At 61.0% G+C, this 90,596-nt stretch carries 78 protein-coding genes and 2 pseudogenes; 28 read left to right on the top strand and 52 right to left on the bottom strand.

Annotated elements, in window-relative coordinates:
* Positions 1–180: 180 nt before the first annotated feature.
* Genes recC through recD form a run of 3 tightly spaced genes read left to right on the top strand, consistent with a single transcriptional unit; the run spans position 181 to position 9,421 of the window.
* Positions 181–3,657: an exodeoxyribonuclease V subunit gamma gene (gene recC, locus PMM47T1_RS23215; RefSeq protein WP_008373676.1), complete on the top strand. Its 3,477-nt coding sequence runs from the start codon at positions 181–183 to the stop codon at positions 3,655–3,657.
* Positions 3,654–7,352, top strand: a complete 3,699-nt coding sequence (recB, locus tag PMM47T1_RS23210) for an exodeoxyribonuclease V subunit beta (RefSeq protein WP_008373674.1) — start codon at positions 3,654–3,656, stop codon at positions 7,350–7,352. Before recC ends, recB begins: the two co-directional genes overlap by 4 nt.
* Entirely contained in the window at positions 7,349–9,421 is a 2,073-nt protein-coding gene (gene recD, locus PMM47T1_RS23205; RefSeq protein WP_008373672.1) for an exodeoxyribonuclease V subunit alpha, read from the top strand. The genes recB and recD overlap by 4 nt, the downstream gene beginning before the upstream one ends.
* Before the next feature lie 60 nt (positions 9,422–9,481).
* Here recD and PMM47T1_RS23200 read toward each other — a convergent pair whose 3' ends face one another.
* The 4 genes from PMM47T1_RS23200 to PMM47T1_RS23185 are packed head-to-tail and all read right to left on the bottom strand — an operon-like array spanning position 9,482 to position 13,810.
* Positions 9,482–11,023 carry an amino acid ABC transporter permease/ATP-binding protein gene (locus PMM47T1_RS23200; RefSeq protein WP_008373669.1) on the bottom strand — a complete coding sequence of 514 codons (1,542 nt, stop codon included), beginning with the start codon at positions 11,021–11,023 and terminating at the stop codon, positions 9,482–9,484.
* Between the two features lie 46 nt (positions 11,024–11,069).
* Entirely contained in the window at positions 11,070–11,861 is a 792-nt protein-coding gene (locus PMM47T1_RS23195; protein ID WP_008373667.1) for an ABC transporter substrate-binding protein, read from the bottom strand.
* Positions 11,862–11,902: 41 nt separating this feature from the next.
* Positions 11,903–12,952, bottom strand: a complete 1,050-nt coding sequence (locus PMM47T1_RS23190) for an isopenicillin N synthase family dioxygenase (RefSeq protein WP_008373665.1) — start codon at positions 12,950–12,952, stop codon at positions 11,903–11,905.
* A gap of 9 nt (positions 12,953–12,961) precedes the next feature.
* Positions 12,962–13,810, bottom strand: coding sequence for a sugar phosphate isomerase/epimerase family protein (locus PMM47T1_RS23185; RefSeq protein ID WP_008373662.1), 849 nt, complete (start codon positions 13,808–13,810; stop codon positions 12,962–12,964).
* A 343-nt stretch (positions 13,811–14,153) separates the two neighbouring features.
* Between PMM47T1_RS23185 and PMM47T1_RS23180 the strand changes: the two genes are divergently transcribed.
* Positions 14,154–15,101, top strand: a complete 948-nt coding sequence (locus tag PMM47T1_RS23180; RefSeq protein WP_081492703.1) for a GGDEF domain-containing protein — start codon at positions 14,154–14,156, stop codon at positions 15,099–15,101.
* A 383-nt stretch (positions 15,102–15,484) separates the two neighbouring features.
* Positions 15,485–15,958, top strand: a complete 474-nt coding sequence (locus PMM47T1_RS23175; RefSeq protein WP_157213075.1) for a hypothetical protein — start codon at positions 15,485–15,487, stop codon at positions 15,956–15,958.
* Between the two features lie 49 nt (positions 15,959–16,007).
* Here PMM47T1_RS23175 and PMM47T1_RS23170 read toward each other — a convergent pair whose 3' ends face one another.
* The 4 genes from PMM47T1_RS23170 to PMM47T1_RS23155 form a co-directional block, all read right to left on the bottom strand.
* Complete coding sequence (locus PMM47T1_RS23170; RefSeq protein ID WP_008373656.1) at positions 16,008–16,541, bottom strand: hypothetical protein; 534 nt, start codon at positions 16,539–16,541, stop codon at positions 16,008–16,010.
* A gap of 214 nt (positions 16,542–16,755) precedes the next feature.
* Entirely contained in the window at positions 16,756–17,013 is a 258-nt protein-coding gene (locus PMM47T1_RS23165) for a bacteriocin immunity protein (RefSeq protein ID WP_043301452.1), read from the bottom strand.
* Between the two features lie 8 nt (positions 17,014–17,021).
* Positions 17,022–18,359 (bottom strand): S-type pyocin domain-containing protein, encoded by a 1,338-nt coding sequence (locus PMM47T1_RS23160; RefSeq protein ID WP_043301441.1) that lies wholly within the window; start codon positions 18,357–18,359, stop codon positions 17,022–17,024.
* A 387-nt stretch (positions 18,360–18,746) separates the two neighbouring features.
* Positions 18,747–19,694 carry a LysR family transcriptional regulator gene (locus PMM47T1_RS23155; protein ID WP_008373650.1) on the bottom strand — a complete coding sequence of 316 codons (948 nt, stop codon included), beginning with the start codon at positions 19,692–19,694 and terminating at the stop codon, positions 18,747–18,749.
* 102 nt (positions 19,695–19,796) lie between these two features.
* Between PMM47T1_RS23155 and PMM47T1_RS23150 the strand changes: the two genes are divergently transcribed.
* Both PMM47T1_RS23150 and mmsB read left to right on the top strand, forming a co-directional pair.
* Positions 19,797–21,314 (top strand): CoA-acylating methylmalonate-semialdehyde dehydrogenase, encoded by a 1,518-nt coding sequence (locus PMM47T1_RS23150; protein ID WP_008373648.1) that lies wholly within the window; start codon positions 19,797–19,799, stop codon positions 21,312–21,314.
* Positions 21,315–21,324: 10 nt separating this feature from the next.
* Positions 21,325–22,212 (top strand): 3-hydroxyisobutyrate dehydrogenase, encoded by an 888-nt coding sequence (gene mmsB / locus PMM47T1_RS23145; protein WP_008373646.1) that lies wholly within the window; start codon positions 21,325–21,327, stop codon positions 22,210–22,212.
* Between the two features lie 45 nt (positions 22,213–22,257).
* Here mmsB and PMM47T1_RS23140 read toward each other — a convergent pair whose 3' ends face one another.
* From PMM47T1_RS23140 to PMM47T1_RS23130, 3 genes are all read right to left on the bottom strand, one after another.
* The gene (locus tag PMM47T1_RS23140) at positions 22,258–22,602 is read right to left on the bottom strand and encodes a cupin domain-containing protein (protein ID WP_008373643.1); all 345 of its coding nucleotides are present in this window, start codon (positions 22,600–22,602) and stop codon (positions 22,258–22,260) included.
* A gap of 75 nt (positions 22,603–22,677) precedes the next feature.
* Positions 22,678–24,000 (bottom strand): chloride channel protein, encoded by a 1,323-nt coding sequence (locus PMM47T1_RS23135; protein ID WP_008373641.1) that lies wholly within the window; start codon positions 23,998–24,000, stop codon positions 22,678–22,680.
* A gap of 39 nt (positions 24,001–24,039) precedes the next feature.
* Complete coding sequence (locus tag PMM47T1_RS23130; protein ID WP_008373639.1) at positions 24,040–24,948, bottom strand: LysR family transcriptional regulator; 909 nt, start codon at positions 24,946–24,948, stop codon at positions 24,040–24,042.
* Between the two features lie 86 nt (positions 24,949–25,034).
* Here PMM47T1_RS23130 and PMM47T1_RS23125 point away from each other — a divergent pair, with 86 nt between their 5' ends.
* Entirely contained in the window at positions 25,035–25,799 is a 765-nt protein-coding gene (locus PMM47T1_RS23125; RefSeq protein ID WP_008373637.1) for a sulfite exporter TauE/SafE family protein, read from the top strand.
* A 140-nt stretch (positions 25,800–25,939) separates the two neighbouring features.
* On the opposite strand, the gene PMM47T1_RS23120 is transcribed toward PMM47T1_RS23125, so the two are convergent.
* Positions 25,940–26,257, bottom strand: coding sequence for a putative quinol monooxygenase (locus PMM47T1_RS23120; protein WP_008373635.1), 318 nt, complete (start codon positions 26,255–26,257; stop codon positions 25,940–25,942).
* A gap of 152 nt (positions 26,258–26,409) precedes the next feature.
* Here PMM47T1_RS23120 and PMM47T1_RS23115 point away from each other — a divergent pair, with 152 nt between their 5' ends.
* From PMM47T1_RS23115 to PMM47T1_RS23095, 5 genes are all read left to right on the top strand, one after another.
* Positions 26,410–27,000: an NAD(P)H-dependent oxidoreductase gene (locus PMM47T1_RS23115; RefSeq protein WP_008373633.1), complete on the top strand. Its 591-nt coding sequence runs from the start codon at positions 26,410–26,412 to the stop codon at positions 26,998–27,000.
* 61 nt (positions 27,001–27,061) lie between these two features.
* Positions 27,062–27,967 carry a LysR family transcriptional regulator gene (locus PMM47T1_RS23110; RefSeq protein ID WP_008373631.1) on the top strand — a complete coding sequence of 302 codons (906 nt, stop codon included), beginning with the start codon at positions 27,062–27,064 and terminating at the stop codon, positions 27,965–27,967.
* A gap of 160 nt (positions 27,968–28,127) precedes the next feature.
* The gene (gene ggt / locus PMM47T1_RS23105; protein WP_008373628.1) at positions 28,128–29,795 is read left to right on the top strand and encodes a gamma-glutamyltransferase; all 1,668 of its coding nucleotides are present in this window, start codon (positions 28,128–28,130) and stop codon (positions 29,793–29,795) included.
* Between the two features lie 118 nt (positions 29,796–29,913).
* Positions 29,914–31,371, top strand: a complete 1,458-nt coding sequence (locus PMM47T1_RS23100; protein WP_008373626.1) for a hypothetical protein — start codon at positions 29,914–29,916, stop codon at positions 31,369–31,371.
* A gap of 137 nt (positions 31,372–31,508) precedes the next feature.
* Positions 31,509–32,936 carry a hypothetical protein gene (locus PMM47T1_RS23095; protein WP_008373623.1) on the top strand — a complete coding sequence of 476 codons (1,428 nt, stop codon included), beginning with the start codon at positions 31,509–31,511 and terminating at the stop codon, positions 32,934–32,936.
* Positions 32,937–33,075: 139 nt separating this feature from the next.
* Here PMM47T1_RS23095 and PMM47T1_RS30990 read toward each other — a convergent pair whose 3' ends face one another.
* The 9 genes and pseudogenes from PMM47T1_RS30990 to PMM47T1_RS23055 all read right to left on the bottom strand — a co-directional run bounded on the left by PMM47T1_RS30990 (position 33,076) and on the right by PMM47T1_RS23055 (position 42,868).
* Entirely contained in the window at positions 33,076–33,780 is a 705-nt protein-coding gene (locus tag PMM47T1_RS30990; protein ID WP_443216107.1) for a methyl-accepting chemotaxis protein, read from the bottom strand.
* Positions 33,781–33,978: 198 nt separating this feature from the next.
* A pseudogene (locus PMM47T1_RS30985) lies at positions 33,979–34,845 on the bottom strand (methyl-accepting chemotaxis protein); the annotation flags it as partial.
* A 359-nt stretch (positions 34,846–35,204) separates the two neighbouring features.
* Positions 35,205–35,768, bottom strand: a complete 564-nt coding sequence (locus PMM47T1_RS23085; protein WP_008373619.1) for a sarcosine oxidase subunit gamma — start codon at positions 35,766–35,768, stop codon at positions 35,205–35,207.
* A 3-nt stretch (positions 35,769–35,771) separates the two neighbouring features.
* A complete protein-coding gene (locus tag PMM47T1_RS23080) occupies positions 35,772–38,666 on the bottom strand; it encodes a 2Fe-2S iron-sulfur cluster-binding protein (RefSeq protein WP_008373616.1) in 2,895 nt (964 codons plus the stop codon).
* Positions 38,663–38,965 (bottom strand): sarcosine oxidase subunit delta, encoded by a 303-nt coding sequence (locus tag PMM47T1_RS23075; protein WP_008373614.1) that lies wholly within the window; start codon positions 38,963–38,965, stop codon positions 38,663–38,665. The genes PMM47T1_RS23080 and PMM47T1_RS23075 overlap by 4 nt, the downstream gene beginning before the upstream one ends.
* Before the next feature lie 10 nt (positions 38,966–38,975).
* Positions 38,976–40,217 carry an FAD-dependent oxidoreductase gene (locus PMM47T1_RS23070; protein WP_008373611.1) on the bottom strand — a complete coding sequence of 414 codons (1,242 nt, stop codon included), beginning with the start codon at positions 40,215–40,217 and terminating at the stop codon, positions 38,976–38,978.
* Positions 40,199–41,086 (bottom strand): bifunctional methylenetetrahydrofolate dehydrogenase/methenyltetrahydrofolate cyclohydrolase FolD, encoded by an 888-nt coding sequence (gene folD / locus PMM47T1_RS23065; protein WP_043301438.1) that lies wholly within the window; start codon positions 41,084–41,086, stop codon positions 40,199–40,201. The genes PMM47T1_RS23070 and folD overlap by 19 nt, the downstream gene beginning before the upstream one ends.
* A gap of 5 nt (positions 41,087–41,091) precedes the next feature.
* Entirely contained in the window at positions 41,092–41,958 is an 867-nt protein-coding gene (purU, locus tag PMM47T1_RS23060; RefSeq protein WP_008373607.1) for a formyltetrahydrofolate deformylase, read from the bottom strand.
* Positions 41,959–42,262: 304 nt separating this feature from the next.
* The gene (locus tag PMM47T1_RS23055) at positions 42,263–42,868 is read right to left on the bottom strand and encodes a helix-turn-helix domain-containing protein (RefSeq protein ID WP_008373604.1); all 606 of its coding nucleotides are present in this window, start codon (positions 42,866–42,868) and stop codon (positions 42,263–42,265) included.
* A gap of 258 nt (positions 42,869–43,126) precedes the next feature.
* On the opposite strand from PMM47T1_RS23055, the gene glnT reads away from it, so the two are divergent.
* The 5 genes from glnT to PMM47T1_RS23030 all read left to right on the top strand — a co-directional run bounded on the left by glnT (position 43,127) and on the right by PMM47T1_RS23030 (position 48,982).
* Positions 43,127–44,461, top strand: a complete 1,335-nt coding sequence (glnT, locus tag PMM47T1_RS23050; protein WP_008373602.1) for a type III glutamate--ammonia ligase — start codon at positions 43,127–43,129, stop codon at positions 44,459–44,461.
* Positions 44,462–44,573: 112 nt separating this feature from the next.
* Positions 44,574–45,479 (top strand): class II glutamine amidotransferase, encoded by a 906-nt coding sequence (locus PMM47T1_RS23045; protein ID WP_008373601.1) that lies wholly within the window; start codon positions 44,574–44,576, stop codon positions 45,477–45,479.
* An 11-nt stretch (positions 45,480–45,490) separates the two neighbouring features.
* A complete protein-coding gene (locus PMM47T1_RS23040; protein ID WP_008373600.1) occupies positions 45,491–46,174 on the top strand; it encodes a protein glxC in 684 nt (227 codons plus the stop codon).
* An 11-nt stretch (positions 46,175–46,185) separates the two neighbouring features.
* The gene (locus PMM47T1_RS23035; protein ID WP_008373599.1) at positions 46,186–47,508 is read left to right on the top strand and encodes an FMN-binding glutamate synthase family protein; all 1,323 of its coding nucleotides are present in this window, start codon (positions 46,186–46,188) and stop codon (positions 47,506–47,508) included.
* Between the two features lie 151 nt (positions 47,509–47,659).
* Positions 47,660–48,982: an ammonium transporter gene (locus tag PMM47T1_RS23030; RefSeq protein WP_043301437.1), complete on the top strand. Its 1,323-nt coding sequence runs from the start codon at positions 47,660–47,662 to the stop codon at positions 48,980–48,982.
* 146 nt (positions 48,983–49,128) lie between these two features.
* Here PMM47T1_RS23030 and PMM47T1_RS23025 read toward each other — a convergent pair whose 3' ends face one another.
* Positions 49,129–49,947 (bottom strand): NAD-dependent epimerase/dehydratase family protein, encoded by an 819-nt coding sequence (locus PMM47T1_RS23025; protein ID WP_008373597.1) that lies wholly within the window; start codon positions 49,945–49,947, stop codon positions 49,129–49,131.
* Positions 49,948–50,182: 235 nt separating this feature from the next.
* On the opposite strand from PMM47T1_RS23025, the gene PMM47T1_RS23020 reads away from it, so the two are divergent.
* On the top strand, positions 50,183–51,490 hold the full coding sequence (locus tag PMM47T1_RS23020) for an MFS transporter (protein ID WP_008373596.1): 1,308 nt from the start codon (positions 50,183–50,185) through the stop codon (positions 51,488–51,490).
* A gap of 157 nt (positions 51,491–51,647) precedes the next feature.
* On the opposite strand, the gene PMM47T1_RS23015 is transcribed toward PMM47T1_RS23020, so the two are convergent.
* On the bottom strand, positions 51,648–52,685 hold the full coding sequence (locus PMM47T1_RS23015) for an LLM class flavin-dependent oxidoreductase (RefSeq protein ID WP_008373595.1): 1,038 nt from the start codon (positions 52,683–52,685) through the stop codon (positions 51,648–51,650).
* 119 nt (positions 52,686–52,804) lie between these two features.
* Positions 52,805–53,290, bottom strand: a complete 486-nt coding sequence (locus tag PMM47T1_RS23010; RefSeq protein ID WP_008373594.1) for a flavin reductase family protein — start codon at positions 53,288–53,290, stop codon at positions 52,805–52,807.
* Positions 53,291–53,474: 184 nt separating this feature from the next.
* Here PMM47T1_RS23010 and PMM47T1_RS23005 point away from each other — a divergent pair, with 184 nt between their 5' ends.
* The gene (locus tag PMM47T1_RS23005; protein ID WP_008373593.1) at positions 53,475–54,875 is read left to right on the top strand and encodes a purine-cytosine permease family protein; all 1,401 of its coding nucleotides are present in this window, start codon (positions 53,475–53,477) and stop codon (positions 54,873–54,875) included.
* Positions 54,876–55,017: 142 nt separating this feature from the next.
* On the opposite strand, the gene PMM47T1_RS23000 is transcribed toward PMM47T1_RS23005, so the two are convergent.
* From PMM47T1_RS23000 to ribBA, 5 genes are all read right to left on the bottom strand, one after another.
* The gene (locus PMM47T1_RS23000; protein WP_008373592.1) at positions 55,018–56,169 is read right to left on the bottom strand and encodes an ABC transporter ATP-binding protein; all 1,152 of its coding nucleotides are present in this window, start codon (positions 56,167–56,169) and stop codon (positions 55,018–55,020) included.
* The gene (locus PMM47T1_RS22995; RefSeq protein ID WP_043301435.1) at positions 56,166–56,987 is read right to left on the bottom strand and encodes an ABC transporter permease; all 822 of its coding nucleotides are present in this window, start codon (positions 56,985–56,987) and stop codon (positions 56,166–56,168) included. Before PMM47T1_RS22995 ends, PMM47T1_RS23000 begins: the two co-directional genes overlap by 4 nt.
* 6 nt (positions 56,988–56,993) lie before the next feature.
* A complete protein-coding gene (locus tag PMM47T1_RS22990; RefSeq protein WP_085989379.1) occupies positions 56,994–57,938 on the bottom strand; it encodes an ABC transporter permease in 945 nt (314 codons plus the stop codon).
* A complete protein-coding gene (locus PMM47T1_RS22985; protein WP_008373589.1) occupies positions 57,923–58,948 on the bottom strand; it encodes an ABC transporter substrate-binding protein in 1,026 nt (341 codons plus the stop codon). The genes PMM47T1_RS22990 and PMM47T1_RS22985 overlap by 16 nt, the downstream gene beginning before the upstream one ends.
* Before the next feature lie 351 nt (positions 58,949–59,299).
* Positions 59,300–60,409 carry a bifunctional 3,4-dihydroxy-2-butanone-4-phosphate synthase/GTP cyclohydrolase II gene (ribBA, locus tag PMM47T1_RS22980; protein ID WP_008373588.1) on the bottom strand — a complete coding sequence of 370 codons (1,110 nt, stop codon included), beginning with the start codon at positions 60,407–60,409 and terminating at the stop codon, positions 59,300–59,302.
* Between the two features lie 83 nt (positions 60,410–60,492).
* Between ribBA and PMM47T1_RS22975 the strand changes: the two genes are divergently transcribed.
* Positions 60,493–60,801: a DUF1330 domain-containing protein gene (locus PMM47T1_RS22975; RefSeq protein WP_008373587.1), complete on the top strand. Its 309-nt coding sequence runs from the start codon at positions 60,493–60,495 to the stop codon at positions 60,799–60,801.
* On the opposite strand, the gene PMM47T1_RS22970 is transcribed toward PMM47T1_RS22975, so the two are convergent.
* The 9 genes from PMM47T1_RS22970 to PMM47T1_RS22930 form a co-directional block, all read right to left on the bottom strand.
* Entirely contained in the window at positions 60,802–61,365 is a 564-nt protein-coding gene (locus tag PMM47T1_RS22970) for an NUDIX hydrolase (protein ID WP_008373586.1), read from the bottom strand.
* A gap of 2 nt (positions 61,366–61,367) precedes the next feature.
* Complete coding sequence (locus PMM47T1_RS22965; RefSeq protein WP_008373585.1) at positions 61,368–62,120, bottom strand: GntR family transcriptional regulator; 753 nt, start codon at positions 62,118–62,120, stop codon at positions 61,368–61,370.
* A 187-nt stretch (positions 62,121–62,307) separates the two neighbouring features.
* The gene (locus tag PMM47T1_RS22960) at positions 62,308–62,793 is read right to left on the bottom strand and encodes a flavin reductase family protein (protein WP_008373584.1); all 486 of its coding nucleotides are present in this window, start codon (positions 62,791–62,793) and stop codon (positions 62,308–62,310) included.
* Between the two features lie 13 nt (positions 62,794–62,806).
* On the bottom strand, positions 62,807–64,288 hold the full coding sequence (locus PMM47T1_RS22955) for an aldehyde dehydrogenase (protein WP_008373583.1): 1,482 nt from the start codon (positions 64,286–64,288) through the stop codon (positions 62,807–62,809).
* Complete coding sequence (locus tag PMM47T1_RS22950) at positions 64,285–65,118, bottom strand: alpha/beta fold hydrolase (RefSeq protein WP_008373582.1); 834 nt, start codon at positions 65,116–65,118, stop codon at positions 64,285–64,287. Before PMM47T1_RS22950 ends, PMM47T1_RS22955 begins: the two co-directional genes overlap by 4 nt.
* 18 nt (positions 65,119–65,136) lie before the next feature.
* Positions 65,137–65,727 (bottom strand): amino acid synthesis family protein, encoded by a 591-nt coding sequence (locus PMM47T1_RS22945; protein WP_008373579.1) that lies wholly within the window; start codon positions 65,725–65,727, stop codon positions 65,137–65,139.
* Between the two features lie 396 nt (positions 65,728–66,123).
* Positions 66,124–67,338 (bottom strand): SGNH/GDSL hydrolase family protein, encoded by a 1,215-nt coding sequence (locus PMM47T1_RS22940; RefSeq protein WP_008373578.1) that lies wholly within the window; start codon positions 67,336–67,338, stop codon positions 66,124–66,126.
* Positions 67,339–68,391: an SGNH/GDSL hydrolase family protein gene (locus tag PMM47T1_RS22935; protein WP_043301434.1), complete on the bottom strand. Its 1,053-nt coding sequence runs from the start codon at positions 68,389–68,391 to the stop codon at positions 67,339–67,341.
* Positions 68,378–69,781, bottom strand: coding sequence for an MBOAT family O-acyltransferase (locus PMM47T1_RS22930; protein WP_008373573.1), 1,404 nt, complete (start codon positions 69,779–69,781; stop codon positions 68,378–68,380). The genes PMM47T1_RS22935 and PMM47T1_RS22930 overlap by 14 nt, the downstream gene beginning before the upstream one ends.
* Positions 69,782–70,007: 226 nt before the next feature.
* Between PMM47T1_RS22930 and PMM47T1_RS22925 the strand changes: the two genes are divergently transcribed.
* Positions 70,008–70,196, top strand: coding sequence for a hypothetical protein (locus PMM47T1_RS22925; protein ID WP_008373571.1), 189 nt, complete (start codon positions 70,008–70,010; stop codon positions 70,194–70,196).
* A 52-nt stretch (positions 70,197–70,248) separates the two neighbouring features.
* Here the strand turns inward: PMM47T1_RS22925 and PMM47T1_RS22920 are convergent, their stop codons facing one another.
* Complete coding sequence (locus PMM47T1_RS22920) at positions 70,249–71,187, bottom strand: hypothetical protein (RefSeq protein ID WP_157213074.1); 939 nt, start codon at positions 71,185–71,187, stop codon at positions 70,249–70,251.
* Positions 71,188–71,467: 280 nt separating this feature from the next.
* Positions 71,468–71,926: a hypothetical protein gene (locus tag PMM47T1_RS22915; RefSeq protein ID WP_008373567.1), complete on the bottom strand. Its 459-nt coding sequence runs from the start codon at positions 71,924–71,926 to the stop codon at positions 71,468–71,470.
* A gap of 689 nt (positions 71,927–72,615) precedes the next feature.
* Between PMM47T1_RS22915 and PMM47T1_RS30455 the strand changes: the two genes are divergently transcribed.
* A complete protein-coding gene (locus PMM47T1_RS30455) occupies positions 72,616–72,981 on the top strand; it encodes a hypothetical protein (RefSeq protein ID WP_238536653.1) in 366 nt (121 codons plus the stop codon).
* A gap of 190 nt (positions 72,982–73,171) precedes the next feature.
* Here the strand turns inward: PMM47T1_RS30455 and PMM47T1_RS22905 are convergent, their stop codons facing one another.
* From PMM47T1_RS22905 to PMM47T1_RS22895, 3 genes are all read right to left on the bottom strand, one after another.
* On the bottom strand, positions 73,172–73,414 hold the full coding sequence (locus tag PMM47T1_RS22905) for a hypothetical protein (protein WP_008373563.1): 243 nt from the start codon (positions 73,412–73,414) through the stop codon (positions 73,172–73,174).
* A gap of 314 nt (positions 73,415–73,728) precedes the next feature.
* Positions 73,729–74,244 (bottom strand): retron system putative HNH endonuclease, encoded by a 516-nt coding sequence (locus PMM47T1_RS22900; RefSeq protein ID WP_238536652.1) that lies wholly within the window; start codon positions 74,242–74,244, stop codon positions 73,729–73,731.
* A gap of 130 nt (positions 74,245–74,374) precedes the next feature.
* Positions 74,375–75,832, bottom strand: coding sequence for an AAA family ATPase (locus PMM47T1_RS22895; RefSeq protein ID WP_008373559.1), 1,458 nt, complete (start codon positions 75,830–75,832; stop codon positions 74,375–74,377).
* A gap of 268 nt (positions 75,833–76,100) precedes the next feature.
* Here PMM47T1_RS22895 and PMM47T1_RS22890 point away from each other — a divergent pair, with 268 nt between their 5' ends.
* Positions 76,101–76,814 (top strand): GntR family transcriptional regulator, encoded by a 714-nt coding sequence (locus tag PMM47T1_RS22890; RefSeq protein WP_008373557.1) that lies wholly within the window; start codon positions 76,101–76,103, stop codon positions 76,812–76,814.
* Between the two features lie 9 nt (positions 76,815–76,823).
* Here the strand turns inward: PMM47T1_RS22890 and PMM47T1_RS22885 are convergent, their stop codons facing one another.
* The 9 genes from PMM47T1_RS22885 to PMM47T1_RS22850 form a co-directional block, all read right to left on the bottom strand.
* Positions 76,824–77,774 (bottom strand): PDR/VanB family oxidoreductase, encoded by a 951-nt coding sequence (locus PMM47T1_RS22885; protein ID WP_008373555.1) that lies wholly within the window; start codon positions 77,772–77,774, stop codon positions 76,824–76,826.
* A 78-nt stretch (positions 77,775–77,852) separates the two neighbouring features.
* Positions 77,853–78,911, bottom strand: a complete 1,059-nt coding sequence (locus PMM47T1_RS22880) for an aromatic ring-hydroxylating oxygenase subunit alpha (protein ID WP_008373552.1) — start codon at positions 78,909–78,911, stop codon at positions 77,853–77,855.
* A gap of 421 nt (positions 78,912–79,332) precedes the next feature.
* Entirely contained in the window at positions 79,333–80,556 is a 1,224-nt protein-coding gene (locus PMM47T1_RS22875; protein WP_008373550.1) for a multidrug effflux MFS transporter, read from the bottom strand.
* A gap of 59 nt (positions 80,557–80,615) precedes the next feature.
* Entirely contained in the window at positions 80,616–81,866 is a 1,251-nt protein-coding gene (locus tag PMM47T1_RS22870; RefSeq protein ID WP_008373549.1) for a carbohydrate porin, read from the bottom strand.
* Positions 81,867–82,059: 193 nt separating this feature from the next.
* On the bottom strand, positions 82,060–83,325 hold the full coding sequence (locus PMM47T1_RS22865; RefSeq protein WP_008373547.1) for an MFS transporter: 1,266 nt from the start codon (positions 83,323–83,325) through the stop codon (positions 82,060–82,062).
* An 82-nt stretch (positions 83,326–83,407) separates the two neighbouring features.
* Complete coding sequence (locus PMM47T1_RS30225; RefSeq protein WP_202947840.1) at positions 83,408–84,316, bottom strand: glycoside hydrolase family 3 C-terminal domain-containing protein; 909 nt, start codon at positions 84,314–84,316, stop codon at positions 83,408–83,410.
* Entirely contained in the window at positions 84,313–85,821 is a 1,509-nt protein-coding gene (locus PMM47T1_RS30220) for a glycoside hydrolase family 3 protein (protein WP_202947839.1), read from the bottom strand. Before PMM47T1_RS30220 ends, PMM47T1_RS30225 begins: the two co-directional genes overlap by 4 nt.
* A gap of 21 nt (positions 85,822–85,842) precedes the next feature.
* Positions 85,843–86,457, bottom strand: a complete 615-nt coding sequence (locus PMM47T1_RS22855; protein WP_050990454.1) for an NADPH-dependent FMN reductase — start codon at positions 86,455–86,457, stop codon at positions 85,843–85,845.
* 14 nt (positions 86,458–86,471) lie between these two features.
* Positions 86,472–87,569, bottom strand: coding sequence for an LLM class flavin-dependent oxidoreductase (locus tag PMM47T1_RS22850; RefSeq protein WP_008373543.1), 1,098 nt, complete (start codon positions 87,567–87,569; stop codon positions 86,472–86,474).
* Positions 87,570–87,838: 269 nt separating this feature from the next.
* On the opposite strand from PMM47T1_RS22850, the gene PMM47T1_RS22845 reads away from it, so the two are divergent.
* The 4 genes and pseudogenes from PMM47T1_RS22845 to PMM47T1_RS30155 all read left to right on the top strand — a co-directional run.
* Complete coding sequence (locus PMM47T1_RS22845) at positions 87,839–88,996, top strand: alpha/beta hydrolase family protein (RefSeq protein ID WP_008373541.1); 1,158 nt, start codon at positions 87,839–87,841, stop codon at positions 88,994–88,996.
* 34 nt (positions 88,997–89,030) lie between these two features.
* The gene (locus PMM47T1_RS22840) at positions 89,031–89,954 is read left to right on the top strand and encodes a VOC family protein (RefSeq protein ID WP_043301443.1); all 924 of its coding nucleotides are present in this window, start codon (positions 89,031–89,033) and stop codon (positions 89,952–89,954) included.
* Between the two features lies 1 nt (position 89,955).
* A complete protein-coding gene (locus PMM47T1_RS29270; protein ID WP_008373538.1) occupies positions 89,956–90,291 on the top strand; it encodes a Rieske (2Fe-2S) protein in 336 nt (111 codons plus the stop codon).
* A 77-nt stretch (positions 90,292–90,368) separates the two neighbouring features.
* Positions 90,369–90,596 (top strand): annotated as a pseudogene (locus tag PMM47T1_RS30155) (fumarylacetoacetate hydrolase family protein); the annotation flags it as partial.

Below are 90,596 nucleotides of genomic sequence, written 5' to 3'. Positions count from 1 at the left end.
GTCTTTTTACCCCGCTGAAAATGTCCCCCTCCCCTCGTAGGCGCTGTCATGTAGAACACACGCCTGCAGCGCACGCCGTCGCAGCCTGGCGGCAGCTCGGACTCACAGAAGATCTCAAGCGCACACCACATCTGATAAGGTTCTCACCTGTCCACGTTACCCCCAGCCAAGGAATCCAGCATGCCGGCCAATCCGCCCCTCACACCAGGTTTCATGGTGGTTCACGGCAACCGCCTGGATGAATTGCGCAGCCTGGTGGTGAGCTGGATGCGGCGCTACCCGCTGGCCCCCCTGGAAAACGAAATCGCCCTGGTACAAAGCAACGGCATTGCCCAGTGGCTCAAGCTGGCCCTGGCCGAAGATGCTCTCGATGATGATCAGGGGGGGTGTGGCATTGCCGCAGCCATCGACGTGCAACTGCCCGGCAGTTTCATGTGGCAGCTCTACCGCAGTGTATTGGGCAAGGACGAAATTCCCCAGACGTCTCTGCTCGACAAAGCCCCGCTGACCTGGCGCCTGATGCGTTTGCTGCCGCAACTGATCGACCAGGTGCATTTTGAGCCCCTGCAACGCTTCCTCACCGATGACACCGACCTGCGCAAGCGCTACCAGTTGGCCGAACGCCTGGCCGACCTGTACGACCAATACCAGGTGTACCGCGCCGACTGGCTGGAGGACTGGGCTGCTGGCCGGCATCAATTGCGCAATGTGCGCGGTGAAGCAAAGCCCCTGGCCGATGCCAACCGTTGGCAGGCCGAGCTGTGGCGTGCCTTGCTGCATGATGTGGGTGAAGAGGGCATGGCCCAGAGCCGTGCGGGCGTGCACCAGCGTTTCATCGAGCGTATCAACAGCCTCGAACAGGCACCACCAGGCCTGCCGAACCGGGTCATCGTATTCGGCATCTCATCGCTGCCGGCCCAGGCGCTTGAAGCCCTGGCAGGCCTGGCGCGCTTCAGCCAGGTGCTGCTGTGCGTGCATAACCCTTGTCGCCATCACTGGTCGGATATCGTGGCGGACAAAGATCTGCTACGTCACCAGTACAAGCGCCAGGCACGCAAGCAAGGCATGCCGGCGCTCATCGATGCCGATGCCTTGCACCAGCACGCGCATCCGCTGCTGGCCGCCTGGGGGAAACAGGGTCGTGATTACATCAACCTGCTGGACAGCTACGACGACCCAAACAGCTACCGCGCCGCCTTTCGCGAAGGGCGCATCGACTTGTTCAGCGAGGGGCAGCCGAGTACCTTGCTTGGCCAATTGCAGGACGACATCCTGGAGCTGCGCCCGCTCGCCGAGACGCGAACCACATGGCCTGCCGTCAACCCGGCCAAGGACCGCTCCATCCGCTTCCACATTGCCCACAGCGCCCAGCGTGAAGTCGAGATCCTTCACGATCAGTTGCTGGCCCGGTTCAGCGCCGACCCGCATCTGCGGCCTCGCGACGTTATCGTCATGGTGCCCGACGTTGACAGCTATGCACCGCACATTCGCGCCGTGTTCGGCCAACTGGAGCGCAACGACCCGCGCTTTATTCCCTTCACCTTGACCGACCAGAACCAGCGCGGTCGCGACCCGCTGCTGATCGCCATCGAGCACTTGCTCAAACTGCCTGATAGCCGCTTTGCGGTCAGCGAGATCCTCGATCTGCTGGACGTTGCGGCCCTGCGCGCCCGCTTTGGCATGCAGGAAGGCGACCTGCCCACCCTGCATCGCTGGATCGAGGGCGCCGGCATTCGTTGGGGCCTGAACGCCGCGCAACGCGCAGGCCTGGGCCTGCCGGAGCAGCTGGAACAGAACAGCTGGCGGTTCGGCCTGCGGCGCATGCTGCTGGGCTACGCCGTCGGCGGCGGCCAAGGCTATGGCGGCATCGAGCCATACGACGAAATCGGCGGCCTGGACGCGGCCCTGATCGGCCCACTGGTGGCTCTGCTCGATGCCCTGGAAGTGGCTCACCAAGTGCTGTCGCAACCGGCTGAGCCGCACGAGTGGGGCCAGCGCCTGCAAGGCTTGACCCAGGTATTTTTCCAGGCCAGCAACGAGCACGACGATTACCTGCTGGTGCAACTCGAAGAGTTGCGCGAGCAGTGGCTGCGCACCTGCGAGTCGGTGGCACTGCACGAATTGCTGCCGCTGACCGTGGTGCGCGAGGCGTGGCTGGCGGGGCTGGACCAGGGCAAGTTGTCTCAGCGCTTCCTGGCCGGTGCGGTGAACTTCTGTACCTTGATGCCCATGCGTGCTATCCCCTTCAAGGTCGTCTGCCTGCTGGGCATGAACGATGGCGATTACCCGCGCGCGCAGCCGCCACTGGACTTCGACCTGATGGGCAGCGACTACCGCCCCGGGGACCGTTCCCGCCGCGAGGATGACCGCTATCTGCTGCTCGAAGCCTTGCTGTCCGCCCGCGAGCAGCTCTACGTCAGTTGGGTGGGCCGCAGTATTCGCGACAACAGTGAGCGGCCGGCTTCAGTGCTGATCGGCCAGTTGCGCGATCACCTCGCCAGCGGCTGGCAATTGGCCGGGGCCGAGGAGGGCGGCAAGCTCAATGCCGGTGAGCAACTGGTGCATGGCCTGAGCCTTGAGCACCCCTTGCAACCGTTCAGTGCGCGCTATTTCCACGAAGGCAGTGGGCTGTTCAGCTTTGCCTTCGAGTGGCGAGTACTGCACGCTGATCAGGCCAGCGCCCCATCAGACGAAGTGCTCCCGCCTCACGAGCAAGAGGAGCCCCTGGCGCTGACCCAGTTGCAGGACTTCCTGCGCAACCCGGTGCGGCACTTTTTCAGCCAGCGCCTTAAGGTGTTCTTCGAAAGCGCCGAAGCGCCCCTGGCAGACGAAGAACCGTTCGTGCTCGATGCGTTGCAACGCTACAGCCTCAGCGACCTGTTGCTGACCACCGCCATGGCTACCCCGGATGACGTGGAGCGCACGCTGCACGCCCAGGCGCTCAGGATGCAAGGCAGCGGCTTGCTGCCCATGGCCGGTTTTGGCGAGTGCCTGCAGGAGGAGTTGATCGAGCCGCTGCCCGACCTGCTACAACGCTTTGCTCAATTGCTGGTGCTCTGGCCTACGCCGGTCACGGCAGCCAAGCCCGTCAACTTCCAGCACCAGGGGCTGCGCCTCGATGGCTGGGTCAGTGGCCTGCATCAGCGTGCCGACGGTAACCTGCTCAGCGTCACGGCCATCGCCAACGCCATTGGCGGCGCCCGCTCGCGCAAATGGCACCGCCTGACCCGCAGCTGGGTCACGCACCTGGCTGCCTGCGCGGTAGGACTACCGCTGACCACGGCGGTAGTTGCCAGTGATGACACTCTGATTCTCTCCGAACTGCCCCCCCAGCAGGCGTGTGCCGCCCTTGGCGATCTGCTGCTGGCCTGGCAGCAGGGCATGCGCCGGCCGTTGCCTGTGGCGGTGAAAACCGCATTTGCCTGGCTGGGCCAGGGTGACCCGATGAAGGCCGAAGCCGCTGCCCGCAAGGCCTATGAGGGCGATGGCATCACCACCGACGGCGAACGCCGCGAGAGCGTAGCGCTGGCCCGGCAGTTTCCTGATTTCAACGCATTGATCGACAGTGAGGAGTTCGAAGGGTGGTGCGACGCCTTGTATCGCCCCATGTTCGAAGCCCACTGGCGTTCGATTGATGCTGACGAGGCACGCTCATGAGCGATCATCGCGACAAGCCCCTGGCATTGGCTTTCCCCCTGCGTGGCAGCCAGCTGATCGAGGCCAGCGCCGGCACTGGCAAGACCTTCACCATTTCCGCGCTGTACCTGCGCCTGGTGCTGGGGCATGGCGGTGAGCAGGCCGGCTTCGGCCGCGAACTGCTGCCGCCGCAAATCCTCGTGGTGACTTTCACCGATGCGGCTACCAAGGAATTGCGCGAGCGTATTCGCACCCGACTGGCGGAAGCGGCGCGGTTCTTTCGTGATGAGATGCCCAGCCCTGATGACCTGATCAGCCAGCTGCGTGACGAGTTTGCCCGTGAGCAATGGGCGGCGTGTGCCAACCGACTCGATATCGCCGCGCAATGGATGGACGAGGCTGCGGTGTCGACCATCCACAGCTGGTGCCAGCGCATGCTGCGCGAGCATGCCTTCGACAGCGGCAGCCTGTTTACCCAGACCCTGGAAACCGACCACAGCGACCTGCTGGGCGAAGTGGTGCGCGACTACTGGCGACGCTTCTGCTACGTGATGCAAGGCGACATCCTTGGCTGGGTTCGCAGCAACTGGGGAAGCCCGGCCGCGCTGTTGCCGCGCGTGCGCGCACTGTTCGGCAGCCCGCGCCGCAGCGACGATGGCCAGGAGCCGGCGCAACTCATCGAGGCCGCGCTGGCCCAGCGTCAGCAGGCCCTGCAACAACTCAAGGCGCCGTGGGCGCAGTGGGCCCAGGAGCTGCGCGTCATTTGCCTGGAAGCCGTAGCGGCCAAGGCTGTGGATGGGCGCAAGATGCAGGCACGGTTTTTCGAACCCTGGTTCGACAAGCTGGCCGCCTGGGCCGGGGACGAGAGCCTAGTGGACTTGGACATCGGCACCGGCTTCACCCGCCTGACCCCCGACGGCATGGCCGAAGCCTGGAAAGGCGACCCGCCCGCGCACCCGGCGCTGGACGCCATGCTGGGCCTGGTGGAGGCGTTGGCCAGCCTGCCCACACCCGATGCCGCCGTGCTGGAACATGCGGCCCGCTGGGTGGGCGCGCGTTTCGAGGAAGAGAAGCGCCGGCGCGCCGAGATGGGCTTCGACGACATGCTGTTGCGCCTGGACGCGGCCCTGCAAGGCAGTGGCGGCGAGCGCCTGGCCGGGCTGATCCGCGAGCAGTTCCCGGTGGCACTGATCGACGAATTCCAGGACACCGACCCGGTGCAGTACCGCATTTTCGAAAGCATCTATCACATCGAGGCCAATCAGCCCGACAGCGGGCTGTTCCTGATCGGCGACCCCAAGCAGGCCATCTACGCCTTCCGGGGCGCAGACATCTACACCTACCTGCGCGCCCGCCAGGCAACCACCGGCCGCCTGCATACCCTGGGCACCAACTTCCGCTCCAGCCAGGCCATGGTGGATGCGGTCAACCATGTGTTCAACGTGGGCGAACTGCGCGAACGGGGCCGGGGCGCTTTCCTGTTTCGGCAGGGCGATGACAACCCGGTGCCCTTCCAGCCGGTGCTGGCCCAAGGGCGCAAGGAAGCCTTGAGTGTCGATGGGCAGCCGGTCGCTGCGCTCAACCTCTGGCACTTTGCAAGCGACGCGCCGATCTCGGGCCCCGTGTACCGCCAGCAACTAGCCGGTGCCTGCGCCAGCGCCATTGTCGGGCTGCTCAACGGCGGCCAGCAGGGCCGTGCCGGCTTCAGCATGCCAGGCGAAACACTGCGCCCGGTGACGCCCGCCGACATTGCCATCCTTGTTCGCGACGGCAAGGAGGCCCAGGCCGTGCGCACTGAGTTGGCGGCCCGCGGTGTGCGCAGCGTCTACCTGTCCGACAAGGACTCAGTGTTTGCCGCCCAGGAAGCGCACGACCTGCTCAGCTGGCTCAAGGCCTGTGCCGAGCCCGATGCCGAGCGCCCCTTACGTGGCGCCTTGGCGACCACCACCCTGAACCTGCCGCTCACGGCCCTGGCGCAGTTGAACCAGGACGAGCTGGCCTGGGAGCGGCGCGTCATGCAGTTCCGCACCTACCGCACCCTGTGGCGTACCCAGGGCGTGCTGCCCATGCTGCGGCGCCTGCTTCACGACTTCCAGTTGCCACAGACGTTGATGGCACGCAGCGACGGCGAGCGGGTGTTGACCAACCTGTTGCACCTGTCCGAGCTGTTGCAGCAGGCCGCGGGCGAGCTCGACGGAGAGCAGGCACTGATTCGCCATCTGTCCGAGCACCTGGCGACCTCCGGGCAGGCCGGTGAGGAACAGATCCTGCGGCTGGAAAGCGACGAGCAACTGGTCAAAGTGGTGACCATCCACAAGTCCAAGGGCTTGGAGTACCCCTTGGTGTTCCTGCCCTTCATCTGCTCCACCAAACCAGTGGATGGCAAACGCCTGCCGCTGGCCTTCCACGATGCCGACGGTACGGCGCAGATCACCTTGAGCCCCACGGCCGAACAGGTGGCGCTGGCCGACAACGAACGTCTGGCCGAAGACCTGCGCTTGTTGTACGTGGCTCTCACCCGAGCCCAGCATGCCTGCTGGCTGGGGGTGGCCGACCTCAAGCGCGGCAACACCAAGGATTCGATCCTGCACCGTTCTGCACTGGGCTACCTGCTGGGGGGCGGCCAGCCATTGGGCGAGTCCCAGGGGCTGGCGCGCTGGCTGCTGGACCTGCAACCCGGTTGCCCGGCGATTCAGGCCGGGCCCATGCCGCATGCCGACGAGCAACGCTATGTGCCGCCGCGCAACGAGGCCAGCCTGCTGGCGGCCAAAGTGCCAAAGCGACGCGCGGCGGAAAACTGGTGGATTGCGTCCTACAGTGCCCTGCGCATCAGTGACAGCCTGGCGCCGGGCAGCGACCAGTCGCCGGACAGCCCGCAAGCACAAAAACTGTTCGACGACGAGCGCCTGGACCCGGCCGCACCCCGTGAAGCGCAGGCATTGAGTGGTGATATCCACCGCTTCCCACGCGGCCCCAACCCGGGTACTTTCCTGCACGGGCTGCTGGAGTGGGCCGGTCGCGAAGGCTTTGCCGCCATGGCCGCACAACCGCAGCTGCTGGCGCAAACCGTGGGTGCCCGCTGCAACCTGCGTGGCTGGAAGGGCTGGATCACCACCCTCAACGACTGGTTGCTGTACTTGCTCCAGGTACCCCTGGCGGTGGGTGGCGAACAGGTGCGGCTGGCGGACCTGCAGCAGTATCAGATCGAGATGGAGTTCTGGTTTGCCAGCCATCGCGTCGACGTCAGCCAGTTGGACAGCCTGGTGCGCGAGTACACTCACGGCGGCGCGGCGCGTGCGCCTGCCGAAGGTGCCGTGCTCAACGGCATGTTCAAGGGCTTCATCGACCTGACGTTCGAACACGAGGGGCGCTACTACGTGGCGGACTACAAGTCGAACTGGCTGGGTGCCGACGAAAGCGCCTACACCGCCGACGCCATGGAGCAGGCCATTCTCGACAACCGCTACGACCTGCAATACGTGCTGTACCTGCTGGCCCTGCATCGACAACTCAAGGCCCGGCTGCCCGACTACGACTACGACCTGCATGTGGGCGGCGCGGTCTTCCTCTTCCTGCGTGGCGTGCATGCAAGCAGCCAAGGCCTGGCGTTCGCGCGGCCACCACGGGAACTGATCGAACGCCTCGACGAGTTGTTCCGCGGCATTGTCCGCCAGCCTGAACCCATGGGCGACCTGTTTGAAGGAGAACTGGCATGAGCCGTACATTCGCCGACCTGCTGCCCACCGCACTGGAGGCGGGCACGCTGGCTGATCTGGCCCCGCTCAAACGCGTCGACGACCTGCTGGCCCTGCTGGAACGCTGGGCCGAGCGAGGCTGGCTGCGAGCGCTGGACAAGGCCTTTGTCGGTTTTCTCGCCGAGCGCGACCCGGGCGGCGACCCGCTGGTACTGCTGGCGGCGGCCTTGACCAGCCATCAGCTGGGCCACGGGCACGTTTGCCTCGACCTTGCGCAAACCCTGGAGGAGCCGGATTTCGCCTTGTCGCTGCCGCCTGAAGGCGATGCGCTGGCCGGGCCTGTGTTGCTGCCCTCGCAACTGCTGGAACACCTGAAGGCCGATGCCTGGCGAGCCACCCTCGCCAGCAGCCCATTGGTGGCGCTGGCGCAAGCCGACAGCGGCGAGCGGCCACTGGTGCTGGCCGGCCAGCGCCTCTACCTGCGCCGCTACTGGGCGTACGAGCGGCGTATCGACACGGCCCTGCGGCAACGCCTGGCCGATCAGGAAGCAACGCCCGACGACCTGCGTGCACGCCTGGAGCAATTGTTCGGCGCCGCCAGTGGCGAGCAGGTCGACTGGCAGAAACTGGCCTGCGCCTTGGCCACCCGCAGCGCTTTCAGCATCGTCACTGGCGGCCCGGGTACCGGCAAGACCACCACCGTGGTGCGCCTGCTCGCTCTGCTGCAAGCCCCGGCGGTGAATGCAGGCGCCCCCTTGCGTATCCGCCTGGCCGCGCCCACGGGCAAGGCGGCCGCGCGCCTGACCGAGTCCATCAGCGCGCAGGTCAAGCAGCTCTCCGTGAGCGATGAAGTGCGCGACAAAATTCCCACCGAGGTGACCACCGTCCACCGCTTGCTTGGCAGCCGGCCGGGCACCCGGCACTTTCGTCACGACGCCAATAACCCGCTGCCGCTGGACGTGCTGGTGGTGGACGAGGCGTCAATGATCGACCTGGAAATGATGGCCAACCTGCTGGGCGCCATGCCGGCCCACGCCCGCCTGGTGCTGTTGGGGGACAAGGATCAGCTGGCGTCGGTGGAAGCCGGCGCGGTGCTGGGCGACCTGTGTCGCGACGCCGAGCAGGGCTGCTACAGCCCACAAACCCTGGCCTGGCTGGAGCAGGTCAGTGGCGAGCGTATCAGTGGGTTGCAGGTGGGCAGCACCGAGCGTAACCCCCTGGCCCAGCAGGTGGTCATGCTGCGCCATTCGCGGCGCTTCGGCGAAGGCAGCGGCATTGGCCAGTTGGCACTGCGGGTCAACCGTCAGGAAGCCGAGCAGGCGCGTGCGTTACTGGTCAGCGGGCAGTATGCGGATGTGTTCACCGCCTCGCTCAGTGGCGAGCACGACCGTCGCCTCGACCGCCTGCTGTTGCAGGGGCAGGGTGATAGCGGGCCCCAGGGCTATCGGCATTATTTGGGCGTGCTGCAGGCCAACCGCCCGGCCGTGCGTACCCCGCTGGAAAGCGAAGAGTGGTCGCGGTGGGCCATGCAGGTATTGCAGGCCTTCGAGTCATTTCAGCTGCTGTGCGCCGTGCGCAAGGGCCCCTGGGGCGTCGAAGGCTTGAACCAGCGCGCCACCCAGGCCCTTACGGCTGCGCGGCTGATTGAAGGGGATCAGCCATGGTATGAAGGCCGACCGGTGTTGATGACGCGCAATGACTACGGCCTGGGCTTGATGAACGGCGACATCGGCATTGCCCTGCGCCTGCCCGAAGGCGGCGCGCCGGACCGGCAGGTATTGCGCGTGGCGTTCCCGCGCAACGACGGCCAGGGCGGCGTGCGCTTTGTGTTGCCCAGCCGCCTGAACGACGTGGAGACGGTGTTTGCCATGACCGTGCACAAGTCCCAAGGCTCGGAATTCGCCCACACCGCGTTGATCCTGCCCGATGCTCTGAACCCGGTACTGACCAAGGAGTTGATCTACACCGGCATCACCCGCGCCAAGCACTGGTTCAGCCTGATCGAACCCCGCGCGGGCGTGTTCGAAGACGCAGTAAAGCGCAAGGTCAAGCGCCTCAGCGGCCTGATGCTGGAACACGCCCCCCTGTAACCGCGGCGCGTCGCCGGCCGCCCGCTTCGCGGCCACAGGCCGCTCCTACGCAGTCGGGTGTCAGGAATTGCTCGCCAACCGCGCGGGCTCTTGCTCCACCATGCCCATGAACCGCCGAACCCGCTCAGCCTCCGGCGCCACGCGAATGCTCTCGGGCGTCGCGTCGAGTTGGATGTTGCCGTCTTCCATGAAAATGACCCGGTCGGAGATCGACAGGGCAAAGTCCATTTCGTGGGTCACGATCAGCATAGTCATGCCGTCCTTCGCCAGGTCGGCGATGACCTTCAGCACGTCACCCACCAGCTCTGGGTCAAGGGCCGAAGTCGGCTCGTCAAACAGCATCACCTGAGGCTGCATGGCCAGCGCGCGGGCAATTGCCACGCGTTGCTGCTGGCCGCCTGACAACTGGTGCGGGTACTTGTTGGCGTGGGCCAGCAAGCCGACCTTTTCCAGCAAGGCAAACGCCTGTTCGCGGCTGACCTGCCGGTCGCCGCCGTGATACACCGGCGCCAGGGTGATGTTGTCGATCAGGTTCAGGTGCGGGAACAGGTTGAAGCTCTGAAACACCATGCCAATGTGCCGCACACCGCGACGCATTTGCGGGTTGTTGGGCGTGTCGCCAGCGTGAATGAAACTCTCGCCGAACAGCACTATCTCGCCTTGTTCGATGGTTTCCAGGCCGTTGATGGTGCGAATCAGCGAAGTCTTGCCCGACCCGGAAGGGCCAATGATCGACACCACCTGGCCGCTGGCCACACTCAGGTCAACGCCCTTGAGCACCTGATGGTCGCCATAGCGTTTATGGATATTTTGCAGCTGCACCGCCGGCGCCGCCCCAGGCATCGACTGGCGTGCCGGCGCATCAGGTTTGTTGGCCAGGCTCTGGCGCAATTGTGCCAGCGGGTTGGCGGCCAGGGTGTGCGGCTTGCGCTGGCTGAGGTCCAGGTAGCGTTCCAGGCCCTGCAGCAGCCAGCCGAACACGCTGACAATCAGCACGTAATACACGGCCACGGCCGCCAGGGTTTCCATCACCAGGAAGTTCTGGGCGTACAGGCGCTGGCCGACGGTGAGCAGTTCGGTGAGGGAAATCACCGAAATCAGCGACGTGAGTTTCACCACGGTGATGTATTCATTGATCAGGGTGGGCAGCGAAATGCGAAAGGCCTGGGGAATCACGATCAGGCGCTGCAACCCTAAACTGCCGATGCCCAGCGCGCGGCCGGCTTCCTTCTGCCCCTTCTGCACGGAAATAAGCCCGCCGCGATGGATCTCGGCCATGTAGGCCGCCTCGGTCACGACAAGTGCAAGCAAACCCGAATAGAAGGGGTTGGACAGCACGCCGCCCGTGGCCGGAAACAGCTGCGGCAGGTTGTAGACGAACACCACCAGTACCAGCAGCGGAATGCTGCGAAAGAACCAGATGTATACAGCCGCTGGCATGCTCAGCCATTTGACGCTGGACAACTTGGCGCTGGCCAGGCCAAAGCCCAGCAGCATGCCGATGAACCACGCCAGGGCGCTGAGTTCGATGACGGTGACGCTGGCTTCCCAGAAGGCGGGCATGGAAAACAGCGAGAGAAAGTACGACCAGTCAAATTGCATAGGCACCTCACACGGCCGCCCCCATCGGGGGCGGCGGGCTCCAGGGTCAGTTGGAGGCTTCTTCCAGGTTGTACTTCTTCAGGATGGCCGAGTACTCACCGGACTTCTTGCTGTCGGCCACGGCCTTGAGCAGCGCCTGGTAGGTATCGTCGTTGCCTTTCTTCACGTAGATACCCAGCGTTTGCGGGTACACCAGCTTTTCGGACGTCACCAGCACGCGGCCCTTGGTTTTCTCGGCAATCATGTGCGCAGCACCGGAAATCTCGACCTGGGCCTGGATGTTCTTCGACAGCAGCGCCTGGGTAACCTCGGGGGCGGACGGAAATTCGCTGACGGTGATAGCGCCCTTGTTGTTCGGTTCGCAATAGTCAGTGGACAGCTTCTTGAACTGCGCCACCCACGTGGTGCCTTGCTCCAGGCCGATTTTCAGGCCGCACAGATCCTCGGGTACCGCTGGCTTGAGCGTGCTGTCGGCGGGCACCATGATCGCCGCGCCCGTGCGGGCGTACGGAATGGTCAGCGCCTGAGCCTGGCGTTCGGGGGTGATGTACATGCCGGAAATGATCGCGTCGTAATGCCCGGCGTTCAGGCCCAGGATCAGGTTGGGGAACTTGGTGTCGACGAATTCGGCCTTGGCGTCCAGCTGCTTGGCCAGGGCGTGGGCCAATTCCGGGTCGGAGCCCACCACGTTCTTGTCGGTGTCGTAGGACTCGAACGGTGGGTAGGTGATCTCCATGCCGACCTTCAACTGGCCGGGGGTAGCGGTGGTGGACGCCATGGCGGCGCTGGCGCTGAGCAGGCAGGCGGCAAGCAGGGTAAGGCGGGTCGGATTGAACATGTCACGCTCCAGAATAAGGAAAGAATTAGCCGACAACAGCGTCAGGACGGCTCCGCCTGTTTTTTCAGATGACCGAAACTCGATGGCTTGCGTGCCTTGGCCGGCAGTTGCACTTCACCGTTTTCCACGCGTTTGCGCAGGTACTGGTAGGTCTGCAATGCCTGGCCATACATGTGCTCGCCGATGGCAATTTCCTCGTAGTCCTGACCCTCCTTGGCAAAGCTGGGCAATGGCTTGATCTGGGTGTGATAGTCGCAGGCGTAGAACAGCGGGAATGAATAGCGCTCCTGGCCAACCTTGCGTACCCGGTGAGCCGTTGCAACGAACGTACCGGCGGTCATCACTTCCAGCATGTCGCCGATATTGACCACGAAGGCGTCTGCGATGGGTGGCGCGTCGATCCACTGGCCCAAGTCATTCATCACCTCCAGGCCCGGTTGGTCAGCCTGCAAAATGGTGAAGCACTCATAGTCGGTGTGTGCACCAATTCCGGGCGCATCCACGGCGTCGGCGTCAAAGGGGTAATGAATCAGGCGCAGCTTGGAGGGCGGGCGGGTGACCAGCGGGTCGAAGTAGCCTTCCTCCAGGCCCAGGGCCAGGGCGAAGCCGTCGAACAGCTTGCGCCCCAAGGCGAACACCGCAGCGTAATAGGCTTGTACCGACGCCTTGAAACCCGGCACCTGGGGCCAGTGGTTAGGCCCCAATAGCGGCGTGTTGGCCAGCACCAGCGGATCATCGGCAGGCACCTCAAAACCCACGTCGAAGGCTTCCTTGTGGTCGGGCTTGCCCTTGGAATACACCTCTTCGCCCTCCGGCACGAAACCCTTGTGGGTGTCGGAGGTGCCGATGTAGTGCTTCATCTTGGCTTCCAGCGGCTGAGCGAAATAGTCCTTGGCCGCCTGGCGCAGGTTGCTGATCAGCTCGGGGGCAATGCCGTGGCCGGTGATGTACAGGAAGCCGACGTCACTGGCGGCTTGCCCCAGTTGCTCGGCCACCGCCAGGCGGTGCTCCAGTTCGACGCTGAACAGCCCGGCAATATTCACCACCGGAATGCTCTTGAAGTTGGCCTTGAGCTCAGTGTTGTTGTTCATCAGGGTTCCTCAGCAGTGTGCAGCGCGATAGCGATCGAAATGGGCGCGCTCGGTGCGGGCCATCCACACGTTCAGCGACCACAGGTCAGCGACCGGCACGTTGGTAAAGGGCAGGTGATGCAGGTAACCGTCGGCGCCAAACTCCGGGGTCAGGGTGCTGACCTGGTAGCCGCGCGCCTGTTGGGCGGCCCAGATGGCTTCCCAGTGTTTCTGGTGGAACGCCAGTTCGCGGCCGTATTCCGGGGCGCCGGGGTGGGGTACTTGCGGGCCCTGGTCATAACCGACTCGGGCCTGAATGTGGTGCACGCGCTCCACGAATGCGCTGAGGTCGTCGGCCGGGTCATCGAGCAGGCGCTCGCACGTAACCACCCAGTGGCTGATGTCACTGGTGAAACGCAGGTCAGGCAGTTGCCGGATCAGCTCCAGGGTCACCCAGGGATTGAACAGCGAGCGCGAGCGGTGGGTTTCAAAACTGAGGAACTGACCGTGCTTGTGGCCCAGTTCCAGGGCCCGGCCGAAGAACTCGACCTGCTGGGCCAATGGCCAGCGATCGTTGCCGGCCAGCACGTTGATAAAGCGAGGTGACAGCTCCGTGGCCCAGCCCAGCTTGCTGTCCAAGTCGTTGAGGTGTTCGGCGGGCAGGGCCGATTGTTGGGGCAATACGTCGTAGGCGGTGAAGAGAGTACAAATGTACCCCAGGCCGTTCGTGCGCAGAAACGCGGCAAATTCGGCCCGTTCGCGGGCCACCAGTGGCAACCGCGCTTCCATGCCATCGAAGCCTGCGGCCTGCAGTTCCTCCAGGGCCTGGGCCTTGCTGGCGGTATAACCCCACAGGGTGCGGAATATCTCCAGTTTCATCGAAGCTCCTCATGCTACTCACAGCACACCGACGGCATGGGCCGGTGCGTCATTGGGCTGGGCAGTAGCAAAAGGGCATGCAGATGGCCGGGTCTCTGGCGGAACCGGTCCGGGTTGATGGCTGGATCTTAGGCAGGCCAGCGCCTGGGGAAGAATAGGAAAGCTTAAATTGAAAGTTCAGAAATTCCAGAACCAATAGCGCGCTACCGAAGCCAGGCCAGCCTATTCGCTGTGCTATGGTTTTTGGCACCCACCGGCATCGGGCGAGTGCGCGGGTCATGAATGAAACAGTCGGGACGACGGGGTTGGTTGGCTACGGAAAGAACGCGCGGGGATTGTGCTGATGGGTTCCAGGGTTCGCACGCTAAGTGCTGCGTTGCGCCGTGCACAAGTGCTGGTGGCGCTGTTGGCCGCAGGCCTGTGCGCGGTGTTGTTGAGCCTGCTGGGCGTGCTGGCCTGGCGCAGCCATATTGCCGATGTACTGCCGGCCGTCGCCCCTTGGCGGGTGCTGCTGGCTGGTGGTTGCATTGCGCTGTGCACGGCCATCGGCACGCTGAGCGCGGTGTACGTGTCGCGGCGCCTGTTGCGCGGCATTTTCGACCCGCTGCACAACCTGGCCCAGGTAATCGAAGCCGCGCGCCGCCAGCACGGCTTCGAACATCGCGTGCCCGCCGCCGGCCTGCACGACCTCGATGCCCTGGGCGGCAACGTCAACGCCTTGCTCGATGAGCTGGAAACCTGGCACGTGCACGCGCAGGGCGAACCGGCCCGGCAGTCCAGCCTCGATCACTTGACCGGGTTGCCCAACCGGGCTTTTTTCGAGGCACGCCTGGCCCGCAACCTCGACAGTGCCCAGAAGCGCCAGCGGCAACTGGCGGTACTGGTGATCGACGCCGATCATTTTCAGGCCATCAACGAGCATCACGGGCACACGGCGGGCGACGACGTGCTGATCAGCCTGGCGGGGCGGATTCGTCGGGAGTTGCGGGAAAACGATCTGCTGGCGCGGCTGGGCGGTGACGAGTTTGCGGTATTGCTGCTGCTGGACAGCGGCGAGCGCGGCGAAGAGGCCGGGCACATCGCCGACAACATCATCGCCGGCCTGTACGCCCCCATCGTCCTGCCCAACGCCGCCACGCTCACGGCGTCGCTGAGCATCGGCGTGGCCTTGTCTCCTGAACATGGCCGCACAGGCGCCGAACTGATGGCCGCCGCCACGGCAGCGTTGCACCAGGCCAAGCACCAGGGGCGTGGCCGCTGGTGTCAAACCCAAGTAGCAGCCTATCCGTAGCCAGGGCATGTATGAAAAAGCATGTGACGGCGTGTTCTGATGTGGGCGCTCTACACATTTCGTACAACGCCTAGGGCAGGTTCGCCCAAAAAGCTTTCAGCTTTCTGTTTGGCGTAGTCGCACACCATCAAGCACCTCACACACAAAATCTGCTTTTCTAATCACCACAAACCACACCCCCGCATTATTTTCCCAGCCAGAAATCCAATCAAGGACAGAGTTGCACGACCCTCGCGGCGCGCGGGATGAGATTTGATGTGAGAAGCGGCCATCATAGAATATAGAACGGTGCGTTCGTTCTGTAATATTTATGATATGACATTGTAGAACGAAACCAGAACAGCTAACATCAGTCTCATACAAAACACATTAGGATTTTGAAAGTGAGTGAAATGCCAGTAGGTATCGTTCTGGGTGATGGCCAATCTTGGAATGCTCAACACAGCTACGTTCAGACCAAAGGCGCTATGTGCGACAAGCAAGGTCTGTTGGCTGCCTTATCTACGTCTGGTGTCAAGGAGACGTTGCCTTGGTTGAAGGAGCAATCTGCCAAAGGGGTAGCGGTCCCTCCCTACGCAACCTTTAGACTTTGGGCCGTCGCTAAGAAAATTAAGACAACACCCTCCACTCCTGCCAAAGCTACCCCTGCACCGGCCACCATTGAAGATATGGAAGCAGCGATCAAACAACAGCAAGAGAAGCTAGAAAAACAGAAAAAGGATTACGTCAAACTCCTACGCAACGAAGTGACTCGCCTGAAAGCTGAGCTTGGTAAAGCTACGCAGAAATACGAAGAGATAACAGAAGGTATGTCGCAAGCTGAATTGGAAGAACTCCAAAATCAAGACAGAATGTAACATTGATGACAGATGCTGAAAGAGCCCGCCTAGAGCGGGCTTTATTCTTTTAGAAAAATGTCCAGCCACTGACATTATGAAATTTTAAGTATTCTTCCATCTCATCTTCAAGCTTCTCCAGCAAAGCTTCAAAACCATTACGTGCCTTTGTGCAAGCTTCGCTGAGCGGCCCCAGTTGGTCTGCATTATCATGGGCGCCAGCAATCCTTAACAATTCCTGTTGCATAGCACCCCGCACCATCGCCCCGCTGTTTTTCATCTGTTCGAGAATGGCATAGACCCCGCTTTCCTTTTCAAACAGAAACTTCGACTCCCTGTAATATTTTATAAAGCCATCACCAACATTTTTAACCTTCTCATAATCCCCAAACCAAATTGCGTTATGGTAGTCAAGAGCGGCCTTATACACTTCAAATCGTTTGTTGTATAAATCCAGCCTCGTCTTGGCGCTGGCAATTTTCATCTGCGAGTATCCGACAATAAACGTTGCAAGGCTAATGAATGCCGCAGCAACACTTAGGTATAACGTTATATCTGTACTGGTGATGGCACTGCTCACCACACTTACAGTTTCAACGGTCATTTTATCAACCTCTCCTCAACCAGAATACCGTTGGTGCCGGGTAGGCAGTCGCCCCACGCAATCAGCCCTGTAATTTGCACACCCAGACATTAACGACGCTACAGTCGCAATCGCCCATGCCTTCATTGGTTAAGTCCTTGTGTTAGATCGGCTGGGCTTACAGTCTCGTTTGGCACCGTGCCATTACGTCACACCTATTCCCAAGAGCTGGAAATCAACCCTCCTTGAATCCCGGCAAGCCCTCAGCAGCACGCCATTCCTTCACTACACGTGTAACGTCTTCTGCTGATCCGCTTGACCCGTCCTCGGGGTAGTAGATGAGGTCGGTGCCGTCTGGGTGACCAGTCATTTCGCAGAATTGGTCTAGCAGGACATCTACCATGTCATCAGTTGCTGCTTTGTTTTCAGCTAGCAGCTTATGCATGAAACTGACGAATTCGTCTTCGGTGTAGTCGGTGATATCGTTTTTCATTATCAGTGTCATCCGTTTCTATGAATGTCGATGTGGTGCTTGGGGGTTACGACGTTCAGGTTATCGACATCGTAGACTTTTCCGCCTTTGGCTACTTCGTCTGCATGATGCAGTTCGAATGATCCACGCTTTCCCGCTCTGTCTCTGTACCGTGCCTTCGGTGCTTTGCCTTCCCGGATACGGTCAACGTTATTGTCTGTGAATTGTTCCACCAGTCCAGTACTGGCTACCGCTTTCCAGAGTGCCCGCCTGAAACTGTCGAAGGTGCCAAAGCTCTTACCCCGTAGCTGATCAGCAATCTCTGTCGGTATCGGTGCACCGAGTCCGGAAGTTGCCCCGGCTAGCCATATGCCCGTTACATCCTTTCCCTGTCCCGTAACGGTGCCGGCATCAAGGCGGACATTCATCACGATATACAGCGGCTGTACACCAGAGCCAGCCGGGAAAACGAGAATGAAATCCTTGTAGGTGTCCGGGTAGATCGGGCTGACGATTATGTTATCAGCCTGTTCTGTAGGCGGATAAATCCATATCTGGGGGGCTTGGGGTGCAGCTTCTAACGGGGGAATCCCTGAGGTGCTGGACGGGTCAACGGCTGGCGTCCATATAAGGGTTACCCCGTCGCCGAAGTCCGCCACCCGCTGAGCCCCTTGCTCATCGAATTGCACCACCGGAATCATCTCCCAATCGGTGCGTTTCTGAGTGTTATAGCCGTACCCCTTCAAGGTGCCATTGGCTTGCTGTTCAACGTGCAGACGGACACGTGTTCGGGCTTTCTTGAGTGATTGAAGTTGGTCTTCTGTGTAGAGGCTGCTGTCGCCCAAGCTCGATGGCCACAGCATCGCAACCATCCCTCCCAAGAAACCAGCAACTACACCAGCAGTTACAACGCCAGTTCCGGCCCCGGCTCCTGTTGCAGCAGCAGTCTGCGTTGCAATACCAGCAGCCCCAGCAGTGCAGAGGCCACCACAGGACGCACTGGCCGCCACTGCTGCCCCGCTCAATATGAGCGTTCCAATTGCAGTGGGTAGGGCGCTACCGCTGATTTTCTTGAGGGGGATGTTCCCGTCTGCATCCGTTTCACGACCACCGAGAATGGCAAACTCGCCGTAGTTGGCCACCTTCTCGACAGGGATAAATCCTGCTGGATTCTTGTGATCGATCACACCGTCTGGAAGATCGCAGCTCTTGGCGAACACACAGCCAACGGTGTTGGGCTTGGGGCCTTCTTTCGGTGGAAGGTCTTTGTATTCCGCCCAACGCTGGGCATGGATATCAACAGCTTCTACGCCGTTGTTTCTACTGGTCGCATTAACCAATGCTGGTTTGGGCACATAACCGGACATGCAGCTTCCTTTCGTCCATGGGGAATTCCAGCCTGAAGCTGGGCAGCATCGACGTTACCGGTAAGCTCAAGTGCTGGCTGTAGGAAAAATCCCAAAAGCCATGCTGAAAATTCCCTATGTTCCATGTCGTTTGCTGGTGGCGAAGCATCTAGGGTTGGCTTCGGGGGTTGAATGGTTGCGACTGGCTACGTGTTTAAATACTGTGGAACCGATTCGGCTTGATAGCATCACCGAAACACGGATGTTGCTCGGGGTTAATGATCAACGCATCTGGGTCTGAAAGTCTGCCTCTAGGTGTTACAAGTCGCGTACCAACTCCTGTTACAAACTGTTGGAATAGGCCTGCGGACCTCGTTACGGTGCCGAAGCCTGATTCCTTGATAAACACTAGTCGGCGAACACCATCCCCCGACTTTCCCCCATCAACAGCGGCTGATTCTGCTCAGTCACCTCGCGGATGTAATCCCACAACAGGGTAATGCGCTTGAGCTTGCGCAGATCCTCCCGACAATACATCCAAAACTGCCGCGTCACGCTGATGTCCCCCGCCAGCACCGGTACCAGGTCACTGGCCTGGGCCGCCAGGAAGCACGGCAATATGGCCATGCCACGGCCCTGGCGGGCGGCGACGTACTGGGCAATGACGCTGGTGCTGCGCAGGCTGGCGCTGGCATTGGGCAGCAGGTTGGCCAGGTACAGCAGTTCCGAGCTGAAGGCCAGGTCGTCGACGTAGCTGATGAAGCGGTGGCCGGCCAGGTCGCGGCTGCTGGCGATGGGCGGGTGGCGGCCCAGGTAGTCCTGGGTGGCGTACAACTGCAGGCGGTAGTCGCACAGTTTGCAGCACACGTAGGGCCCATGTTCGGGGCGTTCCAGGGCGATGACGATATCGGCCTCGCGCTTGGACAGGCTGATGAAGTGCGGCAGCGGCAGGATATCGACGCTGATGGCTGGGTAGCTGTCGACGAAGTGGCTGAGCTGCGGGGTGACGAAAAAGCTGCCGAACCCCTCGGTGCAGCCCATGCGGATATGCCCCGACAACGCCACGCCCGAACCTGAAACCTGCTCGCAGGCCATGTGCAGCGTGCTCTCTATGGACTCGGCATAGCCCAGTAGGCGCTGGCCTTCGGCGGTAAGAATGAAACCGGTGGTGCGCGACTTCTCGAACAACAGCGTGCCCAGTGCCGCCTCCAGCGAGGTGATGCGCCGCGACACGGTGGTGTAGTCCACGCCCAGGCGCTTGGCGGCGCTGCTGGCCTTGCGCGTGCGCGCCACTTCGAGGAAAAACTTCAGGTCGTCCCAGTTCAGGGCGCCCAGGGAGGTGATGTTTTTTTGCATGTTGGACCGGCTTTTATCCGCGTTCTTGTTGGATGTTTGCACATCTATACTCCAAGGCAGAGCCATCACGCCATGCACAAGAACAATTACGCGGAGGTCTTGATGAACGTTTCGGTTACTGCCGGTATCCACACGGTCAAACTGCTGATCGATGGCGAATGGGTTGAATCCCAGGCCAGCGAATGGCGCGACATCGTCAACCCGGCCACCCAGCAGGTGCTGGCACGGGTGCCCTTTGCCACCCAGACGGAGGTCGACGCGGCCGTGGCCGCCGCCCAGAAGGCGTATGTGAGCTGGCGCAACACGCCGGTGGGGGCCCGCATGCGCATCATGCTCAAGTTTCAGGCGTTGATTCGCGAACACTCTAAACGCATCGCCCAGACCCTCAGCACCGAGCAGGGCAAGACCATAGCCGATGCCGAGGGCGACATTTTCCGTGGCCTGGAAGTGGTGGAGCACGCCTGCTCCATCGGCAGCCTGCAAATGGGCGAGTTCGTCGAGAACGTCGCCGGGGGCGTGGACACCTACACCCTGCGCCAGCCCATCGGCGTGTGTGCCGGCATCACGCCGTTCAACTTCCCGGCCATGATCCCGCTGTGGATGTTCCCCATGGCCATCGTCTGCGGCAATACCTTTGTGCTCAAGCCGTCCGAACAGGACCCGCTGTCCACCGTGCAACTGGTGGAGCTGGCGCTGGAAGCCGGGGTGCCCAAGGGCGTGCTCAACGTGGTGCAAGGTGGCAAGGAGGTGGTTGACGCGCTGTGCACCCATGCCGACATCAAGGCCATCTCCTTCGTGGGGTCCACGGCGGTTGGCACCCATGTGTATAACCTCGCCGGCCAGCACGGCAAACGCGTGCAGGCGATGATGGGGGCCAAGAACCACGCGGTGGTGCTGCCCGATGCCAATCGTGAGCAAACCCTCAACGCCCTGGTAGGTGCCGCCTTCGGGGCCGCCGGCCAGCGCTGCATGGCCACCTCGGTGGCAGTGCTGGTGGGTGCGGCGAAACAATGGGTGCCGGAGCTCAAGTCGCTGGCGCAGAAGCTTAAGGTGAACGCCGGCAGCGAGCCGGGCACCGACGTCGGGCCGCTGATTTCCCGTCAGGCCAAGCAACGCGTGCTGAGCCTGATCGAGAGCGGGGTAAAGGAGGGCGCCACCCTCGACCTGGATGGCCGCGACGTCAAGGTGCCAGGCTTTGAGGAGGGCAACTTCGTGGGCCCTACGCTGTTCTCCGGGGTCACCACCGACATGCAGATCTACACCCAGGAAATCTTTGGCCCGGTGCTGGTGGTACTGACCGTGGACACCCTCGACGAGGCCATTGCCCTGGTCAACCGCAACCCCTTTGGCAACGGCACTGGCCTGTTCACCCAGAGCGGCGCGGCGGCGCGCAAGTTCCAGAGCGAAATCGACGTGGGCCAGGTGGGTATCAATATTCCCATCCCGGTGCCCGTGCCGTTCTTCAGCTTTACCGGCTCGCGCGGCTCCAAGCTCGGCGATTTGGGCCCCTACGGCAAACAGGTGGTGCAGTTCTACACCCAGACCAAGACCGTGACGGCGCGCTGGTTCGATGACGACAGCGTCAACGACGGCGTCAACACCACCATCAACCTGCGCTAGGAGGCCAGTCATGAACATTGCATTCATTGGCCTGGGCAACATGGGCGCGCCCATGGCGCGCAACCTGCTAAAGGCCGGGCACCATCTGTACCTGTTTGACTTGAACAAGGCAGTGCTGGCGGAGCTTGCCGCGCTGGGCGGCACCGTCAGTGCATCGCCGCGCGAGGCTGCCCAGGCTGGTGATCTGGTGATTACCATGTTGCCGGCCGCCGCCCATGTGCGCAGCGTTTACCTGAACGAGGACGGTGTGCTGGCCGGGATTCGCCCCGGTACACCGGCGGTGGATTGCAGCACCATCGACCCGCAGACCGCCCGCGATATCTCAGTTACGGCGGCGAAGCAGGGCGTGGACCTTGGCGATGCGCCGGTGTCCGGCGGCACTGGCGGGGCAGCGGCGGGCACCCTGACGTTCATGGTTGGCGCCACGCCGGCCTTGTTCGATAGCTTGCACCCGGTGCTGGCGCAAATGGGGCGCAACATTGTTCATTGCGGTGAGGTGGGCACGGGGCAGATCGCCAAGATCTGCAATAACCTGCTGCTGGGGATATCCATGATCGGCGTGTCCGAGGCCATGGCCCTGGGCAGCGCACTGGGCATCGACACCGGCGTGCTGGCCGGCATCATCAACAGCTCCACGGGGCGTTGCTGGAGCTCGGACACCTACAACCCCTGGCCGGGCATCATCGACACCGCGCCAGCGGCGCGCGGCTACACTGGTGGGTTTGGCGCCGACTTGATGCTCAAGGACCTGGGCCTGGCCACCGAGGCGGCGCGCCAGGCGCACCAGCCGGTGATTCTCGGTGCCGTGGCACAGCAGTTGTACCAGGCCATGAGCTTGCGCGGGGAGGGCGGGCTGGACTTCTCGGCGATTGTGAAGGGGTACCGCAAGCCTGAATGACGTTGAATGAAGCCTGGCGGCAGCTGCGGGGTAGCTGTGCCGGCTTTAGGCGAAGACGAAATACTTGCGCACGGTTTCCACTACTTCCCAGGTGCCTTTCATCCCCGGCTCGACAATGAAGATATCGCCCGCCCGCAGGTGCACCGGTTCCATGCCGTCCGGGGTGATCACGCAGTAGCCTTCCTGGAAATGGCAGTATTCCCACTTCACGTAATCCACGCGCCACTTGCCCGGCGTGCAGATCCAAGTGCCCATGATCTTGCTACCGTCTTCGCTGGTGTAGGCATTGAGGTTGACGGTGTGCGGGTCGCCTTCCAGCTTCTCCCATTTGCAGGCGTCCAGCACGGGCAGGGGATGGGTGTCGCGCAGTACAACAAGAGGCTTGGACATGAGGGGCTCCGGCAGATATTTCAGGAGCCCGCATGTTGACGCCCGGGCGCCGGGCGTGAATGCCTGAGGTCGACATCAAGGTGTCTGTTTGCGCTCCGGCTCCACGACGTCCGGCGCCGGGCGAAAGCCCAAGGCCAATTGCTGGTACAGCTCCGGCCCGAGGCGCGAGCTGACCGCCTTGGCAATCAGGGCCACGCCCATCAGGCTGATCACCAGGCCGTGGCTGTCGATCATCTCCATGACAATGATCGCCGAGGTAATGGGCGATTGCGTCACGGCGGCCAGGAAACCGACCATGCACAAGGCAATGATCGGCTGCGGCGCCAGGTGGAACACGGCCGCCACATTCGCCCCAAGGGCTGCGCCCACAGCCAGGGAGGGCGCGAAGATGCCACCCGGAATACCGCTGAAGTAAGTCACCACCGTGGCCAGGAAGCGGGTGATGGGCGCGTGCCAGGGAATGCCCATGTCATGGGTGATGATCTGCGTGGTCACCACGTAACCACTGCCGTAGGACATGCCGCCGCTCAGCCAGCCCAGTACCGCCACCAGCAGGCCGCAAATGCCCGCGAACCACACCGGGTGCCGGCGCCGCCATTGCCACAGTGGCAGGTGCGCATGGCGCTGGGGCCACAGCAGCATGCGGCTGAATAACCCGCCCAGCACGCCACAGCCAATGCCGGCGGCCAGTGCCGGGACAATGATATCGAGGGTGACGCCCTGCACATTGAAGTGGCCGAAATAGTTGTAGTTACCCTGCAGGGCGATGGCGACCATACCCGACAGAATGATGGTGCTCAGCAACACGCCGCTGGTACGGGTTTCCAGCTTGCGGCCAAGTTCCTCCACGGCGAAGGCGACGCCCGCCAGGGGGGTGTTGAAGGCGGCGGCGATACCCGCGGCGCCACCGGCCAGAATCAGGTCATTGGCGCGAATAACCCGGGCGTTGGGCAGGAAACGATGGAAGAAATGCATGATCGAGGCCGCCACCTGCACCGACGGCCCCTCGCGCCCGGCGCTGAAACCGCCGGTCAGGGACAGGGTCCCGAGGCCGATTTTGGCCGCCGCGATGCGCAACGACACCAGGCGGTTAACCGGCTTGCCCTGGCTCGCCAGGCGCGTGGCAGCAATCACCTGGGGGATGCCGCTGCCCTGGCTGCCGGGGAAGAAACGCGTGGTCAACCACACCACCAGCATGCCCACCAGCGGCGTGTAGACAAAGGGCAGCCAGGGCCGTGCGGCGGTCTGGGTGGCGAACAGCCCCAGGGCCATGTCGGCCAGCCGGGCGAACATCACCACCAGCAGCCCTGCGACCGTCGCCGCTACCCACAGGGTGATGCGCGTGCGCCAGCGGATGGAGGTGAAGCGGCGTCGCAACAGGCTGAGGGGCTTGAGCATGGGGAAGTTTCCGGCCAGTGATGGGCAAAAGGTACCGGATTACCGAGTCGTATCAAGTAACAATTTGTCGGGTGCCAGGCTGGCCAGCAATGCCTGGGCATGGCCGGGCAGGGTGCTGAAGTCTGCCGAACACAGTAAAAGGCGCCGCGCCGCCCAGGGCTCGTGCAGTGGGCGACTGGCAAACTCAAGCTGGCCCTGGCAACGCTTGACCGCAGCCAGCGGCACCACGGCCACCCCCGCACCACGGGCCACCATGCGCACCGCGCCGTCAAAACCCTCCGCGCGCACCCGCACCTGCATGCGCCGGCCGCTGTGCAGCGCCTGCTCTTCCACCAGAATGCCGAGGGCGTTGTTTACCGCCAGCGCCACGTGACCGTAGGCCAGGCTGTCGGCAAAGGTGACCGTGGCCTGGCGCGCCAGCGGGTGGTTGACGGGCATGATCAGCACCAGGGGGTCGTCGCGAAACGCGCGGGCCTGCAAGCCATCGGTGGCCACGGCGTCGGAAATGATGCCTAGCGGCGCCGCGCCTTGGCGCAGGGCCTGGAGGATACGCAGGCTGGGCATTTCCTCGACGTCCACGTCCACACCAGGGTGGCGTTGCAGGAAGTCGCCGAGCAATTCCGGCAGGTATTCGGTGAGGGCGGCGGTGTTGCACAGCAGGCGCACCTGGCCCTGAATGCCTTGCGCGTATTGCGCCAGGTCGAATTGCAGGTGTTCTACCTGCTGCAACACCCGTCGGCTGTGCTCGCCCAGAGCCTGGCCGGCAGCGGTAGGCTGAACGCCACGGCGGTTACGCTCGAACAGGGCGATGCCCAGCGACGCCTCCATGGCCCGGATACGCGCGCTTGCGGCGGCCAATGACAGGTGGCTGCGCTGGGCGCCGGCGGTCATGTTGCCGCTGTCCAGGGTGTGCAAAAACAGCCGAAGGTCGATCAGGTCGAAATGCATGGCAGGTTCCAGCCTCAATCAGAGCAAGAGGCTGGCTCAGTATATGGCAGATTTTCAACCGCGGGGCCTGGGTGCAGCATGGCGCCATGAACACACTACTCTCGCTGTATCAGGAAATGGGCTGGGGCTTGTCGCTGCTGGTGTTGGCGACCTTCTTGCTGGCTGGCACGGTGAAGGGCGTGATCGGCTTGGGGCTGCCCACCGTGTCCATGGGCTTGCTGGGGCTGGCTATGGCGCCCGCACATGCAGCGGCGTTGCTGATTGTGCCGTCCACCTTTACCAACCTGTGGCAATTGCTGCTGGGCGGCCATTTGCGCGGCTTGATCGTGCGGCTGTGGCCCATGCTGCTGGCCATTTTCATCGGCACGGGCATCGGCAGCCTGTGGCTGGGCATGGATGGCGGCCAGTGGGTGGCGCGGGCGCTGGGCGGTGCCCTGGTGGCGTATGCGATGTGCGGCCTGTTCCTGCCGGTGCTGAGGGTGGCGGCCCGGCATGAACGCTGGCTGGGTCCGGTGTGCGGCATCGCCACCGGGATTATCACCGCAGCTACTGGGGTGTTCGTGATTCCGGCGGTGCCTTACCTGCAAGCCCTGGGGCTTAGCCGAGACGAGTTGGTGCAGGCGCTGGGCCTGTCATTCAGCGTCTCGACCCTGGCGTTGGCCGCCGGACTGCTGTGGCACGGCGAGCTGGGCAGCGGCGAGCTGGGGGCGTCGCTGGTAATGCTGCTGCCCGCGCTGATCGGTATGCAGGTGGGGCAATGGTTGCGCCAGCGCATCAGCGCGGCGCTGTTCAAGCGGGTGTTCTTTATTGGCCTGGCAATGTTGGGCGCGCACCTGCTCATCAATGGCTGATTACCCCATGCATTTGAGTTTTGCAGTGAAACGGATGGCCAGCGCAGCCTGCGGCAGCGGTTACAGGGTGGGTTTCGCCGCTGCCGCCGGGCTGCGCTGGCGGGTGTGAACGCTGGAGTTTTTCGGCCAGAGGATGACGATCAGGCGCGCCCGGCACTGGCAGGGCTCAGCATCTGCACCCGCTGAATGTCGAAATCAGCCTCCAGGTATTCCATGCGCTGCTCAAAGAACGCCGCCATGTGCGGCAACCCCGAATGCACATCCAGGTCGGTTTTCGACGCCCAGATTTCGTAGAACACGAACAGGGTGGGGTCGTTCAGGTCGCGCAGCATGTGGTATTCAATGCAGCCAGGCTCGCTGCGGCTGGCCTCCACGTAACCCAGGAACAGGCTGCGGAACGCATCGGCCATGTGCGGTTGGGTCTTGGCCTTGAGGATGAAACCGTATTGCTCGTGCATGGGAAAGCCTCCAGTTGGGATGCCAGGATTCTAAAGGCAATAATCCGCGCGTACTCGTGACTTTCAGGCAAATGTATTTTGCCCCGCCGCCGCTTATTCACCGTGCGACACCCCGGTAAAGTGCGCCTCATTCATTGACCGAGGCTTCCCCCATGAAAAAGATTCTCCTGCTCAACGGCGGCAAGCAATTCGCCCACTCCGACGGCCGTTACAACGCCACCCTGCACGACGCGGCCGTTGCATTGCTGGACCATGCCGGTTTCGACGTGAAAACCACCTTCATCGACGGCGGCTACGACACGGCCGAGGAAGTGCAGAAATTCCTTTGGGCCGACGTGATCATCTATCAAATGCCCGGCTGGTGGATGGGCGCGCCCTGGACGGTGAAGAAGTACGTCGACGACGTGTTCACCGAAGGCCATGGCAGCCTGTACGCCAGCGACGGTCGCACCCGCTCCGATGCCTCGCAGAAGTACGGCAGCGGCGGCTTGATCCACGGCAAGCAGTACATGCTGTCGCTGACCTGGAACGCCCCGCAACAGGCATTCGACGACCCCAGCGACTTCTTCGAAGCCAAGGGCGTGGACGCCGTGTATTTCCCGTTTCACAAGGCCAACCAGTTCCTGGGTATGACTGGCCTGCCGACCTTCCTGGCGACCGACGTGATGAAGCGCCCCAATATCGAAGAGCACGTGGAGCACTACAAGGCTCACCTGGCTCAGGTGTTGGGCTTCTCGCTGTGAGGTAAAGTGGGTGTCCATTGTGCAAGCCGATGTGCCGGCAAGCCTTACAGGGAAACCCAGGTTGAAAGCCAGATCAGACGAACTCCAGGTATTCATCTCGGTCATCGAGTGCGGTTCCATTTCAGCGGCGGCCGAACAGGTGGGGCAAACTCCATCGGCCATCAGCCGCACGCTGTCGCGGCTGGAAGCCAAGCTTGATACCACGCTGATCAACCGCACCACCCGGCGCATGGACCTGACCGAGGAAGGCCGGTATTTCTTCGAGCGGGCCAAGCAGATCCTGCAGCAGATGGATGAACTGGAAGAGCGCCTGGCGTTGCGTCAGCAAACCCCGGCCGGGCGCCTGCGTGTCAATGCGGCCTCGCCGTTCATGCTGCACGCCATCGTCCCCTACATCGGCGAATTCCGTGAGCGCTACCCGGACATCGTCCTGGAACTCAACACCGACGACCTGCTGATCGACCTGCTGGAGCAGAGCACCGACATTGCCATCCGCATCGGCGTGCTGGCCGACTCTACCTTGCATGCGCGCCTGTTGGGCCGCAGCCCGTTGAACATCCTGGCCAGCCCCGAATACCTGCGCCGCCACGGCACGCCGGAACGGGTGGAGGACCTGGGGCAACACTGCCTGCTGGGCTTCACTCAACCCGAACACCTCAACCAGTGGCCGCTGCGCCACGCCGAGGGCGACCGCTTGCAGGTCATCCCGCGGCTGTGCGCGTCCAGTGGCGAAACCTTGCGCCAACTGGCTCTGGCCGGGGAAGGGATTGTCTGCCTGTCAGACTTCATGACCCACCACGACATTGCCCAGGGCCGCCTGGTGCCGTTGCTGGCCCAGGCCAACAGTGGCTACCGACAGTTGATCAACGCGGTGTATTACCGCAACTCGCAACTGGCGCTGCGCATCCAGTGTTTCCTGGACTTCATGCAGGAAAAACTGGCGTGCTACGCCCAAGCAGATAGCTAAATGCTGTAGCCGCGGCCGCCAGGCTGCGCTGGCCCTCACCTGCACTGCAGATCTCCAGCGAGGCAAGGAGCCCCAAGGGATTTCCCGTGTCGGGGTTGAAAGCTCAGCCCACCTGGGCCTAACTGTTGCCTGCAATCCAAAACAACAGTAAGGACACCCGATGCGTATTGTGTTGTTCAAGACCCTTGCCCTGAGCGCGGCCATTGTCGCCAGTTCCTCCTCTTATGCCGCGTTGCTGGAAGCCGGCGCCGTAGCAGCGCCCGATCAATATGGCGCCAAGGTGGCGGCGCAGATTCTCAAGAAAGGCGGCAACGCGGTGGACGCCGCCGTGGCCACGGCCTTCACCCTGGCGGTGACCTACCCCGAAGCCGGTAACCTGGGCGGTGGCGGTTTCATGACCCTGTACGTGAAGGGCAAAGCCTACTTCCTCGACTACCGCGAAACCGCGCCCAAGGCGGCGAGCCGCAACATGTACCTGGACGACAAGGGCCAGGTCATCGAAAACCTCAGCCTGGTGGGCGCCCGCGCCAGTGGCGTGCCCGGCACCGTGCTGGGGCTGTGGGAAGCCCACAAGCGCTTCGGCAAACTGCCCTGGGCCGAGCTGCTGACCCCGGCCATCGGCTATGCCAGGGAAGGTTTTACCGTCGCCGACAAGCAGTTCCAGTACCGCCAGGACGCGCTGAAACTGTTCAATGGCCAGACCAACTTCAACGACTATTTTGGCACCATGAAGCCCGGCCAGACCTTCCGCCAGCCAGAGCTGGCGCACACCCTGGAGCGCATTGCCGACCAGGGCGCCAAGGACTTCTACGAGGGCAAGACCGCCGACTTGCTGGTGGCCCAGATGCAGGCCGACAAGGGCCTGATCACCAAGCAGGACCTGCACGACTACAAGGTCAGCTGGCGCCGGCCGCTGCACATCGACTGGCGCGGCAACCTGATCTACACCGCGCCGTTGCCCAGCTCCGGCGGCATCGCCCTGGCGCAACTGCTGGGCATCAAGGACATTCGCAAGGCTGACTTCAAGGACGTGCCGCTCAATTGCGCACGCTACATCCATCTGCTGGCGGAAATCGAAAAGCGCGTGTTCGCCGACCGCGCCAACTACTTGGGTGACCCGGACTTCAACGATGTGCCGGTCAATAAGCTGATTGCACCGGCCTACCTGCTCAAACGTGCCGACGAGGTCAACCCCACGGCTATTTCCGCTACCGAGAATGTGCACCCCGGCCTTGAGGCGCACCAGACCACGCACTTCTCCATCATCGACCACGATGGCAACGCGGTGAGCAACACCTACACCCTGAACTGGGACTACGGCAGCGGCGTGGTCGTGAAGGGCGCAGGCTTCCTGCTCAACGACGAGATGGACGATTTCAGTTCCAAGCCCGGCGTCGCCAATGCCTTTGGCGTGGTGGGTGGCGACGCCAACGCCATCGAGCCGGGCAAGCGCATGCTGTCGTCAATGAGCCCCACCATCGTCACCCGTGACGGCCGGGTGACGATGGTGGTAGGCACGCCGGGCGGCTCGCGGATCTTCACCTCGATCTTCCAGGTGCTCAACAACGTGTACGACTATCACCTGCCGTTGGCCAAGGCCGTCGCGGCCCAGCGCGTGCATCACCAGTTGCTGCCCAAGGACACCCTCTACTTCGACAGCTTCGCACCGCTGACCGGGCAGCCGGCCGACGAGCTCAAGGCCATGGGCTACACCCTGGAAGACCAGGGCTGGGAAATGGGTGACATCCAGGCCATCAAGGTGGACGGCCGCAAGGTCGAGACTGCGTCCGACCCACGGGGCCGAGGGGTAGGGCTGCTGATCAAATGAAGTTCATGAATGTGGGGCCTGACTAGCGTTAAGATGGCCCCTTTTGCGCGCAACCTTGTCACCGCTGCCGCCAGGCAGCGGTGACGGTGCCAAGCCCGTCGGTCTATCAGGAATGCCCATGAAACGCGTTGCCCTTGCCCTAGCCATTGCAGCCACCGCCGCCTGCGCCCACCAGCCTGCGGCCACCCCGGCGCCAACGGCTCCCGTGGCCAAGGCCCAGCCCACCCTCAAGGTGCCGGCCCCGGTAGACAAGGCCAACCAACTGATGTTCGACATGGTCAAGCGCACGCCGTTGAGCAACAGCGTGTTCCGCAACGGCGACCAGCTCAGCTTCATGGTGATTCGCGCCAAGGACGATACCCTGCGTCAGGACATCATGATGCAGATCCAGGCCTCCTGCGTGGAGCCCTCGGCGCAGCTGATGTACTTCGACGGCGGCAAGCGTTCCTACGTCAAGAGCCAGGACGGCCTGTACATGCCGGGCGTGCGCATGCGCAAGGACGTGGCCGAAGCCCTGCTCAAGAACCCCGATTTCATTGAGGCCTGCAACAGCACCCCGACGCCTGACTGGCGCGTGGTGCACACCGCCGCCAACGGCCAGCAGACCTTGGTCGACCGCGCCAGCATCAAGCCCCAAGGCGACAGCCTGCGCTTCTGGACCGCCTGGGACGAGCCGGTCACAACCTTCGACCTGCCCTACTACGCGCCCATGGCGCAGAAGCGTGAATACGTGGCGGTGGACTGCAAGCAGCAGACCTTCAAAGTGCTGTCCGGTTTTGACGTGGACGAGCGCAACCGCGTGACCGACGGCATCGTGCACTTTGTGCCTGAGGCGCAGCAGATGGCCCGCGACACCGACAACCGCGCCACCTACAAGGCCCTGTGCGGCAGCCCGCAGGCCGTGGATAAGTTGCCGCCCTTCAGCCCACGCTTGAAAGCCCCCTTGGCCGGGCCTTTCCCGGGCGTGATGGCGTTGCCCTTGGCGGCCATCCACACGCTGGGCCTGCCGGCGCCACGCAAGCCACTGACCTACTTGGCCGAGACCGGTACGGCCAACGGCCCGAATGGCCCGGTGCCGTTGAACGTGGACACCTTTATCCAGCACGATACGGCTACCGGCCAGTTGGCGGTGCGCTCCAGCAGTGACAGCTACGACAGCAGCGAGATCTCCTTCCGTGGCCTGTTCTCGCTGGCCAGCAAGACCACTTTCCATGGCCTGGATACGGTGTTCGAAAGCTCGGCGGTGATTGACGCGCAGTTCCAGGGCGACTGGCGCACCCTGCCGGTAGGCGGCAGCGTCGGCGTTGCGCTGGACACCAGCGCGGTCAGCGGCAACGCCGGCGCGGTGCTCAACCATGCCACCGTGCAGTGCACGATCAAGAGCCAGGTCAGCGCCAGCCAGGTCAATTCGCACTTGAGCGGCCAGGCCAAACTGATGCGCTGCACCGTGAACAGCGACAAGCGCCAAAGTGTCGATACCCTGTACTACCTGGAAGACTACGGTTACTTCTACCAGTCGGGTACCGACAAGAACGACCACTACTACAGCGAACGCCAGTTGCGCACCGCCCGCTGACGGGGCGGCCCCTTTGGGGATAGCCGGGTTTTTTCTGTGAGCAACTTTCTTGTGTGGGAGCCCGCTCCCACAAAAGCGAGTTGCCCCAGCGCAAATGGCTATGCTTGTCGGACCGAACGCCCTGATGAAGGACCTCTATGCAACGTTTGCCCCTAGCGCTGCTCATCGCCCTTGTGGCCGGTTGCGCCCAGCATGCCCCGGCGCCTGAGCCGGCCAAGCCCCACGTGCCCAGCGATGCGGAACAAATGCTCAGCGACACCCTGGCCCTGCCGCCGGTGCCCGAGTCGGTGATGCGCAACGGCGACACCCTCAGCTACCTGGCCGTGCCGCCGGTGACCGAGCAGCAACCCTACCCATTCGCCGCGCAGATCGAGGCCTCCTGTGCCAGCCATGAGGCCAGCATTGCCTACTTGCAGGGCGAAAAGCGTGTGTATTTCGGCAGCACCAACGGCACCTATATGCCGCCACGCAATGTGCCCGACGAGCTGGTCCACACCCTCAAGGACAACGCCGCGTTCAAGGCCGCCTGCCAGGCCACGGCGGCGCCCGAGTGGCGGGTGGTGAAGGGCGGCAACGATGTGTTCTGGGTGCTGCTGGACCGCAACAGCATCAAGGCCGACGGCAGCGAGGTTCGCTTCTGGGCCGCACTGGATGAACCCACCGTGACCCTGGGCCGGCCCTACCATGCGCCCAGCGCGCAAAAGCGCGAGCACTACGCCGTGGATTGCTCCAAGCAAACCTTTCGCCTGCTGATGGGCTACGACGTGGACGAGCGCAACCGGGTAACCGACGGCAAGCTGTTCAACGACCCGCAACCCCAGCCGGTCAGCCGCAGCGTGCCGGAGTATCAAACCCTGTTCGCCAGTGTCTGCGGCAAGCCCGAGGCGCTGGCCCAGTTGCCAGCCTATACCGCGCGCAGCAAGGCCCCGATCGATACGCCGTTGCCCGCGGTAGGCGCGGTGCCGATGACGGCCCTCAAGCACCTGAACCTGGCTCCGCCCGCCAAGCGCTTCAAGCAGACCCTGGAAACCGGCACCGCGAACACGTCGAAGAGCAACCTGCCGATACGCGAAGAGCGTTTCTTCGAAGTCGACAAGGCCAGCGGTCAGTTAGGCATTCGCCTGCGTGCCGATACCTATGAAGGCAACGAGGTGAGCTTTCGCGGGTTGGTGTCGCTGGCGCAGAAAACGCGGTTCTTTGGCAAGACGGTGATGACCGAAGAGTCGATGCTGACCAACCTGACCTTTACCGGTGACTGGCAGCAGATGCCCGTGGGCACGGAATTGACCTACACCACTCAGGGCAAGCGCAAGAACTCGATGATGGGTGACCTGGGCGAGAGCCGCCAGGTGGTCAAGTGCAGGGTAGAAAGCGAAGCGTCGGCGGCGCAGATCAATGCCAGCCTCAGCGGGCAGGCAAAGGAACTGCGCTGCAGCGGAGATGGCGACCCGTTGAAACGGGTGGATACGGTGTGGTACCTGGAGGACTACGGGTACTTCTTCAAGCAGGGCACGGACAAGAATGCGCTCTACTACGATGAACGCACTTTGAAGAGGGTCCAATAGCTCGACGCTTCTGTGGGAGCGGGCTCTGCCCGCGAAGGGCACACCGCGATATTCCTGAAACCATGCGGTGTGCTTTTCGCGGGCAGAGCCCGCTCCCACAGAAGATATAGATCCCCTATTGAGACCTATGGTTGGAAGGTCAGACGCGGAAGTGGCTGACCATCATCTGCAACTGGTTGCCCAGGCGCGCCAATTCCACGCTCGACGCGGCCGTTTCTTCGCTGGCCGCGGCGGTCTGTTCCGACACGTCACGCACGTTGATGATGCTGCGGCTGATCTCTTCGGCCACCGAGCTTTGCTGCTCGGCCGCCGCTGCGATCTGCTGGTTCATCAGCTGGATGTTCGACACCGTGCGGGTGATGTTCTCCAGTGACACGCCGGCCTGGCGGGTCAGCGCCACGCTGCTGTCGGTCAGCTCACGGCTGCTGAGCATCACGTTGGCCACCTGCTGCGTACCGCTTTGCAGGCCGGCCACCAGCCCTTCGATTTCCTCGGTGGACTTCTGCGTGCGTTGCGCCAGGCCACGCACTTCGTCCGCCACCACGGCAAAACCACGACCGGCTTCACCGGCACGCGCCGCTTCGATGGCCGCGTTGAGCGCCAGCAGGTTGGTCTGCTCGGCCACGGCCTTGATCACGTCCATGACCTTGCCGATCTTGTCACTTTCCTGCTGCAGGTGGCCCATGGCCTCGGTGGAACGCTTGACCTCGCTGGCCAGCCGCTCGATGTGGTTGATGGCCTGGCTCACGACCTTGTCACCTTCGCGCGCCTGGCCGTCGGCATCGGTGGCCGCCATGGAGGCCTGTTCTGCGTTGCGCGCCACTTCCTGCACCGTGGCCGTCATTTCGTGCATGGCCGTGGCCACCTGGTCGGTTTCCACTTTCTGGTTGTTGACCCCGGCGCTGGTCTGCTCGGTCACGGCCGACAGTTCCTCGGCGGCGCTGGCGATCTGGGTAACGCCGTCGCGGATGCTGGTAATCAGCTCGCGCAGGGTGGTGCCCATGTTCTGAATGCCCTGCTGCAACACACCCAGTTCATCCTTGCGGGTGACTTTCAGGGTTTGGCTCAGGTCACCGCCGGCAATACGTTGCACCGCTACCAGGGTGTCCTGGATGGGGCGGGTGATCTGACGAGTGATGATCACGGCAGCCGCAATACCAAACAGCAGCGCCAGCAGGGTGGCGATGAGCTGCACGGTCTGTGCCTGGCCGCTTTCGCTGTCACGACGGTCCAGTTGCAGCTTGTACAGGGCATCGCTGATGCGCACGATCTCGTTGCCTTGATCGGTCATTTCCTTGCGCGCCTGGACGATGTCGGCGTTGGCGGCCTTGAAGCGGTTCAGCGCCTGACGGTAGCTGTTCACCGCGCCTTCGTACTGCTTGATGCCATCCTGCTGTGCAGGCAATGCGGCATATAGGGGCGGCACGGCTGCCTGGGCTGCGTCCAGCTGGGCGAAGGCATTCTGCTCGTTGCTGGCGCTGGCGTCTGCCAGGTAGCCACGCACTTCGTAGCGCACTACCAGCAACTGGTCCTTGGCCTTGCTGACAGCCACTACTTCATCAAGGCGGCGATCGCCTTGCACGGCCAGGTTGACCTTGTCGATGGTCTGAAAGGCCGCCATGGCGGTGTCGTTCAGGTCCTGGCGCGCGGCATTGCTGGTGCGGTAGGCGGCGCGCATCTTGTTCAGCGAGACCTTGTAGGCTTCCAACTGACCGTTCTGCTCCTTGAGCAGGCGGATGTTCTCCGGGCTCTTGAAGGTGCCGAGGATTTTCTGCTGCTGGGCCTCGAAGCCGTCCAGGGTGGTTTGCACCAGTTGCGCGGCGGTGTCATCGCCATTGGCGAGCATGTATTGCAGGCGGGCCACGCGCAGTTTGGTCAAGGCAGAGTTGAGCTGGGTGATGTCACTCATCCAGTTGCTGCGGTCAATCAGGCCACCCATGCTGTTCCAGCCGGTGGCGGCCAGCAGGGTGGTGAGTACCAGCACCAGGCCAAAGCCCAGTCCCAGTTTTTTGTTCACGCTTATGTTGGCAAACCAACTGTTCATCTTTCCCTCCGAAAACGTGTGCGCTTCTTGATCATTGGTTGCTGGGGGATGTTTTTTTATCGTTGGCAGCCAGCAGTTTTATTTTCTTCTTAGCCACGGTTTATCGGCGGGAAAAGCGCAAACATGAAAATTTTGTCATATCGCAGGGCGCGCCTCGCCCTTGCAGGACCAGGCAGGCCGCGGTGAGGCCTTCGCGGACACGGTCCGCTCCTACTGGGGTGGCGTTACTCGGCGAATTCAGACATGGCGTCTTGTACTGCCGCCAGAAAGTACTCATGCGACGCACGGTCGAACAGCACGTGGAAGGTCGGCACGTCAGCGCCACCGACGTTGACCACGATCACATTGATCCGCGCCGCCGAGGTCTGCGCCACCGCGCCTGCGCCGAACGCTTCGGCGCGCAGGTCCACGCCGCACAGCTTGGCCATCAGCGCGGGCAGTTGGCTGCCGCTGAGCTGAATCCAGGCATGGCTGTCCTGGCGCGGCAGCAGGTAGTTTGGGCTGTGGTCCAGCTCCCAGCGCGCTTCTTCGTCGGCGATGCGCTGGCCCTGGTCGGCCAGGCTGCCCAGCAGGAAATACTCGGTCTGGGACAGCCGCGCCACATGGCTGCCGTCGGCCTGGGTCACGGCACGGTTCGGCACGTCGGGCAGAGTGAAGCCGCGCTGGTGCAGGTACTGGGCGCTTTGCGGGCCGCGAAAGCCCACGCGCGGCACATCGGTCAGGTCCAGCAGGACGCAGGGGTGCAGGGCCGGGCGGCCGATGTAGGTTTCAGTTTGCAGACTGGACATGGCTCACAGCTCCTGGCGCAGGTTTTCAGGGTCAAAGAAGGGCAGCTTCACCACCGTGGCCTCAACCACGATGCCGCCTTCCACGCGAATCGGGATTTTCTGGCCGGGCTGGCTCTGGTCGAAGCCGGCGTACGCCAGGCCGATGACCTGCCCCAGGGTTTGGGAGTATTCGCACGAGGTCACGTTGCCGCTGATGTCTGGGCCGCTCAGCACCAGGTGGCCTTCCAGCGGTTGCAGCGAGCCCTTGGGCAGGGTGAACCCCACCAGTTTGCGGGTCATGGGCTGGGCTTCGAGAATATCCACCGAACGCCGGCCGACGAAAAACGGCTTGTTGCGGCTTACCGCCCACCCCATGTCGATTTCGGCCGGGTGGGTCATGCCGTCAGTGTCCTGGCTGATGATCACGTGGCCTTTTTCCAGGCGCAGCAGGCGTTGGGTTTCCACGCCGAAGGGGCGGATGTCGAAGGCCTTGCCGGCCTTCATCAACGCGTCCCAGAGCTTCACCGCATGGCGGGCGGGTACGTGAATCTCGTAGCCCAGTTCGCCCACGAAGCCTACCCGCAACAGGCGCGCCTTGATGCCGGCCACGGTGCCCTGGCGCACGGCCAGGTAAGGGAAGCCTGCCGGTGACAGGTCGAGGTCGGTGCAGACTTTTTCCAGCACCTTGCGCGCATCCGGTCCGGCCACGTTCACGGCGCTGATGGCGGCGGTGACGTTGGCGATATCCACGTCCAGGCGCCACTGGGCGTTCCACTTGAGCATTTGCTGGTAGATGCGGTCGACGCCACTGGTGGTGGCGGTCACGTAGAAATGGTTGTCCGAGAAGCGCGCGCACACGCCGTCATCGATCACCACGCCATGCTCGTTGGTCATCAGCGCATAGCGCGAACGGCCCACCGGCTGCTTGAGAAACGCGAAGGTGTACAGGCGGTTGAGCAGCTCGGCGGCGTCCGGGCCGCGCACGTCCAGGCCGCCCAGGGTGGACACGTCGATGATGCCGACCTTGTTGCGCACGTGCAGTGCTTCGGCCTGCATGCACTGCTCGCGCTGCGACGCCTTGCCGTAGAACGCCGGGCGCTGCCAGATGCCGGCGGGCATCATCTTCGCCCCGGCGTCCAGGTGGCGGCGGTGCATGGGCGTCTGCCGGTACGGGTCGAACGCGCGACCGGCCACGTGTGCGAGCTTCTCGGCCACGAACGGCGGCCGTGCGGTGGTGACCCCGGTTTCGCTGATATTGCGCTGGGTGGATTGGGCCACCAGCCGCGCGGTGGGCAGTGCCGAATGGCGCCCTTGGGACGGGCCCATGCCCACGGTGGAGTAACGCTTCACCAACTGCACATCGCGGTAGCCAATCTTGGTGGCGTTGATGATGTCCTGTACTTGCAGGTCTTCGTCAAAGTCCACGAAGTCCTTGCCCTTGGGGTGCGGGAAAATCGGCCAGGGGTAATTGACCCGCGCTTCCGGCGTCAGGCCCACGCGCACTTGGGCATTCAGGCCCAGGGCGCTGACGATATCGGCGGCGCTGTTGGTGGCGTCGCTGAGCACGTTGTCCAGGCTGTGGCGGCCATTGGCCGAACCCGCCACGCGCAGCATGGCCGGCAGGCCGCTGAGGGTGAACTCGGCCAATTGGTCATCGTAGGCCAGCTTGCCGCCGGCCTGACAAAGCAGTTGGTACACCGGCATGTACCCGCCGGACATGCACAGCAGGTCGCAGTCCAGCTTCACCGCGCTGCTGGCCACCTGGCCCTGGCCGGTGATCTTGCGCAGTTCCACGCCGTTTACGTGGCGCATGCCTTTTTCGTGCAGGGCCTCGAACACCGTGGTGTCCAGGTGCAGCGCAATCGAGCGCTGCTCAAGGGCACGCAGCAGGGCGCGCTCGGCAGGGCCGCTGCGCAGGTCCACCACGGCGGCCACCTTCACGCCCTGGTCATGCAGGTCGAGCGCCGCCAGGTAGCCGTCGTCGTTACCGGTCAGCACCACGGCGGTGTTGCCGGGCTTCACCGCGTAAAGCTTCATCAGGCGTTGCGCGGCACTGGTGAGCATGATGCCGGGCAGGTCGTTGTTGCGGAAAATCACCGGCTGGTCGAACGAGCCGCTGGCGATAAGGCACTGGCTGGCGCGCACCTTGTACAGGCGCTTGCCCTGGATCACCGGCAGGTAGTTGTCGGTGAACCAGGCGTTGCAGGTGGCCTGTTTTAGCACCTGGATGTTGGCGTGGTTTTCCACGGCGGTCACCAGGTCGCGGCGCAGGGTTTCGGCGCGCACGCCTTCGATGTCGAAGCGCGCATAGGTCAGCGAGCCGCCCAGAATCGGGCTTTGTTCGATCAACAACACCTTGGCGCCGGCATTGGCGGCGCTCAGGGCAGCCTGCAAACCCGCAGGCCCTGCGCCGATCACGGCGAGGTCGGTGAACAGGTAGGCCTTGTCGTAGTACTCGGGCTTGAAGGTCAGGTCCAGCACACCCAGGCCGGCCTTCTTGCGGATGATCGGCTCCCACACCTTCCACATGCCCTTGGGCTTGTAGAACGAGCGGTAGTAGAAGCCCACGGGCATGAACTTGGAGAACTTGCCCAGGTAGGCGTCCTTGTCGTTGTCCAGCGAGCCGTTGAAGTTCTGCCCGGTGGCTTGCAGGCCGTCTTCCAGCGGGTGCATGTCGGCCAGCACGTTGGGCTCGCGCGGCAGCTGGATCAGGCTGTTGGCGTCTTGCCCGGCCATGGTCAATGGCCCTCGCGGGCGGTGGTACTTGAACGAGCGCGACATCAGGAAGCGGCCGTTGGCGACCAGGGCGCTGGCGATGCTGTCGCCTTCAAAGCCTTGGTACAGCGCGCCGTCGAAACTGAAATTGAGCGGCTGGTTGCGGTCAATCAGCAGGCCCATGGGGGCTGACAGGCGGCTCATCGGGCGATCTCCTTGGCCGGTGCGGTGAAGTCGACCCGGGCGGTAAACACTTCTTTTGGGTCAAAGGTGCGGATGATTTCGTCGGTGACGGTGTGGCGCTCGGCCAGGAACCAGTAGCTGGATGGCGTGTGCATCCACCACTCACGCACCACGCCGGCCAGGTTTTCGCAGTTGAACACGTAGTCGGCCCATTCGGCGTCGGTGCAGGTGGCCGGGTCAGGCATGGCCTTGAACTCGCCGCCGTAGGTGAATTCGCTGATGTTGCGCGGCCCGTTGAGCGGGCAATTCATGATTTTCATTGTCCGATCCTCAGTGGCTGGCCGCGGTGGCGCCCATTTCGTTGACCTGCTTGAAGGTGGAGAAGCGCGCCAGGCTGAACGGTGTGATCAGGTCGGGCACCTTGCCGCCGCTGGCTACCAGTTCGGCCATGGTCTTGCCGCAGATAGGCGTGGCCTTGAAACCCCAGGTACCCCAGCCGGCGTCCAGGTAGTAATTCTTCACTGGGCTCAGGCCCATGATCGGGCTGTAGTCCGGGGTCATGTCGGTGATACCGGCCCACTGGCGCATCAGCTTGGCGTTGGCCAGGAACGGGAACATCTCGATGGCGTGGGCCAGCAGGCTTTCCTTAAGGTCCAGGGTGGAGCGGGTGTTGAACAGCGGATAAGGGTCGGACCCGCCGCCGAACACCACCTCGCCACGGCTGGTCTGCTGCACGTAGCAGTGCAGTGCCGAGGAACTCACCAGCGGGTCGAGGAAGGGCTTGAACGGCTGGGTCACCATGGCTTGCAGCGGGAAGGTCTGGATCGGCGAGCGGATGCCGGCCTTGGCCATCATCTGCGAACTGAGCCCGGCAATGGCCTGCACCGCGCAACCGCATTTGATGGTGCCGCGGTTGGTTTTCACCGCCGTGATGGCGCCGTTCTCGATGACCAGTTCCTGCACTTCGGTGAGCTGGTGAATCTCCACCCCGCGCTTGGCCGCCTGCTTGGCATAGCCCCAGGCCACGGCGTCGTGGCGTGCGGTGGCGCCATCCATGTGCCACAGGCCGGCCAGCACCGGCAGGTGGCCGGGGTCGAGGTTGAGGCTGGGCACCAGTTCGCGAATCTGCTGGCGGTCGATCATCTCCGTGCGGCCGCCGAAGTGCTTGTTCACTTCCGCGCGCTGGCGGAACGAGCGCACGGTGGCGTCGGTGTGGGCCAGGGTCAGTTGGCCACGGTGCGAGTACATGATGTTGAAGTCGAACTCGTTGGACAGGCCTTCGAACATGCGCACCGATTCTGCGTAGAACTTCACCCCTTCGCTGGTCAGGTAGTTGGAGCGAATCACCGCCGTGTTGCGCGCGGTGTTGCCGCCACCCAGGTAGGATTTTTCCAGCACGGCGATGTTGGTGATGCCGTGGTACTTGGCCAGGTAATACGCAGTAGCAAGGCCATGCCCGCCACCGCCGATGATCACCACGTCGTAGCTGGATTTGAGCTCCTTGGGCGCGGGCAGGTCGACTTCAACCGGGTACTCCGAGCTGAGCCCGTATTTCAACAGATTGAAAGGCATGGGGCCTCCGACAGGCTGCGTTGGGTCTTGGCCTGCTGCACCGCAGCGGTCAGGGTGTTTTTCATCAGGAAGGCGATGGTCATGGGGCCCACGCCACCGGGAACCGGGGTAATGGCGGCGGCCACGGGCAGGGCGCTATGGAAATCCACGTCCCCCACCAGGCGGCTGCGGCCGTTTTCTTCAATGCGGTTGATGCCCACGTCAATGACCACGCAGCCGGGCTTCAGCCAGCTGGCATCGATCATCTGCGGGCGACCCACGGCGGCCACCACGATGTCGGCCTGGCGGCACAGCTCGCGGGCATTGACGCTGCGCGAATGCACTACCGTGACCGAGCAGTGGGCCTGCAACAGCAGGGCAGCCATGGGCTTGCCGACAATGTTGGAACGGCCGATCACCACGGCGTGCTTGCCGCTCAGGTCGCCTAGGGTGGCGTGCAACAAATGCATGCAGCCGGTGGGCGTACAGGGCGTGAGCACGTCGCGGCCCTGGCTCAACCCGCCGACGTTTTCACTGTGGAAACCGTCCACGTCCTTGGCCGGGTCGATGGCCTGCAGCGCCAGTGCTTCTTCTATATGCGCCGGCAGCGGCAGTTGCAGCAGGATGCCGTTGACCTCGGCGTCGGCGTTCAGGCGGCCAATCAGTGCCAGTACGTCGGCCTGGGGGGTGTTGGCAGGCAGGCGGAATTCCAGCGAGCGGATCCCGGCTTCTTCGGCGCGCAGGACCTTGTTGCGCACGTACACGTGGCTGGCCGGGTCTTCACCCACCAGGATCACCGCCAGTGCCGGCGGGGTCTGCAGTAGGCCAACGGCGGCCTTGACCTGCTGCAGCACGCTCGCCGCGGCGGCCTTGCCGTCAATCAACTTCATGCTGTTCACCGGAAGATCACCGTGCGGTCCTGGTTGAGGAAGACGCGGTGCTGCAGGTGGTATTTCACCGCCTTGGACAGCGCCACGGTTTCGGTATCGCGGCCGATGGCCACCAGGTCATCGGGCAGGTAGGCGTGGTCCACGCGCTGCACTTCCTGCTCGATGATCGGGCCTTCGTCCAGGTCGCTGGTGACGTAGTGGGCGGTGGCGCCGATCAGCTTCACGCCACGCTGGTAGGCTTGGTGGTACGGCTTGGCGCCCTTGAAACCGGGCAGGAACGAGTGGTGGATGTTGATGGCCCGGCCGGACAATTGCCGGCACAGGTCATCAGACAGAATCTGCATGTAGCGGGCCAGCACCACCAGGTCGGTGCGGGTGTCATCCACCACTCTCATTAACTCGGCTTCCTGCTGGGCCTTGGTGTCCTTGGTCACCGGCAGGTAGATAAAGCGGATGCCCTCGCGCTCGGCCATGGGCCGCAGGTCCAGGTGGTTGGAGACAATGGCGGTGATGGTCATGTCCATCTCGCCCTTGTGGTAGCGGTACAGCAGGTCGGTAAGGCAGTGGTCGAACTTGCTTACCATCAGCAGCACGCGCATGGGCTGGGTGTTGTCATGCAGCTCCCAGTCCATGTCGAACTGGCCGGCCACATCAGTGAATCCCGCCTTGAGCTGGGCGATGTCGCCTGCGTGGCCGTCGTTGAAGCGAAACACCGCCCGCATGAAAAACCGCCCGCTGAGTTCGTCGTCGAACTGCGCCATCTCGCCGATGTAGCACGCGTTGCCTGCCAGGTACGAGGTCACCGCTGCGACGATGCCCGACGTGGCCGGGCAACTGATCTTGAGAATGAATTGGTGTTTTTCGTGTTGCATGGCTTGTCCTCGGGGGAAGGGTGGCGGCAGCGCATCGCAGGGCGAAAAAAAGCGTCCCACAGAAAATTGCCTGTGGGGAATAAAATATTCCTTGGTGGTTTTATAGGGGAAAGCGGGGAGGGCGTCTAGAGGGGAGTGAAACTTTTTTAACTGTCAGGAATTATTTAGACTGCTGCATCAGCCGTGTAGCCGCTGCCGCCAGGCTGCGCTGGCCCACAGGGTCGCTGAAGATTTCCAGTGAGGCAGAGGGCCCGCGCAGGCTTCGGCGGCGGCTACAGGTAGGGGAGGAATTATTTTTGCTGGATCACTGGCTTTCCGTGCCGTAATTCATGATCGACAACAGCTTGATCGGCACCTGCACCAACTGCTCCGGCCCATGGGGGATCTCGCCGTCGAAGGTCAGACTGTCGCCGGCCTCCATGCGGTACAGCTGGTTGCCGTGGCGGTAGATCAGCTCGCCTTCCAGCAAATGCAGAAACTCGGTGCCCGGGTGGGAGAAGGTCGGGAACTCCTCGCTGGCGTCGTCCATGCTTACCATGTAGGCCTCGAAACTCTTCTTCGGCCCGCGGGTGTGGTTCAGCAGATGATAAGTGTGGCCCTTCTCGGTGCCGCGGCGCACCACCTCCAGGCCTTCATCGGCCTTCACCAGCAAGGCGCTGCTGCCCTGCTGGTCGTACTGGCTGAACAGCTTGGACATGGGCATGCCCAGCACGTCGCACAGGCGGCTGAGGGTGTCGAGGCTGGTGGACACCTGGGCGTTCTCGATCTTGCTCAGCATGCCCTGGCTGATGCCGGCAATACGGGCCACGTCGGCCAGCTTGAGTTCCTGTGCCTGGCGCTGGCGCTTGATCTGCATTCCCAGGTACTGCTCAAGCTTGAGCCGGGGTTGGGGGTCGATGGGCATGTTCATAAGGGCCTGCACGGTTTCTGTACATTAATATTAGTTTCGCACCATGAAAGTGCAAATCTCGGGGCCTCCGCCGTTCGGCGTTTGGTGGTATTCCCCGTGGGAAAACTATATTCCCATATAGACAGTTAAAAAAGCGTCCCCTGGCAACAAATCTTCTGCGCGGGCAAATCTGGCAAGCGGCTTGCATTCTCATAGGGAAAGTAAGTTTCTTTAGCGGAATAAACGATCAGCTAGCCAGTCGCGAGGAGTGAAGAGCACATGTTGCCAGAAGAAACCCAGCGCATTATCGAACAGCACGGGATCAAGTACGTGCTGGCGCAGTTCGTCGATATCCACGGTGCCGCCAAGACCAAATCGGTGCCGGTGTGTGGCCTCAAGACCGTGGCCGAGGAAGGCGCGGGTTTCGCCGGCTTTGCCATCTGCGGCATGGGCATGGAGCCCCACGGCCCGGACTTCATGGCCCGCGGCGACCTGTCCACCCTGACACCGGTGCCGTGGCAGCCAGGCTACGGCCGCGTGGTGTGCATCGGTCACGTGGACGGCAAGCCCCACCCTTATGACAGCCGCTACGTATTGCAGCAACAGGTGCAGCGCCTGGCCGACAAAGGCTGGACCCTGAACACGGGCCTGGAGCCTGAATTCAACCTGATGCGCCGCGATGTGGCCGGCAAGCTGCAACTGGTGGACGCCAGCGACAACCTCGACAAGCCTTGCTACGACTATAAAGGCCTGTCCCGTTCCCGCGAGTTCCTGGAGCGCCTGACCGAAGCCCTGCAGAAGGTCGACTTCGAGATCTACCAGATCGATCACGAAGACGCCAACGGCCAGTTCGAGATCAACTACACCTACAGCGACGCCATGACCTCGGCAGACCGCTTCACCTTCTTCCGCATGGCCGCCGGCGAGATCGCCAATGATTTGGGCATGATCTGCTCGTTCATGCCCAAGCCCGACCCCAAGCGCGCCGGCAATGGCATGCACTTTCACCTGTCGATCGCCAGCGCCGACAGCAAGAACCTGTTCCATGACGCCAGCGACCCCAGCGGCATGGGCCTGTCGAAAATGGCCTATCACTTCGCCGCCGGCCTGTTGGCCCACGGCCCGGCCCTGTGCGCCTTCGCGGCGCCCACGGTCAACTCGTACAAGCGCCTGGTGGTCGGCAACTCGCTGTCCGGCGCCACCTGGGCGCCAGCCTTCATTGCGTTCGGTTCCAACAACCGCTCGGCCATGGTCCGCGTGCCCTACGGCCGCCTGGAGTTCCGCCTGCCGGATGCCGGCTGCAACCCTTACCTGGTCAGCGCCGCGATCATCGCCGCCGGGCTGGACGGTATCGACCGTCAACTGATGCCCGAGCAGGTGTGCAACGAAAACCTCTACAAGCTGAGCCTGGAAGAAATTGCCGCCCGCGGCATCAAGACCCTGCCGCAATCGCTCAAGGAAGCCTGCGATGCGCTGGAAGCCGACCCGCTGTTCAGCGAAGTGCTGGGCAAGGAAATCGTCGGCGAGTTCATCAAGCTCAAGCGCATGGAGTGGGTGGAATACAGCCGGCATGTCTCCGACTGGGAGATCCAGCGCTACACGGAGTTCTTTTGAACTCAGCGTTGAGCTGCAAGAGAAAGCAGCTAGTGCAAACCTTCTGAATGCTTCGCGGACCGCTTGCAGCTTAAAGCTTGCAGCTAACCGCTCCGAACAAAGTGAGGCCGTTATGTGTGGAATTGTGGGGCTGTACTTGAAGAACCCGCAGCTTGAAGCCCAGCTGGGCAAGCTGTTCGAACCGATGCTGGAGGCCATGACCGACCGCGGCCCCGACAGCGCAGGCTTTGCCATCTACGGTGACGAAGTGGCTGATGGCTGGGTCAAGCTGACCTTGCAAAGCACCACCGAAGGTTTCGATTTTCACGCACTGATGAGCGCCCTTGAAGGGCAGTTGGGTTGTTCGCTGGACTGGTTCCAGAACGCCACGGCCGCGGTGCTGAAGATCAACACCGATGAGGCCAGCGTGCGCGCTGCCCTGGCCGAACTGGCCCCCGACCTGCGCATCATGAGCGCTGGGCAGAGCATCGAGATTCTCAAGGGCATGGGCCTGCCACGGGAAATTTCCCAGCGCTTCGGCCTGGCCGGCATGAAAGGCAGCCACATCATCGGCCACACCCGCATGGCCACCGAAAGCGCGGTGACCATGGAAGGCAGCCACCCGTTTTCCACCGGCGCCGACCTGTGCCTGGTGCACAACGGCTCGCTGTCCAACCACTTCCGTCTGCGCCAGGAACTCAAGCGCGAAGGCATCACGTTCGAGACCGACAACGACACCGAAGTGGCCGCCGGTTACCTGACCTGGCGCCTGCAACAGGGCGACTCGCTGAAAGAGGCCCTGGATAACTCGCTGGAGAATCTAGACGGCTTCTACACCTTCGCCATCGGCACCCGCAACGGCTTCGCGGTGATCCGCGACCCGATTGCCTGCAAGCCGGCGATCCTTGCCGAAACCGACGACTACGTGGCCATGGCCTCGGAATACCAGGCATTGTCGAGCCTGCCGGGCATCGAGAACGCCAAAATCTGGGAGCCGGCACCGGCCACCCTTTACGTCTGGGAACGCGAGTCGGCCTAAGGAGCACGCACATGAAAACCATCGATCTTTCCACTGCCAGTGTGCGCGACCTCAACCAGGCGCTGCACGATCAAGTGAACAACGTTGAAGACCGCGAATGGGTAGTGACCCACTCCAACGGCAAGCACAACCTCGCCGTGGGCGTGAACGAAGCGGTTTCCATCGATATCCAGGGCCACGCCGGCTACTACTGCGCGGGCATGAACCAGAAGGCCTCGATCACCGTGCACGGCAACGTCGGCGTCGGTTGCGCCGAGAACATGATGAGTGGCTACGTGCGGGTCAAGGGCAGCGCTTCGCAGGCGGCCGGTGCTACGGCGCACGGCGGCTTGCTGGTGATCGAAGGTGACGCCGGCGCCCGTTGCGGCATTTCCATGAAGGGCATCGACATTGTCGTGGGTGGCAGCATTGGCCACATGAGCTGCTTCATGGGCCAGGCCGGGCGCTTGGTGGTCTGCGGCGATGCCGGCGATGCACTGGGCGACTCGCTGTACGAAACCCACATCTACGTGAAGGGCAAGGTCGAGTCGCTAGGCTCCGATTGCGTGGAAAAAGAGATGCGCGCCGAGCACCTGGAAGAATTGCAGGAACTGCTCAACCGCGCAGGCTTTGCCCATCAGGCGGCGGACTTCAAGCGTTATGGCTCGGCCCGCCAGTTGTACAACTTCAAAGTCGATAACGCGTCCGCGTACTGAGGAGCATTGATATGAGCGAGAAGAACCCTCCGGTGCTGCGCGAGTCCGCCACCTTCGACCGCCTGACCATCCAGGAAATCCAGCGCGCCGCCGAAACCGGCATCTACGACATTCGTGGCGGCGGCACCAAGCGCAAGGTTCCGCATTTCGATGACCTGTTGCTGCTGGGCGCCAGCGTGTCGCGCTACCCGCTGGAAGGCTACCGCGAGAAATGCGGTACCGACGTGATCCTGGGCAACCGCTTCGCCAAGAAGCCCATCCATCTGAAGATCCCGGTGACGATCGCCGGCATGAGCTTCGGCGCGCTGTCGGCCAATGCCAAGGAAGCCCTGGGCCGTGGCGCCACCATCGCCGGCACCAGCACCACCACCGGTGACGGCGGCATGACCCCCGAAGAGCGCGGCCAGTCCCAGCACCTGGTGTATCAGTACCTGCCGTCGCGCTACGGCATGAACCCCGACGACCTGCGCAAGGCCGACGCCATCGAAATCGTGCTCGGCCAGGGCGCCAAGCCGGGCGGCGGTGGCATGTTACTGGGTATGAAGGTCACCGAACGTGTGGCGGGCATGCGCACGCTGCCCATCGGCGTTGACCAGCGCTCGGCCTGCCGCCACCCGGACTGGACTGGCCCGGATGACTTGGCCATCAAGATTGCCGAGATCCGCGAAATCACCGATTGGGAAAAACCCATCTACGTGAAGATCGGCGCCAGCCGGCCTTACTACGATGTGAAGCTGGCCGTGAAGGCAGGCGCCGACGTGATCGTGCTCGACGGCATGCAGGGCGGCACTGCGGCTACCCAGGAAGTGTTCATCGAGCACGTGGGCATCCCGATCCTGCCGGCCATTCCTCAAGCCGTTCAGGCACTGCAGGAAATGGGCATGCACCGCAAGGTTCAGCTAATTGTGTCCGGAGGCATCCGTAACGGCGCTGACGTGGCCAAGGCCATGGCGCTGGGCGCGGACGCCGTTGCCATCGGCACGGCGGCCCTGATCGCGCTGGGCGACAACCACCCGCGCCTGGATGAGGAACTGAAAAAGCTTGGCTCGGCAGCCGGTTTCTACGATGACTGGCAAAACGGCCGTGACCCGGCGGGCATCACTACCCAGGACCCAGAGCTGTCCAAGCGCCTGGACCCAGTGGAAGGCGGCCGCCGCCTGGCCAACTACCTGCGCGTGCTGGTGCTGGAAGCCCAGACCATGGCCCGTGCCTGCGGTAAGTCGCACCTGCGCAACCTCGACCCTGAGGACCTGGTGGCGCTGACCGTGGAAGCGGCCGCCATGGCACGGGTGCCGTTGGCGGGTACCCGCTGGATTCCGGGCAGCGGTTATTGATCTGGCTTAAAACGCACGCTTCGTAGCCGCGGCCGCCAGGCTGCGGCTACGAAGCGTGAGGTATGCCCATAAGAGGCCGCCAAGGCCCAGCGCTCTACCCCCATTGTGCTTGCTGCCAGACAACCTTCCATTCCTCGCAGGAGCTTTGAAAATGGTTAACCGTCTTCCCGGCATTTCCCTCCTTGCATTAACCCTATTATCCCCCCTGGCCAACGCCGCCGATACACCGCCGCCCACCCTCAACCTGGGCAGCAGCGCGTGGATGATCACCGCCGCCGTGCTGGTGCTGTTCATGTGCCTGCCGGGCCTGGCGCTGTTCTACGGTGGCCTGGTGCGGGCGAAAAACATGCTTTCGCTGTTCACCCAATGCTTCGGCATCGCCGGCGTGGTGGGCGTGCTGTGGGTGATCTACGGCTACAGCATGGTGGTCGACACCACCAACATGATCGACGGCCAGGTCACCTTCAACAGCTTCGTCGGCGGCCTTGGCCGGGTGTTCCTTGCCGGCATGACCGCCGACAGCATCGTCGGTGACATCCCCGAAGGCGTGTTCGTGACGTTCCAGATGACCTTCGCCATCATCACCCCGGCCCTGATCGCCGGCGCCTTTGCCGAACGCATGAAGTTCTCGGCGGCGCTGATTTTCATGGCCGTGTGGTTCACCCTGGTCTATGCGCCCATCGCCCACATGGTGTGGGGCGGGGCAGGGGCGTTGATGCACAATTGGGGCACCCTGGACTACGCTGGCGGCACCGCCGTGCACATCAACGCCGGGGTCGCGGCACTGGCGGCGTGCATTCTGCTGGGCAAGCGCAAGGGCTACCCGCACACGCCCATGCCTGCGCATAACCTGAGCTTCACCATGGTGGGCGCAGCCATGCTGTGGGTGGGCTGGTTCGGCTTCAACATCGGTTCGGGCGGTGGCCTGAGCGGCATTTCCGGCATTGTCATGATCAACACCCAACTGGGCGCCTGCGCTGGCATCATCGGCTGGATGTTCACCGAATGGTTCAAGGCCGGCCGCCCCAGCGCCCTGGGCTTGGCCAGTGGCGCCCTGGCGGGCCTGGTGGGCATCACGCCTGCGTGTGCCTACGTAGGCACTGGCGGTGCCTTGGCCATTGGCCTGTTGTGCGGCGTGATCTGCTACCTGGGCGCTACCAGCCTCAAGCGTCGCTTTGGTTATGACGACAGCCTGGACGTGTTCGGCCTGCACGGCATTGGCGGGATCGTCGGTGCCTTGCTCACGGGCGTTTTCTGCGTGCCATCGCTGGGCGGGTATGTACCCAACGTCACCATCGCCGGGCAGCTGTGGGCGCAGTTCAAGGGCGTGAGCTTTACCTTTGTCTACTGCTTCGCGGTGAGCTGGATCATCCTGAAAGTGATCAAGATGGTGATCGGATTACGGGCGGATGAGGCGACGGAGGAGTTGGGGCTGGATTTGGGCGAGCATAACGAAAGCGCCTACAACCACTGATCCTGCGGCAACACCGGAACATGTGGGAGCGGGCTCTGCCCGCGAAAAGAACGCCGCAGTAGCGCTGGAACTAAGCGGTGTAGCTTTTGCGGGCAGAGCCCGCTCCTACGGCAGGTATCAACCTCAACGCAGCCGAGGTCGCGTTTTCAGTTATCGCCGAACGGTCCTGCCGCCACAAACGCCCCGCCCTGATACACCATCGTCGGATCATCTGCCGGCGGCATCGGCTGGGCTTCCACTTTCGCGCGGAACTGTTCGCTGCTGTCCTTGGGCTGGTAGCCCAGGTGCGCGGCGTAGCGGTTGTCCCACCAGGTGGTCTTGTTGTTCGATGCGCCGTACACCACGGTGTGGCCAATGTTGTCGGTGTACAGGCCGCGGGCGATCAACTGGGTCAGGTCTTCGAAACTCAGCCAGGTGCTGAGCATGCGGCGGTTCTGTGGCTCGGCGAACGATGAGCCGATGCGGATGGTCAGGGTTTCGATGCCGTAGCGGTCGAAATAGAAGCTGGCCATGTCTTCGCCGTAGCACTTGCTCAGGCCGTAGTAGCTGTCCGGGCGGCGGGGGCTTTGGGCATCGATCACTTCGGTCTGCTTATGGAAGCCGATCACGTGGTTGGAGCTGGCGAAAATCACCCGCTTCACGCCATGGCGACGGGCGGCTTCATAGATATGAAACACCCCGCAGATGTTGGCGCCCAGGATTTCTTCGAACGGGCGCTCTACCGACACCCCACCAAAATGCACGATGGCGTCCACACCTTCCACCAGGTGATGCACCGCCTGTTTGTCGGAAAGGTCGCAGACCTGGATTTCTTCCTGTTTGTGGTCCGCTGGCGCGATGTTGGCGATGTCAGACAGGCGCAGCGTACGGCAGAAGGGCTTCAGGCGTTCGCGCAGTTCTTTGCCCAGGCCGCCAGCGGCACCGGTCAGCAGTAGGCGGTTGAAGGGTTTGCTGGGGGAAGTCATGGGCGGCACGGGCCTCTTGTAAGTTATTGTTTGCTCGATGTCATCGTACAACGTGGCGCGGATTATTCAGATCCGGAGTGCTGACTGTCAATCGTCACTAGACCAAATGGCCCATTGACAGCAAAACCTGGCAATCGTTATAAGGTAGTTATACGACAACGTATAACATTATGTGTCAAAGCGCGACTCTCTTGGGTAACGCTCACCTAATCAAAAAAACAATCAAGGTGAAGTGATGAAGATTAAAGGCATCCGTTGGTGGATGGTCGCCCTGGTCATGGGTGGCCTGATCGTCAACTACCTGGCCCGTAACACCCTCTCGGTCGCAGCGCCCACGATGATGAGCGAGCTGACCATCTCCACCGAGCAGTATTCTCACATCGTAGTCGCCTGGCAGATTTGCTATGCGCTGATGCAGCCGGTTGCCGGCTATGTGCTGGATGCCATCGGTACCAAGATGGGCTTCGCGGTGTTCGCCATTGCCTGGTCGCTGGCCTGCGCCGGCGCGGCGATGGCCACCGGCTGGCAGAGCCTGGCCTTCCTGCGTGGCCTGCTGGGCCTGACCGAAGCGGCGGGCCTGCCCGCTGGCGTCAAGGCCACTACCGAGTGGTTCCCGGCCAAAGAGCGTTCTGTGGCCATCGGCTGGTTCAACATCGGCTCCTCGGTGGGCGCGCTGTTGGCGCCGCCATTGGTGGTGTGGGCCATCCTGCACAGCGGCTGGCAGTTGGCGTTCCTGATTGTCGGCGCGGCCGGCATTGTCTGGAGTGTGGGCTGGCTGTTCCTGTACAAGCACCCGCGCGACCAGAAGCGCCTGAGCGACGAAGAACGCGAGTACATCCTCAGTGGCCAGGAAGCGCATTTCAAGGAAGAACCCAAGCAGCGCGGCAGCTGGAAAAAGATCGTCGCCAGCCGCAACTTCTACGCTATCGCCTCGGCGCGCATTCTCTCCGAGCCGGCCTGGCAGACCTTCAACGCCTGGATCCCGCTGTACCTGATGACCGAACGGCACATGAACATCAAGGAAATTGCCATGTTCGCCTGGCTGCCGTTCCTGGCAGCGGACCTGGGTTGTGTGCTGGGCGGCTACCTGAGCCCTATCTTCCACCGCTACTGCAAGGTGTCGCTGTTCACCTCGCGTAAAATGGTCATGCTGTTCGGTTGCTCCTGCATGATCGGCCCGGCGTGCATCGGCCTGGTTGATAGCCCGTACATGGCCATTGCCCTGCTGTGCGTAGGCGGTTTCGCTCACCAGACCCTGTCGGGTGCGCTGTATGCAATTACCTCCGACTCGTTCGGCAAGAACGAAGTGGCCACCGCCACCGGTGCCGGCGGCATGTTCGGCTTCCTCGGCGCTGCCGCGTTCACCGCGGTGTTTGGTGTGCTGGTGACCCAGGTAGGTTACAGCCCGCTGTTCGTGGTGCTGGCGATTTTCGACATCATTGCGGCGATCATTGTGTGGACCGTGGCGCGGGAAGTGGTGCGGATCAAGCCGGTGGAGGATGCGCCGGGTGCGGTGCAGGGCGGGGCGGTGGTGGGGTCTTGATACCTGGCGCTCGTTAGTAAAAAGCCGGCTCTTTGAGGCCGGCTTTTTTATTTCGGGTAACGCTGTCACCTTGTGGGACCGGGTGAAGCTGGGGAAGCGAACGCCTCGCCACGTGTGCCTGGCGCGTTCCCGAGCTTCGCCCGGCCCCACAACGTTTTCAGCGGAAGGCTGGCACCACCTGGTCGATGAAGAGTTGTAGCGACTTGCGCTTCTCTTCATGGGGCAAGCTGTTGTCACACCAGAAGCTGAACTCATCCACCCCCAGTTCCTGGTAATGCTTGATACGCGCAACGATCTCTTCCGGGGTGCCGATCATGGTGTTCTTGCGGATGTTCTCCAGCTGGAACTCCGGGCGTTCGGCGAATTTTTCTTCCGGGCTTGGGTCGAGGAAGCCGTTGACCGGCACGGTCTTGTTGCCAAACCAGGCATCAAAGGTGCGGTAGAAACGCGAGATGGCCTTGGCGCCCACCTGCCAGCCATCCGGGTCGTCCTTGGCGTGCACGTGGGTGTGGCGCAGTACCATCAGTTGCGGGCGCGGGACATCTGGGTTGTTGGCCAGCGCGGCTTCGAACTTGTTCTTCAGGTCCACCACTTCTTCGTCGCCTTTCATCAGCGGCGTGACCATCACGTTGCAACCGTTGGCCACGGCGAAGTTGTGCGAGTCCGGGTCACGGGCGGCGATCCAGATCGGTGGGGTACGCACTGGTTTCGGTACGCTGGTGGAGGTGGGGAATTTCCAGATTTCGCCGTCGTGAGCGTAGTCGCCTTCCCACAGCTTGCGCACCACCGGCACCATTTCGCGCAGGGCGTTGCCGCCGCTGCTGGCGGGCATGCCGCCGGCCATGCGGTCGAACTCCACCTGGTACGCACCACGGGCCAGGCCCACTTCCATGCGGCCGTTGCTGATCACGTCCAGCAGGGCGCATTCACCGGCTACCCGCAGCGGGTGCCAGAACGGCGCGATGATGGTGCCGGCGCCCAGGTGAATGGTCTCAGTCTTGCCGGCCAGGTAGGCCAGCAGCGGCATGGGGCTTGGCGAAATGGTGTATTCCATGGCGTGGTGTTCGCCGATCCACACGGTGCTGAAGCCACCTTTTTCGGCCATCAGGGTCAGCTCGGTCAGGTCTTCGAACAGTTGCCGGTGGCTGACTTTCTCGTCCCAGCGTTCCATATGCACGAACAGGGAAAACTTCATGACGCGTACCTCGGATCTTTTGTTTTTGGCCTGCCAAAAGCGAGCCTGATGCTGTGGGGAGCGCTAGGCGCTGCGGTCGTATTATTGGTATACCATAATACCAATAATCTGCAATGCCTTTATGCGAAGGCGGGCAGCGCGCCCATCTTGCCGCGGCAGTACACCAGCGGGCTGTTGCCCTGGTTCGGCACGATCAAATTTTTCACCGCGCCCACCATGATGGCGTGGTCGCCGCCTTCGTATTCACGCCACAACTCGCACTCGATGATTGCCACGGCGTTGGCCAGCAGCGGGTTACCCAGTTCGCTGAGGGTCCACTCGATGCCGGCTGCCTTGTCCTTGCCCTTGCTTGCGAAGGCATAGGCTTCGGCCTGCTGCTGGCCGGAAAGCAGATGAATGGCAAAGCGCTTGTTCTTGATCAGCACCGGGTAGGAATCGGAGCTGTAGTTGGGGCAGAACAGCACCAGGGCGGGGTCGATGGACAGGGAGCTGAAGGCACTGGCAGTGAGGCCCACGACCTGGCCGTGGTCGTCCAGGGTGGTGATTACGGTGACGCCAGAGGGGAAGGAGCCCATGACGTTCTTGTAGACGGTGGCGTCGATCATTACGTGTTCCTCGGCAAGCGGCTGTAGGGTTTTTATGCGGCTTTGTTTGTCTGATGGTATACCGACTTTTCACTTGTGGAAAGTTTGGAATACCATAATATGGTGTTCATTCGAGAGGGCGTCGATGAACGGCCTCCGAATTGCATTTCCATACAAAGACAAGAACAGAGAATCGAGTGCACCCATGTCCCAAATGCCAGAACAGACGCAGTTGATCGAAAACCATACGGTGGATTACGTGCCGTTAGCAGAGCGCCATGGGAAGGCGCGCGATCTCTTTACCTTGTGGTTCAGCACCAACATCGCCCCGTTGCCCATTGTCACCGGCGCCATGGTGGTCCAGGTATTCCACCTCAACCTACTGTGGGGGCTGATCGCCATCGCCCTTGGGCACATGATTGGCGGGGTAGTGATTGCCTTGGCGTCGGCCCAGGGCCCGCGCATGGGCATCCCGCAAATGGTGCAAAGCCGTGGCCAGTTCGGCCGATATGGCGCGCTGCTGATCGTGTTTTTCGCGGCGATTATCTACGTCGGCTTCTTCATCTCCAACATCGTGCTGGCAGGTGAATCGATTCACGGCATGGTCAGCGAAATTCCCCTGACGGGCGGTATCATCATCGGCGCGCTGAGCGCTACGGCCATTGGCGTGATTGGCTACCGCTTTATCCATACCCTCAACCGCATCGGCACCTGGGTGATGGGCAGCGCGCTGCTGGCCGGGTTCTTCATGATCTTCAGCCATGACCTGCCGCTGGACTTCTTCAGCCGGGGTGCCTTCAACCTGTCGGGCTTCCTGGCCACGGTGTCGCTGGGCATCATCTGGCAGATCAGCTTCTCACCCTACGTGTCGGACTATTCGCGCTACTTGCCGGCGGACATCGGCATCGCCCGGCCGTTTTTCGCCACCTACGCGGGCGCGTGCCTGGGCACCATTTTGTCGTTCAGCTTCGGTGCGGTTGCCGTGCTGGCCACGCCTGAAGGCACCGAGGCCATGGCGGCTGTGAAGCAGGCCACCGGTGGCCTGGGGCCGATTCTGATGGTGCTGTTCCTGCTCAACATCATCAGCCACAACGCCTTGAACCTGTATGGCGCCACGCTCTCCATCGTCACCTCCATCCAGACGTTTGCCGGCAGCTGGACGCCGAGCATCAAGGTGCGGGTGGCTTTGTCGGCGGTGGTGCTGACCGGCTGCTGCTTCATGGCGCTGGGCGCTTCGTCGCACTTTATCTCGCACTTCATCGGCCTGATCCTGGCGCTGCTGTTGGTGCTGGTGCCGTGGGCGTCGATCAACCTGATCGACTTCTACCTGATCAAGCGTGGCAGCTATGACATTGCTTCGATCTTTGCCGCCGATGGCGGGATTTATGGGCGGTTCAATCCCCATGCGATCGTGGCGTATTTCATTGGCATCATCGTGCAGTTGCCGTTTGCCAATACGTCGCTGTATGTGGGGCCGTGGGCCAATCTGGTTGACGGGGTGGACCTGTCGTGGCTGGTGGGGCTGGCGGTGACTTGCCCATTGTATTGGTGCCTGGCCACGCGTAACGGCCGTGCCCAGCCCGCATGGGCAACGCATACCCGTTAGGAGCAGACTGTGTCCTTGAAGCAGGCGGCGCGGTGGTTCAGGTATTACGCGGCGTAGCCTTCGCGGGCGCGGCCCGCTCCTACAGGATTGCGGTAGACGTAAAAAAGGCGCCGGTCAGGCGCCTTTTTCTTTGCGGGCAAACTCAGTGCGCGCCAGCCGCCTTGTTCAGGTCACCTTCGGCCCACTGGGTATACACACACGCATCCGCCGTGGCCCAGCGCACGCGCACGGCATCGCCGGCCTTGAGGGGCATGCCCGCCGCGCTCAGGGCCTTGACGGTCATGGGCGTGCCGCCGGTGGTGACCACGCTGCAGGTCTGGCTTTCGCCCAGGAACAACACCTCGGTGACCTTGGCCGCCACTTCGTTCCAGCCCGCTTGCAGGGGCAGTTGGTTGGCCTGTTCCACGCTCAGGGCCTGGGCCTTTTCCGGGCGCACCATGAGCAGGATGTCCTGGTCGGTGCGCAAGCCAGCGGTCAGGCGGATGGACAGCGGCTGGTTGCCGAAGCTGGCCGAAGCATTACCCTGGGCCTTGAGTTTGAGGAAGTTGGAGTTGCCCAGGAACGATGCCACGAAGGCATTCGGCGGGTTCTGGTACAGGTCGTAGCCGGTGCCCAGGCCCACGATCTTGCCGTGGCTGAAAATGGCGATGCGCTGGGACAGGCGCATGGCTTCTTCCTGGTCGTGGGTGACGTAAACGATGGTGATGCCCAGCCGCCGGTGCAACTGGCGCAGTTCGTCTTGCAGGTCTTCACGCAGTTTCTTGTCCAGGGCGCCGAGGGGTTCGTCCATCAGCAGAATGCGTGGCTCGTACACCAGGGCGCGGGCGATGGCCACGCGCTGTTGCTGGCCGCCGGACATTTGCGAAGGGCGGCGATGGGCGAAGGATTCGAGTTGCACCAGCTTGAGCATGGCATCGACGCGCTTGTTCACTTCGGCGGTGGAGTGCTTGCGGATGCTCAGCGGGAAGCCGATGTTGTCGCGTACCGACAAGTGCGGGAACAGCGAATAGCGCTGGAATACCATGCCGATGTCGCGCTTGTGCGGCGGCACGTTCACCAGTGACTGGCCATTGACCAGGATCTCGCCGCTGCTGGGCGTTTCAAAGCCGGCCAGCATCGACAGGGTGGTGCTTTTGCCCGAGCCGCTGGAGCCCAGGAAGGTGAGGAATTCGCCGTCCTGTATGTCCAGGGAAATGTTGTCCACAGCGGCAAAGTCGCCGTAATGTTTGTTCAGGTTACGCAGGCTGACCAGGGTTTTGCCCGGTTGCGCGGTTTCGTTGATCACGGCACTCATTTGGAAACTCCCAGACGCATTTCATTGCGCCGACGCAGGGCGGCGGCGATGACCATCACCAGCACCGACAGGGCAATCAACAGCGTCGAAGCGACGGCGATCACCGGGGTCAGATCCTGGCGCAGGGTGGTCCACATTTTCACGGGCAGGGTTTGCAGGGTAGGGCTGGCCATCATCACGCTCAGCACCACTTCGTCCCACGACACCAGAAAGGCAAACAGGCCGCCGGCAACCATGCCCGGGCGAATGCCGGGGAAGGTGACCTTGAAAATCGCCTGCAAGCGTGAGGCGCCGCAAATGACTGCGGCGTCCTCGATGGATTGGTCGAACAGCTTCAGCGAGTTGATGATGGAGATGATGGTGAACGGCAACGCCACGATCACGTGGCTGACCACAAACGCGAACAGCGTGCCGGTGTAGCCCAGCTTGAGGAACAGCGCGTACACCGCCACGGCGATGATCACCAGCGGCACGATCATTGGCAGGGTAAACAGGCCATAGAGCAGGTCGCGGCCAGGGAACTTGCCGCGCACCAGGGCGAAGGCCGTGGGCAGGCCCAGGGCTACCGCGAAAATGGTCGTCAGTACCGCCACTTTCAAGCTCGACAGTGCCGCGTCCATCCAGTCGGCGTTGGAGAAAAACTGCACATACCATTTGGTCGTCCAGCCCGGCGGCGGAAACACCAGCCATTGCGATGAGCCGAACGACAGCAGCACGATGAACACAATGGGCAGCAGCAGGAACAGCGCGATGATGCCCGTGGTGGTGTACAGGCCAAAACGCATCCGTGTGCTCATGGCATTGGGGGTCAGGAGCATGTCGGTTTACCTCGCGTTGCTGGAGCCGACCGGGCTTTCCGGTTGCAGCTTCAGGTAGAAGTAGAACAGCACCAGGGTGATGACGATCAGCAAGGCGGCGGCCGCGCTGGCCAAGCCCCAGTTGAGGAACGACTGCACCTGCTGGACGATGAACTCGGGCAGCATCATGTTCTGCGCGCCGCCCAACAGTGCGGGCGTCACGTAGTACCCCAGGGACATCACGAACACCATCAAGGCGCCGGAAAACAGCCCCGAGCGGCACAGCGGCAAAAACACCCGGAAGAAGTTGGTCCACGGGCTGGCGCCGCAAATGGCGCCGGCCTGCAACACCATCGGGTCGATGGCCTGCATGGTGGCCTGCAACGGCAGCACGATGAACGGGATCATGATGTAGCTCATGCCGATCACCACGCCGGTGAGGTTATGCACCATCTCCAGCGGTTGATCGATGATGCCCATGGCCATCAGCGCCTTGTTGATCACGCCGCTGGCCTGCAACAGCACCAGCCACGAATAAGTGCGCGCCAGCAGGCTGGTCCACATCGACAGCAGCACGATGTTCAGCAACCAGCGCCCCCAGCCACGCGGTACCAGGGTGATCACCCAGGCCAGGGGGAAGCCCAGCAGCACGCTGAACAGCGTCACCAGGCCGGCCACCGAGAAGGTGTTGAACAACACCCGGGCGTAGGCCGAGTTGGCGAACAGTTCCTGGTAGTTGCCCAGGCCCGGCACCGGTTCCAGCACGCCGCGCAACAACAGGCCGATCAGCGGTGCGAAAAAGAACAGCCCAAGGAACAGCAGGGCCGGCAGCAGGTTGCGGCTGCCGCGCCAGCGTTGGGCCAACGTGGGTGTGTTCATGACTACCGCCTTCGGGGTGACGCCGACAGCGCGGGGCGCGCTGTCGTTGCCGTGGCGGGGGGTAGCCGCCGTCATCTTCATTTGACCAGCCATTCGTTCCACCGTGTCGCGATAGCCGGGCCATTTTTGGCCCAGTAGGCGAAGTCGAGGGTGATCTGATCCTTAGCGTAGGCAGTGGGCAGGTTTGGCGCGAGTTCAGGCTTGAGCAAGCTCACGCTGTCTTTGTTCACCGGGGCGTAGGCGGTCAGGTTGGCGAAGTCGGCCTGGCCCTTGGCCGAGCTGGAATTGGCCAGGAACTTCATGGCCGCGTCCTTGTTTTTCGAGCCCTTGGGGATGACCAGGAAATCGGCCATGACCAGGTTCTGCTTCCAGCTCACGCCCACGGGCGCGCCGTCCTGTTGCAGGGCGTAGATGCGGCCGTTCCAGAACTGGCCGATGCTGGCTTCACCCGAGGCCAGCAGTTGCTGGGACTGGGCGCCACCGCCCCACCACACGATGTCTTTCTTGATGGTGTCGAGTTTCTTGAAGGCGCGGTCCAGGTCCAGCGGGTAGAGCTTGTCGGCGGGCACGCCGTCGGCCAGCAGGGCCAGTTCCAGCACGCCGGGGCTTGGCCATTTGTACAGGGCGCGTTTGCCAGGGTAGGTTTTGGTATCGAACAGGGCGGTCCAGTCCTGAGGCTTGCCGGCACCCAGCTTGCCTTCGTTGTAGCCCAGCACGAAGGAGAAGTAAAACGAGCCCACACCGTGGTCGCCCACGAAACGCGGGTCGATCTTGTCGCGGTCAATCACCTTGAAGTCCAGCGGTTCGAGCAAGCCTTCGGCGGCGGCGCGCAGGGCGAAGTCCGCTTCCACGTCAACCACGTCCCATTGCACGTTGCCGCTGTCGACCATGGCCTTGAGTTTGCCGTAGTCGGTAGGGCCGTCCTGCACCACCTTGATGTTGGCTTGCTGGCTGAAGGGCTCGGCCCATGCGGCCTTTTGCGCGTCCTGGGTGGAGCCACCCCAGCTGACGAAGCTCATGCTGTCGGCGGCAAATGCAACGCTTGTGGATACGGCCAGAATGCTGGCGGCGAGAACCGCGGTAGCACCTTTGTTGAACACCATTTGTACGCCCTCATTTGTTGTGTTTTGAGCGGGCTGTTACAACGCCCGCCTTTCGGGAGCAGTGGGTCCAGGGGACCTGGTAATGGTCGACCGCGTCAGGGCTTGTTGTTTGTGCTGTCCCTGGCGGGCGCACCTGACACATTCTTTCGGTCTACTGGAATATCATATTATGGTATTCCAAGATTTGTACAAGAGTTTCGCCTTACCGGCTATCTGCACGTGGTCAGGTTGTCCTCTATTTGCGTGGGCGCAGGCTCTGCCCGCGAAGAAGGCACCGCGAACGTCAATGGCACCGCAGCGTTCTTTTCGCGGGCAGGGCCCGCGCCCACAAAAGCGCTGCAGCACCCTCGGTCAAGCGGTGAAAGGGATGCTTTCCACGACCTCCAAGTCATAACCCGTCAGGCCCGCATATTTCAGCGGCGGCCCCAGGTGGCGCAATTTGCCCACGCCGATGTCCTGCAGAATCTGCGCGCCGGTACCCACCTCTGAATAAATCCGCGACTGCGACCGGCTGTACTGCCGGGGTGGCTGGGTGAGCTGCGGCACGCGTTCCAGCAAGGCCTGGGACGATTCATGGTTGGCCAGCACCACCACCACGCCGCGGCCTTCCTCCGCCACGCGCTGCAACGCTGCCCACAGGGTCCAGTTACTGGGCCCGCTGTACTCGGCGCCCACCAGGTCGCGCAGTGGATCGATCACGTGGACGCGCACCAGGGTTGGGTCGTCGCGGCGAATGTCGCCCATCACCATGGCCATGTGCACGCCGCCTTCGATGCGGTCTTCATAGGTAATCAGGCGGAAGGTGCCGTGCACGGTGGGCAGGTCGCGCTCGCCGTTACGCACGATGGTGTGCTCGGTGCTGAGGCGGTAGTGGATGAGGTCGGCAATGGTGCCGATCTTGATGCCGTGCTTGCGTGCGAACACTTCCAGGTCGGGGCGGCGAGCCATGGTGCCGTCGTCGTTCATCACTTCGACGATCACCGCCGCGGGGGTAAAACCGGCCAGGCGGGCCAGGTCGCAACCGGCTTCGGTGTGGCCGGCGCGGGTGAGTACGCCGCCTTCGCGGGCACGCAAGGGAAAGATGTGCCCCGGCTGCACAATGTCATGGGCCGTGGCGCCAGCCGCCACGGCGGCCTGCACGGTGCGCGCGCGGTCGGCGGCGCTGATACCGGTCGTCACCCCAGTGGCGGCTTCGATGGACACGGTAAACGCGGTGGCGAACACACTGCCGTTGGCCGGCACCATCTGCTCCAGCCCCAGGCGTTGGCAGTGCTCGTCAGTCAGCGTCAGGCAGATCAGGCCACGGGCCTCGCGGGCCATGAAACTGATGTCGGCGGCGGTGCAGCGGTCGGCTGCCAGCAGCAGGTCGCCTTCGTTTTCTCTATCCTCATCGTCGACCAGCAATACCATCTTGCCCTGGCGGAAGTCTTCGATGATTTCTTCGGTGCTATTGAAGGCCATGTGTTGTCTCACCTATAGCTGGCAGGCTGTATCGTTATTCTGGTATACCATAATACAATTTTAACGGGAACGTCGAGGTAGTAATGAAGGCTTATTGGATAGCCCAGGTAGATGTCACCGACCCTGAGCAATACACCGAGTACACCCAGCGCGCCCCCACGGCGTTCGCCCTGTACGGTGCCAGGTTTCTTGCCCGCGGTGGGCGCAGCATTGCCATGGAAGGGCGCGAGACCCCGCAGCGCAGCGTGGTGATCGAGTTCCCCTCGTACCAGCACGCCATCGACTGCTACAACTCGCCCGAATATCAGCAGGCCAAGGCCCAACGCGAAGGCGCGGCCACCGCTGAAATCATCATAGTCGAGGGGTACCCGCTGGGAGACGACGCGGCGTGATCAACGAATGAAGTGGATCTTGCCGCTGTCGTCATTGCCCATGTAGATGCCATACACCCCGGCCTGGCGCTCCTCGATATAGCGTTCGAGGATCTGCCGGATGGCCGGGTAGTAGATGGCGTCCCAGGGGATGTCTTGGGGGGCGAAGAAGCGGTAGTCGAGGGTTTCCGGGCCGAAGGCGCCGGTGATTTCCACGGCGATGGCGCGGAAGATGATGTACACCTCGCTGATGCGCGGCACGCTGAAGATGGAATAGGGTGAGACGATGTCGGCGCGCACGCCGGTCTCTTCCCATACTTCGCGCACGGCCGCCTGCTCGGTGGTTTCCCCGGCTTCCATGAAGCCTGCCGGCAGCGTCCAGGTGCCAGGGCGCGGGGGGATGGCGCGCTGGCACAGCAAGTACTTGCCGTCCTGCTCGATGATGCAGCCGGCAATGATCTTCGGGTTGATGTAGTGGATGTAGCCGCAGCCCGTGCACATCAGCCGTTCATGGGTGTCGCCGTCGGGTACCTGGTGAACCAGGTGGGCGGCACCGCATTGTGGGCAGAAGCGCGGGCTGGGCATGATCAGCTACCTATGCGGGGTTCTTTCTGGACGATGGGCGTGGCGATGTCGCGCAGCTTGCTGGTGTCGTTCTGCTTCAGGCGCAGGTAGTCCAGCGCCACTTTCGCGGCAGCGCGCACGTGGTCCACCGAGGCTTGGTGCGCGGCCAGCGGGTCGCCGCTCTTGATGGCCGCGACAATGCGTTCCATTTCCTGGTTGCTGGCGCCGCGGCGGTTTTCCTGGGACACCGAGGTAGCCCGCAGGTAGCTGATGCGCGCCTGCAACTGGCGCAGCTGAGTAGCGGCCACATGGTTGCCCGAGCCTTCCAGCAGCACGTCGTAGAAGCCTTGCACCGAGTCCAGCACCTGAGTCAGTTCGCCTTCATTGAGCGCCTTGCGGTTCTCGTCCAGGGCTTTTTCCAGGGCGCGGATGTCCTTGGCCTTGGCGTTCAGGGTGAACAACTGCACGATCAGGCCTTCGAGCACGCAGCGCAGCTCGTAGATGTCGCGTGCGTCTTCCAGGGTAATGATGGCCACGCGCGGGCCCTTGGCGTCGGCGAATTCCACCAGGCCTTCGGATTCCAGGTGGCGCAGGGCTTCACGCACCGAGGTACGGCTGACCCCCAGGCGGTCGCACAGGTCGCGCTCTACCAGGCGGTCGCCGGGCAGCAGCTGGAAATTCATGATGGCGCTGCGCAGTTTTTCCAGCACGATTTCGCGCAGGGTGACCGGGTTGCGATTGACCTTGAAGCTGTCGTCGAGTGGCAGGCGTTTCATTGGGTCCGCTCTGATTAGTGGGGTGGATACCTCAGGGCCGGAATGGGGGCCGGACAAGGGCCGAAAATCATGGGCGAGTTTATCACGCAAACGGTCAGGTTGAATCGGCTGGCCTGTTCGCGGGCACGACCCGCTCCTACCGGGCGTAATTGGCCCTTGTAGAAGCGGGCCGTGCCCGCGAACAGGTTTAACCGATGCTGGGCAACGCCCCAAGCTTGCCCTTGTGATAGACCATCGGGGTCACAGGGTCCGCCGGCAATATCAGGTTTTTCACCTGGCCGACGATGATGGCGTGGTCACCACCATCGTATTCACGCCACAACTCGCATTCGATGATAGCCGTGGCCTTGGCCAGCAGCGGGTTGCCCAGCTCGCTCAGGTGCCATTCGATGCCCTGGGCCTTGTCTTTGCCCTTGCCGGCAAAGGCGTAGGCCTCGGCCTTCTGGTCGGCGGACAGCAGGTGAATGGCGAAGCGCTTGCTGTCGCGCAGCACCGGGTAGGTGTCGGACGCGTAGTTGGGGCAGAACAGCACCAGCGCCGGGTCGATGGACAGGGCGCTGAAAGCGCTGGCGGTGATGCCGACGATGCCGCCTTCCGGGTCCAGGGTGGTCACCACGGTGACGCCGGACGGGAATGACGCCATTACTTCTTTGTAGATGCCGGGTTCGATCATGGCAGCGGGTCTCTTAACGCATCACAAAAGGGTCGGGCATGGGGGCCTGCGAGAGGTTGATCCACACGGTTTTCAGTTCCGTGTAGGCCAGCACCGAATCGATGCCGCTCTCGCGGCCATAGCCGCTGTTCTTGAAACCGCCGATCGGGGCCATGGCCGAGACAGCGCGGTAGGTATTGACCCAGATAATGCCCGAACGCACGTCGCGGGCCAAACGGTGGGCGCGGCCCAGGTCGCGGGTCCAGATGCCGGCGGCCAGGCCGAACTGCGAGTCGTTGGCGATGGCCAGCGCTTGGGCTTCGGTCTTGAAGCGGATAACCGAGGCCACGGGGCCGAACACTTCTTCCTGCATGATCTTCATCGAGTTGCTGTTGCACTCGAACAGGGTGGGCTCGTAGTACCAGCCGTCGCTGTCGCTCTGCGCGCGCTTGCCGCCGGTGCGCAGGGTAGCGCCTTCGGCGATGGCGGCGGCCACCAGGCCCTCGACCACGGCCAACTGTTGAGCGGTGGCCATGGGGCCCATTTCGCTGGTTTCATCCTGCGGGTTGCCGATGCGGATGCGCTGGGCGCGCTCCACCAAGCGGGTCACGAACTCGTCGTAGATCTCGTCCTGCACCAACAGGCGCGAACCGGACACGCAGCTTTGGCCCGACGCCGCGTAGATGCCGGCCACGGCACCGTTGATGGCGCTGTCCAGGTCGGCGTCGGCGAAGATGATGTTCGGTGACTTGCCGCCCAGTTCCAGCGACAGCTTGGCGAAGTTCTCGGCGCTGCTGCGCACCACATGGCGCGCGGTGGCGGCGCCGCCGGTGAAGGCAATCTTGCGCACCAGCGGGTGGCGGGTCAGGGCTGCGCCGGTGCTGGGGCCGTAGCCGGTGACCACGTTGACCACGCCCGGCGGAATGCCGGCTTCCAGGGCCAGGCGCGCCAGCTCAAGGATGGTGGCTGACGCATGCTCCGAGGGCTTGAGCACGATGGTGTTGCCCGCGGCCAAGGCCGGGGCCAGCTTGATGGCGGTGAGGTACAGCGGGCTGTTCCACGGGATGATCCCGGCTACCACGCCGATGGGTTCGTGCACGGTGTAGGCAAACAGGTCAGGCTTGTCCAGCGGCAGTGTGCCGCCTTCCAGCTTGTCGGCCAGGCCTGCGGTGTAATGGAAGAACTCGGGCAGGTAGCCCACCTGGCCGCGGGTTTCGCGGATCAGCTTGCCGTTGTCGCGGCTTTCCAGCTGGGCCAGTTGCTCCTTGTTCTCGGCAATCAGGTCACCCAGGCGGCGCAGCAGCTTGCCTCGGGCGGTGGCGGTCAAACCACGCCAGGCCGGGCTTTCAAAGGCTTTCTGCGCCGATTGCACGGCACGTTCCACATCGGCTTCATCGGCGTCGGGCAGCGCGGCCCAGGCTTGCGCCGTGGCCGGGTTGAGGCTTTCGAAGGTCTTGCCGGACAGGGCATCAACCCACTGGCCGTCGATGCACATCTGAAAGGTTGCGAGCGTCATGCAACGATCCCCTTGGCGTGGTTCTGGAGGGTGAGCGCGTGGGCGAGGAATTCCAGCAGCATCTGGTTCACCAGGCGCGGCGACTCTACCGGCATCATATGCCGTTGTTCGTCGAGCACGGCAACTTGCGCGCCAGGAATGCGTTCGGCCAGCTCCCGGGCCATCAGCGGCGTGGACCCGGGGTCCAGCTCGCCGGTGGCGATCAGCGTCGGCACCTGAATAGTGGCCAGGTCGTCGACGCGGTACATGTCCTGGGTGGCGAACAGCTCATAGGTGGTCAGGTAACCCTGGGGGTCATTGCCGGCCAGGGTCTGGCGGATCGCGGCAATCTGCGCCGGGTTGGCGGCCTGGTATTCGCGGCTGAACCAGCGCGACAGGGCGGCTTCGGCGTTGGCGTCCGGGCCGTGTTCGGCGGCCTGGGCGGTGCGGGCGATCACGCCGGCACGTTGTTCGGCACTGCGGTTGAATACGCTGTTGAGCACCACCAGCCCCGACAGGCGCGTGGGGTGGTGCAAGGCAAAGGCGCGCGCCACCAGGCCGCCCATCGAGAAACCGATGACGATGGCCTGGGGGATCTGCAGGTGGTCGAGCAGTTCCAGCAATTGGTCGGCATAACCGCCCAGCGGCGTGCCGGCGGCGGGGCGCGGGCTGGCGCCGTGGCCGAGCATGTCGTAGGCAATGACACTGTAATGCGGGGCCAGGCCAACGATCTGGCCGCCCCACATTTCTTTGTTCAGGCCCACGCCATGGATCAGGATCACGGGGTGGCCTTGGCCGGTCGCCAGGTAACTGGTGCCGGCCGGGGTAGTTTCAGCGGTAGGCCGAATCATGGAACGCTCCTGCAAGCCTTAGTTGTTTTTTTCTGCGGCCAGTTCTTCAAGGTCGATGTAGCGGTTGCCGATGCGCGGGTGCAGACGGCCACCGTTGGCAGCGCCCAGCACTACCACGATCTCGTCGGCGCGCGGGGCGTCTTCGATCTTCATTTCCAGGGTGATGTAGTGCGAGCGCAGGCCTTCGTCATCCTTGTGCATCATCGGGATCTGGATGGAGGTGCCCGGGCCGCCGCGCTTGTTGGTGAAGCTCAGGTAGCTCTTGGCTTGCACGGCTTCGCGGTAGTGGTTGCCGAAACGCAGGGTGTGGATAACGGCCGAGGCGTGTTCGATTTCACCATCGGCGCCCACCACGGCGGCTTTGCCGTAGGCTTGGATCTTGTCGGCACCGCCGATGGCGGCGGTCAGGCGCTCGACCATCAGGGCACCCAGTTCGGAGCAGTTGGCTTTGATGACCGGCTTGAGGTCTTCGACAAAGCCGTTGCCCACCCATGGGTTCTTGATCACCACGGCCAGGCCGACCATGGTGACCGGCGTGTCAGTGGCCTTGCCGCCTTCGATGAGGGTTTCCTCGGTGTAGCTGACGATCTTGCGAATTTCGAAACTCATGGCCTGCTCCATTTTAGGGATGGGATACGTGTTGTTGTATGATGGTATACCATAATATTGTTCGTGCAAGCCCCTTTGTGCAAGGCGCAGGGGTGGGCAGACGACAAAAGGTATTCGGTATGCCAGAAGATGACATTCCAGGAATAATAGCGCAGAAGGGGGGAGGGGGATAAGGAGCAGATGGGTGGGGCAAAAAGCGGATCAGCTGTAGCGGCGAGACGCAGATGCGGGAGGGGGCTTTGCCCGCGAAAAATACACCTCGGCCTGTCAGGGGCTATGCGGCGATCTTTTCGCGGGTAGAGCCCGCTCCCACACACGCTACGCGCTGGCACCTGTTCGCGGGTATCAACGCAAGCCATGTACCAGCAGCTGTCTCTGTGTGGGAGCAGAGGATTTTCAGTGTTTTGAAGGCGCAATCAATCCGTTGAGGTAGTCATACAAGCCATCCGCCACCTTGATGTAGCCTTCCTTGCTGAAATGCACCAGGTCCGGGCGCGCCATGTCCTGGGCCTGCCAGTTGACGATGGAGCAGTCGCCCCCCATGAACTTCTGCCAGCTCCAGTACAGCGTGCGGTTCTGCTGGGCGACGCGCTGCTGAGCCTCCATCACCGGGTGCAGGCTGCGCGGCAGGCGCGCCTGGCAACTTGAAGCGCCCTTGTTCTTGATCGAATCCGGCGCACCAATGATCAGCAGCACGGTACCGGGCAGGGCCTGGCGCAGTTGCACGATGCGCTGGTTGTGCTGGCTTTCGTACAGGCCCACGTCCAGGTCGTCATCGAACGCTTCGTTGGTGCCGTAGGACAGAATCAGCAGGTCCGGCTTGAGCGCCTTCAGCGTGTCCAGCCAGCCCGGCTGCCACTTGTCCACCACGCTCAATTGCGCACCATTGATACCCAGGGTGGAAAACACCACGCCGCTGTTGCTCTGGCCCAGGATGTTCCAGCCACCCACGGCCAGGTTCTGGCTGCTGGCAAAGGTCAGGTCCAGCGGCAGCGCCAGGTTGTCCATGGCCGGGCTCAGGCGCCACTGGCCATTGGTCATGGGCAGCGAGCGTGCGGCCTGGGTGTAGGCATCGTGGGCCTGCACGCGGTTGTTGCTGCCGGCCTGGTACAGGGTCGACACCCTATAACGCATGTCGGTAGGCGGCGTAGGTTCCAGGTGCACATGGGCGCCCGCAGTCAGTGGCATGGACAGGTAGCCGCCCAACGGGAAACGGTCACTGTGCTGGTTACGCGCGGAAATCAGGCTCCACTGGCTCTTGGCCGCAGTGATACGCACCTGGTCATAACGGGTGCCCGGCACCGGCGAGCCGGCAATGAAGCCGATGCCGCCGTTGCCGTAGTCCTGTTGAAAGCGCGTGCGCAGCTCGCCGGTGAGCAGGTCGGCGGCCGTGTGCGAGTCGCCCAACTGGACGATGGTCACCGCCTGGCGCTGGGCGTTCTTCAGTTTGTTTTGCAACAGCCGCAGGTTGGGCTCGGCATCCGCCGCCTTGGTCACCCGCACCACTTTGGCAGGGCTTGGTGCAGGTTGCGTGGCGACGGCCGAGACCGGGCTGCAGCCGCTCACCAGCAGGGCGCTCAGCAGCGTCATGGGGCCAGGCAGTCGTTTCATTCAACGCTCCGTTAAATCGTGGTTCTGGACATTGATCAGCGTCATCACGCGCTCGGCGATCAGCTTCTGGCCAGTGGTGGTGAAATGGATGCCGTCATCGACACGAGTCTTGACCTTCTTGCCGTCGGCACTCTCCATGTACGGCGAAAATGCGTCGTCGTGGTAACCCAGCACATCGTTGGCCGACAGGTACAACTGGCCGTAATGCTCGGCTTCACTCTTGTACACGTCGCGCAGGAAGGCCATGGCTGTGGACAGCTTGTCCTTGCGCATGTTCGGCGGCCCCACCCAGATGACCTGCACATTGTGTGCCTTGGCCAGTTCGAAAATGCTTTCCACGCGCTGGCGGTAGGACGCTTCCCAGTCGACGCTGTGAAAGTGCAGGAACGGCTTGCCCTTGGCCACGGGCATGTCCCATGGGTCGTTAGGGCCGAGGAACACCACGATCAGGCGAATGTTGTGGTTGGCTTCAAGTGTTTGCTGCACCGTCAGCGGCCAGTTGAAAAAGCCCGGGTAGGCAAGCCCGGTGCTTTGCTTGCTGAGGTTGACGCTGTTGATCTTGTAGCGCTTTAGCAGGGTATTGGCCATGTGCGGCGCCACGCCCTGCATCAGCGAATCGCCGACGAAGAACACCTCGTCGTTGGTGCTGAGGTTGGCGATGGTCAGCGGCGTGAGCTTGACTGCCACCTTCGGTTTGCTTGCCGCGGATACCGCTGCAACCACCGGCGCAGGGGTAACGGCAGGTTCGGCGGCGATCATGGGGGCGTCGCCGACGGGCGCCGGCGCCGGGGTATCATCCAGGCGCGCCAGGAAGGCGGTGCGGGCGTCGTCCATGGCGTTTGTCAACTGCGCACCAAAGTCCCAGGCGGCGTTGTCATTCAGGCCCGGCACGCTGCAATCGGCGTGGTACTTCTGTTGGCAATACAGGCGCACGGAGGTCTGGTTCAGCCACAGCAGAATCAGCGCGGCCACCAGCAACCCCAGGGTCACCTGCCACGCCTTGATGAACTGCCGCGCCACCACATGACGCGCCACCCCATTAGAAGCTGGCATAGATGAACCCCGGCACGCCCGACGGCGACGCAAAAATGACCATGGAAATAAACACACCCAGTGGCACCGGGTACACCAGCCAGGGAATGCGCTGGCTGGCGGCAAAGCCCTTGCGCAGGCTGCTGACCAGCCAGGGGTAGCAGGCAATCAACAGCAGGCAGCCAAGGATGCCGCCCCAGGGGCCATGGCTCAGGCCCTCCAGCGACAAATGGGTGAGGCCGACCAGCATGTCCTGAGTGTCTTCCAGGGTGGGGCTGCGGAAGAAAATCCAGGCAAAGGCCACGTAATGGAAGGTCAGCAGGCGTGCCAGCAGGTCAGCACCATACCAGGTGCGCTCACCCGGGAAGGCCCGCACATACAGCTTGTACACGATTAACCCCAGGCCATGCAGCGCGCCCCAGATCAAGAAGTTCAGACTGGCGCCATGCCACAGCCCCGAGACCACCATGGCGGCGAACAGGTTCAGGTTGCCGCGCCAGTAGCCTTTACGGTTACCGCCCAAGGGGATGTACACGTAATCACGGATGAACTTGGACAAACTGATATGCCAGCGATCCCAAAACTCCTTGAGGTTGCGTGCCAGGTACGGGTAGTCGAAGTTGCGCGGCAGGCGCAAACCCAGCAGCAGGGCGATGCCGGTGACCAGGTTGGTGTAGCCGCTGAAGTTGAAATAGATCTGCAGCGAATAGCCGTACACGCTCAGCAAAATCTGCTCGGGGGAAAAGCCGGTGGGGGTATCGAACACCGGGTCCACCCAATTGTTCGCCAGCCAGGTGCTCAACAGAAACAACTTCACCACGGCCAGCGCCACCAGCCCCAGCGCACGCTGTGGCTGAAGAATCTCACGCGGGGCACTGGGGCGAATCTGCGGCAGCAAATGCTCGGCGCGGTTCACCGGGCCTGCGATCAGGCTGGGGAAAAACGCCAGGTACAGCGCCAGGTCCAGCGGTGCGGCGGGCTTGAGCGTGCCGCGGTTGATGGACATCAGGTAGCTGACCGAGTGGAAGATATAAAACGACATGCCCACCGGCAGCAGCACTTCCATCAACGGCAGCGCCATATCAACGCCAACGGCCTGCAACCCTTGCTGGGCGCCGGTGACAAAGAAGTCCTGGTACTTGAAGAAATAGAAGCAGCCCAGCACCAACGCCAGAATGGCCCCGTACGTGAGGCGCCGCCCGGGGTAGCGCGCGCTCAAATGCCCAAGCCCGAACACCGCCACGCTGTACCCCAGCAGAATGTACAGGAAGCTCATGTTGAAGCTGGCCAAAATGGCATAGCTGGCCGCCAGCAACAGCAGGTTCTGCACGCGCAGGCTGAAATTCAGGCACCAGTACAGCAAGAAAAACAGAATGAAACAGAGACCGAATTCGATCGAAAAGTAGCTCATCAACGTAGTCCGTTACGCAGCTTGCGGCAGCAGGGAAGGGGCGTTTTCAGGCGCCACGCCGCAAATCAGGGCGCGGATTATGTCAGAGTGCCAGCCGCGCCAACAAGCCGACCTTGGATGAAGATGTGTGCTGGCCTTTGGCAGTTTTGTCCGACATTCCGACATGCGGCAGCGTGGATGGGATCCTCCTTGTCTAGGCTTTCCCACTCAACCAAAGGAGGTGGTTATGGACCGCTCAAACAGTGATCGTACGCGTATGGCCGCTATGGATAGCGCAGTGGTCAGGGAAAATCTGTACCAGGAATGGGACAGCGGGGAAGTGATTGAACAGCCGTGGGGCACGGCGCGCGGAGGGTCCGCTTACCTGGGCCACGAAGCGGGCTATGACATGGAAGAGGAAGAAGAGGAAGAGTAGCCGGGCGCGGCGGCGATGACACCACGCCGGTCATCGCCTGCCGCAAGGCGCCTCAGCGGGGCGCGGAAAACACCGTGTTGCACCAACCCGCCAGGCTGTAGCGCTGCATGATCGCGTCGGCCACCGGTACGTACTGGCCTTCCAGAAACGCCCGCGGGACCTGCGGATTCTGCTCGTCGATCACCAGGATATTCGCCGGGTTGTAAAAATCATACTCGCGCACCGACGCATTGTTGGTGATCACCTTCTTGCCATGCATCATCCCCTCGAACAGCCGAAAGCTCAGGCCGCTTTGCCGTGGGCGAATCAGGTCAATGAGGATGTCGGCGTCAGCGATGAGCCTGGTCACATCATCCAGCCCCAGGCGCTCGCGGAAAAACGAAATCCTGCTGCGTGCCTCGCCGGCTTTCTTGTACTGCACCATAAACAGGTACTCGGGAAAGCCAGCCTGCTCCAGCTGCTGGCCGATGGCATCCAGCAGCGCCAGCCGATCCAGCCCGGCCATCACCAGAAACGCCTTGTACTTCGCCTCGCCCGCGGCAGGCGGTGTAACAACCTCTTCGTACATGAAGTTATGCAGCTTGGTCAGCCCATGGCGCTCGGCGTCGGGCGACTCGAAGCTGTACACCTGGTCATAGCGCTTGAGCCAGGCCTCGGACACCGGCGAGCGCGCCAGGCTGTCGTACAGGTACGCCTTCTTCACCGTGCTGACGGCCATGGCCCGCTCGATGGTGGCCGGTTCCACCTGGCCCGGGTTCACCACCAGCAAATAGTCGGCGCGGCCAAAGGCCTTGATCTTGCGCGCGTCCAGCCACAGGCCCAGCCGATGGCGAGCCACCGAGCGCAGCTTGCCCGACAGGAAGTCCAGCTTGGGGCTGGACGCGGACGTGTCGAGTAACAGCACCTCATGGCCCTGCAGCTTCAGAAAGTCGGACAGCTTGCGGATGTACCCGCCCATATCCTTGCAGATCAGCAAAATGCGCATAGACAACCAGTGTGTTCCAGTGAAGACCTGCCAGCGGTCCAGTTTATGGCACGTGAGGGGCGCGCTTGGTAGCAGGATTGTAAAGAAAGCATGCAACGGCGCGGCAGCTGTGTATGGAGTGGTGGGTTGCGGGAAAATTCCGCGATGGTCGTGCGAAGTTTTTCCAGCTTGCGAGACAGGTGGGGCCATAAGGTCCTTGGCGTACGATTGACCCACATAACCCGTCGCCGCTGCCGCCAGGCTGCGCTGGCCCTCCAGCGCAGCCTTCGGCAGCGGCCGGTGCCCATCACTGACCCGGCGAACTCGCCTCACGCCAGTGAACATTCAACGACTGCATCTTCCCATCCCCCAGGTTCACGGCATTGCGCACTTCATGCCCATCCACCTGAGACACCACCACATACTTCCCGGCCGGCAGCTTCACCAGCAAAATCGGCCCGGCGTCGTCCAGCGTCAACACCTCATGGCCCTGCGGGTTCTGAATGCTGGTGTGCACGCCCGCCTCATACTTGTTGTCGGTCCCGGCGGAAAAGGTGATGCGCAGGTTATAGCCATGCACCTGTTGAATCGCGCACGACTCATCCTCGCCATAGCCGCCGGACAGGTAGGTGATACCGTTTTTTTGTTGTTCCTGGAGGTGCACGCCGTCGGGGTCGACGGGGGTGGTGCAGGCGGCATAGGCAGGCAGAGCGGCTACGCCGGCCAGGAAGATTGCAGAGAAAGTGAACACTTGTGCAGCTTTCACGACGAACACTCCCGAGCCCGCGGCGGGCTCTGTGGACAGTGGGTATAACGTGAGACTGCGCAACGGGCGCGGATGTTCGGCGGTGGTGTTCAATTGCGGGTAACTGGAAGGGAAGTGCTGATGCGTTGGTTGCCACTGTGCGCCTGCAAAGTGCAAGCGAACTGTTACTGTCCAGGACAAAATGCCAAAATAATTGCACTTAGCACCGCCTCTGTAGCAGCAACTGTCTTGTACCCAGTGGGTGTCGTGGGCGCTACCGCTAGGCTGCGAAATCATCGGTGTCATGCCAAACGCGGCCCCACTGCATTGCACACAGTCGCCCTCGGAAAAGTCCTAGGAAGGTTCCCACAACATCTGCGATAATCGTCCTACAGCTTTGAAAGAATTGCTAAATGTTTCCATAATTCGCGTTCTTGATTGTCGCTTGCACTGGCTTTTTTTCGAAGCTACCCTCCGTTTGCCGCTGCTTATCAGCGGTCGGGTTTAGTCGCTCGAAATGAAGTCAGGCGCGTAAAGCGCCCTCCTGAAGTGTTGCCGGCATTTTTGCCAGCAGCGTTTTATGGTGATCGTACGTGGGGCGCTTCGGCGCGCCGGGTGCTGACTTCTCGGTCGACTAACCCGCGTACGGTCGCCTCCCATCGTTTAGTCGCGATGGGGTTGACCTCAACTGTCCAAGTCAGAGGTTCACCATGTTCAAGCCGGTTCCCGATCCACCCGATCTAGCCTTGCCACCACTACCGCCCGAAGCCCTCGCCGCTGAAGGAATTTCACCCTACAAGCGCCCGGCACCACCAAGCCCCCACGTCTCCGCCTTCCACGCCTTCGGCCCCTGCGTGGGTGACATGCCCATCTTCGCCGTGCGTGAAGGCATGCCGTTGGAGGAAGTATTGGTCCAAGCCAGCCTCTACCTGCGCAGCGCCAGTGCTGGCGCCACCGAGTTGGTAGAAAACTGCCCGGAAGAATGGCGGGCGCTGGCGCGCAACGTCGAGCATGTGAATGAGATCGCCCGAGCATTGGTAGAGGCCGCCATCGCTGGCTTGCCCCGCTCGCAATAGCGCCCGGTATAGCGGAGGTGGGCGATAGTCTGTGCTGGTGTGGTTGCTCAGACAGTGCGCGGTGTTCTTTTCGGGGGCAGAGTTCGCTCCCGAAAAGATTGCTGTTCTCACAGAAGTCAGCTGGTCTCACAAAAAGACAGGTCATCTTACAAAAGACAGCTGATTCCACCGGTGATGCCGGGCGAGCGGTCTACTGCTCAAGCCCCTGCAACCGCTCCTGCACCGCGTCATCAAAAATGATGTAAAGCGTCTCCACATCCGCAGGCTTCACCTTCCGCCCGCTCTCCAGTTCGCCAATCAACTCAATCTGCATCTGCGCCTCACGCTCCAGATCCGCCCGCGTGCTCGCGGCATTCAGCGCTCGCACCAGGTCATCAATCTGGTTGCGCACTGGCTTGGCAAGCTTCAACAAATCCAATCGTTCTTCGAGCATGGGGCGGTCTCTGGCTAGGGTGGTGGGCGAAGAAATGAACACCCGGAAACAAGAAAGGCCCGCTAGAGGTGCCTTTTGCGTGACGCTTTTTTTGGTGGGCCGGGGTAATCTGAACAGGCTTTATAAAGTATTGATTTTAATGAGTTATTTTCAGTTAATTTTTTTATTGGAATACCTTTTGGAATACCATCCGTGAGACTTTGAGATTCCCGTCTTTACGTCGTACCAAAGTCGATCCTATAGATGTACTTCGGATCTCGCTTTGAGCGCTTCCACCGGACTCTGATAGTAATTGCTGGCGCATGGTCATATCTTCACTCGCTCTGGCGAGTCAGCACATGCCTTATTGCCGTCGCGTATGGCAAATGCGCGGTTTCTCGCACTTCCCGCTCCAGCTCCTCAACCCAACCCTCGTCGTCGGGAAACGCCTCGGCGTACTCTACAAAATACTCCATGGTCTGGATGTAGCCACAGAGTTCAGCGCGACGAATCTGATTCAGGGCACCGTCCAGGGCGAGAATGCGGATGGTTTCGCTGGCACGAAGATGGTCGCCCACGCTCAGGCCCGCCCGTGGCTCCACGGTGCCACCGGGGGTGAACACCAGAAACGCGTCGGGGTCTTCGATATCAGGCTTGATCAGCGTCCCTGGTGGGTACGTTCCGCATCGGTCCTTGGCCGTGCCGCAAGTGCCGGCGCGGTTACAGGAACCAAACAGGTTACTCCAGTCGAACGTACCCTGAGGATAACTTCGGCGCTGACGGAAGTGTTCGATGTGTCGATTTCCCTCACCAATAGGCCCCTCACAGTAAGCACATCGAGACCCTTGCATTAAGTCCAGCGCCAGCCATATAGCCCGTCGTTCCTCTTGTGTCGGGCAAGTGGCACTCCAGGCGTCCTGGCCGTGCCGGTAACGCCTCAGGCCCAATGGCGGGTCGTCCTGCCGATCCAGATGACGCACCTCAACGCTCCCCATTGCCAAGGTCACGTGGCAGACGTTGCTTAATGCCCTGCAAACGAACCAGTCGGTCAGACTCGCGAATGACTGGATGTTCCGCTCCGAAATGGGCCTCCAGCTTGTCTCTCAATATGCGCCCCTCAGGTTGCTCATGAAGATTTTGCTGGATCAGCGCCTGATAATCGGAAACCCAGATGGCCTCAGGCACATGGGGTATCGGGTCGACACCCATAATACGAGCCAGTAGGTCGGAGCTGGCGACACCGCGGGTCTGCCATTGTGGCTCACTGACGGTGGTGACTCGGCTGGTGGTCTCGGGATCGATTTCAGTGCGCAGGATTCGAACACATTCCGAGGAAACCGTACTCAACACTTGGGGGCTGTGAGTGGTCACGATAATCTGCATGGCCGGGAACGCCTGGGCCAGGTTGAGCAGCACCACTTGCTGCCAATCCGGATGCAGGTGCATGTCGACTTCGTCGATTAGCAGTAGACCTGGTGTCTCTTGCGCCGCCTGCGCACTGAGGTGGCCGTTGAGTTTGGTCGCGCGGAATGCGATATCGGCAACCATGCCGATCATGTTGCGAATACCGTCGCTGAGCCACTCGACTGGCAGTTCGCCAAATTGCTCATGGCGAGCAACCAGTGCGTCGCGGGTGAAGGAGTACTCGATGCCGCTCCAGCCTGCCGGTTGGATGCAAGCGTTCACTGCGCGACTCACTGACTGGACGTAGGCGTCGAATTCAGTATTGGCAATGCTGACTCCAGCTTCAAGCGCTTTGAGTTGGGCTTGCTTGGCATTCAGGCTCCAGTAGCGAAACCACTGCACGAACGATTTATAGCTGGAGGCCGGATCGAGGCAGTCGGTATAACCAACGGTCCTTGAGGTGCGTTGGATGTTCTTCGCATCTGTCAGTTTTTTCTGCTGCCACAGCCGCCCAGTGCCGTAGTATGCGATGAGTGGCAGAACGACTTCAGTGTCCGGCGTGCGCGACGCTTCTTGCATGCGCTTGCCATAGTTCACCAATTCCTTGGCGTCTTTGACCGAGGTTTTGGTCTTGGTTGTGCTGGAGAGATGACGGCTCCAAATGGTGGGCAGCAGATCATCGGACAGTTGATCGAGCAGGCTGCCGGGAATAAACCCCGTGGCTTCGAGCCTAGCCCCCTGAGGGGCGTATTCCATTTCGTTTGTAGCGGTTTGCCTGGCACGAAACTGGCGAATATCACTCGGCTCAAAATGCTTGCCCACAGCCTCGTCAAACGCCCCTACATACGGACCGAAGGCGATGGCGATGGCGTCGAGAATGGACGTTTTACCCGTGCCATTGGCCGCAACCAGCACTGTCAGCTGCGGGTGAAAGTCGATATCGATCGTTTCAAAGCAGCGGAAATCACGCAGCCGCAACCGGGAAAGCCGTAGCGAATTTCTTCCGGCACTCGTCATGTTTTCCTGCGTGCCCATGCGAAACTCCAGCCGACATTTAAAACGCTAGTCTACCTGCTGACCTGCTCCCAGCGCAGCCTTTTGGAGGGACTGAAAAGCCGTCCTAATTTTGACAGAGTGCCTCCTGTTCTCCCCTTCAAGTTTCTTGTCTGGTGCGAGGTGCAATGCCTCCGCGACGGCCATAGAAGATCGGCTAAGGATTTATCATGAGTCGTGGATCACGGTCTCTGCAGCTTGCTCCTCCTTGCTTTACTATGGCGAATCCCGTTCCTTGGAAACCGTCTGCATGAGTAAACCCGGTCAAATGGTGCTAGTGGCACTGCGCAAGATGATTGCCTCGGGCGAACTAGCAGCAGGCGAGCGGCTGATGGAGATCCCGACGGCGGATCGCTTTGGCGTCTCGCGCATGCCGGTGCGCATTGCTTTCCGGACCCTCGAGCAGGAAGGATTGCTGGTACGCCACGGCGGACGAGGCTTTCAGGTACGGTCGGTGAGTGCGGATGATATTGTCGGTGCCGTTGAAGTACGTGGGGTATTGGAGGGACTGGCCGCACGACAGAGTGCCGAGCGTGGGTTGAGCAAGCAAGCGCAGGCAGCACTTAGTGAGTGCCTGCTACAGGGTGATGTACTGTTTAACAAAGGCTACGTGACAGAAGAAGACCTTGAGGCATTTCATGACCTCAACATGTACTTTCACCAGATAATTGTCGAAAGCAGCGCCAATCCGGCTATCGCAGAAGCCTTGGCGCGCAATGACCATCGCCCCTTCGCGTCAGTGTCAGCGCTTGCGTTCGATCGCGAAGACATGGCAAGCGAATACCGGCGCTTCAATTTTGCCCACATGCAGCACCACTCCGTGTTCGATGCGCTGGTCAGTCGCCAGGGCGCTCGTGCCGAAGCCATCATGCGCGAACATGCCAATGCTACCCTGCGTTACGCCGAGGTGTTTGGTGCAATTGGCAATAGTGAGCGGATGAAAGTGATCACGAGGGGGAAATGATTGCTTGGTTCACAGGTCCAGCACCAATAACGCCGATCTGGATCTCGAACAGCAGGGGGTGAACTGGTCATTGGCCGCTTGCTCCTCCTCGGTGAGAAACAGGTCACGGTGTTCAGGGACCCCTTCCAGCACACGGGTCAGGCAGGTCCCACAAACTCCCTGCTCACAGGAAATTGCGATATCGACGCCGTAGCTTTCCAGCACTTGGACAACCGTCTTGTCTGCCGGGATATCGAACACCTGACCGCTGCTGCCGAGCTTCACCTTGAACGCGCCGTCGGTACTCGTGTCCAGCTGCGCTGCAGCAAAATACTCACGGTGTAACTGCGCGTCACTCCAACCCTGGATCCTGGCAGTGTCGAGCACATGCTGCATGAAACCTGAAGGACCACAGACATACATGTGGAGGTCCGGTGCAGGATCGGCGAGAACTTTGGCGGTATCTAGGCGTGAATCGACGTCCTCATCAAAATGTAGGTGCACGCGATCGGCAAAGAGTCCTCCCTTGAGTCGCTCAACAAAAGCTGCTCGATCGGCGGCGCGCGCGCAGTAGTGCAGTTCGAAATCGGCACCGCTGTGGAACAGTTGCTCAGCCATGCAGAGAATCGGGGTGATACCGATACCGCCGGCGAACAACAGGCTTTGCCGGGCCTCCTCTACCAGAGGAAACAGGTTGCGCGGCTCGCTGATAAGCAGTCGATCGCCGATGTTAATCTCTTCATGCATGCACTGAGAACCGCCACGCGAAGCCGGGTCCTTAAGTACGCCAATCTGGTACCGATGGCGCTCTTGTGGGTGATTACACAGCGAGTACTGACGGATCAAGCCGCCGGGCAAGTGCACGTCGATGTGGGCACCGGCACTGAAGGCCGGTAGGTCTCCACCATGGGCGCACGCCAGTTCGAAGCTGGAAATATCCGACGCTTCGTTGTTGCGGGATGTCACGACGACCTCAATCATGTCGCACCTTCATGACCAGCCACCTAGTGGCCGCGAAAAATAGGAATGGGAACGGACCGGCATAGCTGCTCATCGTCTTTATTTGGCCGAGGTGATCAGCTCGACCGCAGGGGTTCGCTCTCGGGCAATGATTCGTTCCAGCACTCGCCTGGATTGCACGCCACCGGCATCGATATTGAGCTTAAGCAAGTTGCGCTCAGGGTTTGCCAGCAGGTTTTTCTGCTGTTGTTCGAGCATGGTGAGGTCTTCACTGAAGATCTTTCCTTGGCCCTCCCGAATGCTCGCGGTCAGCGTTTCGTCATGCGGATTGAAGTTGCGTGCCATGCCCCAGAAGTACCAGATCGAGGTGTCGGTTTCTGGAGTAATAAAATCGACAACGATGCTCGCTGCCTTGTATTGCGGCGCTGCGTTGTAACCACCCTTGCCGGCGTGAGCAACTCCCACTTCGATCAAGACATGACTGGGCGGGCTAAAGCGGCAGATCTGCCAACGGTCCACCGGTACGTCGTCAGCCAGGTTGTTACCTCGCAGGGCCATGCGCCAGAACGGCGGTGCCATGATGTTTTCCATGTGCCGCGCAGTGATTACCTCGTCATCCTGGACCCTGGTAATCGGCGCCGCTTCGTCAATTTCTTTCTGGCCAATGCTCGTGGCGTGCACGTAGGTTTCGTGGGTGAGGTCCATAAGGTTATCGATCATCAGACGGTAGTCACAGCCAATATGGAAAAGGCCGCCGCCATACGCCCATTCATCGCTGACAGCCCACTCCAGATGATGGATCAGCTCAGGATCAGCGATCTTCTGCTCTCCGGGCCAAACCCAGATAAAACCATAGCGTTCTTCAACAGCGTAAGTCTTGTTGCATGGAAAGCCGCGTACCCGCTGGCCCGGCATTTCGACGGTCTTGCCATCACAGCCCATCACCAAGCCGTGGTAGCCGCAGACTAGGTTGCCGCTCTCGACATACCCAAGCGAAAGGGGGGCGCCGCGATGCGGGCAAAAATCCTCAACTGCGGCAACTCGGCCATGCGGACCACGGTAGAAGACTATTTTCTCCCCGCAGATCTGCCGCCCGAGGGGCTTCTCAGCGATCTCGTCGGGAGTACAAGCGACATACCAGGTGTTCTTGGGATACATAAGACCTCCGAAGATTGTTTTTGTGGATCCATTAAACTGATTTAATTAACGAAAAGTCAAGATTTCTGCGTATTTAAAATATCAATGGATCCACCAAAGCATATGCATATCTTTCTCGTGACCTACCCAGACGCAAAAAACTTGTTTTTTTCCCGTCCACTAACTGCATTCAGTAACGACGAAGACGCAGGAGGAGGATTAAGCGAGGCTTATGCCGATTCCGACGCTCACGGAAAGACCGCCTATCTCCGGTCCAAACGACTCACTGGCTGCACATTCCGGATGACAGCTACGACTCCTTTCGACACGTAGGAACGGTCCTGGCAGATGCGTATAGCTTCGCAGGACCCAGTGTTCTAGGCTGATGCCAAACCGTAAGCACCATTAACCCCCCTGGCTTGGGGAAGGGGTACCAGTACAATCATCGATAAATTTTTTCTGAGCTGGAGTTAATTTTCCCAGCATGTGGGGGTAGCTTTGCTACGAAGTAGCTGAGCCTCCAGCAAAGCATACTCAACACCACGGAAATGATCGTCGCCAGCCCCAACCACTGAGGATTGGATGCGACCAGAGGAGCAATACCGCCTGCAAATCCGGCGAAGAACAATGTGTTGATAAACCCGTTCAAGGAGGAAGCGAGTCCGCAACTATTAGGGAAGATCTGCATAGCAGCCAACGCAAGACCCGGGTTAATCAAGGCCAAGCCAAAAGTTGACACGCCCAGCGGTATGACTGCCCAAGGCAGGCGGATCTCAGCCAAGCTTGCATATATGGTGGCGACGGTCGTCCCTAATAGGAGGATAACGTACCCCGCAAGAATGACCTTTGGGCTGTGGACCTTATTGGCAAGGCGCCCACCAACCCATGACCCACTCACCATTCCGGCCACCAAAGGCACGAATAGCCATCCAAATCCGCTGGTATCTCGCCCTAATATTTTGATGACAAAAGATGCCGCAGCACCGATGTAGAGTGAGAACACCGCGAACCCAAATCCACCAGCCACCGTTAGAAATACAAATCCTCTGTCAGACATAACCTGTAGGTATACGCGTAACAAAGGACGTAAAGAAAATGGTTGGCGTTTGTGGACAGGTAGTGTTTCCTCTAGTCCTCGCCAACAACATAGCCAAAGTACCGCACCAAACACACCCAAAAAAACGAAGATAAGCTGCCAGCCACCTACCTCCAGCATCCATCCGCCGATCAGTGGGGCAATGGCAGGTGCCAACGCAAACGCCATGATGACTTGCGACATGGACCGCATTGCATCGGCGCCATGACACCGGTCCTGGATGATGGCCCTACCTATGACCGACCCGGCACCAGCGGCTAATCCTTGAATAGCGCGCCAAGCTAATAACTGAGTGATATCTTGGCTGCTGGCTGCGCCAAAACTCCCGACGGTGAAAATGGCAACTGCCCAAAGCACAACTGCGCGCCTACCGAAACAGTCGGACAGAGTGCCGTAGAAAAGCATCATTACCGCCATGCCCATCAGGTAGCCACTAAGGCTTTGCTGGAGCACTAATGCCCGGACGTTGAAGTGTGTCGCGAGTGCATCAAAAGCAGGAAGATACGTATCGATTCCAAGCGAGCCGATCATCCCGAGCGCCGCCAGCATTGCTATCAACCGGTTGTTCATTTAGTCCCCAAACCTTGAGGGCACCCCGCCGGCATAACGTCAGCCGGCAGGTGCCGAATTTAGAAGGCGAAGTTGAGGCCGGTCTGGAACAGCAGCGCATCATCTGCAGCAGGAGCAAATGACGGCCCCTCTTGGTAGGTCAGCCCGTTTACCCAGTAAACGCCTTGAGTGACGCGAGCGGCGTAAGAGAGAGACAGGGCTGTCGATGACCGTTCTGCATCGGTCCCGAATTGCTCCACCGTATTGTGTGCGTACTTGCTGAAATAGCTCTTCGTAAAGCCAAGCGAAGCCATATCCCGTGGGCGGCTATCGAACGGGCCCAGGTAGAACGCCGTAACTTGGAAATCCTTACCGTAGAGATTACGGTCTTCCGGCGCATAGTTGACCTTCACGTCACCATATAAACCGCGCGGGCTTTGTCCATCAGGCTGGGTCAGTTGATAAGTCGCCGCAACGTAGCCCCCATAGTTGTCATTGGTCATACCGCCTTTGCGGTAGTCTGCGTAATGACTGGTGTTATAGATGAGCCCGACTCTAAACCATTTCGAATGCTGGTTGGCCGACGAGTCAACCTGGTAGCCAAACTCATCTACTACCAAAGGATTTGACCCATCGACTTTGATTTTGAACCCGGTTGGGTTTTCGTCTAGGTCATATTGGAAACGGTTAGGGCTAGCGCTGCGTGCAACACCCAATCTGTTGTACCAGCGTTTGCTTTCATCCTTGATCTGGAGTGTCATCGCTGGGCTGGGACTGAAAAGCGAGAGCCCGACTTGAACCGGGATGACGCTTATCGGACCTAGCGCTGCGGCAGATGAGTTGCCCCCCAGGACCATACCGTAGAACTGGCGAATGAGCGGGAAATAGCCGTACTGAACTTCTACCCGATCATCCAGAAAATGCTGATTGATCGCAAAAATCGACATGGTCAGGAAGTTCGGGTTGCTTGACTTATAGCTACCCTGCTCGGAGGCTAGCGCCATGGTGAGCTGAGCTTTTCCACCAAAACCTACTCGGGTCAGGTCGTAGGTCAGACCGATGCTTTCGGATTGACGCCACGTCGGATCCTGCCCGTTGTAGAGCTGCGGCCGCTGGTTATGGCCCAGCACGTCATAACGAAAATTGGGGCCGTATGATCCGTAGATCCCGAAACCATGCTCAGCAAGTGCGGCACGTATCCCGCCCAACTCGGGCGATACGGTCTCGCACGGTGCTGTCTCCCGAAGCACCGCTTCCGCCCTGGTCACGTAATCGGCATACGCCTCACAAGTCGGGGGAGTAATGGAAGACTGGGCCGGTGTCGTCTCCATGCTGTTTCCTTCCGGAGTAGCGACCGCAACAAGTGGTATGGCGGTGGCGAGAGTTATCAGTACACAAAACGCAGGGTTCGACGGACGCATGGCTACCTCTATTTTTTATTGTTTAGCTCAGGAGAATTTTGAACAGGGCACAAGGGGGCGCACTCGCTGCATTCAATCGCAGCGAGCAATGCACATGTGCGGGTCAGATGGATTGAAGCGGGCGGGTTCGCTTCAGATATAATGCGGCAGTCACTATTGCTGCTAACAATGCGACGCCCCCCAGTATCGATACACTGGTGCGTAGATCAGCGTTCAAGCGCAGCCCCAGCAGTGTAATCAGGAACGGGCTTATGAATTGGCCCAAGAAGAAGGAGGTATGCCAGAAGCCCATCCCTTTTCCGCGATGCTGAAATTCAAGATTACCAAGGCTCCAGGTGAGCAGTGCGGGGATCAGGATACCGCAGGCGATTTGAGCGACAAACGCGGCGGCAACTACCCACGCAACGCCTGGCAGAACTCCCATGCCATACAGCCCCACCGCGAATAGGGATAACGCTGCCAGCAAATGGGACCGCACCGAGTAGCTGGATATCATTGAGAATAGCAACGCCCCGATGGGCACGCCTATACCAGCAATACCACTGGCAAAGCCTATACGTGTCGGCGAATCAAGCCCTACGGCATGAAGCACAGAGCTAATCTGCAGAACCTCGACGTAATAGAGTACGGCGCAAAACATCGTCACCGCTCCAATGATGAGCATGGCCCTAACGGGAAAACGCTGGGATGTAGCTGCTACCTGTTCCGCTTTTCGAGGTGCTGGCTCCCAGGTAAAAAGTGCCAGGCATACAAAAACAGGAAGGGCGAGGAGGTAAAGGACAAAGGGACCATGCCACCCGAGGTTGCCGAGCATGCCAGACACGAATAACAATGTAGTTGCTGATACCGAACCCACCGCACTTTGTACCGCCAACCACTTTTTGCGGGGTTGGCCATGATACAAATCGCCCATCAACGTATTAGCGATTGTCATGATGAATGCTTCAGTCACTCCCAAGCAAAACCTGCTTGCAATGATGGATAGCAAGTCATTGAGCATGAAGGGCGCAAAACCAAACAACGCATAAAAAAACACGGCAATCAATAGAAGTCTGCGCCGGCCGACCTTATCAGCAAGAAATCCCGCGAGTGGCGACAGTAAAGCAATGCAAAGACTGGGGGCTGCGATCAGCAAAGGAATCAGCAGAGCTACTTGCGGATGGCCACTGAAATGCTGAGCAAGCAATGGAATGATCGGAACAATCGAGATAATGCCCATGATCGGTAACTGAGTGGTAAACACAAGCACAATTGCTTGCAGCGCGCCCGCCTGCCGTTGGACCCCCGCAGGGGCAATGCTCGATAGGGAGTCGTGAGAATGGTCTGACTCGTGAGTATCAACACGGTTGTGCAGAGCGGTTGGCTCCATGTCGTTCTCCTACGATGCCGGAAACGGCATCTTTTTGTTTTTGTATTAACTAAGGATTGGAAAGACGCAAGTTTATGCAGGATCAGATATTTAGGAGCCCTCCAGGGGTAACTACAAATGGTATTTCGTCCCGGATGTCGTTAACGGACCGCCCCACCAGAAGCTCATATTCCCCGGATACCAGTGTCCAGCCAGCGGGGCTCCATTTTTCAAAATTGAACCGTTCGATATCAACCTTCACGTGATCCGTCTGGCCGCTTTCGAGCCAAAGATTGGTGAATCCGGCCAGACGAATACGCCGGTCGGGGCCCCTTAGATAGACCTGTACAGTTTCTTTGCTCTCTCTAGGAGCTTCATTGGCTACGGTGACTTTAAGTTGCAACGCGCCGATATCGTGACCGAAAATTTGTGCATCCGAATAGGAAAAAAGGCCGTAACCCAACCCATGCCCGAAGCAATACGCCGGTGCCGTGGCAGTTGCTGCAAAATGACGATAGCCAACGACATCTCGCTCCAGGTAACGCAAGTCACCTTGAGCATCAGGACGTAACGACCAAACGGGATAATCACGTTCATTCTGCGCAAAAGTCACCGGCAATCGGCCCGCCGGTTCTAGTTCTCCGCTTAACACTTTGGCCAGTGCAGGGGCGAACTGCTGGCCGGGATACCAGACCATCAGCACCGCCGCAGCTTGCCGAAGACACGCAGTATCGATAGCGTGCGCTGCATTGACAACTACTACAGTCCTTGGATTGGCGGCACAAATTTTCTCGACAAGTTCGATCTGACTGGTTGGGAGGTACGTGGTGTCGCGGTCGATACTTTCCAATCCGGCATCGGCGGTCTCACCCACCATAAGCACCACCGTATCGGCCTGAGCTGCGACTTCTACAGCGCGTTGTACCAGATCGGACTCGACCGGAGGTTGGCAACCGAACCACAGTCCATGAGCGATGCTCGCACCCAGGCGCAAGGTGAATTGCAACGTCACTGTTTCACCGGAGGAAAAAAACGGTCCACATGCCGGTAATCGCTCTGCATCAACTTGCCCATGATGTCGCCTGCCACCGCACTACCGTCGTAATCCAAGCATTCCATGCCATTGATACGCAGGCTCGCCTGACCAGTGCCGCCTATGCAAAAACGGTATATTCCGCTATGAGAAGCTATAAACCTTGTGCTCGCTTCGACGCGCGCTTCACCTCGCAGATTGAGCAGGCTTCCAACGCCTGGCATGTCCTTAAACCAGATCAAAGACGTTGTATTACGGACTTCCCGGTGCAGGGCGTCTGTTGCAGTGAGGTTCTCAAAAAATTCTACGTCTAGCCCTGGAAGTCCGCTCTTTGTGCAGGGATTGATGCTGGTGAGTGGTGGCAGCCGATAGTCAGGAATCACACCTTGGGCGTGCTGAACCGCCCAGCCTGCCTCAGAAAAGTATCGATCTAGGGCTTCCAAAGGCTGGATCACTTCAGGACTCAGGGCGACCTTGGCGAAGGTTCCCCCCTGATAGCAAGGTACAGTCGCGTTAGGGCCAATGACAGCCAAACGGCCTGGTTGGCCTACATTGAGCGGTAGCAATTGATCCTGATTGGTAAGCAATACGAAGCTGGCAGCGGCAGCTTCTTCCAGCAAGGAAAGGCGGTTTGCTACCGTTCGTTGATCACTAGCATAGGTAGCTGGTTCGCTTACCCGCTCTGCAAGCCGACGCAGGCGGGCATTCGCTTCATCCAGATCAGCATGGCTCAGAGTGCCATCCGATAAGCCCGACGCCAACGCCGGCCCCATATGCCGTGGTGGTCCGGGCATCTCTAGATCAAGCCCGGCTTTCAGGCTGCTGTTGCCATCATGGGTACCGAACCAATCCGAAGTAATCAGCCCATCCCATGAGAGTTCATTCTTCAGCCAGTCACGTAGCACCTTGCGCTGCTCCGCGCAGCGTACTCCGTTGAGACGGTTGTATCCGGTCAGCATTGCCCACACGCCATGTCGCGCGGCAAATTCGAAGGGCCAGAGATAGACTTCGCGCAGCGTGGTCTCGTCGACCACAGAGTTCATGCTGCGGCGGTCAGTTTCCGAATCGTTGCAGACCACATGTTTGGCCACTGCGGCGACGCCACGCGCTTGGACTCCACTAATCCACTGACTGCCCAGCTCCGCAGTCAATTGGGGGTCCTCGCTGAACAACTCAAATGCGCGACCCGCAAGTGGGCTGCGCGGCAAATTTAGGTTTGGTCCCAGTACGGCCTGAACCCCAACGCGGATGGCTTCATCGCCAACCAATTCACCGACCCTGCGTACAATATTGCGGTCCCATGTGGCCCCCATGGAAACGCCGGAGGGCGTGAGGAGGGATATATCGCGCTCATCGACTCGGCCCCCAGTCACCCCCATAGGCCCATCGGCAAATCTGACAGGCGAGATACCTGCTTGCGGGATCGATGTAGTCGTCCACATGTCCGCGCCTGCAGTCAAATCGAGCTTTTGCTCGATGCTCAACAACGACTCCGTGGAGAACATTTACAGGCTCCGTGCCAAATGGCTGGCTTGGGCAAAATCCAAGACCTGTTCTGCCAGCAGGTTCAGCGACTGCTGAACAGCATCATTAGTACATTCGCCGTCGGTGTCGAACAACTTCGTGCCGGCCGTGTTAAGGGTGACGCCGAGAGGGGTCGGCCAGCCTCGCAATGCATGGACGATCGAACGCATCGCGCCCAGGGTGGTATTACATCCTTGCCAACCGGCAGCTGTAACAATGCAGCCTGCGGCACGACCATCTATGTAAACGCGAGTGTCGGCGCGTAAATCCTCCAGCAGATCGATTGCATTTTTCACTAGGCCCGAGACACCGCCGTGATACCCCGGTGAGGCAAGCAACAGCCCATCTGCGTGTCGTACTGCCTCGACCAATGCCCGTTGTCCCTCTGTGCGCTCCTGGCTCTCAGGGGAATAGGCGGGCAAGGCAGCAAGCTCGGATCCGCCGAACATGATTGTCCGGGCCCCCTTTGTCCGGGCATGCTCCAGCGCGGCACGTAGAGCATTTTCGGTGCTGGAGCCTGGTCGGGTTGTGCCGCCGATACCGACCAGAAAAGGGCGGTTGGCACCGACGTGAGATGTAGCGAGGACTTGCGACATGACAACCTCCGGATTCAACGCAGCTGTGGCATGACTTCACTGGAAACCAGTTCCATTGACTGGTTACCCAATCGAATACGCTCCGTAGTCAAAGGACCATTAGTGAAGCCCATCAGTACGTTGCCGATACCCAGATCACGATGTTTTTGGAGTTCCTCGGCTACCGTCGAGGGACTGCCATGCAGGCACCAGGTTTTGATCCAGCCTTCACTGAAACAGTCTGGATGAGGATGCAGCTCGACTCCGCTGATCTTCTCGGCGCGCTTGTTGAAGCTGTATTCCCGTTCAATGGATGTCTTGTAAGCCTTCAGAATCTGATGGAGCTCGTCTTCAGCTTGCTCGTCGCTTGGCGCAACGTGAACGCACTGATAGGTGTGAGTCGTCCAGGACAAGGCGTGTTTGATAATTTCCTCGCTGTGACCAGCGCCCATCAGGGCATCTCGATAGCGGGTGAAATACCGGCTGAGGTGATCGAAGGGCTCAGTCGTTGCAGGTACCGGCGGAGTAAAAGCCGGAATGAAGGCGGGCCAACCGTTATCGGCCGCCAACTGCATACTGGTTTCACGAAGAGCTACGGGCATGATTCGATTAAAGGGTTTGTTCTCGTACGCGCCAGGGACGATGCGCTGGACAACAGCACCTTTGTAATGCGCGGTTTCAAAGGTGATGGGCTCATCCTCGATCTTCTTTTCCCAAAGCTGAGTAACGATATCGAGGTTTTCAAGCAGCATCGCTGACGCTTGTTTGTAATTGACGCCAAATCCAATCATCTCCTCCGGAGTCGTGCCGCTGCCGATGCCGACGAGCAGCCGACCTTGGGTAAGCTGGTCAAGCAGGTTAATGCGTTCGGCAAACCGGACCGGATGATGCAGCGGGACAGTGGTGACCGACATGCCGAAATAGATACGTTTGAGCGTACCGGCGAGATGAGCAGCGAACATGAAGGGGTCACTGCACATCGGCGCATAGCCAGTGAAATGATGATCAGGCATGAACACAGCGTCGAAGCCTAGCTCCTCAGCTTTGCGAGCATGGTCAGCAAGTGCGTCCATGACAAATTTGTCTTCATGAGGTCCGCTGGAACGGCCTACGAGGAATGCGGAAAAGCGCATGGCGCAAACTCCTTGTTGTTGTATTGATAGGAGAGAAATCTTCAGAAGTAGAATGTGAATTCGTGTTCGTGTTTCGCACTATAGGAGCCGCCAGATCGGGCGTCAACGGGCTGAAGAAAATTTCGTTCGGTGGGTACTACCCTTCCTTTTTAAGGGCTGATCGACGTGAAGATTTCGTGTTGACGAACTAGAATTCTCGTTCTATAAAGCCCTTGGTGATAGCTATCGCTGTTTTGCTACGTCTACAAGTCATCCAATAGGGCGCCCGCATGTTTCGTTATTTTCCCACCAATTATTCATGGAATCTGTCTGTCGACCTTGCGCTTGAGATGGGGGGACGAATAGGAGAAATCGAGCAAATGTGTTCACCTTTGCTTGAGGCCTCACGGCAGCAGGACTCTGTTGGCACGCAGGCATTCCGTGACACCTGGGCGTCTATGGCAAACAAGCTATGCGAGCTTGCACGCGAGGATGAAGCAGCTGAGCGGCTCTTTTCGGCAGGTGAGAAATACAACCGCGCGGCGATTTACTTCCAAACCTGTGAGCGCCTGCAGGCCCATGGTGCGCCAGGTCGAGCGGAGCTATATGCGCAGTTCCTTGAGACCTTTACACGCGGTATCGAGCTGTCTCAAGAAAACTGCGAGCGAGTGGAAATTCCCTACGAAGGCAAAGTTCTCAGCGGGCTGTTTGTACGCGCAGAAGGCGTCGAAGGTCCTGCACCCGTCCTGCTGCAAGTGAACGGCCTGGACTCCACCAAGGAAATGAAATATCGAGTAGGGCTCCCAGCCTGGCTCGCAAAGCGAGGCGTTTCATCGCTGATTGTTGACCAACCCGGTACTGGCGAGGCACTACGCCTGCACGGCTTGACTGCGAGGTTCGACAGTGAGCACTGGGCAAGCCGTGTTGTCGACTACCTCGAGACTCGCACCGACGTAGATGCCGGTCGTATCGGTATGGAGGGAATATCACTGGGAGGTTACTACTGCCCTAGGGCGGTGGCATTCGAACCGCGGTTTGCATGCGGAGTGGTGTGGGGCGCTAACCATGATTGGCGTGACGTCCAGAAGAGGAGGCTAGAGAAGGAGGGTGACTTTCCCGTGCCCCACTATTGGGCACACGTTTGCTGGGTATGGGGAGCTGCCAACCTAGATGAATTCATGACTATCGCGGAAAACGTGCACCTTGACGGTGTTGTCGAGCGCATTCAAGTCCCATTTTTGGTCACACATGGCGAAAAAGACTCCCAGATACCTCTTAAATGGGCTCATCGCACCTTTGAACAATTGGTGAACAGCCCCCGGCGAGAGTTGAAGATTTTTACAGACCGTGAAGGTGGCGTGCAGCATTCAAGCTTCGACAACAGCATCAATGCTGGTCAGTACATCGCTGACTGGGTAGCCGAGACCCTAGGCGGGAATACCCATTAAGAAAGTGGATCACTACGAGAACAAAAAAATGACTATGAATATTATCGGGCCAGACTACCTGGTCTTTGGTGTGGATGACCTAGAAGCTTGTACGCAGTATTTGCTGGACTATGGTTTATCCGCCGTCGGTGATGGACGCTTCGAAGCTCTGGATGGAACCGGCGTACATTTACGGCATCGAGACGATCCAAGTCTGCCTGTCGCGATGGGAACCGCCACTCAGTTGCGCGAAACGGTTTATGGTGTTGGTGATGAGGATAGTTTGCGACTCATAGAGCGAGAGATGAGCCAAGACCGGCCCGTCACTCGCGGTGAAGATGGTATATTGCGATGCATCGACGACATGGGTTTCGCCCTTGGATTTCGGATTTCTCAGCGCCGCGACGTCCTATTACCTGCTGAGCGTTCCAACGCTCCCGGAGACGCTAACAGGGCGGTGAACTTACTCGGCGTTACAGAGGACATGGCGGCGCTACCTCGCAGCTTGTCCCACGTAGTTTACTTTGTCCCTGATAGTGCGAAGGCGGAGGCCTTTTATGCTCGGCTGGGCTTTGTATGCACCGATCGTTTTATTGGTGTAGGGCCGTTCATGCGCCCGGCGGGGACGCAAGATCACCACACGCTCTTCCTTATCCAAACGCCACCTTTTATGAAAGGTGTGGAGCACTTCACCTTCCACATGGGAGGTCCAACCGAAGTAATGACTGCCGGAACACGGCTAGTGGAAAAGGGCTATCAGTCCTTCTGGGGACCGGGCCGTCATAAGCTAGGCTCAAATTGGTTTTGGTATTTCAATAGCCCGCTAGGGTGCCATGTTGAATACGATGCCGATATGGATCTTCATGATGACAGTTGGGTTGCGCGGGTCGCTGCGCCGGGCGCCGACAACTCCCAATACTTCCTGTTGACCCATCGCGAAAAATGGGCTCCCGGTGGGGCTGAGCCCAAAGCGGAATAAGATGCACGGTGTTCCGCTATGCCATTTAGACGACCTGACAGATGGGGAATCGAAAGGATTTGATCCCAACATTACAGGCCAGGACACCATTATTGTCGTTCGTCAAAGCCTACAGGTTTATATCTACAGTAACTCCTGTCCACATCTCGATACACCGCTGGCTTGGCGCAAGGATGCTTACCTAAACAAAGCGGCGGATCGAATTGTTTGCTATGCGCACGGCGCCTTGTTCGATATTTCTTCCGGCATTTGCCTGCTAGGCCCGTGTCTGGGCCAGCGCCTTACATCAATCCCATTTCATATCGACAAAAAAGGTTTTATTTTTCTTGACTCATGACCCCGTGAAGACTGGTGCTCGTGAGTTCCATTTTTTCGAGCACGATGCGTTGCATGTTAACGCTACAGGATCATCCTATGAAACTAGCTACGCTTAGAGACGGGAGCCGAGACGGCAGATTAGTAGTCGTATCTAGAAACTTGGAATATGCGACTGACGCTACATCAATAGCACCTACTCTCCAGTACGCTATCGAGCGCTGGACTGAAGTAGAACCAGCACTCCGAGTCCTTTATGGAGCATTGAATGCCGGATCTGCAGAAAAGACTTTTGCCTTTGATATCGATCACGTACTGGCCCCGTTA

Origin of the sequence: Pseudomonas sp. M47T1, from assembly GCF_000263855.1 — a bacterium.
Taxonomy (GTDB): Bacteria; Pseudomonadota; Gammaproteobacteria; order Pseudomonadales; family Pseudomonadaceae; genus Aquipseudomonas.
Note: the sequence above shows the minus strand (reverse complement) of the source record. Positions and strands in the feature narration are given on the sequence as shown.

Bases quoted from the DNA above. Each gene is read 5' to 3' on its own strand.
- ggt (WP_008373628.1), top strand. From the start codon at position 28,128: ATGCGTATTGTGTTGTTCAAGACCCTTGCCCTGAGCGCGGCCATTGTC.
- PMM47T1_RS22900 (WP_238536652.1), bottom strand. From the start codon at position 74,244: ATGCAAGGGTCTCGATGTGCTTACTGTGAGGGGCCTATTGGTGAGGGA.
- PMM47T1_RS23150 (WP_008373648.1), top strand. From the start codon at position 19,797: ATGAACGTTTCGGTTACTGCCGGTATCCACACGGTCAAACTGCTGATC.
- PMM47T1_RS22985 (WP_008373589.1), bottom strand. From the start codon at position 58,948: ATGGTGTTCAACAAAGGTGCTACCGCGGTTCTCGCCGCCAGCATTCTG.
- PMM47T1_RS23165 (WP_043301452.1), bottom strand. From the start codon at position 17,013: ATGAAAAACGATATCACCGACTACACCGAAGACGAATTCGTCAGTTTC.
- PMM47T1_RS23190 (WP_008373665.1), bottom strand. From the start codon at position 12,952: ATGAACAACAACACTGAGCTCAAGGCCAACTTCAAGAGCATTCCGGTG.
- PMM47T1_RS23005 (WP_008373593.1), top strand. From the start codon at position 53,475: ATGTCCCAAATGCCAGAACAGACGCAGTTGATCGAAAACCATACGGTG.
- PMM47T1_RS22930 (WP_008373573.1), bottom strand. From the start codon at position 69,781: ATGAGCTACTTTTCGATCGAATTCGGTCTCTGTTTCATTCTGTTTTTC.
- PMM47T1_RS22945 (WP_008373579.1), bottom strand. From the start codon at position 65,727: ATGAGTTTCGAAATTCGCAAGATCGTCAGCTACACCGAGGAAACCCTC.
- PMM47T1_RS22840 (WP_043301443.1), top strand. From the start codon at position 89,031: ATGAATATTATCGGGCCAGACTACCTGGTCTTTGGTGTGGATGACCTA.
- PMM47T1_RS22925 (WP_008373571.1), top strand. From the start codon at position 70,008: ATGGACCGCTCAAACAGTGATCGTACGCGTATGGCCGCTATGGATAGC.
- PMM47T1_RS23000 (WP_008373592.1), bottom strand. From the start codon at position 56,169: ATGAGTGCCGTGATCAACGAAACCGCGCAACCGGGCAAAACCCTGGTC.
- PMM47T1_RS22875 (WP_008373550.1), bottom strand. From the start codon at position 80,556: ATGAACAACCGGTTGATAGCAATGCTGGCGGCGCTCGGGATGATCGGC.
- PMM47T1_RS22960 (WP_008373584.1), bottom strand. From the start codon at position 62,793: ATGATCGAACCCGGCATCTACAAAGAAGTAATGGCGTCATTCCCGTCC.
- PMM47T1_RS23130 (WP_008373639.1), bottom strand. From the start codon at position 24,948: ATGCATTTCGACCTGATCGACCTTCGGCTGTTTTTGCACACCCTGGAC.
- PMM47T1_RS23020 (WP_008373596.1), top strand. From the start codon at position 50,183: ATGAAGATTAAAGGCATCCGTTGGTGGATGGTCGCCCTGGTCATGGGT.
- PMM47T1_RS23040 (WP_008373600.1), top strand. From the start codon at position 45,491: ATGAAAACCATCGATCTTTCCACTGCCAGTGTGCGCGACCTCAACCAG.
- PMM47T1_RS23070 (WP_008373611.1), bottom strand. From the start codon at position 40,217: ATGCCTTTCAATCTGTTGAAATACGGGCTCAGCTCGGAGTACCCGGTT.
- PMM47T1_RS23140 (WP_008373643.1), bottom strand. From the start codon at position 22,602: ATGTCCAAGCCTCTTGTTGTACTGCGCGACACCCATCCCCTGCCCGTG.
- PMM47T1_RS23095 (WP_008373623.1), top strand. From the start codon at position 31,509: ATGCAACGTTTGCCCCTAGCGCTGCTCATCGCCCTTGTGGCCGGTTGC.
- purU (WP_008373607.1), bottom strand. From the start codon at position 41,958: ATGCAACACGAAAAACACCAATTCATTCTCAAGATCAGTTGCCCGGCC.
- PMM47T1_RS23120 (WP_008373635.1), bottom strand. From the start codon at position 26,257: ATGCACGAGCAATACGGTTTCATCCTCAAGGCCAAGACCCAACCGCAC.
- PMM47T1_RS29270 (WP_008373538.1), top strand. From the start codon at position 89,956: ATGCACGGTGTTCCGCTATGCCATTTAGACGACCTGACAGATGGGGAA.
- mmsB (WP_008373646.1), top strand. From the start codon at position 21,325: ATGAACATTGCATTCATTGGCCTGGGCAACATGGGCGCGCCCATGGCG.
- PMM47T1_RS23200 (WP_008373669.1), bottom strand. From the start codon at position 11,023: ATGCAATTTGACTGGTCGTACTTTCTCTCGCTGTTTTCCATGCCCGCC.
- PMM47T1_RS23135 (WP_008373641.1), bottom strand. From the start codon at position 24,000: ATGCTCAAGCCCCTCAGCCTGTTGCGACGCCGCTTCACCTCCATCCGC.
- PMM47T1_RS22845 (WP_008373541.1), top strand. From the start codon at position 87,839: ATGTTTCGTTATTTTCCCACCAATTATTCATGGAATCTGTCTGTCGAC.
- PMM47T1_RS22990 (WP_085989379.1), bottom strand. From the start codon at position 57,938: ATGGCTGGTCAAATGAAGATGACGGCGGCTACCCCCCGCCACGGCAAC.
- PMM47T1_RS23195 (WP_008373667.1), bottom strand. From the start codon at position 11,861: ATGTTCAATCCGACCCGCCTTACCCTGCTTGCCGCCTGCCTGCTCAGC.
- PMM47T1_RS30990 (WP_443216107.1), bottom strand. From the start codon at position 33,780: ATGACGGCCACGGTGCAGGAAGTGGCGCGCAACGCAGAACAGGCCTCC.
- ribBA (WP_008373588.1), bottom strand. From the start codon at position 60,409: ATGGCCTTCAATAGCACCGAAGAAATCATCGAAGACTTCCGCCAGGGC.
- PMM47T1_RS23170 (WP_008373656.1), bottom strand. From the start codon at position 16,541: ATGACCGTTGAAACTGTAAGTGTGGTGAGCAGTGCCATCACCAGTACA.
- PMM47T1_RS22950 (WP_008373582.1), bottom strand. From the start codon at position 65,118: ATGATTCGGCCTACCGCTGAAACTACCCCGGCCGGCACCAGTTACCTG.
- PMM47T1_RS23045 (WP_008373601.1), top strand. From the start codon at position 44,574: ATGTGTGGAATTGTGGGGCTGTACTTGAAGAACCCGCAGCTTGAAGCC.
- PMM47T1_RS23055 (WP_008373604.1), bottom strand. From the start codon at position 42,868: ATGAACATGCCCATCGACCCCCAACCCCGGCTCAAGCTTGAGCAGTAC.
- PMM47T1_RS23015 (WP_008373595.1), bottom strand. From the start codon at position 52,685: ATGAAGTTTTCCCTGTTCGTGCATATGGAACGCTGGGACGAGAAAGTC.
- PMM47T1_RS22865 (WP_008373547.1), bottom strand. From the start codon at position 83,325: ATGGAGCCAACCGCTCTGCACAACCGTGTTGATACTCACGAGTCAGAC.
- PMM47T1_RS23010 (WP_008373594.1), bottom strand. From the start codon at position 53,290: ATGATCGACGCCACCGTCTACAAGAACGTCATGGGCTCCTTCCCCTCT.
- PMM47T1_RS23185 (WP_008373662.1), bottom strand. From the start codon at position 13,810: ATGAAACTGGAGATATTCCGCACCCTGTGGGGTTATACCGCCAGCAAG.
- PMM47T1_RS23030 (WP_043301437.1), top strand. From the start codon at position 47,660: ATGGTTAACCGTCTTCCCGGCATTTCCCTCCTTGCATTAACCCTATTA.
- PMM47T1_RS22955 (WP_008373583.1), bottom strand. From the start codon at position 64,288: ATGACGCTCGCAACCTTTCAGATGTGCATCGACGGCCAGTGGGTTGAT.
- PMM47T1_RS22940 (WP_008373578.1), bottom strand. From the start codon at position 67,338: ATGAAACGACTGCCTGGCCCCATGACGCTGCTGAGCGCCCTGCTGGTG.
- PMM47T1_RS23025 (WP_008373597.1), bottom strand. From the start codon at position 49,947: ATGACTTCCCCCAGCAAACCCTTCAACCGCCTACTGCTGACCGGTGCC.
- PMM47T1_RS22905 (WP_008373563.1), bottom strand. From the start codon at position 73,414: ATGCTCGAAGAACGATTGGATTTGTTGAAGCTTGCCAAGCCAGTGCGC.
- PMM47T1_RS23075 (WP_008373614.1), bottom strand. From the start codon at position 38,965: ATGAAAATCATGAATTGCCCGCTCAACGGGCCGCGCAACATCAGCGAA.
- PMM47T1_RS22850 (WP_008373543.1), bottom strand. From the start codon at position 87,569: ATGCGCTTTTCCGCATTCCTCGTAGGCCGTTCCAGCGGACCTCATGAA.
- PMM47T1_RS22880 (WP_008373552.1), bottom strand. From the start codon at position 78,911: ATGTATCCCAAGAACACCTGGTATGTCGCTTGTACTCCCGACGAGATC.
- PMM47T1_RS23160 (WP_043301441.1), bottom strand. From the start codon at position 18,359: ATGTCCGGTTATGTGCCCAAACCAGCATTGGTTAATGCGACCAGTAGA.
- PMM47T1_RS22970 (WP_008373586.1), bottom strand. From the start codon at position 61,365: ATGCCCAGCCCGCGCTTCTGCCCACAATGCGGTGCCGCCCACCTGGTT.
- recC (WP_008373676.1), top strand. From the start codon at position 181: ATGCCGGCCAATCCGCCCCTCACACCAGGTTTCATGGTGGTTCACGGC.
- PMM47T1_RS23115 (WP_008373633.1), top strand. From the start codon at position 26,410: ATGAAAAAGATTCTCCTGCTCAACGGCGGCAAGCAATTCGCCCACTCC.
- PMM47T1_RS22935 (WP_043301434.1), bottom strand. From the start codon at position 68,391: ATGCCAGCTTCTAATGGGGTGGCGCGTCATGTGGTGGCGCGGCAGTTC.
- recD (WP_008373672.1), top strand. From the start codon at position 7,349: ATGAGCCGTACATTCGCCGACCTGCTGCCCACCGCACTGGAGGCGGGC.
- PMM47T1_RS22965 (WP_008373585.1), bottom strand. From the start codon at position 62,120: ATGAAACGCCTGCCACTCGACGACAGCTTCAAGGTCAATCGCAACCCG.
- PMM47T1_RS22975 (WP_008373587.1), top strand. From the start codon at position 60,493: ATGAAGGCTTATTGGATAGCCCAGGTAGATGTCACCGACCCTGAGCAA.
- PMM47T1_RS23085 (WP_008373619.1), bottom strand. From the start codon at position 35,768: ATGTCCAGTCTGCAAACTGAAACCTACATCGGCCGCCCGGCCCTGCAC.
- PMM47T1_RS23125 (WP_008373637.1), top strand. From the start codon at position 25,035: ATGAACACACTACTCTCGCTGTATCAGGAAATGGGCTGGGGCTTGTCG.
- PMM47T1_RS22895 (WP_008373559.1), bottom strand. From the start codon at position 75,832: ATGGGCACGCAGGAAAACATGACGAGTGCCGGAAGAAATTCGCTACGG.
- PMM47T1_RS22885 (WP_008373555.1), bottom strand. From the start codon at position 77,774: ATGATTGAGGTCGTCGTGACATCCCGCAACAACGAAGCGTCGGATATT.
- PMM47T1_RS30455 (WP_238536653.1), top strand. From the start codon at position 72,616: ATGTTCAAGCCGGTTCCCGATCCACCCGATCTAGCCTTGCCACCACTA.
- PMM47T1_RS23080 (WP_008373616.1), bottom strand. From the start codon at position 38,666: ATGAGCCGCCTGTCAGCCCCCATGGGCCTGCTGATTGACCGCAACCAG.
- PMM47T1_RS23180 (WP_081492703.1), top strand. From the start codon at position 14,154: ATGGGTTCCAGGGTTCGCACGCTAAGTGCTGCGTTGCGCCGTGCACAA.
- glnT (WP_008373602.1), top strand. From the start codon at position 43,127: ATGTTGCCAGAAGAAACCCAGCGCATTATCGAACAGCACGGGATCAAG.
- PMM47T1_RS23035 (WP_008373599.1), top strand. From the start codon at position 46,186: ATGAGCGAGAAGAACCCTCCGGTGCTGCGCGAGTCCGCCACCTTCGAC.
- recB (WP_008373674.1), top strand. From the start codon at position 3,654: ATGAGCGATCATCGCGACAAGCCCCTGGCATTGGCTTTCCCCCTGCGT.
- PMM47T1_RS22995 (WP_043301435.1), bottom strand. From the start codon at position 56,987: ATGCTCCTGACCCCCAATGCCATGAGCACACGGATGCGTTTTGGCCTG.
- PMM47T1_RS23100 (WP_008373626.1), top strand. From the start codon at position 29,914: ATGAAACGCGTTGCCCTTGCCCTAGCCATTGCAGCCACCGCCGCCTGC.
- PMM47T1_RS22855 (WP_050990454.1), bottom strand. From the start codon at position 86,457: ATGTCGCAAGTCCTCGCTACATCTCACGTCGGTGCCAACCGCCCTTTT.
- PMM47T1_RS22890 (WP_008373557.1), top strand. From the start codon at position 76,101: ATGAGTAAACCCGGTCAAATGGTGCTAGTGGCACTGCGCAAGATGATT.
- folD (WP_043301438.1), bottom strand. From the start codon at position 41,086: ATGAAGTTGATTGACGGCAAGGCCGCCGCGGCGAGCGTGCTGCAGCAG.
- PMM47T1_RS23155 (WP_008373650.1), bottom strand. From the start codon at position 19,694: ATGCAAAAAAACATCACCTCCCTGGGCGCCCTGAACTGGGACGACCTG.
- PMM47T1_RS22870 (WP_008373549.1), bottom strand. From the start codon at position 81,866: ATGGAGACGACACCGGCCCAGTCTTCCATTACTCCCCCGACTTGTGAG.